We start from the raw sequence: 115,343 nt of genomic DNA, 5'->3' as shown, positions 1-115,343 counted from the left end.
TTCGACGAAAATGGATTCGCAAATGACGCTTGTCCTGACGCGTCCAATGTAACCGTCTGATTCGCGCCGGCATTTATCGTGTACGTAACGACGGCATTTGGCGTTCCGTTAAGGGAAACTATGCTGTTTTGTCCCGAACAAACCGTCATCGGATTCGCACTTATCGAAGCCGTGGGTAACGCGACTGCCGATACGGTCGTCGATTGCGAAAGCGCCTGACTGCAGCCCGTAGCCGCCAGATTTACCGAAATGAGCGTGTACGTCGTCGCCGATGTAACGCTGGGAACCGTAACCGACGCGTTGCCCGAACCGTTCAACGAAATCGTCTGGTTCGCACCTGAATTTACCGAATAGGTGACGATCGCATTAGGCGTTCCGCTGAAATTGACTGCAGCTGAACTTCCCGAACAAACCGGAGAAGTATTCGAAATTGTCGCCGTCGGCAAACCGTTTACCGTAATTGTGACCGACCCGCTTGCGCTGTTGCTGCAAGTGTTCAAATCGGCCGACGTTACGTTAACCAAACTGTACGTCCTGTTCGATGTCAAGCCCGACGCGGCAATCGTCGCCGAACCCGACGCGTTCAACGTGATCGTCTGGTTCGCGCCTCCGTCTATCGTATAGGTTACCGTGGCGTTTGCCGTTCCCGTGAACATGATCGTGCTCGATTGGCCGGAACAAACCGTCGTGGGGTTAGCGCTTATCGAAGCCGTCGGGATTGCGACGGGTGAAATCGTGATGGATTGCGACAGCGTTTGGCTGCATCCGCTCGGGCCGGGCAAAGCGACGTTGACCAGCGTGTACGTCATTGCAGTAGTTACGCTCGGAATTGTGACCGAAGCCGTTCCCGATCCGTTCAACGTGATCGTCTGGTTCGCGCCCGCATTTACTTTATAGGTAACGATCGCGCCCGCAGTTCCACTGAAATTCACGACAGCCGAGCTTCCCGAACATACCAGCGGAACGCTTGAAACGCTCGCCGTCGGCAAATTCGTAACCGTAATCGAAGCCGAACCCGTAAGCGTCTGGCTGCACGTACTCGGACTCGGCAAACTCACGCCCGCCAAAGTATACGTACTCGAAGCCGATGTCGTCACACTGGCCGCACCTGAAGCATTCAACGTTATCGTTTGGTTCGCGCCCGCGTCGATCGCGTAGGTTACGATCGCATTCGGTGTTCCGCTAAAGCTGATTATAGCCGAATTCCCGCTGCAAATGCTTGTCGTTCCCGATATCGTCGCGGTCGGCAAGGCGACGATCATGAGTTGAACGGGCGTTCGTGGAGTCGCGATGCAATTCGAAGTCAAATCGTAGGTTTCGGCGTAAAAAATCCCCGCTGTTGTTGGCGTGTACGTTGGGCTGTTCGATTGCAGCAAAGTTCCGCCACTCGCGGCACTGTACCAGTTTACGCCCGTTCCCGCGGCCGCCGTTACGCCTAAAGTCGGGATGGATTCATTGCTGCAGATCGTCTGGTCGCCGTTGTTCGTCCCGGGAATTGGCGTCGGTAAAATCGAAACCGTAAACACGTTCGATATGGCCGAACAGAAACTCGAGTTCAAATTCACCGCGTCCTGAGCCGCCTTCACGCGAAAATATGTCGTCGATGTGATATTTGTCGCATTGTAACTCGCGTTTGTTGCGCCCGGAATATCCGCCCACGTCGTGCCGTCGCTACTCGATTGCCACTGATAGAAATATGGAACGGCGCTTACCGTCGACGCGTTGAGCTGCAACGACGCCGGATTGCTGCACGTAGCAAATGAACTTCCGGTTGCCGATGGGCTCGAAACTGTCGTCAAATCGCCGCAAGCGCTGAATGAAATATCGTCGATCGCCAAGTCGTTTCCGCAGCCGCCCGTTCCGTTGTTCTTCATTTTGAGTACGACCGACGTTTCGTTGACCGTCGTAAAAACCAATGCGAACTGTTGCCACAACGGTGCCGTCGTTCCCATTAAATTTCCTGTGTTTCCCGAACCCAGGAGAATCGTTTCGGACGCGTTCCAGATTTCAAATCTCACGTTTATAGGGATTTGGCCCGCGCCGCAATAATTGGTATTCGGATTATAGACGTTCATGAGCCAGGCCGAAAATTCGAACGTCGTATTGACACATAATCCTGACACAGTTTTTTTGTAAAAGTCGCCCGATGTCGCAGCATTCGCGTTGACCAAAAGCATTTTTCCATTCGGGCCGTTCGTAGCGTCGGGCGTGTGATCGAGCGAATAATGCCAAGTCGTGTAAAGGCTCGAATGATAATATAAGGTGTATTGCCCATCGTTCGGGGCGCCGGTTACGAAAGGATATGTCGTGATTCCTGCAGGCAAGGCCGGACCATATGTCGTGCCGTTTCCAAAATTCTCAGTGAAAATAGGTTCTCCTTTGCTGCCCGGACAAAACCCGAGTTGGGCATGCGCTGCGGAAGCAAATAAAAAAAGTAAAGTAAATTTCAGTGTAAAGTTGCGCATCAATGGGGAATGGATTTTCGTACTGGCACCTAACTATTCAAAATCCGCCGGTCGATGAATTACAATGCAAAAAGACGTTTTGGAAAATGCGTGTTAGATCCGACGAATGATAAATTCGTCAATGATAAAAATAGCGCGAAGATTTTACCATTTTCATCATTTACAGTTATAAAAACCATACAATTCGTAATTAAATGTCAAATACAACAGTATGCTGTAGTTGTTGACAGTGCAAAGGCGCGCAATCAGTGGGAAATCGGCACATGAAGAATTCCCAAATCCTATTTTGTTGTGGTAATGTAAGGTTAGCGAAATCGTTTTAGCGAGGTGATTTTGCATAAAACGACGTACTTATCGAACATTTTCGAGAAAAGTGTTTATCGTTTCCGATCTTCCCATTCCAAGTCGATAGATGGCGTTCGCGTTTCAATCAAGGTGAAATAATTCATGCTAGTCGGCAGTTTTTAGGGCATTTCTCATTTCGATTTTTTTGCAACTGCGATCATCGCCACGAGGTCACTTTATATTTCGAAAAATTCCGGTCCATGTCATCCAGTCTTTCCGATAATGCCAAAATTCCATGTTCGAGATAGCTTGACGTTTCCATTTCCGACAATTGATGGTGCACGTCAATTCCAATTCCGACGGGCTTAGAAATCGAAACGGCGTAACTCAAATCGGGATTCTTGAAAACCATATAATCGAGGTTTCCATTGTCGATGATGATTTGATGCTTCGGACGAATCGTTTCGATATCGATCATTTCTCTTTTGATGAGCTTGAAATTATTCTCATTTCGGAAGAAAAACCGATGGCATTTTTCACATCTGAAAACATCGCTTGAGCAATATGGTTGGCGTTCCAGGTCAATCGTTTCCGTGTCGTCGCCCGAACTCGGCAAGCAATTTTCAACGCTCACAAATCCGATTTTTGACAGAGACGAAACCAACTCGGAACTCGAGAAATTCCATTTTAAAAATGGTGAATGGTCGCAAACTCCATCAATCGGTTTGGAATACGTCACAATGTTTAGAATGTTTTGGTCGTTTATCGGAATCATCTCAAAAGTTTCAGGTCTCGTGTAATGCGACGAAAAATAATCGGACTCGAACGACGCAATTTAATTAATAATCGTGTTCGGCGATTACAGTATGAACAACGTCGTAATCCAAGCGACGAACGCGTGCGGGCCGCCACAATCCATTTTTTAGTATGGTGATTGCCGCGATGTTAGGGGTGATTTGACAGGTTGGACGATTCATGAAATCGGACCGCTTTTAGTCGGCCCAAATAATTATAATTTCAAATAAACAATAAAACGTGCTGTATTTCAATTATTTAGACCTACCTTCGCCGCTTAATATAATTTTATTACCATGAATCAAGGTACCATTAAATTTTTCAACGAAGCAAAAGGCTTCGGTTTCATCAGCCCCGAAGACGGAGGTGATGACCTGTTTGTACATGTAACCGGTCTTAACGGACAAGTACGTGAGAACGACAAGGTTACTTACTCTGTAGAACAGGGAAAAAGAGGCCTTAACGCAGTAAATGTCACCGTTATTTAATAAATATCGTACACCTGTATTAGGAAAGCCGCTCAATCGAGTGGCTTTTTTTATGCATGGAAATTAAGGACTTATGACAATTGTCATAGTTTGACCGAATTGCCAGCCTGAACTTTGCTCCAGGTAAATTGAGCAAAAATGACCTTACGAAACTGTTTCCACTGCGGGCTGACGTTCACGCCTGCGAGCGAAGTGCGTTTTGACGAAAAATCTTTTTGTTGCAACGGTTGCAAGACCGTGTACGAGATTTTCAGCGCGAACGACCTTTCGGCCTATTACGACATACAGCAATCTCCGGGCGCGACGCCGTTGGACTTGCAAGGCAAATACGATTTCCTCGAGAACGAAAAAATCGTCGCGAAACTTCTTGAATTCGACGAAGGAAATACGAAAGTCGTATCGTTGCACATTCCGCACATCCATTGCAGTTCGTGCATTTATTTGCTGGAGAATTTGCACAGGCTGGCAAGTGGCGTGGTGAATTCCGTGGTGAATTTTCGGCAGAAATCCGTCCGAATTGCCTATCACAACGACGAAACGAACCTCAAATCAATCGTCACATTGCTATGTAAAATCGGCTATGAGCCCAATATCACGCTCGACGATTATGGAAAGCAAAAGAAAACCACAAACAAATCGCTCACGATAAAACTTGGTGTCGCATTTTTTTGCTTCGGAAACATCATGTTGCTATCGTTTCCCGAGTATTTCGAAGTCAATGAATTTTGGCTCGACCAATACAAAGGTTTCTTCCGACTTTTGATTTTCGTAATCTCGCTTCCCGCGTTTCTGTATTCGGCGAGTGAGTATTATTCGATCGCGTGGAAAAGTATTAAGTCCGGATTTTTAAGCATCGAAATCCCGATTGCGCTCGGTATCGTCGTGATGTTCGCGCGAAGCGTTTCCGACATGTTCTTCAACCACGGCCCGGGTTTTTTCGATAGCATGGCCGGCCTGATTTTCTTCATGTTGCTCGGCAAGACCTTCCAGGCCAAAACCTACGATTTCCTGAGTTTCGAACGCGATTACAAATCGTATTTTCCCGTAGCGGTCACGCAGATTTTGTCCGATCGAACTGAAGTCAACGTCCCGATCTACGAAATCCAAAAAGGAAACCGAATCCTCGTGCGCAACCAGGAAATCATTCCGTGCGACGGCATCTTGATTTCAGGCGACGCCAAGATCGACTACAGTTTCGTGACCGGAGAAGCGATTCCCGTGAGCAAAATTTCGGGCGACAAGATTTTCGCGGGCGGCCGACACATTGGGATTCCGGCCGAAATTGAAACCCTGTGCGCAGTTTCCCAAAGCTATTTGACGCAATTGTGGAGCCACGAGATTTTTAGGAAATCGAACGAACAAAAACTACAATCGATCACCGATTCGATCAGCCGTTATTTCACGCCCGCGCTGCTGCTGGTCGCAATCTCGGGATTTTTGTATTGGTGCTTTTTCGACATGCAAACCGCGTGGAACGTGTTTACCGCCGTGCTGATCGTCGCGTGTCCGTGCGCGTTGGCGTTGACCGCTCCGTTTACGTTGGGCAATCTGATCCGAATCATCGGACGCCAAAAACTGTATCTCAAGAACGCGTCGGTACTCGAACGGATGGCGCGCGCCGATACGATCGTTTTCGACAAGACGGGAACACTCACGACGTCAAGTTCGTCGACCATCGCGTATCAAGGAACTGAGCTTTCAGGCTTCCAGATCGCTTGCATAAAGAAAGCCGTGCGCGCTTCGAATCATCCGTTAAGCCGCATGTTGTATGATTTTTTGCCCGACTTCAATGTTTCGGCTCCCGATGTTTTCGAGGAAATTCCATCGCACGGAATTCACGCGATTTTCGACGGAATCGATCTCAAGATCGGTTCGGCCTCCTTTACCGACGCGTCAAAATCGGCTTTCACCGAAACTGCCGTCCACATAAACTGCAATGGGAATCACCTCGGGAAATTCATTTTCTCGAACCAATACAGGAGCGAGCTGCCCGAATTGTTGCGGCAATTGAACACGCATTTTAAACTCGCGGTGCTTTCAGGCGACAACGAAGGCGAACGCAAAAACCTGCAAAAATTATTGCCACGCGGAACCCAGATGGCTTTCGACCAAACGCCCGAACAGAAACTCGAATTCATCAAAAACCTGCAGGGACAAGGCAAAAAAGTAATCATGATCGGCGACGGTTTGAATGACGCGGGCGCGCTTGCCCAGAGCGATGTCGGGATCTCGATAGCTGAAGACATCAACATTTTCTCACCCGCCTGCGACGCAATCCTAGACGCGTCGGCGTTTGGCAAGATCGCGAATTTCCTCGCGTTGTCGCGCAAGGGAATGTTGGTCATCAAGTTGAGTTTCGGGTTGTCGTTGCTGTACAATGTCGTCGGGTTGTCGTTCGCTTTCACCGGAAATCTGTTGCCGCTCGTGGCCGCCATCATCATGCCGCTGAGCACGATCACGATCGTGAGTTTCGTGACGCTCGCCGGAAATATTTTCGCGCGAACGACACGCGTAAAGACGCACGAGACAAGGGATTCGAAAACTTCCGAACGCATGATAAATGTCATAGTTTCGGCTGAACCCGCGCACTAATTTTGTCCAATAAAACAGGTATTATGAGCGTAATCTATCTTTTAATCTGCGTGAGCATTTTCGTCGCCGTATGCTTTTTCGCCGTGTTTGTCGCGGCCGTGAAAGTCGGTCAATTTGAAGACACGTACACGCCGTCAGTGCGTATGCTTTTCGACGACGAAACCAAAATCGAAACCAAAAACCATGACAAACCCGAATAGTATGGAGATCCAACAATTTTATTACGACAATAAAATCGTCAAGAAATTTATCTACGCGACCATTTTGTTCGGCGTCGTGGGAATGGTCGTCGGGCTATTGCTCGCGTTCCTGTTTTTGTTCCCGAATCTCACCGAGGGAATTTCATGGCTGAGTTTCGGCCGACTGCGACCGCTGCACACGAACGCGGTCATTTTCGCCTTTGTAGGAAACGCGATGTTCGCGGGAATTTATTATTCGCTGCAACGCTTGCTCAAAGCGCGGTTGTACAGCAACTTCTTGAGCAACCTGCACTTTTGGGGCTGGCAATTGATCATCGTGGCAGCCGCTGTTTCGTTGCCGCTCGGGATTACGACGTCGAAGGAATACGCCGAACTCGAATGGCCGATAGACATTGCGATCGCGCTCATCTGGGTCGTATTCGGAATCAACATGATCGGGACGGTTTTACGCCGACGCGAACGCCATTTGTATGTGGCCATCTGGTTTTACCTCGCGACTTTCGTAACGGTCGCCGTACTACATATTTTCAACAGCCTGGAACTTCCTGTTTCATTTACCAAAAGTTATTCGGTCTACGCAGGCGTCCAGGATGCGCTCGTGCAATGGTGGTACGGACACAACGCCGTCGCGTTTTTCCTCACGACGCCGTTCCTTGGATTGATGTATTATTTCGTGCCCAAAGCCGCGAACCGTCCCGTGTATTCGTACCGACTTTCGATCATTCACTTCTGGTCGCTGATCTTCATCTATATTTGGGCCGGGCCGCATCACTTGTTATATTCGGCTTTACCGACCTGGGCGCAAAACCTCGGTGTCGTGTTCTCGATCATGCTCATCGCGCCGTCTTGGGGCGGAATGATCAACGGCTTGTTGACCTTGCGCGGCGTTTGGGATAAAGTCCGGACCGAACCTGTTCTAAAATTCTTCGTCGTCGCGATCACGGGTTATGGAATGGCGACGTTCGAAGGCCCGATGCTGTCGCTCAAAAACGTAAATGCAATCGCGCATTTCACTGATTGGATCATCGCCCACGTCCACGTCGGAGCGCTCGCCTGGAACGGATTCATGGCGTTCGGCATGATTTATTGGCTCGTTCCGCGTTTGACAAAAGGCGAATTGTTCTCGAAAAAACTCGCGAATTTCCATTTCTGGATTGGGACGTTGGGAATCATCTTGTACACGCTTCCGATGTATGTCGCCGGTTTCACCCAAGCCTCGATGTGGAAGCAATTCAATCCTGACGGAACGCTCACCTACGGAAACTTCCTCGAAACCGTCAACCAAATCATCCCAATGTACTGGATGCGTGCCGTGGGCGGAACCATGTATCTGATCGGAATCATCGTGCTCGTGTACAACATCTGGAGAACCGTCAAAGCAAACGCCGCCGTCGAGGACGAGTTGGCCGAAGCACCTGAATTGCAACGCATCAGCCTGCAACGTCTGAAAGGCGAGAAATTCCACCCGTGGCTCGAGCGTCGCCCGATACAATTGACGATTCTCGCGACCGTCGCGATCCTGATCGGTGGCGTGATCCAGATCGTGCCCACCATCATGGTTAAGTCGAACATCCCGACGATCGCGAGCGTGAAACCGTATTCGCCTCTCGAACTCGAAGGCCGTGATTTGTATATCCGTGAAGGCTGCGTTTCCTGTCATTCGCAAATGGTTCGTCCGTTCCGAAGCGAAGTCGAACGCTACGGACCGCAGTCGAAAGCCGGCGAATTCGTGTACGACCATCCGTTCCTTTGGGGCTCGAAACGAACTGGTCCGGATTTGCTTAGAGTCGGACAAAAGTACAACGACAACTGGCATTTCAACCACATGTACGATCCGCAAAGCACGTCTTCAGGTTCGATCATGCCGTCGTACAAATGGCTGTTCGATAATAAGCCGCTCGACATTTCAGGCACCGAGGCGAAGATGCGCACGATGAAACAACTCGGAGTTCCGTATTCAGAACGCGATATCGTCGAAGCCAAGCAGAACATGGAAATCCAGTCGGACGAAATCGAAAAAAACCTGCTTGAGGATCCCGATTTCGCCAAAAGCTACGAGGCAAGCAAGAAAGCCGCCGCTGCAAAAGGCGAAACGTTCACGCCGGTTTCCAAACGCGAAATCACCGCGCTTATCGCCTACATCCAAAAACTGGGCACCGACATCAAAGTAAAACCTAAAAAATAAGTCATGTTCGAACAAATAAAACACAGCATGGAAACCATTTCGGGAGTCGCGATTTACCCGATCGTATCGCTGAGCATCTTTTTCGTGTTCTTCGTCGTGCTCGGATTTTGGGTCGCGTCCTACAAAAAACAAAAAATCGAAGAACTGAGTCAAATTCCCTTAAACGAGGACAAATAATCACATCATGAAAAAGTTTTTTCCCGCATGGTTGAGAGTTTCGCTGATCTTTATCGCGATTGTCGGAGGCATTGAATATTACGTAGATTCGGGCGAACTGCCTGCGTTTGTCAAGTTTCCGATGATTTCGCTCGTGCTGTTGGTCATCCTGGTTTTCCTGATTGCGATTGAGATGACATGGGCCGCCGTCGAAAACGTGATGTACCAACTTATGTCCGACGAGCAAAAGAAGTCCGCCGACATCGAACAAAATACGCCGTTCACGCAAACTGCATTCTACAAAAACTTGATGCAGAAACTCATGCGCACAAAACCGATCGAAAGTGAAGGCGAATTGCTGCTGAATCATGATTATGACGGCATCAAGGAACTTGACAATACGTTGCCGCCTTGGTGGGTATATCTTTTTTATGCGACGATATTTTTCGGTGCGGTCTATTTGATCCGATTCGAGGTCATTGGCGCCGACGACCAGGAAACCGAATTGCGCAAGGAAATGGCACAAGCCAAAATCGACGTCGAGGAATGGAAGAAAACCGCTCCCGACCAAATGAACGAGGAGAAGGTCACGTTGCTCACATCGGCCGATGATCTGGCCAAAGGCAAAGTGATTTTCCAAACGAGTTGCGTCGCGTGCCATCGCGTGGATGCGGGCGGACAGATCGGCCCAAACCTGACTGACGAATATTGGATCCTGGGCGGCGGCATCAAAAACGTTTTCCACACGATCACGAACGGAGGCCGCGACGGCAAAGGGATGATCGCGTGGAACAGCACGTTGAAACCGACCGAAATACAACATGTAGCGAGTTACGTGCTGTCATTGCAAGGCACGAAACCTGTTGATCCTAAAGCGCCCGACGGTGAACTCTGGATAGATAAGACCGTCGCACCCGACAGCACGAAATCAGCGGCAAGCAAGCCAATCGCCGCACTCGAAAAGAAATAATATGCCAGACAACCAGTCGTTTCGCGATTCGATTTCGACCATAGACGAGACCGGAAAACGCAATTTTATTTTTCCGAAAAAGCCGTCGGGTAAGTTTTACGAGTATCGCAAAATCGTGAGTTATGTGTTGCTTGCTTTCCTGGCGTCGGCGCCATTCGTGAAGATCAACGGCAACCAGTTTCTGCTGTTCAATGTGATCGGGCGCAGATTCAATTTTTTCGGGTTTCCATTTTGGCCGCAGGATTTCTACCTCGTCGTGATCGGGATGATCATCATGGTCGTGTTCGTGGCGCTGTTCACCGTAGTATATGGACGTTTGTTTTGCGGATGGATTTGTCCGCAGACGATTTTCCTCGAAATGGTCTTCCGACGCATCGAATACTGGATCGACGGCGATCGCGGCGCCCAACAAAGATTGGAGAATCAATCCTGGAATGCCGAAAAAATCCGTAAACGTTCATTCAAATTCGCACTGTTTTTTCTCGTTTCGTTCCTGATCGCAAACATTTTCCTCGCGTATTTGATCGGCTCGGACGAATTGATCAGGATCGTGGAAGACGGCCCGAAATCGCACGTCGGGAACTTCATCACGTTGCTGCTGTTTACAATCGTTTTTTACTTCGTGTACGCGTGGTTCCGCGAACAAGTCTGCATCATCGCTTGCCCATACGGAAGGCTGCAGGGCGTGCTGCTCGACAACAAATCGATCAATGTCGTGTACGATTTCGTGAGGGGCGAAAAATCCGAAGGCCGCGCGAAATTCAAGAAAAATGAAGACCGCGTCGCGTCGGGAAAAGGCGATTGCATCGATTGCCGGTTGTGTGTTAATGTTTGTCCGACGGGAATCGACATCCGCAACGGAACCCAGCTCGAATGCACCAATTGCACGGCTTGCATCGACGAATGCGATACGATTATGAAAGGCGTCGGACTGCCAAATGGTTTGATTCGGTACGCGTCTGAAGATGAAATCGAGAAGAAGGAAAAGTTCCGGTTTACGCTGCGCATGAAAGGTTACACGGCGGTTTTGCTCGTTCTGATGAGCGTTTTCGCGATTCTGCTCGCATTGCGCACCGACGTTGAAGCGTCGATCCTGAGATTGCCCGGACAATTGTTCGAACACAAAGGCGAAGACATCCGCAACATTTATACGTTCCGGATCCTGAACAAAACGTCAGCGGCGTATGAAAACGTGCACATCGAACTGCTGTCGCCCAAAGGAAAAATTGAAACGATCGGCAATGTCCAGTCGCATATCGAAAAACAAAAAACGGTACAGGGAACGATTTTCGTCGAAATTCCCGCCGCATTGCTCTCGGGCGATAAGACAAAAGTCGAGTTCGGGATTTACAGTGGAAAAAAATTGATCAGCACACAAAAGGCCACGTTTTTAGGCCCCAGAACTTTTTAAAATACGATATCATGAAAATTAATTGGGGAACGGGAATCGTGATTGCTTTCGGGCTTTTTATGACATTTATTTTGTACTTCGTGTTTGAAGTGCAATCGAACTCGAAATACGACAACGAACTCGTCGTGCAGGAATATTACAAACACGACACGAAATTCAGCGAGGAATTCGACAAGCTGCAGAACGCGGCCGATCTTTCCCAAAAACCTGAAATCGTGTCAACGGATGAGGGCGTGCGCATCGACTTCGCGCACGACCTTAAAAATATATCAGGAAAAGTGTCCTTTTACCGACCGTCGGCCAGCAAACTGGATTTTGAAACCTCAATTCCAAGATCCGGAACATATTTGCTCATACCTGTTTCGCGCCTGGCTGGCGGTCAGTGGGACATTACGCTCGAATGGACCGAGTTCGGGAAAACCTATATGATCAAAAAAGAAATCTATCAATAATGTTGCTCGCCGCGCTTATATTGGGATTGACGAGCAGTTTGCATTGCATCGGTATGTGCGGGCCGATCGCGCTCATGTTGCCGTTGGACCGACAAAATCCGACGCGTAAAGCCGTTCAATTGTTCGCCTATCACATCGGTCGATTGTCGTCGTATGCGATGCTCGGACTGGTTTTCGGTCTCGTCGGACGCGGCCTGTATCTCGCGGGTTTCCAACAAAAGTTATCGCTGTTCATGGGAATTATCGTGATCCTGATCGCAGTTGTGCCCGAGCGAAAATGGGCAATGGTCAACGGTTCGGGTTTGATCTTCCGATTGATCTCGAAAGTAAAAACCGCGATGGGAAAACAATTCAAAAATGGAAGCGTGTCGAGCGTATTCTTCATCGGAACCTTGAACGGATTGCTGCCGTGCGGAATGGTTTATACGGCGCTTTTCGGAGCGATCGCGCTGCAGACTGCGGGTTTGGGAGTGTTGTTCATGTTGGTTTTCGGCATTGGAACTTTACCGCTCATGGCCGGAATACAGTATTTGTATGTTCACCTGAGCTTGAACCTTAGGAAAAGGATGGCGCGAGTTGTGCCCGTAATGGCCGTTTTCGTGGGGAGTTTGTTTATTCTGCGCGGTCTTGGATTGGGAATTCCTTTCGTCTCACCCGCGACGATGTCGTTGCTCGTCAAGGCGTTTCCTGATTGTCAGTAGAAAGTTGATAGTTGAAGTTGAAAAAGCCGCTTTTATAGAGCGGCTTTTTTGTAGAAAACATCGACCTGATAATTAATAATGGTTACGATATTTGAAGTTGTCGGGCTGTAATCAGAAAAATTTATACTTCTCTCAAATCCCTAAAACACTCGAAATTCCCAGTTAGCGCAATCAACACAGTTAAGAAAAAGCCATAATCTTCAACATTGAAGTCTCAACTATTCTCAACTATCTTAACTGTTCAAAAATCAAACTTCCCTTAAAATTAAATCGTTGTCGAAAATACGTTTCGTTCCGGTTCCGTCCGCGTCATGCGCAAATCGAACGCCATGCAGACATTGCGCAAAAACGGCCGGCCGGTCTCGGTAATTTTTATGACGTTACCTTTGATCGTAACGAGCCCGTCGTTTTGGAGTTCGATGAGTTTTTCCATCACGTTCGCGAGCGTTTTGAATTGCATGTCGCGGTCTTCCCAAGACGTTTCCAGGAAACATGTAAGGTTCAAAATATGTTTCCGAATCGTCAGATCTTCAGCCGTGAGCGTATGTCCTTTCACGACGGGAAGCGCGTCCCATTCGAGCATCTGGTAGTAATCCTCGAGATTCTTGACGTTCTGCGCGAAACTGTACCAACTGTCGGAAATCGAAGAAACGCCAAGCCCGATCATGAGCTGCGTTTTCGACGCGTTGTATCCCATGAAGTTCCGATGCAACGACCCGTTTTTAGCCGCCTTGAACAAACTGTCGGTCGCCAACGCGAAATGATCCATGCCGATCTCGTAATAACCGTGCTGGGAAAGCATGTTTTTTCCCGTCTCATATAAATCGCGTTTTTGCGCATCCTTTGGGATGTCTTCGTCCCGAAATCCGCGTTGTCCGTTGCCTTTTAGCCACGGCACGTGCGCGTAACTGTAAAACGAGATGCGGTCGGGATGCAGCGAATACGTCTTTTCAATCGTGTCGATGATCGCTTCTTTCGTCTGGAACGGAAGCCCGTAAACCAAATCGTGGCCAACCGAAGTATAACCGATCTCGCGCGCCCAAAGTGTCACTTTCGCCACATTCTGAAACGGTTGCACACGATTGATCGCTTGTTGCACAATCTCGCAATAATCCTGCACGCCGAAACTCACGCGTCGGAAACCAAGTTCGTACAGTTTTTCAAGATGTTGTCTCGTCGTATTGTTCGGATGGCCTTCGAAACTCATTTCGCAGTTTTGGGTGCGTTCAGCGCTCGAGAAAATCCCATTGATAAGATCTTCGAGATTTTGGGACGAGAAAAACGTCGGAGTTCCGCCACCCAAATGCAATTCGGCGATGCGCGGACGTTCGCCCAAAAGTCGGCAATACAATTTCCACTCTTTCAAAATCGCCTTGATATACGTCGTTTCGACCGAATGATTCTTCGTAATTCGCTTGAAACAACCGCAAAACGTGCACATGCTTTCGCAAAACGGCAAATGGATGTAAAGGCTGATTCCCTCAATTGCATTGGTTTCCAGAAATGAGCGGCACAGATTGTCTTTCCAGCTTTCGACGCCAAAAAACGATTCGTCCCAATATGGAACTGTTGGATAGCTCGTGTAGCGCGGGCCGGGAACGTTGTATTTGCTGAATAGGGAAGTGTTCATAATCTGGATTTTATCGTCCAAAATTATGAGGTTCAGATTCGGGAAAATATGATATTTATCAGATGCACGCGACGCAAATCAATGCGCGATCTTGCGCAGCACTCCGGGATTTACAATCGTGATCTTCTTGCCGTCGAGTTTTATCGCGCCTTCTTTGTTGAGTTCCGACAGCAATCGGATGCAGCTTTCAGTCGCCGTCCCGATTATGCTCGCGATTTCCTCACGCGACAATTGCAACTTGAGGCTTTTGTCTGGGTTCGTCCCGAAATTTTCCTCGAGATACAGCAACGTTTGGGCAAGGCGTTCGCGTACGGTTTTTTGCGCCATATTGACCAGGATGTCGTCGGCGTCCTTCAAATCTCCGCAAATCGTCCGCATCACCGACATCGAGAAATTGTTGTTCTGGTTGAAGAAGTTAAGGATTTCGCTCCTCGGGATAAAACAGACCGTCATATCTTCAAGTGCGACCGCGCTCAGGTTTGCGGGTTCTTCACTGATGAGCGAACGCTGCCCGAGCAATTCTCCTTTTTTGGCGAGTTTCACGATCTGGTCTTTGCCGTTCTCGCTGAGTTTCGTCATTTTGCAGACGCCATCCTTGACACAGAAAACGCCGTTCACGACTTCGCCTTCCTCAAAAATAGGTTCGCCTTTCTTGACGATTTTCGAAGTCTTGCAATCGGCCATGTGCAAAAGCTCCTGTTTCGTAAGCGCTTTGATGGAACTGAATTCCCGAACGATACATTGCTCACATTTGCTCATGGCTGAAATTTTTCGCAAAAGTAAGGAAATCAGTGTCGGTAGCAGCCGTTTCGCGCAAAAATGTCGTCACAATAATGTAGCTGGAACGCGACGTTCTAAAATAAAAAAAGCCTTGTAAAATTCTCTACAAGGCTTTCTCAGTTGTCGCGAAAAGCTATTCGGAATCGCGCAACATTTTTACTTTATCGTGGTCGGCACGCAATTTCGCCTGCTGGTTTTGGATCATCGAAATTTGTTCCGACGACAATTCTTCGCGATGGTTTTCGAGGACATCGGTGTACGCTTCCTGCGCTTTGTCTTCACCGAATTCGCACGATTTCAAGATCTCGTGGCGGTTGTTTCCGGTCAAGGCCGCTTTCACGTCCATCCACGCGCGGAAGAATTTTCCGGTGACGCGCGTTCCTTCTTCAGGTTCGCCGCCAAGACGCGTGATTTCAGATCTGAGCTCGGGCAACACTTGCTCGCTCGTACCTTTCAATCCTGAGAAAAGGCTTTTCAATTCGGCCGAATCGGTTTCTTTTGCAGCCGTTTCATAACCTTCGACGCGATCATTGTTGATTTCGATTAGACTGTTGATTGCTTTTATCGCTTTTTCGCTGTCAATTGCTACTCTGTCCATAATAGTTGTGTTTTAGATTTATCATTTATGTAAAGTTCATCATTACCTAAGGAGTTTGCCTTACGCAATTCGCCTCGTCTGTTGTACGATTTAAAAAACATCGCCTCGATTGATATTTTTATCTAACTTGGTTGTGATGGAAAACGCCACGAACGAACAATTTTATACGAACCTGCAGCCCAACAAAATGCGACTTGGCGAATTGCTCGTCCGGGACGAATTGTTCCATGATTTTCCGATAGACTGGACCGTCATCATCACCGACATCAAGAATTCCACGCAAGCCGTATTCGGCGGACAGCACGAAAATGTCAACCTGCTCGCCACGGGAAGTATCGTCACGGTGCTCAACATCGCGTACAAAGACAACATCACGATCCCGTTTTTCTTTGGTGGCGACGGCGCGACATTCCTCGTTCCGCCTTCGTTGTGCGAGAAAGCGTTACGCGCACTTTCGTTGTTCAGGGAAAATACGTTGGCGAATTTCAACCTCGAGATCCGCGTCGGGCAAGTTCCCGTGAGGCAGATCGTCGAAAGCGGAAACAAACTGCGCATCTCCAAATTCCACAATTCCAAAGTATTTTCGATTCCCGTAATTTTGGGCGACGGACTCATCTATGCCGAAAAAATCATAAAAGGATCCGATTATCCCGCCGAGGATTTCGCGCCTCCCGAATCCGATCTCGACCTGAGCGGAATGCAATGCCGTTGGGACCACATTTCGCCTCCTGAAAACAAGGAAGAAATCGTGACGCTGTTGGTTATCGCGAACGACGAGGCGAAACAGCCCAAAATCTTCAGCCGCATCATGGACAAGCTCGATGAGGTTTATGGAAACGGTCAGGCGCGACAACCGATCTCGGTCACCAAACTTCGACTCAAGACCACGTTCGGGAAGCTTCGGGCCGAAATGCGCGTGAAACTCGGCAAAATAAAACTGTTCGAATTGCTGCGTGAAAAGATCATCTCGTGGTACGCGTACATTTACTTCCGAACGATCAAAGGCAAGAAATACCTCGAACGACTCGTCGACATGTCGGACACTTTGGTACTCGACGGGAAAATCAACACCGTGATTTCAGGAAACGCCAAACAACGCAAGAAACTCGAACGCTTCCTCGAACAACTCGAAGCCTCGGGCGACATACTTTTCGGGATGCACATGAGCCAGGCCTCGGTGATGTCGTGCTATGTGCGCGATCTCGAGGACGGACATATCCATTTCGTCGACGGAGCCGAGGGCGGTTATACGTCGGCGGCGCGAGTGCTTAAGGCGAAACTTGCAAAGTAGCCTCGATTTTCTCGGTGCTTTCCTTTACGCTTTTCACGAAATACGGGCAAATCCCGTGTTTGAATTCGGGTTCGCGCAAGCCGTAAAGCGTGTCGAGCGGGCTGAATGCCAAGCCGCGACCCGTTTGGGCCACATGGAGATAAATCATCGTGGTTTCGATTTTAGAATGTCCCAATAAATCTTTGATGCTTACGATATCGAGACCGTCCTCGAGCAAATGGGTCGCGAATGTGTGGCGAAGCGTGTGCACGGACACGTCCTTTGTGATGTCGGCTTTGAGGCACGCTTGTTTGATCACCCAATAAACTCCGCGGTTGGAGTAGCGGGAATCGAAATCTCCGCCGGCTCGTCCAACAGGTTTTCCATTGAACAGGTAGTTGATTGGTTTTGCTTTTTTCAGGTAGATTTTGACTTCGTCGGCCAAGATGTTACTCAGCGGAACATACCGATCTTTTTGACCTTTTCCCTTTCGGATATGGATGGTTTTTCGGTCGAAATCTATATCGGACGTTTTTAAGTTCCGAGCTTCGAAACATCGCAGGCCACAGCCATAGATCAAATGCAACAGCACGCGATGCTTTGGCAAAGTCGTGACCGAAATCAGCCGTTTCATTTCTTCTTTACTCAGAACAACGGGAAGCGATTTGCTTTTTTTGATCGACGGCATCGCAAGATAGCGGTCTTGCAAACCTTCCATTTTATAAGCGAAACGAAGTCCGTAAACGGCAAATTTAAAAAAGGATTTCGATGGGGAAGTCGGTCGTTGCGCGGCTTCGGATAAATACTCCTCTACGTCACGCATTGGGATTTCGGTGGGCAACATGCCGTAACAGTTTGCAATCCTTGCCAAATGGTAGGAATAACCGTGTAACAAACTTTGGCTTTTGCCAGCGATAATGATTTTTTGTTCAACGCGTTTGTGGAATTCTAAGTAACCCGGAATGTTCGCACAAGCTTTCTCAATAAGATTTAGTTTTTTTTCATCTTGTTAAATGTTAGACCGCGAAAATAGTGACGAAATCGCATCGCATGTCCATAAAAAACGATCCCTGAATTTAGAATATCAGAAACTCAGGCACTCAGGCACTCAGGCACTCAGGCACTCATTTCCTCAGGCACTAAAGTTTAAACGCAAATCCTTCCTTAACCTTATTCCCATACTTCACCTCATCAAACATGTACAAAAACGATCCTTTTCGGGACGAGTTCATGTCCTTTTCCTCGGTTTTCAAAAGGATGTCGAGCGAATTGATCTTGTTGATGAAATTGCGTTTGTCGAGTTTTTCGCCCAAAATCGCCTCGTACAAGATCTGAAGTTGTTTCATCGTGAATTTCGCGGGAAGCAATTCGAATCCGATGGGTTTGGTGAGCGCGCGTCGCCGGAGTCGGAGCATCGCATTCGAAACCATGGCTTTGTGGTCGAAAATCAAACTCGGCGCTTCGTCAATATTGAACCATTTGGCCGAGAAGTCGCTGTTTAGTGTCGTCGAATTCTCGGAGGCATTGATAAGCGCATAGTACGAAACCGAAACAGTTCGTTCAACGGGATCGCGATCGATCGCGCTGTAAGCACGCAATTGTTCGAGGTAGACATCGTGCAATCCTGTCAGGTGATTAAGCACGCGATTCGCGGCATCGTCGAGGGTTTCGTCTTTTTTGAGGAATCCGCCCATTAGTGACCAGCGTCCGCGTTCGGGCTCGAAATCTCTTTTTATGAGCAAAATTTTCAGGTTTTTCTTATCGAATCCGAAAATAATACAATCTACGGCGAGTAAAATTTTGTCTTGGTCCTGATAATTTTCCATGCGCTAATAATCTGAAATCAGGGGCAAGATAACCACAAACCCCGAATAAAACAAGGATTCACACTTATTCGGCAAACTGAGGATTTGACAAAAGTAAACGATGTAGTATTGACAGGTTCTCAATTTATTAGTGTTAAAATTTCACTTATGAAAAAAAAATTCTTGCTTTTCTTAAAACTTTAACTAAATTTGGAAGTGTAAAAAACACATTTATTTAACTAAACAAATCTTTAACTGATTATGATGACACTAACCAAGTTGTTAAAATGCGCTTCAGGCAGTCTCGCGAGAGTACGGTTTGCAGGAGTCGTATTGCTGTTTTCGATTTTGGGCATGAGCGCCCAGAGTCCTGTTAGCGGTACGATCACTGCGTCCGATACGGGAATGCCATTGCCAATGGCAAACGTAGCCGTTAAAGGAAGCACCAATGCAATCGCCTCAGATATCGACGGAAAATATGAGATTTCCGCCAAGTCAGGTGACATTCTTGTTTTCTCATTCGTCGGATTCGTTTCGCAGGAAGTAAAACTCGCCGGCCAAACTAAAATCGACATCAAATTGTCGCCCGATGAAAATACTTTGAATGAAGTAGTCGTAATCGGATACGGTACGCAGAAGAAATCCGACCTGACCGGCGCGATTTCAGTTGTCGATGTCGATGACGCCAAAAAAACCGTCACGCATGATGTCGCCAAGATGTTGCAAGGACAAGTTGCGGGCGTGACCGTCCAATCTTCGGGTGAGCCTGGAGGTTTCGTGAACATCAAGATCCGCGGTGCTTCGTCATTGACCAATAACAACCCGACATTCGTTATCGACGGCGTGATCGTGGACGATCCATACGATTTCGCTCCGGGCGACATCGAGTCGATGCAGGTGCTTAAAGATGCATCGGCGGCAGCGATCTACGGTGTTCGTGGTGCGGGCGGTGTAATCATTATCACGACCAAAAAAGGGAAAAACGGCAAACTGAACATCAACTTGAAGTCGGTTGTCGGATTCCAGAACGTAGCGAAGAAACTTTCGCTTACTGATCGTGAGCAATATCAGCAGATCGCAAACGAGGCTTGGGTCGCCGATCCGATCAACCTTAACGTTCCGCTTCCCGGAAATGATCCGACGAGCGAATTTTATATAGACGACGTGAATACGGATTGGCAGGATGCCGCTTTCCGCACGGGACAATTGCAAAACCAGGCGATCAATCTTGCCGGAGGAACTGAAACGTTCAACTTCAGCCTCAACCTCGACCGATTCGAAAACACGAGTTATGTGCGTTCGCCTCAGGAATATGTGCGTACGTCTACGAATTTGAACCTCGGAGGAAAACTCGGCAAGTTCAGGTTCGGTGCAAAACTTTCGTATTCCGATTCGAACAAGGACAGTTTCAGCGAATACTTGCCCGGAACATCGAATATCCTAAACCTTTTACAGGCGATTCCGACTATGCCCGTGTACGATGAAAACCGTCTTGGCGGATACGGAGGTGCCGACAACTTCACGCAACGCGCCATCACGTTGAACGTCATCGGATGGAACAACCTCGTCAAGAACGAAGGCTACCGCGACCGTTTCCTGGGTAATGTTTGGGGAGAATTCGAAATCCTAAACGGTTTGAAGTACAAGTTGAGCTTGAGTGCCGACCAATTGCATTACGGAAACCGTTTCTTTGTTCCGCCGAGTGATTTGGGCTGGTATTATATTACGACAAACGACGAGGCATCGCTTGACGTCGACAACGGTAAAAACCAACGCACGATCATCGATAACTTGCTTACCTATGACCGCACTTTTGGAAAACACCACATAGAATTACTCGGAGGTTATGTACAGGAACGCAACGACCGTTACCGTCATTGGTCACGTGGCGTAGGTTTCCAACCGGGTGAGATCGCACATCTTGAATACGCCGACAACAATTCGGCAGGAGAATATGAAGCCGTCGAAACACGCGTTTCCTACCTGGGGCGTGCGATCTATACGTTCGACGACCGCTACATCATTCAAGGAACATGGCGTCAGGACCGTTCTTCACTTTTCCCTGAGCAGAATAACGCAGGTGATTTCTACTCGGTGAGCGGCGCTTGGAAAATCCACAACGACTTCAAGCTTCCGTCTTGGTGGACTGCTGCGAAATTGCGCGGAGGTTACGGTTTGACGGGTAACAACGCTATCGGGCCATACTTTTTCTCACAAACGGTCAACGCATTCTCGAGCTACGATTTCAACGACCAGACCGCACCGGGAACAACGAACGTGGCGCGTTTGGATCAGAACATCAGCTGGGAAACGACAAAAACGGCCAACGTCGCTCTTGAAACGGCATTCTTCAACAACAAGTTGACTTTCTCAGCCGAATATTTCGTGAAGACGTCTGAAGATATCCTCGCTCCCGTGCCACTTCCTTTTTCAACGGGTTCTTTCCCTGCGCAAATCGTGACCAACGCGGCGACATTCAAGAACTACGGATGGGAATTCGCCTTGGGTTACCAGAATCAGGACAGGGAATTCAAATACGGGATTTCGGCCAACTTGGGAACGATCAAGAATAAGGTGTTGAAGATCGGGGACGACAATTTGCCTCTTTTCGGAATCAATTCGAAAACAGAGGTCGGGCGTTCACTCGGAGAACTTTTCGTCTATCAAACTGAAGGAATTTTCCAAAACCAAGCCGAAATCGACGCACACGCTTTCCAAGCGAACGCCGTTCCGGGTGACGTGAAATTCAAGGACGTTAACGGAGACGACATCATCAACGATGAAGACCGTACGTACCAAGGAACAACAATCCCTAAAATCTCTTACGGAATAAACGCGAATGCAAGCTATAAAGGTGTTGATTTGTCGATTTTCCTTCAAGGAGTCGGAGGAAACAAGATCTACAACAGCATGTACAACGCGTTGATGACAAGCGGATTGAATAATTACAGCACTGACTTGGTTGACCACTGGACAGTCGACAACACCGACACGAACGTGCCGCGCGTCGATTACCGCGACCTTAACGGAAACTCACGCCCGTCGAACCGTTTCGTGGAAAGCGGTAATTACTTGAGGATACAGAGCGTGGAACTTGGCTATACATTGCCATTGAAAGATTTATTCATCAAAAGAGCCCGTGTTTATGTATCAGGCCAAAACCTGTACACGTTCACGAACTACCGCGGTTTGGATCCTGACATCAACTACAACGGAAACGTGCTTTCACGCGGTGTTGACGGCGGTTCATTCCCGAACCCACGCGGAGTCCTTTTTGGAGTTGACATTAGTTTTTAATAAGAAAAAAATTGAATCATGAAGAACGTAAATTTTAAACTATTCTTGTTGACACCGGTTTTGAGCCTGCTCATGATTGGTTGTGTCAGCGAAGACGATTTGGTACAGCTGGATCCGAACAACGAATCCGAAAGCACATTCTGGCAAGACGAAAACGATGCGTTGCTCGGCGTGAATGCCGTGTACGGAAGTTTGCTTACCGACGGAACCTACATGCGAAGCACACCGCTTTTGCTTGACCTTAAAGGCGACGACACGCGCAGTAATTCACCGTGGGCGGCCATGGCGAACGTAGGCCGTTTCAATTCAAGTATCGCCGATGCCGCGATCTACGGTTGGGCGTTTGAAACCTACTATCAGGGAATCTACCGCGCCAATCAGGTTTTGGCGCATGTTCCTGATATTACATTTGCCGACGAAGCGTACAAGAACCGAATCTTAGGCCAGGCCTATTTCCTTCGCGGGCTGTATTTCTTCCACGCCGTGAACATGTTCAAACGCGTGCCTTTGCCATTGGACAATTCACAGTTGTACAATGCCCAGAAAACCGAGGAAGAAGGTTGGGCGCAAGTCAAAGCCGATTTCCAAATGGCGGCCGACCTGCTTCCGAACAATTACGACGAAGTAACCGGAGCCGATCAAGGTCAGAAAGGTCGCGCCACGAAAGGTGCTGCAATCGCATATTTAGGGAAAGCGCATTTGTTCACCGGAGATTTCGAAAGCGCGAGACAAGCATTCCAAACCGTGATCAGCTCGAATCAATATTCGTTGGTTTCAAATTACCGCGACAACTTTACGACTGCGAACGAGAACAACTCCGAATCTATTTTCGAGGTACAGTTCAGCCGCAGCGCCGGAGGTGTCGATCTAGGTTGGGGCGGAGTTCCCGCTTCAGGTTGGGGGAAAACGTCGGCTCGTGCGATCACGTATGCGCCGCGCAACTTCGGATGGACCGACGTGCAGCCAAGCTGGACTTTGTATAACGAGTTCTTGCTTGAACCTACGACCGGGGGAGACGTAGATCCACGCCTCGACGCCACGATGTTCTACAACAAGCCGGGCGGCATGATGTTATACGGTCAGGATTTCGCGACGTTTTATGCGAACAGTCCGTCTGATCTGAACGAACTTTTCTGTCGCAAATACCAAAACTCTGATGGTGAATTCGCCAACGAATACGACTGGCGCTCGGGAATCAACGAACGTTTGATGCGTTATTCCGACGTGTTGTTGATGTACGCCGAATGTCTGAACGAAGCTGGACAAACCGCCGATGCGTACCAGTATATCCAAATGGTCCGCTCACGTGTCGGGCTTCCTGATTTGGCCGTTGCGAATCCAGGCATGACACAGTCGCAAATGCGTGAACAGATCGGGCACGAGCGCATGTTGGAGTTCGCACTTGAAGGACACCGTTTCGACGACATCCGCCGTTGGGGATGGCTTCAGGATCCTGTAAAATTGGAGTGGCTCAAAGCGCGCGATGCCGAGTACAATACGTACGTTCCGGGTCACGAATTTTTCCCGATTCCGCAGTTGGAAATCGATAACAATCCAGGAACCACGCAAAACGACGGTTACTAAAAATCAAAAATTTGAAATTCATGGCAGGTATTTTTGCCTGCCATGTCTTTTTATCACACGATCATGTCAAAGAAAATCCTACTCCTGTTCCTTATTTCGGCCCTGTCGCCGATTTTCGCACAATCGCAGACCGCGGTCGTCACCGTTGCGCCCGATGCCGCAGCGCCAACCATCAGCAAACATATCTACGGACATTTTGCCGAACATTTGGGTCGTTGCATCTACGACGGTTTCTACGTGGGCGAGAAAAGCAAAATCCCGAACACGAACGGCGTGCGCAACGACATCATTCTGGCGTTGAAAGATTTGGGTGTTCCCAATTTGCGCTGGCCCGGAGGATGTTTCGCCGACACGTATCACTGGAAAAACGGAATCGGACCACGTGACGCAAGACCTTCCATGGTCAACCAATGGTGGGGCGGCGTGACTGAGGACAACAGCTTCGGGACCCACGATTTCCTTGGGCTTTGCGAAGCGATCGGAGCCGACCCGTACCTGGCTGCCAATGTCGGATCAGGAACCGTGCAGGAATTCACCGACTGGGTGCAATATGTAAACCATCCCGGAAATTCGCCCATGAGCGAACTGCGCAAAAAAAACAATCGTCAAGCACCTTGGGGCGTAAAGTTTTGGGGCGTCGGAAACGAAATGTGGGGTTGCGGCGGAAACATGACTCCCGAGTATTACGCCAATCTCTACAAGCAATACGCGACCTTCATGACCGATTGGAACAACACTGATAAACTGTTCCGAATCGCATCGGGCGCAAACGTAGCCGATTATCACTGGACCGAGGTTTTGATGCGCGACATCCCGAGAAACATGATCGAAGGCGTTGCGTTGCATTCGTATTCGTTCGTGGAATGGGACAAGAAAGGCTCGTCGACAGGATTTGACGAAACCCAATATTTCGCGACGATGAAGACGGCTCTCAAAATGGAAGAGCTCGTACAAAAACACAGCGACATCATGGACAAGTACGATGCCGCGAAGAAAACCGCGCTCGTGGTGGACGAATGGGGCGGCTGGTATGACGTTGAACCGGGCACGAATCCGGGTTTCCTGTATCAGCAGAATACGATGCGCGATGCGATGATCGCAGGAACGACATTGAACATTTTCAACAACCACAGCGACCGAGTCCGCATGGCGAACCTCGCGCAAACGGTTAACGTATTACAGGCCGTCATCCTGACAAAAGACGACAAAATGTTGCTTACGCCAACGTATCATGTGATGCATTTGTACAAAGTACATCAAGACGCGAAGTTGATCCCGATAAAAGTTTCAGGCCCGAATTATACGTTCGGAAAAGAAAATTTGCCCGCGATCTCAGCATCGGCATCTTCAAAGGATGGAAAAACACATATTTCATTGGTCAACATCGACGCTTCGAAAAAAATAACGACCGAAGTGAAACTCGACGCATTGAAACTCAAGAATTTCTCGGCCCAGATCATTTCGTCAGCCAAACTGCAAGACCACAACACATTCGACAAACCAAACGCGATCACGCCGAAGCCATTCAAGGATTTTACATACAAAAATGGCACGTTGAGCGTGAACATTCCGCCGTTTTCAGTAATCGTTTTTGAAGCAAATTAACATGAAAAACCACAACATTACAACGTATAAAGTATTCGCGACGGCTGTATTGATGGCGGCTTTCGTTTCTTGTTCCGATGAGGACAGCCCGAAAGATCCCGTTCCCGTCGATCCCACGGATCCGGTTTACGTGGAAACATTTCCGGGCCCGACATACCCTGACAATTACACATCGATCGCAGGTTGGGAAAACCGTGCCCAATGGAATCTGGCCAACGTGCACGATCCATCGGTCGTAAAAGAAGGCAATTATTTTTACATGTACCAAACCGACGCTTCGTACGGCAACGCACACGAAGGCCACGGTCATTTCCATAGCCGACGATCGACCGATCTGGTCAACTGGGAATACATCGGTTCCACGATGACGGCGGCTCCGGCTTGGGTCAAGGACACGATGAACAGCAAACGTGCGCAAATGGGACTGCCTGCGATCGACAATCCGTCGTTCGGATTTTGGGCGCCGTGTGTGCGAAAAGTCGGAAGCGTTTACAGAATGTATTACAGCATCGTCGTGAACAACCTGATCACGGGAACCGACCCGAATACATCCTGGGGCGAGCGTCCGTACATCGGACTTATGGAAACGACGAGCCTCGAATCGAACAATTGGGTCGATAAGGGAATGGTCGTCTGTTCGGAAACCGATGGCGCGACCGATTACATCCGAAGCGGCGGCAACGACTGGTATTCGTATTACAAATTCAACGGCATAGATCCGAGTTACATCATCACGCAGACCGGCGAGCACAAACTAATCTACGGTTCATGGATGACGGGAATCGCATCGCTCGACCTCGATCCCGCAACCGGAAAACCGACACAGCTCAACACGATAGACGACTACGGAACGCGAATCGCAGGCCGCGGAAATCTCGCGAACAACCGTTGGCAGGCGCTCGAAGGTGCTGAAGTCATCTACAATCCTGACACGGGTTATTATTATATGTTCGTCGCATACGATGAACTTTCGGTCGCCTACAATACGAGGGTCGCGCGTTCGCAAAACATCAACGGCCCATACTTGGGCTACAACGGCGAAGATGTTTCAGCGGGAGCCGAATGTTGGCCGATGTTGACGCATCCGTACGCATTCGGGACGCACACGGGTTGGGTCGGAATTTCGCATTGTTCGGTGTTTAAGGACGAGGCGACCGGAAAATGGTTCTTCGCTTCCCAAGGCCGACTTCCTGAAAATGTTCCGGGAATCAACGTCTCGAACGCTGTCATGATGGGTCACGTGCGCGAACTCCAATGGACATCTGACGGCTGGCCGACCGTAGCTCCCGAACGTTACGCCGCCGTGCCGCAAGTCGCGATCACGAACGCCGATCTCACGGGAACTTGGGACGTGATCACAATGGAATACCAATATCGACAAATACAACGCTCGGCTTCACTGGTATTGAACGCCAACGGAACATTTACGGGAGCTATGTCCGGAAACTGGGCGTACGACGACCAAACGCGAACGCTTATGCTCAACGATCAGGAATGTAAAGTCTCGAACGGTTGGGATTGGGAAGCCTCGCCACGTCGACGCACGATCACGATAAGTGGTTTCACGGGAACAGGAAGGCCAATTTGGGGGAAACGGAAATACTGATGAGAAAGTTGCTGTTATTCTTCCTCGTTTCAATTAGCTGTTCGGCTCAAAACCCGATCATAAAAGACGTGTATCTCGGCGATCCGGCCGCGCTCGTTCACAAGGATTCGGTGTATTTGTATGCGGGTCATGACGAAGCGCCCAACGATTTCAATTTTTATAAGATGAACGAATGGCACGTCTATTCGTCGGCTGATATGAAAACCTGGAAACCCCACAAAGTACCGCTCAAAGCGACCGATTTCAAATGGGCGAAAGGCGAGGCCTGGGCGTCGCAAGTCATCGAACGCAACGGGAAATTCTACTGGTATGTTACCGTCGAGCACGCGACGATTGCGGGAAAAGCCATAGGAGTCGCGGTTTCAGATTCACCTCTCGGCCCGTTTAAGGACGCTATCGGGAAGGCATTGATTACGAACGACATGACCAAACAAGTCGCGATCGCCTGGGACGATATCGACCCGACGGTTTTCATCGACGATGATAAGCAAGCCTATTTATACTGGGGAAACCAAGTGTGCAAATACGTCAAGCTCAACGAAAACATGACGGAATTCTCAGGAAGTATAACCGCCATAAAATTGCCGAATTTCACCGAGGCGCCGTGGTTGCATAAGCGCGGAAATTGGTACTATTTGTCATACGCTTACGAATTCCCCGAGAAGATCGCCTACGCCATGAGCAAATCGCCGACGGGGCCGTGGGAATACAAAGGAATTCTCAACGAACTCGCCGGGAACTGCAACACGAACCACCAGTCTATCATCGATTTCAAAGGCAAGTCGTATTTCATTTACCACAACGGCGCGGTCCAGCCAAACGGAGGAAGTTTCCGTCGCTCGGTATGCATCGATCAACTTTTCTACAATCCTGACGGGACCATGAAACGCGTGGTCATGACGTCTGAAGGCATAAAATAATATGAATATTTGGGTTAGATTTTTTGGTTTGTTATTCGTTTATGGCAGCGTTTTTTCGCAGGAAACGTTGCCCATAAACGAGACAATCGTACACGATCCGGTAATGATCGAGCAAAACGGCACGTATTATTTGTTCTGCACGGGCAAAGGCATTTCGATGTTTTCATCGACCGACAGGCAAGATTGGAAAAAGGAAAACCCTGTTTTTCCCGAAGCTCCGAAATGGGGAACATCAGTCGCGGCCGATTTCAAGAACCACATTTGGGCACCCGACATTTCATTCCACAACGGACAATATTACTTGTACTACTCAGTTTCTTCGTTCGCGAAAAACACGTCGGCGATTGGAGTCGCCACGAATAAAACCTTGAATCCATCCGACAAAAACTATAAATGGGAAGACCACGGCATCGTGATCCAATCAATTCCGAACCGCGATTTGTGGAACGCGATCGACCCGAATCTCGTCATCGACGAAAAAGGAACACCTTGGCTCACGTTCGGTTCTTTTTGGGACGGAATGAAAATGGTCAAGCTTTCGCCCGACTTCAAATCGGTGGCGAAACCTGAGGAATGGTTTACGGTCGCAAGACGCGAAAGAGATTTCAAATTGGACGACAAAGATCCCGGAAACGCCGCGATCGAAGCGCCTTTCATCTTCAAAAAAGACGGATTTTACTACCTGTTCGTTTCTTGGGATTTTTGCTGTCGAGGCGAGAATTCCACGTATAAAGTCGTCGTCGGAAAATCTAAAGACGTTTTCGGCCCGTATCTCGACGCCGATGGAAAGTCATTGTTCCAAGGCGGCGGAACGTTAGTCATCGAGGGTAATAAAAACTGGGCAGGCGCGGGGCACAACAGCGCGTACACGTTCGGCGGCAAGGATTATCTCGTTTTCCACGCCTACGATTCGAACGACAAAGGCAAACCGAAATTGAAGATCAAGGAAATCAAATGGGATAACGGCTGGCCCAAAGTCGAGCCGATGAATTGATGAAAAATTTTCATTTCATATTGTTGTTTTTTGTTGGTGTTCCGGCGTTTTCGCAGCTGTCGGTAAAAATCGACGCGTCGAAAAAAGGTGAACCGATCGCCGATGAACTTTACGGCATGTTCATGGAAAACCTCGGCAACGACGATGTGGGCAATTTGGTGGACGATTGTTTATGGAGCGAACTCCTCGACGACAGGAAATTCTTCTATGCGATCGACGACGATGAGGTGTTGGTTCCCAAAAACCGCAAGCAAAAAATCAACCAATGGACGCCGATCGGTAAAGTTGAAATGGACAAAACCGATGCGTACGTCGGGAACCATTCTCCAAAAATCACGACTTCGGAAACCGCTGAAAACGGCATCTCGCAAACGGGAATCGCATTACTGAAAGGGAAAAAATACGTCGGACACATCTTTTTAAAAGCGACTTCAGCTGTTTCGGTTCAGCTCCGTCTGAACGTCAAAAACGCTAAACCCGAAACCATTTCTATCACACCGACCGAAACGTATAACCGCTATGATTTTTCGTTTATCGCTTCGAACGACATCGCCGATGCGACATTGGAAATCGTCGGAAAAGGAAATGGGAATTTCCACATCGGCGCGGTTTCCTTAATGCCGGCCGACAACATCGACGGTTTCCGATCCGACGTTATAAAATTACTCAAAGGTCTCAACTCCAAAATATATCGCTGGGGCGGGAATTTCATTTCGGCCTACGATTGGCGCGACGGTGTCGGAAATCGCGACAAACGCGCGCCCCGTTATGAATTCGCTTGGGAATGCCTCGAGGACAACGACGTCGGGACCGAAGAAATGATCCGTTTCTCAGAACTTGTAAACGTCGAACTGGCGATGACCGTCAACGCAGGTTTCGGAGACGCGACGTCGGCGGCGAATTGGGTCGAGTACGTAAACGGCGATATTTCTACTGATATGGGCAAACTTCGGGCGGCTAACGGCCATCCGCAACCGTACGGCATCAAAAAATGGTGCGTCGGAAACGAAAGTTATGGTTGGTGGCAACTCGGGCATTTGTCGTTGAAACAGTACATCATCAAACACAACATGTTCGTCGAGAAAATGCTCGAGAAAGATCCGACGTTGGAGCTCATCGGTTCCGGCGCATCGATTGAGGAAATGACGGTCACCGAATGTGCAAAACGCACTGACGGCAACGTGATTCCCGACTACTTGTCAGAAACCGACTGGACGGGCGGAATGTTGAAATCGGGCGAGAAAATCAAATTCATCAGCGAGCATTTCTACTGTTCGGTCAACGAGAGATTCGATCTTGAAAAAGGGAAATACGTCGAAGTTTCTGAACCTTTGGAAGACTGGACGCGACGCCCCGCGAACCGTATCAAGTCAAAATCCATCCATTATAAAAAATACCGCGAACTGATTCCGGGTGCTGAAAAAATTCCCGTATATCTCGATGAATGGACGTATTACACGAATTGGGTGCATCCAAAACCGACGCTTGGCGTTACGATCGGGCACGCGCGCGGTTTGCACGAATTGTTCCGCCATACCGATTTGTTCAAGATGGCGGGATTCACTTTCGCGACTTCGACGTTGTCCTTTACCGATACGGCCGCCGACTACAACTCGACGGGATTGCTGTTCAAACTCTACGGTGATCAATTCGGTAAAACCCCGATTTTTGTTTCGGCGAACTCACCACAACCGGATCCGAAGTGGCCGATCGGCGGTGACCAACCCGCTGAAAATGCGGGCGGGAATTGTTATCCGCTCGATGTCGTCGCGGCAATCACCGAGGACGGAAAAGCAATTACGGTATCAGTCATCAATCCGACTGAAAAAGACCAATCTATCGTCTTTGATTTCGGAACTTTGAGAACAGGCATAGGTAAAGTCTGGAAAATGTCCGGCAGGTCAATAAACGCCCGCAACATCGTCAATCAAAAACCCGAAGTCACCGTCACCGAATACCCGATAAAAAATACCAATTCCAATAGGAATACCCAATATTCGATACCCGCGGCCACAATTAATTTGTACCGTTTTGAATTGCAACAGATATGAATTATTTCAAGATCTCTATAGCCGTTTTCCCTTTTTTGTTCTTCGTTTTCAAGAACGATAACAGCCAAAAAATTGCGGTTAGCCAACCCAAAGGAAGTTATCCGATCGAGTCGGTTCCAATTGCCGACGTGAAAGTCACCGACAATTTTTGGCTTCCGATCATCAAGCGCGTCCAGGAAAAAACCATTTACTACGCGATTAAAAAATGCGCCGACGAAGGCCGTTTCGACAATTTCCTGATCGCTGGCGGTCAAATGAAAGGCGAGGTAAAAGGCCAGATGCCGTTTGACGATACCGATGTTTACAAGATCATCGAAGGCGCGTCGAACTCGTTGATTTCTTCACCGAACCCGAAACTCGAAAGAACACTCGATTCGATCATTTCGATCGTAAAGGTCGGGCAGGAAAAAGATGGCTATCTCACGACCTGGCGCACGATAAATCCCGCCAAACCGCCCGCCACTTGGGTTAAGGTGGAAAAGGGCGAGCGCTGGGAATTCATGTTCATGAGCCACGAGGATTACAACGCCGGGCATTTGTACGAAGCCGCCGCAACACATTTTTGGGCGACTGGAAAGCGCAATTTCCTCGACATCGCGCTCAAGAACGCCGACCTCTTCGTGAAGACTTTCGGCGACGAACCCGGAAAATTGCAACGCGTTCCGGGACATCAGATCATCGAAACCGGTCTGATCAAATTGTATCAGATCACGAAAAAAGAAGACTATCTCAAACTCGCGAAATATTTCCTCGATAACCGCGGCAATGCCAAAAGCCACGAGCTGTATGGCGCTTATTCCCAAGATCATATTCCGGTCGTACAACAGGATGAGGTTGTCGGGCATGCGGTCCGGGCGACTTATATGTACGCCGGAATGACCGATATCGCCGCGATCTATCAGGATAACGGATATGAAACGGCGATAAACAAACTTTGGGATAACATGGTCGACAAGAAAATGTATCTCACGGGCGGCATCGGGGCGAAACACGACGGGGAAGCGTTCGGCGAAAATTATGAACTCCCGAACCTGACGGCTTACAACGAAACCTGCGCCGCGATCGGTGACGTCTACTGGAACGAGCGTATGTTTAATTTATACGGGAACGTTAAATATTACGATGTTCTCGAACGCACGATGTATAACGGTTTGATCTCAGGGGTTTCACTTTCGGGAACCGAATTTTTCTATCCGAACGCACTCGAATCCGACGCGAAATACCAATCCAATCGCGGTTCATGCACGCGCCAAGGTTGGTTCGATTGTTCGTGTTGCCCGACGAACCTGATCCGATTCATTCCCGCGATTCCGGGTTTGATCTATGCGAAACAGAAAGACACGTTGTACGTAAACCTATACATGTCGAACAACGCCAACGTAAACCTAAACGGCCAAAAAGTTGCAGTTAGCCAACTGACAGAATATCCGTGGAACGGGAAAGTCAAAGTTACTGTCAACCCTGAAAAAGACGGGAACTTCACGGTGAAATTGCGCGTTCCGGGTTGGGCGAGAAACGAGGTCTTGCCGTCTGATTTGTATAGCTACGAAACAAAGTCATCGGCGATTCCCGAACTGAAAATCAACGGGAAAAAAGTAACTTCGAAAATCGAAAACGGTTATTTCATCGTAACCCGAAACTGGAAGAATAACGATAACGTCGAAATCAATTTCCCGATGGAAGTGCGTGAAGTCGTCGCCAACGAAAAGATTCAGGACGACAAAGGAAAGACGGCATTGGAATACGGCCCGCTTGTTTACGCCTTCGAGGAAGTTGACAATGCGAAAGTTTTTGACGCTTTGGCGATTTCGAATACGAGTAAATTCAGCATCAAAAAACGCCCTGATTTATTGTTTGGCGTGCAAACCATCCAAATGCAAAACGAAAACAAGATTTTCACGGCAATCCCATATTATGCTTGGTCGAACCGAGGCGTTGGGAAGATGAAAGTTTGGCTGCCACGAATATAAGATTTGGCCACGGATTCCACGGATTTCCACGGATCCAACCGCTAAACGGCAGACTTCGGATTGCTATTTAATGACAAAAAATCCGTGAAAATCCGTGTATCCGTGGCGAAAAAAAAATAACCGCAACAAAAATAAAACTGCGAACCAAAATGAACATAAACATCAAACAATCTCTTCTATCCGCGGCTTTTGCGCTTGCAATCACGGCAATCGCGTCGGCACAAAACAAATACACGCTCGACTTCAAAGACACGGGCGTCAAAATCGAACCCACGATGTACGGCATTTTCTTCGAAGACATCAACTTCGGAGCTGACGGCGGCCTCTATGCCGAAATGGTCAAAAACCGCTCCTTCGAATTCGAAACGCCGCTCATGGGCTGGCTGCAACCCAATTCCGACCGGCACAAATTGAACACCGAATCGGGTTATGCGACCGTCATAAAATCCGAAGGAAAGACCAACAAATTCATCTGTCGCGTCGAAGTCAAAGATGACAAAGGCTACGCGCTCATCAACGAAGGTTTCCGCGGAATGGGCGTCAAACAGGGCGAAACATACAATTTGTCTTTGATGGCGGCCAACCAATCGGGCAACATCTCAAAAATAAAAGTACAGTTTATCGATGCCTCGGGCGCGGTCATTAGTGAGGCGACCGTAAGCCCGGCGTCGAAAGACTGGAAAAAATATACGGCCGTTTTGAAGCCGACCAAGACCGAAGCCAAAGCACAACTCAAAATCACGTTCGAAGGCGAAGGAGTGATCAATCTCGACATGATTTCGGTGTTTCCGCAAGACACGTGGAAAGGCCGTCCGGGCGGAATGCGCAAGGATTTAGTACAGAAACTCTACGATTTGAATCCAGGATTTTTGCGCTTTCCGGGCGGATGCATCGTCGAAGGTCGGACGCTGGCGCAACGTTACCAATGGAAGAAATCGATCGGCAAAGTCGAAGACCGCGAGCTGTTGATCAACCGCTGGAACACCGAATTCGCGCACAAATTGGCACCCGATTATTTCCAGACATTCGGCCTCGGGTTCTTCGAATATTTCCAATTGTCTGAAGATATAGGCGCGACGCCGCTGCCGATCTTGAGTTGCGGAATGGCGTGCCAGTTCAACACGGCCGAATTGGTTCCGATGGACCAGCTCGATCCATACGTCCAGGATGCGCTCGATCTCATCGAATTCGCGAACGGCGACCAATCGACCGCTTGGGGAAAAGTACGTGCTGAAATGGGTCATCCGCACCCGTTCAACCTCAAATTCATCGGCGTCGGAAACGAACAATGGGGACAGGATTACATCGACCGTTACAAGGTTTTCGAGAAGGCGATCCATAAGAAATACCCGAACATCAAGATCGTTTCGGGATCGGGACCTTTCCCGACGGGCGATTATTTCGACTTCGGATGGCAACAACTCAAGGAATTGAATGCCCAACTCGTCGATGAACATTACTACAATTCGCCTCAATGGTTCAAGGAAAATGCGACGCGTTACGACAAATACGACCGTCGCGGCCCCAAGGTTTTCGCGGGTGAATACGCGGCCCAATCGAACGCGATCGCGTCGCCCGACAACAAGAACAACTGGGACTGCGCACTCGCCGAAGCCGCTTTCATGACCGGTTTGGAGCGCAACGCCGATGTCGTGAACATGACTTCGTACGCGCCTCTTTTCGCTCACGCCGAAGGTTGGCAATGGACGCCCGACCTGATCTGGTTCAACAACTTGAATTCGTATGCGACGCCGAATTATTACGTGCAGCAGTTATACGGAAACAACGCGGGAACCGACTTGATCGCGATCACCGACAACGGAAAGGCGATCACGGGACAAAACGGGATGTACGCGACGTCGGTCATCGACAAAACGTCGAACGAAGTCATCATCAAGATCGTAAATGTCACCGACAAAGCCCAGAAAACCGATATTTCTACCAAAGGCAAAAAACTTGCTACCAAAGGAAAAATGACGACTTTAGGCAGTTCGAATCTGTCGTCTGAAAATGGATTCGACGGCGAAAGCATCGCTCCGAAAACGTCGGACTTCTCTACGAAATCGGGCGCGATCAACGTTGAAATTCCGGCGTATTCGTTTGTCGTACTTAAAATTAAAATGTCCTAACAAACCAAAACAATATGAAAATTTTACACAAAACCTGTTTGCTACTCGTGATGACTGCGACATTCATCGCGTGCAAAAAAGAAGACAAAAAAGACATGACCGAAACGACCGAAGCCAAGAAAAGCGCTATCGTAAAATCAGAATACGCCACGATGGCCGACGGCACGAAAATCGAAAAATACACGCTCACGAACGCCAACGGGATGGAAATGGACGTGATCACGTTCGGCGGCATCATTACGAAACTCACGGCTCCCGACAAAAACGGGAAATTCGAGGACATCGTGTTGAGTTATACGACGCCCGAGGAATATTTCAACGGCAATCCGTATTTCTTCGGCGGCATCATCGGACGCTACGGAAACCGCATCGCCAAAGGAAAATTCGCGCTCGACGGCAAACCGTATCAATTGACCGTGAACGACGGCCCGAATTCGCTTCATGGCGGAAAGGGTTTCGACAAGAAAGTCTGGTCGGCTGAAACTGTCGAAGGCGACCAACCAGCGATCAAACTTTCGTACACGTCGAAAGATGGCGAAGAAGGTTATCCCGGAAATTTGAAGGTCACCGTTACGTACACATTGACAAACGAAAATGCGCTCGAAATCGGCTACGAAGCCGAGTCGGACAAAAATACGATCGTGAATCTGACGCAACATTCGTACTTCAATTTGTCGGGCAACGGCAAGACGATTTTGGATCACGAGTTGAGCCTGGCGGCCGACAAATTCCTTCCCGTCGACGCGACGTTGATCCCGACGGGCGAATTGAAAACGGTCAAAGGAACGCCATTCGATTTCACGTCGGCGAAATTAATCGGCAAAGATATCGAAGTCGCCGACGATCAATTGAAGAAAGGCCAAGGCTTCGATCATTGCTGGGTTTTCACCGATGCAAAGTCGGATTTGAAAGAAGTCGGAACGTTGTATCACGCGGCTTCGGGTCGATTGATGACGGTTTCCACGACCGAACCTGCGATCCAATTCTACAGCGGAAACTTCCTCGACGGAACGCACACCTCGAAAAATGGCGGGAAATACGAGAAACGCTCGGGACTTTGCCTCGAAACGCAACATTATCCCGATTCTCCGAACCAGCCAAAATTCCCGACGACGACGCTCGAAGCCGGAAAAAAATACACAAGCAAAACGGTTTATGCGTTTGCTGCACGATAATTTGTTTGAGTTAGTTAGGAAAGCCGGTTCAAGTGAGCCGGCTTTTTTTATGTTCCTGAATGACGCAGTTTTCGCGCTGTAACAATTTTTTTAATGCCCGGAATATTGTTACATGACTCAAAACAAAAAATTTAACCGGACGTAAATTGTTACAAATTTGGTTGTTGCCGAACCGACAAAGCAAAAAATGTCCAAACGAAAAAACCGATTGAAATGTTATGCCGAGTTATTTTTTGGAACGCGGCGTCAAAAAAGGCGTAGGATGCAGTCTTTAAACTAACCTTTGAACTTCATCACGAATCCACCGAACGGTTTCAGTTTTACTTTGGTTTTGCCTGCTTTCACCTCCGATTTCTCAAACACCGACTTTTCTCCATCGGTAATCATAAAACCATTCTTCGCCTTAATGAAACTCAAATCGATTTCAACGTCTTTTACCGAATTTTGCCCGTTGATCGCCATCACGAACCAATCGTTCCCGCGTCGTCTCGCCATCACGACATGTTGCCCGGGAAAGCCCGCGAGCAGACGGGATTCGTCCCAAAGCATCGGCAAATCCTTGCAATATTCCACGACGTAATCGGGCATTTTCGCCATGCCGTCGGGCACTTCGGCAATGTGTTGGAAACCCGAAAGGAACAACGTCGGAAGCGCGAGTTCGAACGCTGAAGTCGTGCGTCGGTTGACGTTCGGGATTTTGTCGAGACACATAGGCGTGAAATCCATCGGGTCGAACAAATTGCGCGTGAACGGAATCGTCGCGCAATGTTCCGGCTGTGCGTCGGCGCCTTCCTGAGTGAACGTGATGAATTCGAAACCTTTGATCGCTTCGGCCGTCATGAGGTTCGGATAGGTTTTTTCCCAACCGCGAGGCAACGTCGCACCGTGAAAATTCACCATGATCTGATGCTTGGCCGCGGCTTCCAAAATGTCTATGTAATATTGCATGAACGATTGTCCGTCGCCTCCGAAAAAGTCGATTTTCGTTCCCGCGATACCCATTTCGTGCAACATTTTGAACTCCGATTCGCGACTCTCAGGTGTCAAAAATTTTCCTCTCGGGCCGTAAGGCGTCGTGTTCCAGTCGCCAGCCGAGTTGTACCACAAAATCAGTTTCACGTTTTGCTTTTTTCCCTGTGCGACGAGTTCCTTGATGCGATCCATTCCGATTTTAATGTGCCAGTCGGCGTCGATCAAGACGTACGGCCAGCCCATTTTCGCGGCATAATCGATGAACGTTTTTTGCAATTCGAAATTCGTCCCGTCATCTTTGTAAATGCCCCAACTCCAGGCGGCTGGCCCGGCTTTGATGTACGAAGTGTCGGAAAGTCGCGATTTCGCTGACAAATCCGTTCCCAAAGTCGAGTTCACGACGGTTTGGAGCGAACCCAAAGCCACGACGCGCCAAGGCGTTTCCCAAGGCAGTTTCGATTGCGGATACAGCGCGGCATCTTTCGCGAAAACTTCCTCAGGCTGCGGGAAAACGACGCGCATCGCCTTTAATTTTGGATCGTAATCGAGATGGCTGCCGCAGTAATTTTTTTCGACCGAAGCCTCGGTAAGCGCCGCCCAATTTTGCCCGTCGTTCACCAAAACGGGATACACCCAGCCTTGGCCGATCGGGGATTTTGTGTCGAGCGCGACGTTCTGCAAATAATTTTCCTCATACGACGGATTGCAATGTTCCCAACCCGTTTGCGCGCGTGACATCGGTTGCAGCCAGCCTTTCGCGGACGGTTTGAAATGGAACGTCGAGATTTCTTCGGTTATGAATTTCACGTCCGATGAGGTTTCGGGAAACGCGTATCGGAACGCAAAACCGTCGTCGGAAACATTGAATACGATGTCCATTTTTTGACCCGACGCATTCTGCAGATGCAGCGTTTTTTGATTGGCCGAGTAGGTAACGTTCTTTTCTTTTCCGACGAACATTTGGTAGTTTTCCGAGATTTTTACGTCGGGCGAAATAGAGATCACGCTCATGTTCTGTGAAAAATCGCCGTCTTTGCGGACCAATCCCAATTGCGATGCGTCGATGATCGGAATTGCATTTTTGTGTACCGAATAATAGGGTTGTTTCTTTTCGTTGATGCCGAATGTCACTGAAACAGAACCGTCAGGACTTTTCACGCTTTCGGACTTTTGCGCCGAAATCGATATAGTCAACAAAAAACAAAGCGTTACGTAAACCGTTTTCATATCTAATGTGTTTATTTTCAGATTTTAGCGCGTGATGTAAAAATAATTACGCAAGCAGCCATGACGGCCAAAAAGAGGAACGAAATTTTGAGGTTCGACGCGTCGGCGATGAATCCTATGACGGGTGGCCCGACGAGAAATCCCGTGAAACTGATCGTCGAAACCGACGCGATTGCAGCTCCGGGCGACATGGTCGTTGATCTTCCCGCGGCGCTGTAGATCATCGGTACGACTGACGAAATGCCAAGCCCGATGAATAAGAATCCGATCATCGCAGGAATCAACGTCGGGAAAATAATCGCGATCAGCAATCCTATCAAACTCAAGGCGCCGCTGGCTTGCAATGTCGTCCGCAATCCGAATTTGTGAGAGAACCAATCGGCGACGAATCTCCCCGACGCCATCGCGCACATTCCGGCCGTGTAACCTGCGCCGATCCAGCCTTTTTCAGCGAGGACGACTTTCTTGAAGTAAATCGTGCTCCAATCGAACATCGCGCCTTCGATCACCATCGAACAGAACGCGATGATGCCGAGCGTGACGAGCGACTTGTCGGGTCTTACGAACGCTGGGCCACTTGAAACCGGATTTTTATCGTTGTGCAGGAAATTCCAGCAAACGCCCACCGAAATCAAAACGATTCCACCTATAATAAGGAAGTGATGAAAAGGCAGGATGTTGTTCCCGATCATGAACGTTCCGACGCCCGCGCCCACGAATCCAGCCAAACTCCACAAACCGTGGAACGACGCCATGATGGGTTTCGGGTACATATTTTCGGTTGCGACAGCTTGAGTGTTTACCGAAATGTTTACGGCATTGCTCGCCATCCCGAAGAATACCAGGCACAAGAATAAAAGCGAAATGTGGTTGACCAATCCTAGTAGGACGAGAGTGCTTCCGTAAAGAGTCAACGAGGCGGTAAGTACGCGTCGGCTACCGATCTTCGTGACCGCCCAGCCTGAAAGCGGCAATGATAGCATCAACCCGACGGGCAACGCGAAAAGGACGGCACCCAATCCGGCTTCAGACAAACCCAATTTCTGTTGGATGGTTGCGATGCGCGAAGCCCAACTCGAAAAGCAGAGGCCTGCCATAAAGAATAAAATGCTGACGGTTATGCGATATGTTCGGGCGGAATAGGTCATAGATTACTGCCAAATATACAAATAAGTGTAAAAACAACAATTATTATTATTGCGTCTTTTACAAGCAATGTAAGTGTTTTGCGAAATTTGTATGACATAATTCAACGAATCTGCAATAACGTTAGTTTTTCGGTGCGGAATTGAATAATTGTTAATTTTCACGCGGCATATTTGTTTATATCAAAATATTAGTGTTATTTTGACACTTATAGAAATTCACTCTGAATATGAATCAATTTGTAATAGGGGTCGACTATGGATCGGATTCAGTTCGATCAGTAATCATCGACGCCGCAAACGGGCGTGAACTCGCGTCATCGGTCTATAATTATCCGCGTTGGGAGAAAGGATTGTACTGCAAACCGTCTGAAAATCAATTCCGACAACATCCGCTCGATTACATCGAAGGATTGGAAGCTACGATTAAAGATTGCATCGCCACAGCGGGCGGAGCGGAAGTCGCCAAAAACATAAAAGGAATTTCAGTCGATACCACAGGTTCAACTCCGGTTGCCGTCGATGCGAAAGGAACGCCTTTGGCCTTGACGCCCGCGTTCGCTGAAAATCCGAACGCCATGTTCGTGCTCTGGAAAGACCACACGGCCGTTAACGAAGCCGCCGAAATCAACGAACATGCGACCAAATTCGATACGAATTACCTTAAATATGTAGGCGGAATTTATTCCTCGGAATGGTATTGGGCGAAATTATTGCGCACGATCCGCGTCGATACGGCCGTCAAAAACGCGTTGCATTCATGGGTCGAGCATTGCGACTGGATCCCGTTTTTGCTCACGGGCGGAAACGACGTCAAAAACATAAAACGCTCGCGTTGCGCCGCAGGCCACAAAGCGCTTTGGGCAGCCGAATTCAACGGTTTGCCGCCACAGGAATTCTTCACGTCACTCGATCCGATCTTATCGGGAATCACCGATAAATTATTCACCGAAACGTTTACGTCCGATATTTCAGCCGGAACGATCAGCGCCGAATGGGCGTCGCGTTTAGGTTTGCCGACCAACGTCGTCGTAGGTGTCGGAGCTTTTGATTGCCACATGGGCGCGGTCGGCGGACAGATCGAACCGTATCATCTGTGCAAGATCGTCGGAACTTCGACGTGCGATATTCTCGTCGCTCCTGCTGAAGACATGGAAAACAAACTCGTAGCCGGCATTTGCGGACAGGTCGACGGATCGGTAATACCGGGAATGGTCGGGCTTGAAGCCGGGCAATCGGCATTCGGCGACGTCTATGCGTGGTTCAAGAAAGTATTGCTTTGGCCGATGGACAGCCTATTGACCAATTCGTCGGTAATCGACCAGAAAACAGCCGAAGCGTTGAAGGACGAAATCGCCGACAAAATAATCCCCGAACTCAGCCGCCAAGCCGCATTATTGCCAATCGAAACGAGTAACGAACTCGCTTTGGACTGGCTCAACGGACGTCGCACGCCTGACGCGAACCAATTGTTGAAAGGTACGATTTCAGGCTTGAGTTTAGGTTCGGACGCGCCGAGAATTTTCCGCGCTTTGGCTGAATCGACTTGCTTCGGAGCAAAAGCGATCGTGGACCGTTTCATCGACGAAGGCATTCCTGTGAAAGGAATTATCGGAATCGGCGGCGTCGCCAAAAAGTCGCCTTTCGTAATGCAGACGATGGCCGATATTCTCGAAATGCCAATCAGAATCCATCAATTCAAGCATACGTGTGCGCTCGGAGCCGCAATGTTTGCAGCCGTCGCCGCGGGAATTTACGAAACCGTCGAAGAAGCGATGGTCGCAATGGGCCGAGGCTTCGACGTCGAATACCAACCGAATCCCGCCACGTTTTCAGTGTACAGGAATCGTTACAAACAATACAAGAAATTGGGCGATTTCGTCGTGAACGAAACGCTCGCGAAAACCGCTAAAACCGCAGTCACGGCATGAGCAAATACGATCACATAAAAAAGAGCGCGTACGAGGCGAATATGCAATTGCCGAAATTGGGTTTGGTGCTGTTCACGTTTGGAAATGTGAGCGCCGTAGATCGTGAATTAGGCGTTTTCGCTATCAAACCGAGCGGCGTTCCGTATGAGGATTTGTCGCCTGAAAAAATGGTGATCGTCGATTTTGACGGAAATACTGTCGAAGGTGAATTGCGTCCGTCGTCGGATACGAAAACACACGCGGTTTTATACAAACATTGGCCGAACATCGGCGGAATCGTGCACACACATTCCACTTACGGAACGGCTTGGGCGCAGTCACAGCGCGACATTCCGATCTTTGGAACAACGCACGCCGATCATTTGACGGTCGATATTCCGTGCGCGCCTCCAATGGCCGACAAATCGATTCAAGGAAATTACGAATACGAAACCGGTTTCCAGATCATGAATTGCTTCGAGGAACGCAATCTGGATTACAATGAGGTCGAGATGATTTTGGTCGGGAACCACGCGCCTTTTACGTGGGGAAAATCGGCTGAGAAAGCGGTTTACAACTCGGCCGTTCTCGAAACCGTCGCACAAATGGCGCTTTTGACCGAACAAATCAATCCTGCCGCGCCGCGACTAAAAGATTCGCTCATCAAAAAACACTTCGAACGCAAACACGGCCCCGATTCCTACTACGGCCAACAATAAAAATAACAATCAGAATAAAAGATAAAATGATAAATCTAAAGACATTTGAAGTTTGGTTCGTCACCGGAAGCCAACATCTTTACGGAGAAGAAACGCTTGCAAAAGTAGCCGAACATTCAAAAGCCATCGCGGCCGGCCTCGACGCTTCGGGCAAGATACCGGTTCGCGTGGTTTTCAAACCTACAGTTAAGACGACCGACGAGATCTACGAAACGCTTTTGGCGGCGAACACGACTGAAAACGTAATCGGCGTAATCGCTTGGATGCACACGTTTTCACCAGCAAAAATGTGGATCCGCGGGCTTTCGATCCTCAAAAAACCGTTACTACATTTACATACACAATACAACCGCGACATTCCGTGGAGTTCGATCGACATGGACTTCATGAATTTGAACCAAGCGGCTCATGGCGATCGCGAATTCGGTTTCATGGTGTCGAGAATGCGCAAGAACAGGAAAGTTGTCGTCGGACATTGGGAAGCGACCGACGTGCAGCAACAAATCGGCGATTGGACGCGTGCCGCTGCCGGATGGAACGATTGGCAAGGTGCGAAATTCGCGCGTTTCGGAGATAACATGCGTTTTGTCGCGGTTACCGACGGCGATAAGGTCGAGGCTGAATTGAAGTTCGGATTCTCGGTAAATTCTTATGGGATCGGCGATTTGGTTTCGATCATCGACAAGATTTCCGCAAACGATATCGAAAAACTGGTAGGGGAATATGAAAACTTGTATTCGGTTTCTGATAACTTGCGCCGCGGTGCGAAAGATCATTCGTCAGTGTATGAAGCGGCACGAATCGAATTAGGCTTGAGAAAGTTCCTCGAGGACGGCGGTTTCAAAGGTTTCTCCGACACGTTCGAAGACCTGCACGGAATGGTGCAATTGCCCGGATTGGCCGTGCAGCGTTTGCTCGCCGACGGTTACGGATTCGCCGGCGAAGGCGACTGGAAAACTGCAGCTTTGGTGCGCGCGTTCAAAGTCATGGGCGCCGGATTGGAAGGCGGAAACGGATTTATGGAAGATTACACTTACCATTTCGACCCGAATAACGAGCTCGTTTTAGGTTCGCACATGCTGGAGATCGACGCGTCGCTCGCAAGTACGAAACCGAGTTTGGAAGTACATCCGCTGGGCATCGGAGGAAAAGCCGATCCTGCGCGATTGGTATTCAACGTCGCCGGTGGTGAAGCCTTGAACGCTTCGATCGTCGACATGGGCAACCGATTCCGAATGATCGTCAACGAAGTAAAAGCCGTCGAGCCTCAAAACGAATTGCCGAATTTACCCGTAGCTCGCGTTTTGTGGAAACCGTATCCCGACATGAAAACGGGTTGTGCCGCGTGGATTTACGCCGGAGGAGCGCATCACACGGCCTACAGCCAAAACCTGTCGAGCGATTTGATCCGAATGTTCGCCGAAATGGCCGACATCGAGTTTTTGCTCATCGGGAAAGAAACGAAATTAGAGGAATTCAGGAACGAGATTCGTTGGAATGACGCTTCTTTTAAATGAATAATTAACAATTAATAATTGATGACAATTAGACAGACGTTCAGCTATAGTTCGAGCGATCTTCAAGAAAGCCTAATTATCCATTGTTAATTATTCATTGTTAATTAACAATTAACCAAACCAACCAAACCATGAGTAAGTTTTCAACCATCGACTACATCATTTTCATCACCTATTTCTTTGTAGTCGCGGGCTACGGCTATTGGATTTACAAAAAGAAAAAAGGCGACGGAGTTTCAGATTCCAAAGACTTTTTCCTTGCCGAAGGTTCGCTTACTTGGTGGGCGATCGGAGCTTCGTTGATTGCGTCGAACATTTCGGCCGAGCAGTTCATCGGGATGTCCGGAAACGGATTTTTCGTCGGGATTGCCGTTGCGGCTTACGAATGGGTGGCCGCGATTGCGTTGATTATCGTAGCGGTTTGGTTCATACCGGTCTATCTCAAGAACAAAATCTTCACGATGCCGCAGTTCCTGCAGACGCGTTACAACGAAAGCGTGAGTCTGATCATGGCGATTTTCTGGTTGTTCCTATACGTTTTCGTAAACTTGACCTCAATACTTTATTTGGGTGCGATCGCGATCGACAGTATGGCCGGCGGCGGTTATTTCCACGTCATCATCATCGTCATGGCGGTCTTCGCGCTCATCATCACACTGGGCGGAATGAAGGTCATCGGGTTCACCGACGTTATCCAGGTCTTGGTGCTCGTGATAGGAGGTTTGGCCACGACATATATCGCATTGACGCTTGTTTCCGACCATTTCAACTTGGGCCACAGCGCGATCGCGGGATGGAACAAAATGCTCGAAGCAGCGCCCGATCACTTTAAGATGTTGATCGAAAAACCATCGGTCGACGCGCCTCAGTCGGAAATCAACAAATATTTGATGTTGCCCGGAATCGCGATGTATTTCGCAGGGCAATGGATCGTGAACCTCAATTATTGGGGCTGTAACCAATACATCACGCAACGTGCTTTGGGCGCCGATCTGAAAACCGCACGTACCGGAATCCTGTTCGCCGGTTTCATGAAATTGGCAATGCCTGTAATCGTAATGCTTCCCGGAATCGCGGCTTACGTGATCTACCAGAACGGTGGGCTCCAAAACGAGATGGCGCCGGGCGGACATTTCAACGCCGACAACGCCTATTCAGCGATCCTCGGATTCTTGCCGACAGGCTTGAAAGGACTTTCACTCGCCGCATTGACTGCCGCGATCGTTGCGTCATTGGCAGGAAAAGCGAACAGTATCGCGACGATCTACACGCTTGACATACACAAAAAATATATCGATAAGGAAGCGGGCGAAAAGAAACTCGTCATCATCGGGCGTATCACGATCGTGGTCGCGATGATCCTTTCGATCGGATTGACTTGGAAGGATTTGCTCGGAATTGGCGGAGAAGGCGGATTCACGTTCATCCAAAAATATACTGGATTCATCAGCCCGGGAGTGTTCGCGATGTTCTTCCTCGGAATGTTCTGGAAACGCACGACGGGAGCCGCGGCAATTGCCGGCGTTCTCACAGGATTCGCGCTTTCGGTACTGTTCAACAACTACGCGCCTGAACTATTCGGACATGAAACCTGGTTATATTCAGCGTTCCCGAACGGAAAAGGCGGCTGGGAAATCCCGTTCCATATCTGTATGGGTTGGTCGTTCTTCTTCACGATGGCGTTGATGATCGTGATGAGTTTGTTCGGCCCGAAAGTAAACCCGAAAGCATTCGAACTCGACAAATCGATGTTCAAGGTCGCGCCGAGTACGTTGGCGTTGATCGTGGTGACTTGCCTTTTGGTGGCGGCGCTTTACATTCGATTCTGGTAAGGAATTAGTTATCTTGGTTTAGGGTTTAGGGTTTAGGGTTTAGGGTTTTGTCAAATAGCGACAACTCTAAACGCTAAACCCTAAATTTTTAAACATTACTCGCCCAAATTAGTTTCTGAGATTTTTGCGCCGTAAATTTGAGAAACTCAAAAGCACTTGTCATGGACAACCTCGACGCCGCCCGGCTACAGATGGCTTTTACCCTAATGTTTCATATCGTTTTCGCCTGCATCGGAATGGTCATGCCGTTCTTCATGGTCGTTTCCCACTACAAATGGCTTAAAACGCGCAACCCGATTTATCTTAAACTCACGAAAGCCTGGCAAAAAGGCGTCGCGATATTCTTCGTTACGGGCGCGGTTTCAGGAACGGCTTTAAGTTTCGAACTCGGATTGCTTTGGCCCGAATTCATGAAACACGCGGGCCCGATCATCGGGATGCCGTTTTCATTGGAAGGCGCGGCATTCTTCGTCGAAGCACTCGCCATCGGGTTTTATCTGTACGGATGGAACAAACTCAACGAGCGGTTTCATTGGATAACAGGAGTGATTATCGGCGTTTCGGGCGTCGCCTCGGGAATCTTGGTCGTGTCGGCGAACAGTTGGATGAATGCGCCTTCGGGTTTCGATTACGTCGATGGAAAGTTCTTGAATATCGACCCCGTCGAAGCATTGCTCAATCCCGCGTGGTTCGCTCAAGCACTGCACATGACGTTGGCCGCTTTTGCCGCCACGGGTTTTGCAGTCGCCGGAATCCACGCGTGGCAAGTCTACAAGAAACGCAATCCCGAAGTGCACGCGAAAGCATTCCACATCGCAATTGTTTTTGGCGGAATCGCGGCATTGCTGCAACCGCTTTCGGGCGATATTTCGGCCAAAGATGTCGCCCAAAGACAACCCGTAAAACTCGCGGCGATGGAAGCACATTATGAGACGAAAAAAGGCGTCCCATTATTCATCGGAGGAATCGTTGACGAAAAAAACAAAACCGTTTCCCATAAAATAGAAATCCCGAATGCGTTGTCGTTCCTGGCTTTCGGGGATTTCGACGCCGAAGTCAGAGGCCTCAACGATTTCCCGCAGGACGAATTGCCGCCCGTCGCGATCCCGCATTACGCGTTCCAGATCATGGTCACGATGGGCGGAATCATGGCGATGTCGGCGTTGGTGTATTTCATTAGCGTCCGACGAAGGAAATGGTGGGAAAAAAGTTGGTTCTGGCTCGCGTTCGCCATTCTCGCTCCCGCGGGTTACATCGCTCTCGAAGCGGGCTGGGTCGTGACCGAAGTCGGGCGCCAACCGTGGATCATCCACAAAATCATGCGCACAAAAGACGCCGTCACGCCCATGCCGGGAATGGTGTACAGTTTTTACTTTTACGTGTTGTTGTACACAATTTTAACGCTGACCGTAATTTGGCTCATGCGCCGACAAATCAAAGTGTTGAACGAAAAAATCGACTGATGTTATATGTAGTTTTGGTATTTCTGGTCGTCTCGTTTTTCCTGTACGTTTTGTTGGGCGGTGCCGACTTCGGGGCTGGAATCATCGAATTGTTTTCATCGACCGACAACCAAAAACCGATCAAGAAGACCGTTTACGAAGTCATGGGGCCGGTTTGGGAAGCCAACCACATTTGGATCATCATCATGATCGTGATTTTGTGGATCGGATTCCCGATGACGTACAATGTCGTGGTCGTGTACCTGCATATTCCGCTCACGCTGGTGCTACTCGGCATTACGTTGCGTGGCGCGGCTTTTATCTTCCGGCATTACGATGCGATAAAAGGAGAATCCCAAAAATTGTACGACGGTTTGTTTCGTATCTCGTGCCTTATCACACCGATTTTCCTCGGAATGACGTTCGGCGCCTTGATTTCGGGCGACATACAACTCATCGAAGACAATCCGAATGCGGGATTTTATGACGTTTACGTGCATCCGTGGCTGCAGGTTTTCCCGATTTTGATCGGATGTTTCTACGCCGCGCTTTGTTCGTTTCTCGCCGCGGTTTTCCTGATCGGTGAGGCGCATGATGAAGAGAAGAAAATGTACATCAAGAAAGCGAAAGTCGCGATCATTGCCGTTGTTTCGCTTGGTTTTTTGGTGTTGATTACGGGATTTTTGGAAGGTCGTGAATTCGTGATCGATTTCGTTACGAATCCATTTGCGATCGGTTCCGCGGCGCTTTCGGCGATTTTGCTGTATCCGTTGTGGCGCGCGATTCGCTTCGGACGCGTGAAACGATGCCGCTTCTTCGGGGGATTGCAGGTCGCGTTGATCCTTTTCGCGGCGGCAATTACACATTTCCCGAACGTTATTGGAACCACTTCGGGCAAACTCAATTTCATGGAAAGCCTCGCGCCCGACAGCGTGATGAATGTGCTCGGAATCTCGCTCATTATCGGCGGATTGTTGATTATTCCGGGATTGATCCATTTGCTCAAATCGTTTCACATGATCAAGATGTTCGAGAACGAATGATGAAAAAGCCACTTTTTTTTGCTGTCGTGTTTTGCATCGCGTCCATTACGCAAGCACAGGAAAAGTTCACGATCCCGGCCGAATTCGAGCCACAGGAATACATTTGGTTAAGTTGGGTCGAGTCTGGATTTCTAGGAGGCGAACCATTTTGCGACACTGCCTTGGCCGCAATGAGAGAAATTACACCTTATTCCAAAATTCGACTGTTTTATGGTCCGACGGCGAACTTTAATAAGCAACAAATGCAATCCAGAATTTGGAAGAGATTGCTTGAAGAAAAAGTCGATACATCGCGCGTCGCCCTGTTTTACAATCCGAAACCGTACGGTGCAATCCAGGATCCGGGACCGATTTTCCTGCGTAACGAAAACGAAAAGTTCGCCGTTGCCGATTTCAATTTCAATCATCCTGATGAACGTTCAAAAGAGATCGACCGTAACGTCGCCAAATATTTCGGTTTGCCAACCATCAAATCTGACATGATTTCTGAAGGCGGCGCGTGGCAAACAAACGGCAAAGGAACGCTATTGCTCGTAGAATCGGTGGAATTTGATCGAAACCCCAAGATGTCGAGAGCTGAAATTGAAAGCGAATACAAACGCGTCCTGGGAGTTTCCAAAATAATCTGGCTTAAAAAAGGCGCAAAAGAAGAAGAATGGGGAAGGCTTGAAAACGGATTGTACGGCATCGGAACTGGCGGCCATATTGATGAATTTTGCCGTTTCGCCGATCACAACACGATTTTACTAGCTGAAGTTTCAGATGCCGAGGCGCGCGAAAATCCGATAGCGAAAGAAACGCAGACCCGAATGCGTGAAAATTATGAAATCCTTGAAGAAGCGTCAGATCAGGATGGAAAGCCCTTTACGATTATCCGAATTCCGATTGGGCCGCTGTTGTCTGAAAAAGTGAAACTTAAATCGCTGTCGGTCGAGGAAAAGAGTTGGTTTGAGGGCGCAACCTCAGACGAGATCGAATTCTATTTGGCTACGGGTTACCTGAACTTTATCATCGCGAATGGCGTGGTCATCACCGCAAAGTATTGGAAACCGGGCGCGGACGACGATTTAAAAAAGCGTGACGATAACGCGAAAAAGGCTTTGGAAAAGGCATTTCCGAACAGAAAAATAGTCCAGATCGATTGCATGGCGTTACACCACGACGGCGCCGGATTGCATTGTCATTCGCGCAATCAGCCGGTTGGAGTAATGGGAAAATGACGCTCATAATTCCGATATTTTCTTTGCGAAATAAGGCGAATCGTCCCATCGGATTTTCTTGAATGCGAAATCCTGTTTGAGATTTTCGGGCAAGCAATTCCAGATCGCTTCGTTCATTTTCTCGAGCAACAATTGTTTCGAAAACGAGTCGGACGTCACCAGGCTTATTTCGCGAACCGGCTTCGGATCCTTGAACGGCTTGAACTGCGGATTTCCCGAATCGTTCAAAATCGACAACTGCGGAATGATCGCGAAACCCAGACCCGCGCGCACGAGATTCTTCAGCGTCTCGATCGAGCTGATTCCGAAACTGAATTTTTCGGTGATCCTTCCCGCGTCACTTATGTCGCAGATGTCGAGCAATTGGGCGTTGTAGCAGAATTCGTTTTGGAGCAACAGCAGTTCCGATTTGTCACTGGGTTCGAGGTCGTAGAATTCGTTTGCCGATTGCGGATGGCCGTCGTTGAGGTACGCGATAAACGGTTCGCGAAAAATCAAATGCTCTTTTAGGTTCGAATGTCCTGTGGGCGTTGCCATCAGCGCGATGTCGATTTCACCGGTTTCGAGACCGCGCACGAGCAACCCCGTCGGCATTTCCGAAATAATGAAATGCACTTTCGGTGCAACTTCGCGCATCGCTTTGATGAACAGCGGAATCAGGTAGGGCGAAAGCGTACTGATTACGCCGAGTTTGACATTTCCTTCCAGCGTGTTTTTGCGATCGACGACGAAATCGCGGATACCATCGGCTTCACGAAGGATCTTCCTGGCGCGCGAAATGATTTCGATTCCGTCTTTCGTAGGCGTAAGCGGCACTTTATTTCGGTCGAAAATCTTAATTCCTATTTCTTCTTCGAGATTTTTAAGCTGTATTGTGAGGCCGGGTTGTGTGACCATGCAGGCATCGGCAGCCCTTGCGAAATGCCGTTCTTCGTCCAACGCGATAATGTATTTGAGCTGTTGTAACGTCATTGTTTATAATTTTAATTTATAAAGATAAAAAATTATTAATTTGATTTATGTTATGTTGTTGAAATATCTTTGACCGAGAAATAAGCCGAAAGTCGTAAGGCCAAAAGGCCAACTGTCGCAAGGAAATGACATTAATTAAACAATTCAACAAAAAATGAAAACAATCACCACTTCAATCGCTCTACTGACATCCGTGTTAGCCATAAGTCAAATCGACACGTCCTTATCGGGAAATTACGGAGTCGAAACCAAAACCCGCGAATTCCTAAAAGCCGTTCATGGAGACGGAACGGGAAAACAGCTTTATGAATTGTCATACGAAGATGCCCGAAAAGTACTCATAGGCGCCCAAACCGGAGAATACAGAAAACTTCCCGCCGACGTTTCTGAAAAGACGATCACCCAAGACGGCAAAACCGTAAAACTCACGATCGTAAAACCGCAAAATTCAAAAGAGAAATTGCCCGTACTCATGTACTTCCACGGCGGCGGTTGGGTTCTTGGCAACTTCTTTACACACGACAGACTGGTTCGCGAACTCACGGTAGGAGCCAACATCGCCGTTGTCTTCGTGAACTACACGCCGTCGCCTGAAGCGTTGTTCCCAATTGCGAACGAAGAAGCGTATGCTGCGACAAAGTGGATCAAGGAAAATGGAAATTCAATTGGGTTGAACACCACGAAACTCGCAGTCGGAGGCGACAGTGTCGGAGGCAACATGGCAATTGCCGTAACTTTAATGGCCAAAGACCGCAAAGGCCCAAAAATCGATTTTCAATTGCTGTTCTATCCCGTAACCGATAATAATCTCGACACCGCGTCGTACCAGCAGTTTGCGAACGGACATTTCCTGACTAAAAACGCTATGGATTGGTTCTGGAAAACCTACGCGCCGAAAGCTGAAGACCGCAACTCGATCTATGCATCGCCTTTACGTGCCGACATAAATCAATTAAAAGATCTGCCCGAAGCTTTGGTGATTGTCGCCGAGAACGACGTGTTGCGTGACGAAGGCGAAGCGTACGCCAAAAAACTGAACGCCGCCGGAGTAAAAGTCACAGCGACGAGATATCTGGGAACCATCCACGATTTCGTGATGCTAAACCCGATCACCGAAACACCGGCGCCAAGAGCCGCGATAAAGCAAGCGACCGACGCTTTGAAAACAGCACTCAAATAATTATCCGATTACAAACGATTACAAACGATTACAAACGATTACAAACGATATAACAATTAAAAACCAGAAATCATGAAATTCACAAGAAAAGCAAACGCCAACTGGCAAGGAACGGGAATGGAAGGAACCGGAAAAATCTCAACCGCAAGTAAAACGCTTGACAACGCCCAACTTTCGTTCAAGACAAGATTCGCTGACGGCGTCGGAACGAACCCTGAAGAATTGATCGCCGCCGCACACTCAGGTTGCTACACCATGCAATTGAGTTTCCTGTTGAACGAAGCAGGTTTCACCGCCGATAACCTCGACACCGAAGCGACACTGACGTTTGAAGACGGGACGATCACGAAACTTCACCTCGACCTTAACGCAACGGTTCCCGGAATAGAAGATGCACAATTTCAGGAAATCGCAGCCAAAGCAAAAGCGATTTGCCCGGTATCGAAAGTGTTGAATGCTGAGATATCGCTCACGGCGACGCTCGCATAAATTTGACATCACGATCAAGAAAACAGGCTCATTGGGCCTGTTTTTTTTATGTTTTTTTACATAAAAACTACAGCAAAAAGTCAGGAATTTCCCCGAACTTCGTTAGACCTAACAGGTTTCCCAACGTCGGCCACTTAAACCTGTTAGGTCTTACGAATTCCGATTTTTCACTTCACCAACTCCCGCTCAAAAAACTCCAAGATCGAATCCCAATTATCAAAACGCTCGTGATGATCGACATTGTGGTTGTGGAACGCCGTGAAAAGCAACGGTTTTCCCGGGCAAAAATCGAGGTTCTTGCACATATCGTCAATCATATAATCGGTGTTGATGATACTTTTGTCACCGCAAAAAACGATGTTGTACCACGTGATGAACGGGAAATGCTCGCCGAGCCAAGCCTGTTTTTCGGGCAACGACAATGGGAATTCCGTCGCCGCCGAAACGATGTAGATTTCAAAGTCTTCCGATAATTTCCTCAACGCCTCGACCGCGCCTTCGATCACCGGCAAATCCCTGAAAAATCCGGCCTGGAACGCAAAATGACGCCACAGTCCGTCTGGAAATACATCATCGCCGTTCTTTCCGATTATACTTTGTTTCGAAAGCGAAATCCCGCTGTGCCTTTCGTACAGCGACAGAGAATGCGCTTCCACGTCGGCAATCACGCCATCCATGTCGATGGCAATCGTCTTTTTCTTCATAAAAAATCGTCTTTCCACAAATTTACCCAATGCTTTTTTTGGAGGCAAACAACTTAACCTATAACGATTTCGATGCGTTTGCTGTAAAAAATCGGCGCAAATCGATAAAATGCCACACGGCAAACGAACGTAAATTTGGGAAAATGAAACCCATGAAACGCACGTATAAAAAGCACGATTTTCCCGTTTCAGGCATCAGGAAATTCCTCGAACCCGGTCCTATCGTACTCGTAAGTTCGCACCACGCGGGCAAAAACAACATCATGACGATGGGTTGGCACACGGTCATGGAATTCACGCCGTCGTTGATCGGCTGCATGATCACGGCCGCGAACCACAGTTTCGAGATGATCCAAAAAAGCGGCGAATGCGTGATCAACATCCCAACGGTCGACTACCTGGAAGAAGTCATCCAAATCGGGAATTCGTCGGGAAAAGAAATCGACAAATTCAAGGAATTCAATCTCACGGCTGAGGAAGCCCAGAATATCAAAGCGCCGCTGATCAAGGAATGTTTCGCCAATTTTGAATGTAAGATCCACGACACAAAAATGCTCAACGATTACAATTTCTTCGTGCTCGAAGTCGTCAAAGCGCACGTCGCGACGTTCCCGAAATATCCTAAAACGGTACACTATCGAGGCGAAGGCGTGTTCATGATCTCAGGCAAAAACGTGGATCACCACAAGAAATTCAAACGGCAGAACTTATGATTTTTTGGGCGTGCCGGCGGCTTTCGACAATCGGTAAGTTTCCAAATCCTACAAGCCGCCGTCGGTCAGGCGGCAGTCGCTGCGGCCTTTTCGCGCCAGTTAGCGCAAAAAGGCCGCGAGCTTCGACAATGCCGCCAAACCTCACGCGAAACGTCATCCAAAATTACTTCCGAGCCCAAAAAACGATCATGAAGACTCGTCAGGCATGAACGATATTTATTTGGAAATCACGATATTTACGAAAACACGACTATGACCAAACCATTACTTCTTTTGCTGTTGGCGACTCTTCAATTTTACGCACAAAACAATCGAAAAGTGCTTTACATCTGCATCGATGGCTGCCGCGCGGACGCTTTGGTCGCCGCAAATACGCCCGCGATCGACGGTTTGCTGCCGGAATCCATTTACACGTTCGAAGGTTTATGCGCCTACAAGACCTGGAGTGGAAACGGATGGAGCAGCATGCTCACGGGAACCTGGCACACGAAACACGGCGTAACCGACAACACTTTCGTCGGTTCGAATTACGGCGAATATCCTGATTTCCTGACGCGCATCGAAGCGTTCGATCCGGATTTGAGAACGGTCACGTCAGTACTTTGGGCGCCGATCAACACCACGATTATCCAAAACGCCGACCTTAAACAAACGTTCACCACCGACGTCGCGGTCAAGAACGGAGCCGTAAACGCGCTGACAAACGACGATCCCGACGTGCTTTTCGTAGGTTTCGACGATGTCGATCACGCGGGACATTCTTTCGGTTTCGCCCCGAATGTACCACAGTATATTTCGGCAATCGAGGATACCGACGAACACGTTTCAGATATCTTGTCGGCGTTGTACGCTCGCCCGAATTACGAGAACGAGGATTGGCTGGTCGTCGTCACTACCGACCACGGCGGAACTCCTGCAGGTCACGGCGGAGGCGCGCTGTCAGAACGTACTATTTTCGCTATCTATTCGAATCCGTCGCTCGTTCCCGAACAGCTTACGCGCGACGCGTTGACCGTAAACTCGGTGTTCAACGAGGCGAAATTTTCGGCGGGAAGTTATGCGCAGCCAAGCAACCAGACGAATTTTCAGTTCGGAGCCAACCAGGATTTCACCGTGGAATTTTGGGTCAAGCCGAACGCTGCGTTCACAGGCGACCCTACGTTCGTAAGCAACAAAGATTGGGACAGCGGCCTGAACCCGGGCTTCGTAATCAGCGCGCAACAGAACCAATATTGGAAAGTCAATGTGAGCGAGGGCGACCAAAGACTCGATATTCAAGGCGGTTATCTGAATCCCAACGATGGCATCATCTCGCCGTCACGTTCGATCGCGACGGGCTTATGACGGCTTACGAAGACGGGCTTTTGGTCGGATTTGAGAAAATGCAGGACATCGGTAATATCGACACCGGATTGCCGCTCGTGATCAATCAGGACGGAACGCTCACGTACGGTTATGATTTTGCGGGAAGTTATCGGAACATCCGAATCTGGAATTCGGTACTTTCAGCACAAACGATACAAAATTGGGCGTCGGTTCCCATTACCGCATCGCATCCGAATTACACGCAACTTTTAGCCGATTGGAACTGCAACGACGGGTCGGGTTCCACATTGATCGACTCAAGTTCCAACGCGAATAACGCCGCAATTTCGAATTCCGTCGTCTGGAACAACAATGTAAACAACGCTTTTACGATGTATTCGTACCAAGGTTTGCCCACCGAACCTGACAATGCCGCGACCGTCCTCAATTGGATGTGCGTGCCGATCCAGCCGTCATGGGAACTCGACGGCGTTTCCTTTGTCCCGTTGTGCGAATCGTTGTCGGTGAATGAAAATCCTAAAAGTAAGTTGGCGATCTTTCCGAATCCAGCCAATACGCATTTTATTTTGGCAACCGATTCCGCTCTAATCGGGCTTGAATACGGTTTATACGAAACGTCGGGCCGACGCGTGCTTTCAGGAAAGATCACCGATATCGAGACGATCGTGAAAATCGAAGGCCTGGCATCGGGCGTATATCTGCTGAAAACCGCGACGCAGACATTGCGCGTCCTGAAAAACTAAAACAGCGACAACGGCATCTGATTAATTCGTATTTTTAGCCATCAATTCAGCAGTATGAGATTTTTGTTGCCCGCCGTTTTATTGTTAGTCGCCTTTTCGGGTTTCGCCCAGATAGATTCGACGGCCGTGGCGCCAAAATCTAAAGGTCCTGATTTTGCGGCTCTCGATTCGCTGTACCGCGAAGATCAATTTTACTTCAGTTTCACGTACAACATTCTCACGCATACGCGCGCGCTTGACATTTCGCAAAACAAATTCTCGGCGGGATTTTCAATCGGATTCTTGCGCGACATGCCCATAAACGACGACCGGACGGTTTCCATCGCGGCCGGTCTGGGTTACGCGTTGCAGAACTTCAACTACAATCTGATCGTGAATGGCGAAGGCGTGATTCCGCAATATGAACTCATCAATGATTCGACTTATTATGAAAAAAATAAGTTGTCGTTGAATTACCTCGATATCCCGATTGAGTTCCGATGGAGAAATTCGACGATGCAAAGCCATAAATTCTGGCGCATCTACACGGGATTCAAGTTCAGTTATCTGTTCAACAGCCGATCGAAATTCGTGGGCGACGGCGGCAAAACGCTTGTCATAAACAACGATGACCTCAATAAATTCCGATACGGCGTTTATGTCGCGGCGGGTTACAACACGTGGAACCTTTACGTGTATTACGGTTTGAATCCGATATTCAAGGAAGGAATTTTAGGCGAAAACAGGATCGACATGAGCTCGGTGAATGTCGGGTTGATGTTCTACATTTTATAGCCACGCGTACCACAAAACCACTTGCGGGATCAAGCCGCACAAGAATCCGATCGCGAGTTCGCTGCCCGAATGTGCCTTCATTTCCAAACGCGATGAAGCGACCAGGCCGTTCGCGAAAACCAATCCCGTAATCGCGAGCAACGCATTCGTCTCGTTGTGGAAGCTCAATCCGACGACGAAAGCCGTAAGTGCCGAAATTCCCATCATGTGCAAACTCACTTTTATGCGTCCGAATGCGAATGCGAGCGCCAGGAAAGTACTCACCAATCCGCCGCCGAAGAAGAAGAACAGTTCGGGAATCGCGTCGATCGTGATGCTTTTGCTGATAAGGATAAAAAGAAGTAAACATTGGATGAACAAAGGGATTTTGCGTTGCGCCAAGTCGGCGAGCATGATCGAATCGATTTTTCCGAGCGACCGCAACAAAAAGAAAAAGCAAACCGGAATGAACAATGTGATGATCGCGATCTGTAACAGGATCAAATATTTTTGGCCCGTATTGTAAGCGTTCAAGTCGATCAAAAAATAGAACAGCGTCGCGAAGACCGGCATGAACACCGGATGCAAGATATAAGAAAAAAGGGGCAGGATTCTTTTCAAGTCACGCTTTTAAGCAAAGATAAGACAGATTGTGGCGAACCATTGGCGCAACCAAATCATTTTTTTGGTATTAATATAAAAATGCTGCCGATGAAAAAAATATTTCGATTATTCGTTCCGCTTTCGTTCATGGCATGCGCTGAAGATGATTCACAAGATACTTGCACTGCAGATTGTACACGACTTCAAGGTCAGGTCGTAACCTTAGGTAACCAGCCGCTGCCGAATATCAAGATAAAATTCGATTACAAACAAAGCGGGAGCGGTTATCATGTGCGCACTATAGCGAATTTGAAAACGTCGGACGATGGTTTGTTCGGACGCGATTTTCATTTGCAGGATGATGAAGTCGGAAATCAAAGCGGCCTTTTCCGATTCGAGATAGACGATTCGAATCTTGATCCAAATACATATATAAACGTTGGAGTAGCTGACCAGTCGGAAATGATCATCAACCAGATTTTCACGCGCGATACCGTGTTGAATGTTCCGATCTATATTCCCAAAAAAGCATTCATAAAAGTGCATCTAAATAATTTCGTGCCGCAAGTTGATGGCGATGCTTTTTACATAAACACTGTTTATCCGGCCGGGCCACAAGTTCCTGGAGCGCCGGGAATAGGAGTGACTTTTCGGGAACCGAATGCCGATGTCAACCAATTTTACACCGACGTTGTCGTATCGGAAGGCGCTGAAAACTTCGTAAGGGTTTACCGACGCAAAAATGGCATCGTGACGATTGAGGATTTTCCCGTGACAGTTCCCGTGGGTCCGAACAACATCGAATTGACGTTCGAATACTAAATTTTCTTTCTCATTCTCGCTACCGGAATGTCAAGCTGCTCGCGGTATTTTGCAATGGTTCGACGCGCGATCGGGTAGCCGCGTTCTTTCAGGATGTCGGCCAATTGATCGTCGGGAAGCGGTTTGTGCTTGTCTTCTTCACCGATAACGTCCTGCAGGATTTTCTTGATTTCGAGCGTCGAAACTTCTTCGCCTTGGTCGTTCATCATCGCTTCCGAGAAGAATTCCTTTATGAGTTTCGTGCCATAAGGCGTATCGACGTATTTGGAATTGGCGACACGTGAAATCGTTGAGATGTCGAGTCCGACCATATCGGCGATATCTTTCAAAATCATCGGGCGCAATTTCGTTTCGTCTCCATCGAGGAAGAATTCGCGTTGGTATTCCATGATCGCGCTCATCGTGACCATCAGTGTTTCCTGGCGTTGGCGGATCGCATCGATAAACCATTTGGCCGAATCGAGCTTCGATTTTATGAAGGTTACCGCGTCTTTCTGCTGTTGTGATTTGTCGCGTGAATCTTTGTAGGTCTGCAACATATCCTGATAATCGCGTGAAACGTGAAGCGTGGGCGCGTTCCTGCCGTTGAGCGTGAGTTCGAGCTCGCCTTCGTTGATCCGGATCGTAAAATCAGGCACGACGTGTTCGATGAGTCGCGTACTTCCCGCAAAAGAACCGCCGGGTTTCGGGTTGAGTTTCTCGATCTCGTCAATCGCTTTCTTGAGTTGTTCCTGGGATGCGCCGTACTTCGCGCGCAATTTGTCGTAGTGTTTCTTGGTGAACGCGTCGAATTGGTTTTCGATGATGTCGGTCGCCATTTCAACCGATTCTGTCGGCGTCTTGTGTTTCAATTGCAACAGCAGACATTCCTGCAGATCTCTCGCTCCGACGCCCGACGGTTCGAGCTCGTGGATGATGTGCAAAATTTGCTCGACGATTTTTTCGTCGGTGTAAATGCCTTGGGTGAACGCCATATCGTCGACGATGTCGGGAATCGAACGCCTGATGTAACCTTGGTCGTCAATGCTTCCCACGAGGAATTCGGCGATTTCGCGCTGTTCGTCGGTCAGGATAAACGTGTTGAGCTGGTTGATCAGATCCTGGTGAAAACTCACCGAAGCGGCAAGTGGCGACTCGCGTTGTTCCTCGTCGCTGTAATTATTCGCCGATAATTTATAGTCGGGCGTTTCGTCATTCGAAAGGTATTCGTCTATGTTGATGTCTTCAGCTTCGATCGATTCGTTGTCGCCGTCATCGTAATCTTCGAATTCTTCGTTATCGAACTCGTCTTTTTCGTATTCGTCTTCTTCCTGTCCCGTTTCGAGAGCGGGATTTTCGTTCATCTCTTCCTTTAAACGCTGCTCAAAGGCTTGTGTTGGCAGCTGGATCAGCTTCATGAGCTGGATTTGCTGCGGCGAGAGCTTTTGTTGGAGTTTGAAGTTTAATGACTGTTTGAGCATTGTTTTTGGGCGGCTGCCTGCGGCATCCTTTTTTGTTTGACACGAAGACACAAAGGCACAAAGGCACAAAGAAGCTTCGCTTTAGTTAGCTATTCGTTTTATGCCTTGTTTGATCAAAGGCACATTAAAATTAATTAAAAATCCGATATTCTTCCCTGTTAGTTTTAGTTGGCTCAAAACCTGAGCTTGCCAAACAGGATTTATCGTTTCAACCGATTTGATTTCCACGACAATTGTTTCTTCAACGAGAAGATCAAGTCTTAAACCTTCATCGAACGTAATATCATCATAAATTATCGGGACTTTGATTTGTCGCTGCACTTTAAGTCCTGCCTTTCTCAATTCATGAGCGATGCAAACCTCGTAAATTTTTTCGAGCAGTCCCGGACCGAGTCTGGTATGGACAACATATGCGGCATTCACAACCGCTTTCGCGATCATTTCGTTTTTAAAATTACTCATCTGTATGGCGTATAAAATTCAAACGCTAAGATACGAAACCAAACTTCGTATCTTAGCGTCTTTATCACTTCATTAGAAAAAAATCACGAATCCATTTCCAGACTTTCCGTACTCAGGACCAAGGACAAACAAAAAAAACTTCGTGCCTTCGTGCCTTTGTGCCTTCGTGTCAAACTTTTACTCTTCCATCTTAAAACTCCGCGTTCATCGGCGTACGAGGAAAAGGAATCACATCCCTAATATTCGTCATCCCCGTCACGAAAAGCACAAGCCTTTCAAAACCAAGTCCGAATCCGGAGTGCGTCGCGGTTCCAAATCGGCGCGTATCGAGATACCACCACAATTCTTCCTCGTCGATGCCGAGTTTTTTCATCTTTTCAACGAGCACGTCATAACGTTCCTCACGCTGTGATCCGCCCACGATTTCGCCGATTCCGGGGAAAAGGATGTCCATCGCGCGCACGGTTTCGCGTCCCGGTTCGGTTCCGTCGTTCAAACGCATGTAAAACGCCTTGATGTTCGCCGGATAATCGTACAAAATCACAGGGCATTTAAAGTGTTTCTCGACAAGGAAACGCTCGTGCTCGCTTTGCAGGTCGGCGCCCCATTCTTCGATGAGATATTGGAATTTTTTCTTCTTGTTCGGAGTTGAATCCTTAAGAATATCGATAGCTTCGGTATATGAAACGCGTTTGAAGTTGTTCTCCAAAACGAATTTCAATTTCTCCAAAAGCGCCATTTCGCTGCGTTCGTTCTGAGGCTTTTGTTTTTCCTCTTCAAGAAGTCGTCCCTCAAGAAATTTCAAATCGTCTTCGCAATTGTCTAGCGCGTATTTGATCACGTATTGTATGAAATCCTCGGCCAGATCCATGTTGTCGTCCAAGTCGTTGAACGCGACTTCAGGCTCGATCATCCAGAATTCCGCCAAGTGACGCGAAGTGTTTGAATTTTCGGCACGGAATGTCGGCCCGAACGTATAAATCTGCCCCAAAGCCATCGCGAACGTTTCACCTTCAAGTTGGCCTGAAACCGTAAGATTCGTATGTTTCCCGAAGAAATCCTGTTTATAGTCGATTCCTCCATTTTCGTTTTTCGGCAAGTTGTCAAGCGGGAGCGACGTCACCTGGAACATTTCGCCCGCGCCTTCAGCATCGGCACCCGTAATGATCGGCGTGTTCACGTAAACGAAACCTTGCTCCTGAAAATATTTGTGTACCGCTGCGGCCAAAACCGAACGCACGCGCATGATCGCTCCGAACGCATTCGTCCGAACACGTAAATGCGCATTCGCACGCAAGAATTCAAGCGAGTGTTTCTTGGGTTGCATCGGGAATTTCTCAGCATCGGAATCGCCCAAAATCTCGATCTTTTTGACCTGGATTTCGTATTTCTGGCCTTTTCCCTGGCTTTCGACCAAATCACCGAAAACCGAAACCGCGGCTCCGGTCGTGATGCGCTTCAAAGTTTCCTCAGGCGTATTCTCAAAATCGACCACGCATTGAATGTTATTTATCGTCGACCCGTCGTTGAGCGCAATAAATTGATTGTTGCGGAATGTGCGCACCCAGCCTTTCGCCGTTACATCGGTAAGCGGTTTGGTGCAGCAAAGAAGGTCGTTGATTTTTGTACGTTTCATTTCATAATACGTTTAAGCGTGCAAATATAGTAGACGAAAGACGAATGACGAAAGACGAAGGACAAAAAATGCAGTAGACTAAAGACAAATGACGAAAGACGAAGGACAAAAAGGAGTATGGAATAGCAAGATTGACGGTTCAGAATCCGACTGACAAGCGAAAGTCCTTCGTCGTTCGTCTTTCGTCATTCGTCATTCGCTTTTCTTTTAGACAAATCCCGATGCCCCGGCCTGTTATCGATTTCCTCATCGCTATATTCCTTCACGTCGATCAACGGTTCGAGCATGTCCTGTTCGTTCGCCAGTTTCTTGTTGAGCGTAAGAACCAAAGCGGGCAGCAACATCAGATTCGACAACATGCCGCAGAACAGCGTGAGCGAGACCAATCCGCCGAGAGCGACCGTTCCGCCAAAGTCCGACAACATAAACACCGAAAACCCGAAGAACAACACGATCGACGTATAAAACATACTCAATCCCGCGTCATTGAATGTCGCGTAAACTGCTGGTTTGATACGCCAGTTGTTGCGCTTGAGTTCTTCGCGGTATTGGGCGAGGAACCGGATCGTATCATCGACCGACATCCCGAACGCGATCCCGAAAACCAAGATCGTACTCGGTTTCAACGGCACATTCAAAAAGCCCATGATTCCTGCGGTAAGCAACAACGGTAAGATATTCGGAAGCAACGAAACCAGTATCATCTTGAACGATCGGAACAAAAAGGCCATCAGGAATCCGGTCAATGCGAACGCGAACAACAGCGATGAAAGCAAATTATCGATCAGATAACCCGTTCCTTTCTGGAAGACGAGCGACTTTCCTGTGATCGAAACTTCGAAACGATCTTTCGGGAAAATCTTTTCGGCTTCCTTGCGGATGCGCGCCTCGATCTCGGGAATGCGTTGCCCGTTGTCATCGCGCATGAACGCTGTGATTCTCGCGTAACGTCCGGTGCTGTCAACGTAACTTTTCATGAGATTTTGCTTGCCGCCTTTCAACGTGTTTTTCGCGAACGACAAGATAAACGACTGCTCCTGGGGTGTCGGAAGTTCGAAATATTGCGGATTTCCATTGTAAAATGCCTGCTTCGAATATTTCACGACGTTCACGACCGAAATCGGTTTTGAAAGCTCAGGGATTTCATCGATTTCCTTCTCGAATTCTTCCATTTTGTTGAGCGTGGACAATTTCATGACGCCTTTCGGACGCTTCGTGTCTATCATGATCTCGAGCGGCATCACACCGTTGAACTCCTTTTCGAAGAACGTGATGTCCTTGAAAAATTCGGTTTTCTTGGGCATGTCTTCAATTAGACTACCGGAGATTTTCATGCGGGTCAGGCCAAAAACGCTCACCAATAACAAAATCACGGTCACGGTGTAAATCGAGAATCTATTGTATTTCACCATTCTCAAAATCCAGTCCATGAAACCTTTTACCGAATCGTCTTCGAGGTGTTTCAGATGTCTATCGGCCGGAGCGGGAATGTAACTGTGGAAGATCGGGATGATGATGATCGCCAAAACAAACAGCGCCATGATGTTCACCGCGGTCAAATTTCCGAACTCGATCAAAAGTTTGTTGTTCGATGTGATGAACGTCGCAAACCCGATCGCCGTCGTGATGTTCGTGAGCAGCGTCGCGCTTCCGATCTTGGTCGTCACGCGTTGCAACGCTTTTGTTTTATTTCGGTGTTTGTAATATTCCTGATGGTATTTGTTCGTCAGGAAAATGCAATTCGGAACACCGATTACGATGACCAACGCCGGAACGAGCGCCGTCAAGATCGTGATCTCGTAATTGAAAAGCCCCAAGAATCCGAACGACCAGATCACGCCGATCGTCACGATAAGCAACGTCACCATCGTCGCGCGGAAACTCCTGAAGAAGAAGAAAAACAATAAGCACGTCACGAAAAGCGACGCCCCGATGAAAATTCCGATCTCGCCTTTTATCGTTTCGGTACTCATCGTCCTGATGTACGGCATGCCCGAAACATGGGGTTTTACACCGCTTTCGGTTTCAAAATCCTTTAAAGCGGGAATCAGTTTTTTGAGCACGAAGTCTTTCCTTGCGGGCGAATTCACGATCTTCTTATCGAGATAAACCGCGGCGCGAACCGTTCCCGAACCTTTGTTGAACAGCAAACCTTCGTAAAAAGGCAGGTCATCGAACAATCGGCTTCGAATGTTTTTGAGATAAGTCGTGTCTTGCGTTTTCGATTTGTCGGTGAAGTCGGTGAGTTCGAAACTTTGGAGCGAATCGTTCTTGGTGAGTTGCTTCAAATTGTGCACATCGACAACCAGATCGACGTTTTTATCGATCTCGATCGTGTGCATCAATTTGGTCCATGACGCATAGACTTTCGGGGTGAAGAGCGCGCTGTCTTTGACTCCGATTACAATCAGGTTGCCTTCTTCGCCGAATTTTTTAAGGAATGTCCGGTATTCGACATTCGTGGGATCGTCGTCGGGCAAAAGGTTCGCTTCGGTGAAACTAAAACGGATGTTCTTCCACTGCATGACCAGGAAAACGGTCGTCAATGCTACCAATAGAAGCATTAAAACCTTGTTGCGCAAGACGATTCTTGCGACCAGTTCCCAGAAACCCAGACTAAACCATTTGGTCATGTAGCAAATTTGAGGCTGCAAAGGTAGGTAATCGAATGCGGTTTTTAAATCGTAAAACCCTTATTTTATTGCCGATTTCACGCAATTTTAACATTGCGGCATTAATTAGACGGCGCCCCGATTCGCACGTTATTAATTTATATATTTGGGTCGCATTTCAGCAGACAATCGAGCCACGACAAGCATGAGGAATTTCAAGAACTCCATTTTCTACGTTTTGTTTACCGGAGGATTTTCGGTTCTCATGTATTGGATCATCACCAAAGGCAAGCATCTCGAAGACGGGCGTGACGTGGTCGTAACGGCAAGCGTCAAAGACCAATGGGTGCAATTTCTCGAGTCGATGACGCACAATATTCAGCATCCGCTCGCGCTTTTATTGCTCCAGATCATTACGATAATCTTGGTCGCGCGCATATTCGGGTGGTTTTTCCGAAAGATCGGCCAACCTACGGTAATCGGCGAAATGCTTGCGGGAATCCTGCTCGGACCTTCGCTCGTCGGGCTGTATTATCCTGAATTTTCGCATTTGCTTTTCCCGATTGAATCACTAGGAAACCTACAGTTCCTAAGCCAGATCGGACTCATATTTTTTATGTTCGTCGTCGGGATGGAACTCGATCTGACGGCACTTCGCAACAAGGCGAACGATGCGGTCGTGATCTCGCACGCAAGTATCATTTTCCCGTTCACGCTTGGCGTCGGCTTGGCGTATTTCATTTATCAGAAGTATGCGCCCGAAAACGTCGAATTCCTTTCGTTTTCGCTTTTCCTGGGCATCGCGATGAGCATCACGGCATTTCCTGTTTTGGCGCGCATCGTGCAGGAACGCGGCATCCATAAAACGCGTCTCGGTGCAATTGTGATTACGTGCGCGGCCGCCGACGACATCACGGCCTGGTGCATTTTGGCGACCGTGATCGCGATCGTGAAAGCGGGTTCGATCATCAGTTCCTTGTACGTAATCGGGCTTGCGATCGTGTATGTGATCTTGATGCTCAATGTCGTCCGACCGTTCCTGAAACGCGTCGCCGAACTCAAGAATTCACGTTCATCGTTGAGCAAACCGGTCGTGGCGATTTTCCTTTTGACGTTGATCATTTCAGCTTACGTTTCAGAAATCATCGGTATCCACGCGCTTTTCGGGGCGTTCATGGCAGGCGCGATCATGCCCGACAATACGCGTTTCCGAAGCATCATCATCGAAAAAGTCGAGGACGTTTCGGTCATTTTATTGTTGCCGTTATTCTTCGTATTTACGGGACTTCGCACGCAAATCGGACTCATAAACGATCCTGAATTGTGGCAACTCACAGGCTTGGTCATTTTGGTCGCGGTTGCGGGAAAATTCCTCGGAAGCTCGATCGCCGCGAAATTCGTCGGGCAGAATTGGCGCGACAGCTTGACGATAGGCGCGTTGATGAACACGCGCGGTTTGATGGAACTCGTCGTACTCAATATCGGATATGATCTGGGCGTTTTGTCGACCGAAATATTTACGATAATGGTCCTGATGGCGCTCGTCACCACGTTCATGACCGGGCCGCTTCTCGATCTGATCAACTACATTTTCAAGACGAAAAATGAGATAATCCCCGACGAGATCAAGGCCGACAATCGCTATAAGATCCTGATTTCTTTCGGGAACGCCGAACGCGGAAAGGTGCTTCTGCGCCTGGCCAACAGTTTCCTTCGCAAGGAAAAGGACCATTGCGCGGTCACGGCTCTGCATATGACATTGAGCAACGAATTGCACACGTTTGATCTCGAAGAGCAGGAAAGACGCACGTTCGCGCCGCTTTTGACCGAATCCGAACAGATCGGGCAGAAGATCACCACATTGTTCAAGGCGTCGAACGACATCGATACCGACATCGTTGAAATTGCGAACAAAGGCGAATACGATTTGCTTCTCGTCGGGCTCGGACGATCTATTTTCGAGGGTACGTTGCTCGGAAAAATGCTTGGTTTCACGACGCGCATCATCAATCCGGATCGATTGATCGACAAATTCATCGGAAAGGAAGGACTTTTTGAGAATTCACCTTTCGACGAACGCACACGCCAAATCATCGGTCGTACGAAAATGCCCGTCGGAATCCTCGTCGACAAGAATCTCGATGTGCTCGAAAATATCTTCGTTCCGATGTTCAGCGCCGAAGACGATTTTCTCTCGCAATTCGCCGAAAAACTGATCTTCAACAACGATTCGACCGTTACGTTTCTTGAAAACGTCGACGATTCGGGCCAGATTTTACCATCGCCCGGACTCGAAAACCTAAAGCGAAAATTCCCGGATCAAGTAAAAACCCACGCCGACCGCACGATGAAAAAAGACTTCCTAGAGCAACAGGACATGATGCTCGTCACGCTCGAAAGCTGGAAGAAACTCGTCGATTCCCAAAGCGTTTGGCTCGCGAACATGCCGTCGGTTTTGATCATAAAACATTAGACATGAGTTGGATTTTGCTTGTCATCGCAGGACTTTTCGAGGTTGGATTCGCTTCATGTTTGGGCAAGGCGAAGGAAACGACCGGGAATATTTCGATGTATTGGATGTTGGGATTTTTCGCGTGCCTTTCGATCAGCATGATTCTGTTGTACAAAGCGACGCAAGTGTTGCCGATCGGGACTGCGTATGCGGTTTGGACGGGAATCGGCGCCGTCGGAATCGTTCTCGTCGGAATTTTCGTGTTTAAGGAACCCGCGACCTTTTGGCGGATTTTCTTTCTTTCGACGTTGATCGCGTCTATAATCGGGCTTAAGTTGGTGTCTTCGCACTGATGGAAAAGACGAAACCATCCGCTTCTTTTGTTGCATTTCATTCGATTTCCAAAAAGTGCATCCTAAATTTTCCGCAAAATTTTTTATAGAAAAAGGGTCACAACATTTGCGCCGTTAAATCCCGAGGTTCAACGTAAACGTCAACTTCACAGCGATATTATCTTCCCAACTTGAAAGCTGGTTGGGGCCGTATCGATAAAACCCCGAAAGCCCGAAACCGCTGTAAATCTGATTCACCTCAAGCCCCGATTCGAAGAAACCATCATTCAACGTCTTATAATCAAACCCGATGTGCTGCTCTGGATTCTCCATGCTTCCAAAAGCCGTGCGCGTCACGAGCGTAAAGAACGGTCGGACCTTTTTGACGATGGTAAACCTCGGCGATGAATGTTTCACCTGCAACATCAGATATCGGCTCGAGAAAAACTCATTGTAGAACATCGTCTCGAAACTGTTTTTACCCGCGAACGTGATGCGTTGCTGGATGTGGTCTTTCACGGGGTTGTTCGGCGACATGTTGTACAAATGCGTGAGCGGAACATTGCCGTAAGCCAAACCGCCTTGGAACAATGCCGAGAATTTTTGTCCGTCGAGGAACGGTTTTTCATAATCGACGCGCAGATCGACCTTGCCGAAACTGAAGTCGTTGTCGGTAAATTTCGGCATGGCCTGCGTAAACTGGAACGTGAATTTCGGGAAGCGCTTATCGGTCTCGATGCGTGCCAGCGGCGTCTGCATGTAATTGCTGAACGGATTCCATTGGATCGCGACCGACGCCAACGTCAAGTTGAAATTGTCGTACAACTTGCCTCGATAATTGAATTGGTAGTCGAATTTAGGCTCGATATGGCTGTAGGTCAATTGCCAGACGCTTTCGGTTTTCGGGATGATGCGCGTCTCGATATAACCGCGCCACGTCTTGTGGTTGTAGAACGTGCTGATGTTGATCGGGCGCGCGTCGTAAATCTTGAACGGCTTTTTATCAACGGCGAAACGCGTGCTCGCGATCTCCTGCAAGTCGTCGGTGAACGAAGCGCCGATCCAGCTTCCCGTGAAATTCCCCAAACGAATCGCGCCGCCAAGACTGTATTTCCATCGGCCGTCTTTGGTTCCGTAGGCCGCGTAACCTTCGAGCCGGTATTTGTTCGAGAATTTGTCGTTCGTAATTCCTCCCGCGCCGAGCCTGAAACCTTCGTAATTGTTCACCGTCGCCAAATATCGCAAGCCCAGATCGACCGGTCCGACGGGAATGTAACCGTTCAAAAACTTACGCGCCAGACGCAAACGGCTTTCGATTTTCTCCGATCGCGAAATGCTGTCGAGAGCCGGATAAGTCGCCGCGTCACGCTCGTCCAACGGCTGGAATCGGTTTTGTTGCCAGAAACTTTCATCGCGTTTTACGGCGATATCGGTGATTTCTGAAGCGACCGCGACGTGACGCAATCGGATCGGGAGGTTGAATTCGATGTTTGAAAACCATGTTTGCGACAACACATACGCGCGGTCGGAGGCGAATTTCTGGCGTCGGCTTTCCTGATTTTCGGGATCGAATTCAAGCGTCGCACCCAAAATCCTGATGTTTGAATTGTTTTTTCCTTTTGCGATCCGGAATGTAGTGAGTCTTGGCATCCACAGATTTTGCTCGGCGAAATACGAAAATTCATGCACGGCTTCGAGATTCAGCACGCCCAGAAATCGGATCTCGGCCTTGGCGATCGCGAAGTTTTGCAAGTCGATGAAAAGCACGCCGTATAAATCTTTGGACTTTCTTTTTTTGTTGCTTCGGAATGCGATTTTTGCGGTGTTCCGACCACCGATGGTTTCATCTCCGACGAATTCGTAATCGTAATCTTCGAGCGCGTCACCGGCGATCGGGCTGTTGTATTTCGTCGTGAGCAGTTCGTAGGTTTTATCGTAAATCCAGAACGAATGCAGTTCGATGCCCATGATTTCGTATACAGGTTGCGAAAATCCGCCCATTTTGGCACCGCTTATGTTTTCCTTAAAGATATCTTGGGCAAATTCGTACTTCGAAACTTTCTCGCTTTCAAAAAGATGGAACTTTGAAATGTACTGCTTGAAATTGTAGTCGGACGAATCAATCTTGACGAATATCGGTCGCGGCGTGTGTTTCGCGATGAACACCGAATCGATGCGACCCGCGATGGAATCAGGATTCGCAGTGATCAGCAATTTATTATACGCGTTCATTTTGAACGTCTTGAGCTTTAGCTTCGGGTCGTTTTGGGATTTGTTGTGGATCGCGTTTTTGATGATGTCGGTCGCATTTAATTGCGCAAACGCGACATTCGAGAGAAACAAAATAAGTAATGCAAAACGCTTCATTGTTGCAAAGAACGGGATTTTATCAAATTAATTGCTCGGTTCAACAGGCGTTAATTGTGATTTAGTTACAAAATGATTTCGTTTTTTTGTGTCTATGAACGGTGTGCAAAAATCGATGGACGACGACGACTCAAAACTATTTTGCCTCGAGGCGGTTCATGACGTTTCCAGTGATCGCGAGAGCAAATTGTTCCCGATGCTCGAAAATTTGGCGCTCGAGTACGGCATCACGAACGTGTATCAATCCTGTGACAGCATCGCGGGAATGGAGGAAAGCCTTGAAAACTTATTGTACGAAGACAAGAATTTCAAAAGTTACGAAGCGATTTATCTCGTGTTTCCGGGCAACGCCGACGATATCGTAATTGATGATTACCGATATTCACTTGCCGAGATCGCCGAACTTTTCGAAGGCAAACTCAAGAAGAAAATCATCCATTTCGCAAATTCGAAAACGCTTGATATCGATTTGGAAACCGCTCAATATTTTTTGGATGTTACGGGTGCGAAGGCGCTTTCAGGGTATACGCGTCAGGCGCCGATCGATAGTTCGTTCCTCGATGCGAAACTGTTCGGATATTATTATGAGGAAACCGATGATGTTCGTGAGCTTGTGAAATTGCTTTTGGAAAAACATGGAGCCGCTTGTGGGGCTTTGGGATTTCGGTTGTTTTATTGATTGACGAACGACAGCGCTGCGCCACTGACACGAGGACACGAAGTTGATTTTGACGAAGCGCTTAATGAACTTAATGGTTTTTAATTTCGCTGCGCGGCTGACACGAAGGCACGAAGACACGAAGGCGCGAAGGTCAATTTTACCAAAACACTTAATGAACTTATGTCCTTAATGGTTTAAAATTTCGCTGCGCGGCTGACACGAAGGCACGAAGGCGCAAAGGCACGAGGTCAATTTATCGAAACACTTAATGAACTTAATGTCCTTAATAGTTTAAAATTTCGCTGCGCGGCTGACACAAAGGCACGAAGACACGAGGGCGCGAGGTTGATTTTACCTAAATATTTAATGAATTTAATATCCTTAATGGTTTAAAATTTCGCTGCGCGGCTGACACGAAGGCACGAAGGCGCGAATGCATTTTTACCGAAACACTTAATGAACTTAATGTCTTTAATGGTCTAAAATTTCGCTGCGCGGCTGACACGAGGTCAATTTTACCGAAACACTTAATAAACTTAATGTCCTTAATGGTTTAAAATTTCGCTGCGCGGTTGATACGAAGGCACGAAGACACGAAGGCGCGAGGTCAATTTCACCGAAACACTTAATGAACTTAATGTCCTTAATGGTTCAAAATTTCGCTGCGCGGCTGACACGAAGGCACGAAGGCGCAAACGCGCGAGGTCAATTTATCGAAATACTTAATGAACTTAATGTCCTTAATGGTTTAAAATTTCGCTGCGCGGCTGACACGAAGGCACGAAGGCGCAAAGGTTATTTCGGCGGAACGCTTGATGACGTTAGTGTTCTTGATGGTTCAAAAAAAATCCGCTGCAAAGCGGATTCTTAGTGTCTTCGTGTCTTCGTGTTAAAATTACATACGCGAATAAAAACGAAAAATCAAACTTTCATAATCTCAGCTTCTTTCACAGCCAAGACTTCCTCAATTTTTCGAATGTATGAATTGGTCAACGTCTGGACTTCTTCCTCAGCGCTTTTGCACGCGTCTTCAGACGTTCCTTCTTTCTCAAGTTTCTTGATTTCCTTATTTGCTTCCTGACGCGCATTCCGGATTCCGATTTTCGCATCTTCCGCCTCTGATTTGGCTTGTTTCACAAGGTCGCGTCGGCGTTCCTCAGTCAAAGGCGGAACTGAGATGATGATGTTGTCGCCGTTGTTCATCGGGTTGAATCCGATGTTGGCGACCATGATCGCTTTCTCGATCGGATGCAACATGTTTTTCTCCCAAGGCGTAACCGTAATGGTACGCGCATCGGGCACATTGATGTTGGCGACCTGGGACAATGGAGTTTGCGATCCGTAATAATCTACGAATACGCTGCCCAACATGGCCGGCGAAGCTTTCCCCGCGCGGATGTTCAAAAATTCCTTTTCAAGGTGAGCGATCGAACCCGACATGGATTCTTCAGTGCTTTCTAAGATAAAATCGATTTCTTCAGTCATTTTTTAATGCTTTAGGCTTTAAGCGATAGGCTGTAGGCGATGTATGCTTTGGTGATTTTAGTTAACCTTTTACGACGGTTCCGATGTTGTCGCCCTGGCAAATCTTCAACAAATTTCCTCTCTTGTTCATGTCGAAGACCACGATCGGCAATTCGTTTTCCTGGCTCAATGTGAACGCGGTCGAATCCATTACGTTAAGGTTTTTCGAGATGACTTCAGTGAACGTAAGCGCGTCATATTTCGTGGCGCTCGCATCTTTTTCAGGGTCGGCCGTGTAAATCCCGTCGACGCGCGTTCCTTTGAGGATTACGTCGGCATGGATTTCAACTCCTCTTAACACGGCGGCCGTATCGGTCGTGAAATACGGGTTTCCGGTTCCGGCTCCAAAGATCACGATGCGGCCTTTTTCAAGGTGGCGAACCGCGCGTCTTTTGATGTACGGCTCGGCAATCGCCTCGATTTTCAACGCAGTCTGCAAACGTGTCAGCATGCCTTTGTCTTCAAGCGCGCCCTGCAACGCCATTCCGTTGATCACGGTAGCGAGCATTCCCATGTAATCGCCCTGAACGCGGTCCATTCCGTTGCTGGCGCCGGCTACTCCGCGAAAGATGTTTCCGCCACCGATCACGATCGCGATTTGCACGCCTTGATCGTGGATGGTTTTGATATCTTCGGCATATTCGGCCAAACGCGCTGGGTCGATTCCGTATTGTCGGTCGCCCATCAACGCTTCACCGCTGAGTTTCAGGAGAATTCTTTTGTATTTCATATTTCGGGTTAAGTTGTGCAAATATAGAGATATTCGGTTGGAACGAAAATGCGATTTCAAAAAATGTTAACACCAATGCAAAGAGCGACCGGAACCCATTTTAAAGTGGTAATTTTGATTCACAAAACTCCCGGATTATGAAGATGGCCGTCGCAGAAAGTTTGTCCAAAAGTCATTCCTATACCAAGTATCGCAGCATCGTCACCAAGTTGCTGCTCGAAGGGAAATCGACCGGAAACACCCAATCGGAATCGCTTTTACACTACACGAAGCTCAACGAATCGCGCATGAATCGGCTTGACAAAAAGCTCGTCGTGCCCGAGGAAATCATCACGCGTCTGCTTGCGATAAAAAGCAAATACACGTGGCTCGTGATATCTGAAGGTTGGTGCGGAGACGCGGCCCAGCTCACACCGGTTTTCAACAAACTCGCGATGCTTTCGCCCAACATCGAACTTAAGATCGTTTTGCGTGATGAGAACGACGCGCTCATGAATTCGTTCCTTACAAACGGCGCACGTTCGATTCCCAAATTGATTGTTTTGGATCAGGAAACGAACGAAGTCCGCGCAAGTTGGGGACCAAGGCCAAAAGGCGCATCTGATTTCATCACGTCCTACAAAAGCCAATATGGAATTATAGACGAAACCGCGAAGACCGAACTGCATTTGTGGTACACGCACGACAAAGGTTTGTCGACCCAAAATGAATTGCTCGCGATCATGGAAGATCTTGAAGTCGCGCTATACGCTAAAAGATAGTCAGGCCCAAACCGAAACTCACGGCTCTGGTTTGACCCGTGTCGTCGCGCGAAAATCCATATTGCGAATATTCGACGTAATAGGAGACGCCGTCAAGTTCTTCTATTCCGACGCTTACTTTTCCATAATATCCCGATAAATTCCCATGCCCGATTCCAATCGCATAACCGAATCCGGGTTGCACGACCACACGCGTATCTTCATTGACTTCGGGCGCGAAACGCAAATTCATGTAAACGGGAATCGCGACGAGTTTTTCTGATAACCGATATTCGGTTCCCGTGTGCAAACCTGATGCGAACCATCGGTTGATATGGATTCCCGCTCCGAATTTCGTGTTGATGCCGTCGGGCAGGAAACGCATATTGTCGACTTTTGCGTTGCCGTCGAGATGATGTCGCAGCGGAATCGAAACCCCGAAAAATAAGTAAGTGATCGTTTTTTCGCGCTTGGGCTGAAGTTCCGGAAAAAATTGCGCGTTGGCTGAAACCCCAATAAACAATAATAATATCAAATAATAGTAATCAACTTTGAGTGAGCGCATCTTGGAATTCTTCGGGCGTTTTAGCTAAAGTTACAGAATAATCCCCGATTTTGGTGCGACGCAACGCGGTTAAATGCGCGCCCGATTGCAGCGCTTTCCCAAAGTCGAAAGCCAGCGACCGGATATAAGTTCCCTTGGAGCAAACCACGCGGAAGTTGATTTCAGGCAACGCGATGCACGTGATCTCGAATTCGTGTATCGTCGTTTTACGCGACGCGATCTCGATTTCTTCTCCGGCGCGCGCGTGTTCGTACAAGCGTTTTCCGTCTTTTTTGATGGCCGAAAAGATCGGTGGTTTCTGGTCGATTTCGCCCGTGAATTGTGGTAGCGTTTCGTGGATCAATCCGTCGGTGATGTGGTCGATCGGAAAAGTTTCGTTGACCTCGGTTTCCAGATCGTACGAAGGCGTTGTCGCCCCGACGAAAATCGTTCCCGTGTATTCTTTTTTCTGGCCTTGGATTTCCGAAATTCTCTTCGTGAATTTTCCAGTGCAGACAATTAAAAGTCCTGTCGCCAACGGATCGAGCGTTCCCGCGTGACCGATCTTGATTTTTTTTAAACCGAAATTATTCTTGAGCAGGTATTTGAGTTTGTTCACGGCCTGAAACGAACTCCAATGCAGCGGTTTGTCGAGTAGTAAAACTTGTCCTTCGAGGAAATCTTCGGGCGTCATCAGTTGTAAGTAAAGTAGATCAGCAGGATGATTCCGGCCACGATTCGATACCAGCCCCAAGGTTTGAAGCCGTATTTTTTGATCACGCCGATGAAGAATTTGATCGCGATCACGGCGACCACGAACGCGACGAGGTTTCCGATCAAGAACAATTTCAAATTTTCAGGACGCTGGAAAAGTAATTCGTAGCCTTTCAATCCTGTTGTGTGATAGGTTTTTACGAACACCGAATAGGTCGTGACGGCGAGCATCGTCGGAACCGCGAGGAAAAACGAAAACTCCGCAGCGGTTTCGCGATCAAGTTTTTGCTGCATGCCACCGATGATCGAAGCGGCCGATCGGCTCGTCCCGGGCATCATCGCCAGACATTGCCAAAACCCGATCGTCACTGCTTTTTTAATTGTGATGTCTTCCTCTTTATGGATCGTCGGATTCTTGAAATATTGGTCGAGAAACAACAGGAAAATCCCGCCTACGATCAACATGCACGCAATCGGGATCGGCTTTCCAAGAATCGCGTCGATATAGTCGTCAAGCACCAATCCCAAAGCGAGAGCCGGAACAACGGCACAAGCCAATTTGATGTAGAAACTGAGTTTACTGAAGTCGAAGAACTTTCTCCAATACAAAACCACGACGGCCAAAATCGCCCCGAATTGTATCGCGACCTGGAAAAGTTTCGTGAAATCGTCGTCCTGTATGCCGTAAAACGAACTCGTGAAAATCATGTGAGCCGTTGAAGAAACCGGTAGGTATTCGGTTAGACCTTCGACGATGGCGATTATTAGGGCTTGTAAAAAGGTCATTGATTGGAAATGAATTTTTAGATTTCAGATTTTCAGAAGGCAGATTTTCAGATCGTAAAAAATAATGATGCGTTTTGTTTTCTCAGACAAATCTAAAAATCTGTCGATCTGCAATCTGTGGATCTATTTTTTTGGATTTTTCAAGATAGCATAAATCGTAATCGCAAACCCAACAATCACCGTAGTCGGCGCCAAGCGAATGCGTCTGAAGTCGAACACTGAATCATTAAAGACTTTCGGATCATCGCTTCCGCCGCCGGCCATCAGAATGAACCCGACCGCAATCACCGCAATCCCGATAAGAAGTATTTTATAATTGACTTTCTCAAAAAGAAAATCGTTGTTGTCTTGTTTATTTTCCATTTCGTATGATTTAGTGAAAGGACGTCAAATTCTAACGAGTGTCACACTCAGGCACTCAGGTTCTCAGGCACTAATAAAGATCATCAGTCCTCAAATTCAAAAACCGCTGCGTCGCCACAAACGTACTGATCCATGTTATCAAAATCCCCGCAACCAAAACGCCGAGCAACACCGCGCCCGTAAGCATCTGGTCGCGAAGCACGCCAAGGTTCGGGAAATTCGTGTCGAGATAATATAAAAGTCCAATGAGCGCGATCACGGCCAAAACGGCGCCTATGATTCCCAAACGGATACTTTTCCAAATGAACGGTCGGCGAATAAACGATTTCGTCGCGCCTACCATTTGCATCGTTTTGATGATGAATCGGTTCGAATGTATCGAAAGTCGCATCGAAGAATTGATGAGCAAAACGGCGATCAACGCCAAAACGCCGCTCACGATGAGAATCCACAAACTGACTTTTTCGATGTTGTCGTTCACGAGCGTCACGAGTTGCTTGTCATAAGCCGCGTCGGCGATCATGTCGTTTTCACGCAGATGGCTTTGGATCTTGTCGATGCTGTCGTTCTTGACGTAATTCGCACGCAAATGAATGTCGAACGAATTCAAAAGCGGGTTCATGCCAAGGAATTCCATGAAATCCTCGCCGATTACTTTTTGATGTTCCTTCGCGGCTTCTTCCTTCGAAACGTATTTGAAATCCTTGGCCCAGGCCGAAGCCTTCAACTCTTCGCGGAAAGCCGTGATCGTCGTGTCTTGCGCTTCGTCTTTGAAAAAAACCGTCATCGTGATGTCTTCCTTGAAATCGTCGGACAAACTCTTCGAATTGATCACGAAAAGACCGAGGATTCCCAGCAAAAACAGCATCAGGAAAATACTCAGGACAACCGAAAAATAAGAGGAAATCAGTCTGCGTTTCTGGAACTTGTCAAACTTAGAAGTCATATGCTTTTAAATGTGCGGTAAAAATAAAAAAGAAAATCGGGTTTAACCCACAATCTAACGTTCAAAGTTTTGGGATTCGTACGAGAAACGTAACTTTGTGCGGCTTTGAGGGAAAGCTTGTGGCTTTTTATTTTTCAGGAGCACGACTTTTTCGATTCCCAAGGCGTTTTGTCCCGTTTTCCGCTATATCTTTTGCGCTTAAGACCGCTGCAAAAGGATGCCGCGTCAATCGGGGCTATTTTACGACGTCCACGTCACCAATAAAACCCGCGGAAATCCGGTAATCCGAAACATCGCGTAAAAAATTATATATTCCAAAAAAACGAAAAGTGAAATGCTGACGAAAACCTCGTTCGACTTTCGACTTTCGACTTTCGACTATGAAATACAACCCAAACGAAATCGACGCCCGCTGGCAAAAATTCTGGGCCGAAAACAAAACATTCGCCGCCTCAAACAACTCCGATAAACCGAAGTATTACGTGCTTGACATGTTTCCGTATCCGTCGGGAGCAGGCCTTCACGTCGGGCATCCGCTGGGCTACATCGCCAGTGATATTTACGCGCGCTATAAACGCCATCAAGGTTTCAACGTGTTGCACCCGCAAGGTTACGACAGCTTCGGGTTGCCCGCCGAACAATACGCGATCCAAACCGGCCAGCATCCCGAGAAGACGACGCGTGAAAACATCGCGCGTTATCGCGAACAGCTCGACAAGATTGGATTTTCGTTCGATTGGGACCGAGAAGTTCGCACCTCAAATACCGATTATTACAAATGGACGCAATGGATTTTCATCCAGTTGTTCAATTCGTGGTACAACAAAGTCTCGGACCGCGCCGAATCCATCTGCACGTTGATCGCGCATTTTGAGGAAAACGGAAACGCAAACGTAAAAGCGGCGTCCGATGAAAACATAGAAATCTTCACCGCAGACCAATGGAAAGGCTACTCAAAAGAAGCCCAGGAATTGATCCTGCTCAAATATCGCCTGACGTATCTCGCCGAAACCGAAGTCAACTGGTGTCCCGGATTGGGAACCGTTTTGGCGAACGACGAAATCGTGAACGGCGTTTCGGAACGCGGCGGTTTTCCCGTGATCCGAAAGAAAATGACGCAATGGAGCATGCGGATTTCAGCCTACGCCGAGCGACTTTTGCAAGGCCTGAACGACATCGACTGGACGCAATCGCTCAAAGATGCGCAGACGAACTGGATCGGGAAATCGGTCGGAGCTTCGGTGAAATTCCAGGTTACGGGTTATGAAGGCGAGACGGTCGCCGATGCCGACGATCCGATCATCGAAGTCTTCACGACGCGTCCCGACACGATTTTCGGAGTGACGTTCTTGACGTTGGCGCCCGAGCACGAACTGGTTTCGAAAATCGTGACCGACGAACAAAAAGATGCCGTGAACGCATACATCGACGCGACTTCAAAACGTTCGGAACGTGAACGCATGGCTGATGTGAAAACCATTTCGGGCGTGTTTACGGGCAGTTACGCGATGCATCCGTTTTCAGGTTTGCCGATCCCGATTTGGATAGGCGACTACGTGCTTGCGGGTTACGGAACAGGCGCTGTCATGGCAGTTCCCGCAGGTGACGAGCGCGATTATGCATTCGCGAAACACTTCAACATTCCGATCGAAAACATCTTCGAAGGCGTTGATATTTCCGAGTCGGCTCACGCGAGCAAAGACAACCTCAAAATCAAGAATTCCGATTTCCTGAATGGAATGAATTATAAGGATGCGACCAAGAAAGTCGTGTCGGAACTCGAAGCCATCGAAATGGGCAAAGGCAAGACGAATTACCGTTTGCGCGATGCCGTTTTTTCGCGCCAACGCTATTGGGGCGAGCCGTTTCCGGTCTATTACGTGAACGGATTGCCGCAAATGATCGCGACCGAACACTTGCCGATCGTGTTGCCCGAAGTCGAAAAATACCTTCCGACCGAAGACGGTGCGCCGCCACTCGGAAACTCAAAGGAATGGGCTTGGGATACGGTAAACAATCGCATCGCTCCGAACGACATCATCGACAACGTTACGGTTTTTCCGCTCGAATTGAACACGATGCCGGGCTGGGCGGGAAGTTCGTGGTATTGGTTGCGTTACATGGATCCACATGACGGCGAGAAATTCGTGTCGGAAAAAGCCGAGCAATATTGGCAAAATGTCGACTTGTACATCGGCGGAAGCGAGCACGCGACAGGACATTTGCTGTATTCGCGATTCTGGAATAAATTCTTGAAAGACCGCGGATTTGTTTCACAGGATGAACCGTTTAAGAAGTTGATTAATCAGGGAATGATTTTGGGGACAAGTGCTTTTGTCTACAGACTCGATGGAACCAATACGTTCATTTCTAAAAATCTGGTCGGCGATCAGAAAGTTCAAGCAATCCACGCCGATGTTTATTTAGTAAACGCTTCCGACGAATTAGATATCGAAGGCTTTAAAAATTGGCGTCCCGATTTTGCGAACGCCGAATTCATTACCGAAGAAAACGGAAAATTCAATGTAGGCCGCGAAGTCGAAAAAATGTCCAAATCCAAATACAACGTCGTCAACCCAGACGATATCTGCAACGAATACGGAGCCGACACGTTACGACTTTACGAAATGTTCCTCGGTCCGCTCGAACAGGCAAAACCGTGGAACACGGCTGGAATTACGGGCGTTTTCGGGTTCCTGAAGAAACTTTGGAAGTTGTATTTCGACGACAACGGCTTGATCGTGACGGCAAATCCGGCTTCGAAAGACGCGCTAAAAACGTTGCACAAAACCATCAAGAAAGTGCAGGACGACATCGAAGGGTTTTCGTTCAACACATCGGTTTCCCAATTCATGATCGCCGTGAACGAACTGACCGCGATGAACTGCCACGAGCGTTCCATTTTGGAGCCGTTCGCGATTCTGGTTTCGCCTTATGCGCCTCACATCGCCGAGGAGTTATGGCACCAACTCGGACACAAGGACAGCATTTCGACGGCGCCGTTCCCGATTTTCAATCCCGAACATCTCGTCGAAAGCAGCAAGGAATATCCCGTTTCGTTCAACGGAAAAACGAAATTCTTCATCGAATTGCCGTTGGATTTGAAACCGAATGAAATCGAGGCGATCATTTTGAAAGACGAACGCGCGATCGCCCAACTCGGCGGAAACGCGCCTAAAAAAGTAATTGTCGTTCCCGGAAAAATCATAAACATCGTTTTGTAATGAAGAAATTTTCCGCATCGCTTGACAAAACGGCCTTGATCACTACGATCGGGCTTTTTGTCGTGCTGATGTCGGTCGTCGCGGTAATTTGGCTTGTTCCTGAAGGCCACGAAAATACGGGGGCAAAAGTCTATCCGACAGTCATAATGCTGGGCGTTCTCGCTGGAGCGTATCTGTTTTCGCCTCGCGCCTTTTCAATCGACGAAAAGGGAATTACCGTGCATCGATTTTGGGCCGACGTCGAGATTCCGTTCGGGAAAATACTGTCGGCCAAAAAAATCGAAAAAGTCAGCAACAAAGGTTTGATCCGAACGCTGGGAAACGGCGGGCTTTTCGGGTATTACGGCGATTTCCACAACAGCGAATTCGGAAGCATGGAATGGTATCTCAAACGCCGACGCAACATTATATTAATTGAGACCGCGACTTCGAAAATCCTGATTTCTCCCGATGATGTTGAGGATTTCCTGAAAAACTTGCCGTCGAATATTACACTCGGCTAACGCATTCCGACCACGAAAACAACGGAAATATGAAACGCTTTTATCTACTGCTTTTACTGTTTTCCATTTTGGTCGCTTCGGCCCAGAAGAATCGCGTAAAAGACATCTGCGCCTTTCTGGGAAACCGTTCCGATAAGAATTTTCTGGGCAGCGGAAACGTCGCCTTGGTCATCGATTCCACAAAGGCCAAAGTGCTTTTCGTTCAGCAATGGAAGGAAAAAGGCTTGGTCGACTGGGCGTCGGGAACGATCAAATCCTGGTCGCCCGACAGGATCGAGATGAACGAGACAATTCCGCCTGTCGGTGCCAAAATCTCATATGAGCCAACTTCGCGAACCATTTGGATTTCCCGCGATGACGTGGTCGGCATGCAGCTAATCTGGAAAAACGACACGCGCGAATCGATTACCGTCACGGCGTCTTTTTCAGGAACGATGCCTGGCAAATTGCATGCTCATGAACAGGGTAATACTTCTTTCCTGAGTTCGACCGCGCAATACAGCGATCGTGTCGACACGCCCGTTCATTACTCGTTTTCATCTTCAGACGCGCCTGAACTTGTCGGTCGGGAAAATTCCGATTACAGTTTGAAGTATCAATTTACTTTACAACCGAAACAACAGCATTCGCTCACGCTTTTATTGGGCATCGGAATAGAAAAAACCGCGGTTGCCACTGCGCTCAAACGATGGGACAATTCTGATGGCAATGCCGTCCGTGACGATTGGAATTCATGGTTCGACAAAGCAATCCCGCATTTCGAATGTAGTAATCCGTACTTTGAAAAACTCTATTATTACCGATGGTGGTCGTTGTACACCAAAATGATTTTCGCGAAAGTCGGTCATTTCTACTATCCGTCGCCTCGCGAAGGAACCGTGATGTACGAAGGCGTGGTGTCGTATTCGGGTGCGTGCGTGTCGGTAGATGAACTGCGTTGGATGCGAAGTCCCGATTGGGCTTTTTCGACGACCCAGGAATTTTTCGCGCCTGGAAATTTAAACGACGGTTACCTGTCGAACCATATCTGGGATTGGGGAATCGACGCCGATGAAAGCAACATCGACACCTCGGGTCGTTCCGTGCCGTATCAAAACTACGCGGTCGATGCCTTTTACGGCGCGTCGTTGGTACATCCAGAGGCTCAAAATTCGACGCTCAAAAAACTGTGGCCTCAATTCCGCAGCAACCTTGCATCGTACACGAGTTTGTTCGATATCGATTCGGACGGGCTGTATGAAACCTACCCGTGGAGCAATTCGGCGGGACAGGAATGGACTGCGCGTTATTCGTATTTCGATCCGATACCTGAAATGTTCCGAAACGAGCGCGGCAGGACATATTCGCCCGATGGTTCGCGTGTTAAAGAAGACATGGCACTCGCCGAGAAAATCCGAAATACCGTCGTCACCGATCCCGATTTAAATTGGCCCAAAGACGCCGATGAATTATATCGCATCTATCGCACAACGCAGGATCACAGGCTTGCCACGGTAGATCAGTCGACGTACGCCTATAAGAATTTCCTTGCCGCTTCCAGTCTCGCGAAACGTCTGGGCGATTCGGCCAACGAAACGCTTTACGCCAAATTGGCCGAGCAGACAAAAACACGTATCGTTTCCCAAATGTGGAACGAAACCGATCATTTCTTTTACGACGTCAAGCCAACAATCAACAGGCAGGCGAAGGTAAAAGCGACGACGGGTTTTTACGTGTTTTGGGCCAGAATGGCAGAAATGAAGCATTTGCCGATGTTGCAACACGTTTTTAACCCCGCGACATTTTGGACGAAATACCCGTTGCCTTCGCTTCCGCTGGATTATAAAAAGTACGACCAAATCCAGCAAGCGGGTTGGAATTATTGGAATTACGCTACCTGGCCGCGCACGACTTGCCATGTCGTCGACGGCGTGCTTTGGGCCGCGAAAAATCTCGATGCGTCGCTTTCGGTTCAAGCGGGAACGCTTTTCGATCGTTACACCCGGATGCATTTTCCGAATGACAATCTCCAGATCCCGAACATCGCCGAGCGTTACGATCCGCATACGGGCAGTCCATTTTTGGAAAACCTCGATTACAACCATTCGTCGTGGATCGACCTGCTGATGCAGCACGTCGCCGGAATTACGCCTTCAGACTCGGATGTCTTGACAATCGACCCGATTGATTTGGGCTGGGACTCATTCTCCATAAAAAATGTGCGCTACCGAAATCACGACGTCGAGGTCGAGTTTTCCAAAACGAAAGGCATGCGCGTAAAAGTCGACGGAAAAGTCAGGGCCAAATCGCCGGTCTTGAAAAAGGTGACGATCCGATTATGATCCGTCGCAGGTGCAATCAACCTGACATTCTGGCAACTGGTTCGATATTTGCTCAGCCCGATGAAAAAAACACTAAACTATGTATTGGATTTTAATCATCGGAATCATGCTTGCAAGTTGGCTCGTCGGTCAGCAACTCAAAAGCAAGTTTGACAAGTATTCGAAAGTTCACCTCCAAAACGGCATGAGCGGTGCGGAAATCGCCGAGAAAATGCTCGCCGACCACGGTATCCGAGACGTGAAAGTCATCTCTACTCCGGGCCGTTTGACCGACCATTACAACCCAAGCGATAAAACCGTAAATCTTTCTGAAGCCGTTTACAACCAAAGAAACGCCGCAGCCGCTGCCGTTGCTGCTCACGAAGTTGGGCACGCCGTGCAACACGCGACCGCTTACAGTTGGCTGCAGATGCGTTCGACATTGGTTCCAGTGGTAAATGTCGCCTCGAGCCTGGTCCAATGGATTTTGATCGCTGGGATTTTGTTGATTAACTCATTCCCGCAATTGTTGCTCATCGGAATCGTCGTGTTCGGATTGACGACATTATTCTCGTTCATCACACTGCCCGTCGAATATGATGCGAGCCATCGCGCATTGGCTTGGTTGGAAAACAAACGAATGCTTACGCGAGACGAACATGCAGGCGCGAAAGACGCGTTGAAATGGGCCGCAAGAACATACGTCGTGGCCGCAATCGGGTCGTTGGCCACGTTGCTGTACTACATTTCGATCTACAACAATCGAAGATAATTTTCCGTAATTGATTGAAAGATCCGCTTTGAGAAAGGCGGATTTTTTTTGGCAGCAACTTCCCGCTATTCACTGTAGCCTTCGCGCCCCGGCCAAGATTTGCATGCGTTTCGCGAGCTTCCGTCGGTCGCTGCGAAACTGCGGCAAAGCTTTGGCCGCGGCGCTTCAGGGCTGCCGTTTCTATCGGGGCTGCGGTTTGCGTCAACCATTCCAAGTCATTATTTTAATGTACGCAAAAACGACAAGCCAAATTGATGCGTGAATCAGCAAACACGTCCTGTAATCGTGTTTTCCGTACACCCATTTTGCGAAATGAATCAATCCGTATACAATGCTGACGGGAATCAGAAGTAAAAAAAGCGCCATCCCGATTCCGGGAGCGTGAGCGGGATTCGGCAGGATATTGTGTAGTAAAATAGCCAAGCCGATGCCGACAAAATAATACGACAACACGAAAGTTTCTTTTCTCCCGAAAGGCAGTTTTTGCATCACAACTGTATCTGGCGTTCGATCTGCTGTTCAAGCGAGATAAAGGTTTCGGTTCGCGAAACGCCCGTAATCGGTTGGATTTTCTTGTTGAGCAACTGCATCAGGTGTTCGTTGTCGCGACAAAGTATTTTGATGAGTATCGACCAGTTTCCCGTGGTGAAATGACATTCCAGTACTTCGGGAATTTTTTTGAGTTCGCGCACGGCTTCAGAGTTGCTTGATGCTTTGTCGAGGTAAATTCCCACGAATGCCATCGTGGAATAACCCAAGACTCTCGTGTTCACGACGAATTTCGAACCTGAAATCACGCCCGCGGCTTCGAGTTTCCGTAACCGTTGATGGATCGCCGCGCCCGAAATCCCAATCTTGTTCGCGATCTGCAGAATAGGTTTTCGCGCGTCTTCCATCAAATCGCGAAGGATTTCCTTGTCGATGCCGTCGATTTCAAGTTGGAGGGAATTTATCTTCATGGCTTTCCGTTTGAAAGCGAATATAGGGTTTTTGGTTTTATTTTGGAAGTTCGTCGTTTCAATTCGGTCATAAAAATTGCCACCACCACCCGCCCTAAATTTACACGGATTCGAAACCAACACACTACAGAAAACACACACCAATTGTTAAACCCACAACCCCGCGCCAACTATTTCTCCAAACCCACACCATACTTCTCCAAAAGATCCCAAACCGCAAAGAAATTCCTCATTCCCTCTTTATCAATGAAATTTGTATTCACAACCAAATACCTACCAATTTTCGTCTTCGGATTAAAAAACATCAAACTCGTCACGCCCGGATCTCCGCCCGTATGACCGACCATTCCCGTAGGCCCGAAGCTCATCAAAATCCCAACCTCATACTCGCTGTACGGATTGTTCTGTTTGCGTTCCTTATAATTCTCGGGTTTCAATTGCGACTTGAAATACTCAACATAACTTTCCTTCGAAAGCAATTTCCCCTTTCCAATATAACCGTTTATGAGTTCCGACAAAAACTTCGACATGTCATCGGCCGACGTCACGAAATTCCCGTCGGGATACGTCGTAAGCTCATAAAAAGGCAAAGGAGATTTCGGATCGGCGTACAATCTCGAATACTTTTTGAAATCGACCATCGAAAATCCCCAGCCCGAAGCGTTCATTTTTAGCGGTTTCAAAATGTATTTTTCAGTAAAAGTCCCAAACGGAATTCCCGCAGCCTGCGCCACGACAAAAGCCGCCAACGCCGTTCCCGTGTTCGAATATTCGTAAAATTCGCCGGGTTTTCCAGTGTAGATTTTCTGGTCAAAGTATTTTCCGTCGGGTGTCAAAGCCGCTTTGAGATAATTTTCAAGCGTCAAACCGTCCTTGCGGTCGATGAATTTCTGTCCGTCGTATTCCATCGGCAAACCCGTCAAATCCTGGTCAGGCTTGAGGAAATAGTTGTGATTAAGGTAAACGTCGGTGTCGACGATCGATGAAGTGTGCGTCGCCAACATTCGGACTGTGATCGGAATATTCGGAAAATCAGGATTCGAAACCTTGAACGGAAGATAAATGTTGATGTCGTCGTCGAGCTTCAACTTGCCCAAATCGACAGCTTTCATGATAGCAATCCCAACCAAAGTCTTGGAAATCGACGCGATGTTCTGGATGGTTTTCGACGTATACGGTTTTGCCGCCGCGACGTCCGATGAACCGAAACCGTTCGCGTACAATTTCCCGTCGGCGTTCACGATAGCTACCGACAATCCGTTGAAATACCCTTTCTTTTGAAGTTCGGCGATTTCGAAATCGAGCGCCTTTCTCGCATCGGCATCTGACTTCTGTGCAAAACACACAGTTCCGATCAGTGCGATCAATATTTTCAGGAAATTCATCAACTCAATTTATCAGGATCGTAACCTATGTACGGCATCTCGGTTTCCTTAAAAATCACACCGAATTCTTCAAGTTCGGCCAAGATCGGATCGTACACTTCTTTGTTGATGGGAAGCTGCACGCCCGGCGTCGTGATTTTTTCATTCAGGATCGCCAAAGTGGCCATCGCAACCGGCAATCCAACGGTTTTAGCCATCGCCGTATACGTCTGGTCATCGCCGATGCAAACCATTTTGGAATCGATCTGATGGTCTTTTCCGTCGAGCTCGTACCCGAATTTGTGGTACATGACGATCATGTCCTTATCCTGGGGATTCAACGTCCATTTGTCCGACAGGATTTTCTCAAGGATTTGCGCCGGAGTCGCGTTTGGAAGCCCGACGATTTTCTTCGGATCAAACAAATCGAGTTCCAACAATTTATCCCAAACGATGTCGTCCTGTTCGATACCGAGTTGCAAACGCAGCTTGATTTCGACCGAATCCGTCGGATGATAGGGAAGGAAAAGGTTCACGAATTCGCGGTAAGAAATCGTTTCGGAATTGTCGATCACATACCCGTCGTCGGTCATTCCCAACTGCACGAACATGTTCCATGCTTTTGAGAACCCGACACGGCGAATCGTTCCCCTATATAAGGTAAGCACGTCGTCGAGCCCGTAAACGCTGCGGTATTTGAGTGAATCGCGGTTCGCATAACCTTCAAATTTTCCGTAGCCTTCGACTTCCAAAAACTCGGTGCGTCGGAACAATTTATGGTACGGAATGTATTTGTATTTGCCTTCCTGGATGAACTTCGCTGCGCCGCCTTGTCCCGCCAATACGACATTTCTGGGCGCCCATGTGAATTTGTAGTTCCAGAGATTGTCGTCACTTTCAGGAGCGACCAAACCGCCGCAGAACGATTCGAACAAGATCATCTTACCGCCTTTTTCGCGGATCTCGTCAATGACTTTCATCGCGCTCATGTGGTCGATTCCGGGATCGAGCCCGATTTCGTTCATGAAAATGAGGCCGTATTTCTTGGCTTCCTCGTCGAGCGCGGCCATCGCTTCTGAAATATAGGAAGCCGTGACCATGTGTTTCCGAAGTGCTACGCAATCTTTCGCGACCTCAATGTGCATGTGAGCCGGAAGCATTGAAATTACGACGTCGGCTTTCTCGATTTCGTTCATGCGTTGCGCTTTGTCGCGGATGTCGAGCGCGATCGCCGTCGCATTTTTGTGGTTCGCGGTCTTTCGTTGCGCGAGGTCAAGCGACAAATCCCCGATCGTGAGATGCAGGTTTTCGATGTCGGATTTGTTGAGCAGATATTGGATCAGCGACGAAGCGGAACGTCCGGCACCTATTATAAGGATGTTTCTCATTTTCAAGAATTATGCGCTCAAAGGTAAACGCGGCAACCTAAAAAACAAAATTCTCACGATTTTCGGTTAAATTTGTTGCAAATCTTCAAACATGAACAGGAAAATCATTGCGGCCGGCGCGTTCTTCGGGATGACGGCGATCATTTTGGGTGCTTTCGGGGCGCATGCGCTAAAAGCAACATTGTCGACCGAGCAACTTCAAACGTTCGAAACGGGAGTTAAATACCAAATGTATCATGCGTTGTTTTTGTTGTTCGTCGGCATGTTTTCAGGGATTTCCGAGAAGAAGAAGAAGGTGATTTTCTGGCTTGTTTCGCTGGGCGTGATTCTCTTTTCAGGTTCCATCTATCTGCTCGCGACAAATGCCGTGGAAGGTTTTAACAAAATTATCGGACCTGTAACTCCCGTGGGCGGATTGCTGTTAATTATCGGTTGGTTTGCGCTTCTCATCGATTTTTTGCGTCAAAAATCTTAAAATTACGAAATCGTTGTAGTTGATTAGAAATATTTTATATTTTTGTCTCGCAAATGACTACTTTGATGAAATTTATGGACAACTACGCCCAAATTACGAAATCGATTTCGCTATCGCAATACGGAATTGAAAATGCTGCTGAAATCATCTACAACCCAAGCTATGAGCAACTCTTTGAAGATGAGCTTGAACCGTCGCTCGAAGGTTTCGAAAGAGGGCAAATGTCTGAACTTGGAGCCGTAAATGTGATGACAGGCGATTTCACGGGTCGTTCTCCAAAAGACAAATACATCGTCAAGGATTCGGTGACGAAAGACACGATTTGGTGGAATTCCGATAAGGCCGCGAACGACAACAAACCGATCTCGCAAGGCACATGGAATGCGTTAAAAGAAACCACTCTCAATCAATTATCAGGAAAGAAATTATATGTTGTCGATGCGTTTTGCGGCGCCAACGACAATACGCGTCTAAAAGTTCGCTTCATTATGGAAGTGGCTTGGCAGGCGCATTTCGTGAAGAACATGTTCATTCGTCCGACCGAGGAAGAACTCGACAATTTCGGCGAACCCGATTTTATCGTGATGAACGCTTCAAAAACCCAATTCGACAATTATAAGGAACACGGATTGAATTCGGAAGTGTACATCGCATTCAACCTAAGCGAGAAAATGCAGCTCATCGGCGGAACCTGGTATGGTGGCGAGATGAAGAAAGGAATGTTCGCGATGATGAATTATTACCTTCCGCTGCAGGGAATCGCATCGATGCATTGTTCGGCCAATAAAGGGAAAGACGGCGATGTCGCGGTTTTCTTCGGATTGTCGGGAACCGGAAAAACGACACTTTCAACTGATCCGAAACGCGAACTCATCGGTGATGACGAACACGGTTGGGATGACGAAGGCGTCTTTAATTTCGAAGGCGGCTGTTATGCCAAGACGATCAATTTGAACAAGGATGCCGAACCGGACATCTTCAACGCGATCAGGCGTGATGCGCTTTTGGAAAACGTGACGGTCGATGCCGATGGCGAAATTGATTTCAACGACGGTTCGGTGACGCAGAATACGCGCGTTTCCTATCCGATCAACCATATTGAAAACATCGTGAAACCGGTATCGAAAGCCGGCCACGCCTCAAAAGTGATTTTCCTGACGGCCGATGCGTTCGGAGTGATGCCGCCCGTCGCAAAACTCACGCCTGAGCAGACACAATATTATTTCCTGTCGGGATTTACGGCTAAGCTTGCCGGAACGGAGCGCGGCGTGACTGAACCCCAACCGACGTTTTCGGCCTGTTTCGGCAAAGCTTTTTTGACGTTGCATCCGTCAAAATACGGAGCGGAACTCGTCAAGAAAATGGAAGCGCACAACGCGACCGCCTACATGGTAAACACCGGATGGAACGGCAGTGGCAAACGCATCTCGATCAAAGATACGCGCGCGATCATTGACAGGATTCTCGACGGATCGATTGAGGAAGCTGAAATGCACAACCTTCCAATCTTCAACCTTAGTGTTCCGAATGCGCTCGAAGGCGTCGACAACGGAATTCTCGACCCACGCAGAACGTACGCAAACGTCTCGGAATGGACACAAAAAGCAACCGATCTTGGCCAACTCTTCGTCGCCAATTTCGCACAATATACGGATACGTCCGAAGCCGCAAACCTGGTGAAAGCCGGGCCGCAATTGTCTTAGTTTTTTTGATTTTTAGAGGTTAGAAAAGGTGCTGTCACACGTTGATGGTGCCTTTTCTTTTTTTGGAAGGTTTTTCCTTGCAGGACGTCATTGTTTTTCGCTTTGCAAAAACAAGTTTTCTTTTGCTTCGCAAATAGATTTTTGTCGAGCGGCGTGTCTGCTTCGCAAACTTTTGTTTTGCGTCGCCTGCAGCGGGCCTTCTTTTTGCCTGGCCGCAAAAGAAGCAAAAAGGCCGGGCGCCAAGTCACTCAGGCGACCCGGCAGTCACGAAAATCCTACGCGGCTGGTCCCGCAAGCGCGATTTACAGCCGCGCTTACGGATTTACGCGCCGCCGGGTGCCTGCCTGCGAGACTAATCGGCGCTGACTATATTGAAGTGTTTGTTGGCATTTTGCGCCGCTGCGCTTTTCAAAATGTGCTTCCAAATGAACGAATCATCCGGTCTTCGACGGATCGTGCGAACGCAAACTTTCCCCTGAGAAAACGAAATCTCAATCCAGAACTTCCTACGGAGGCGATTTTGCAAAGCGCAGCGACGTAAAATCACAAATAAAAACTTCCGATTAGTCTGGCGACATTGTGAAATCGGACTTGAAAAATCACGTGAAGAATCCGTCAAGAGCGACAACACTGACCTATAATAACGAATCGCGAAAAGCAGCAAAAAACATCAAACCTACGACAATGGCTTTGTCGCTTCGGATTCAAGCGTAGATTTTTCGGCCGATTTTACCGTCGCCCACGCATTTTTGCTTCTTTTGTTGCGAGACAAAAGAAGGCCCGCTGCAGGCGACGAAAGAATGGAAAGTCTGCGAAGCAGACACGCCCCTCGACCTAAACCTGTTTCGCGAAGCGAAAAATTTGCAAAACAAAAAAGGCCGCCTTTTCAGACAGCCTTCATATATCAAAAGTAAAATTTACTTTTCCTTATTAACTTTAGCAATATACTTCTCCAAAGCCATCGTCATACTCGGTGCTTCCGGAGTCGGTGCCATGATGTCGACTCTCAAGCCGGCGGCTTCCGCTTCTTTTTGGACCGAAGTCCCGAACACCGCTATGCGCGTTTCATTCTGTGCGAAATCAGGGAAGTTCTTGAACAACGATTTGATTCCCGTCGGGCTAAAGAACGCAAGCACGTCATAATAGACGTCGGCGAGGTCTGAAAGATCGCTCATAACGGTTTTATAAAACGTTCCCACGGTCCAGTCAACTTTCAAATTGTTGAGCGTTTGAGGCGCATCGGGATTCAATTGATCCGATGCAGGCAAGAGAAATTTCTCGTCTTTGTATTTCTTGATCAGCGGAGACAGGTCGGCGAAATCCTTCTGCCCGACATAAATCTTGCGCTTGCGATACACGACGTACTTCTGCAAATAAAAAGCGATCGCTTCACTCTGGCAAAAATATTTCAAACCTTCGGGCACTTTATAGCGCATTTCCTCAGCAACGCGGAAAAAATGGTCAACGGCGTTCTTGCTTGTCAGGATGATCGCCGTATACTGGCTAATGTCAACTTTTTGCTGCCTGATCTCTTTCGCACTAACGCCTTCTACATGGATAAATGGCCTGAAATCTATCTTTACCTTATGCTTCTGCGACAGCTCAAAGTAAGGGGAATTTTCCACCTTAGGTTCCGGTTGTGACACCAGAATAGTCTTCACTTTGTTTGGCATTTTCTAACTTTTAGTAAACCAGTAATACATGAAATAATAGGGCGCTATTTCAAGTGCGCAAAGATATAAAATAAAATAGAACAACTTACCGAGCAATGCATTTTGATAATTCCTTAATGAAACAGCATAGGTTAACGCATTAATTACCAAAATCATAGCGATTAGCGCGAAAACCATGCTTTTAGGCGTAGAGTTGCTGTAATATAGGATGATGTCGATAGGGAGCAGGAGCAATCCGATGTAGGTTCTGTAACTAACTTTCTGCAAATTGAACTGTTCGATGAACTCATCGATGTTGAACGAAGCCGCGATGATCTTTTCGATGAGGAACTTGGACAGGATGAAAACGCCGAGTAACGTTACGATCCTGATATACAAAACCCAGTCGCTTTTCTCAGCATGTCCAAAGTAACTCAGAACCAATTGTATGAAAAACGCCAACGAAACCAAATGCAAAACGAAAAGCGAAATGTTGAACCAGCTCATCAGGTTGCTGTTGTCACGATATACTTTTATGTATTTGTCTGAGACGATGAGTTTTGAAAACTCGGCGAAACGCGTCTCGAAAACCGAGCGCGTAACGGCAATCAACGCAAAGCAGGCCACGAAAATAAACGTTGCCCAGTCTTTGTTTTCGACCAATCTCGGATTTAGGAAACTTTCCATCATAGCACTGCAAAAATACTAAAAATTAGCGGCTCACATTTATTATAATTTTGTTGGGACGCATCTGCCGAAAAAACGGTATTTTTGCCGCGAAATACGCACTTTATGAGCGACGGATTGGTTATTATCCCGACGTATAACGAAATCGAGAATGTGGAAAGTATTATCCGCGCCGTTCTTTCGTTACACAACCAATTCGATATACTTATCGTAGATGACAATTCCCCTGACGGAACGGCTTTGCGCGTCATCGAACTCCGACAGGAATTCCCGAATCGGCTTTTCATCGAGCAACGCCAAAAAAAATCAGGCTTGGGAACGGCTTACGTGCACGGATTCAAATGGGCGCTCGCGAAAGGTTACGCCTACATTTTTGAAATGGACGCCGATTTTTCACACAATCCCGCCGACTTGGAAAAGCTCTACGAAGCCTGTCATTTCGGAACCGCCGACGTCGCAGTCGGATCGCGTTACGTAACAGGAGTAAACGTCGTGAACTGGCCGTTGAGCCGTGTTTTGATGTCGTACGGAGCGTCGCGATATGTCGAAATGATAATGGGAATGGGAATCACCGATGCGACCGCGGGATTCATGTGTTATAAAAAAGAAGTGCTGGAAGGCATCGGCCTCGATAAGATCAAATTCGTGGGTTATGCGTTCCAGATTGAAATGAAATACAGGGCATTCGCGAAAAAATATAAAATCGTCGAAGTGCCGATCATCTTTACCGACCGAACCAAAGGCGTTTCCAAAATGAGCTCTGCCATTTTCAAGGAAGCGATGTTGGGCGTCATCGGGCTCAGATGGAAAAAAATGTTGAACAGACTATAATGAAAAGGATTTTAATAAAGAATGCGAAAATCGTCAACGAAGGTAAAATTACCGAGGGCGACGTATTGATCGAAGGCGAAATCATCAAGGAAATCGCCGAAAGCATCAGCGCAAAACACGCCGACACCAAAATCATCGACGCCGAAGGAAACTACCTGATTCCCGGAGCGATCGACGACCAGGTACATTTTCGCGAACCTGGTTTGACGCACAAAGGCGACATTGGAACCGAATCAAAAGCGGCGGTTGCCGGTGGCGTGACTTCGTTCATCGAACAACCCAACACGGTTCCGAACGCGATCACCCAAGAAATCCTCGAAGAAAAATATCAGATCGCGTCTGAGAAATCCTACGCGAATTACTCGTTCATGATGGGCGCGTCGAACGACAACCTTGATGAGGTTTTAAAAACCAATCCAAGAAATGTTGCGGGAATCAAGATATTTCTAGGTTCATCGACGGGAAACATGCTCGTCGACAACGAAGCCGTTCTTGAAAAAATATTCTCATCGACTCCGATGCTGATTGCCGTACATTGCGAAGACGAGCAGACGATCAAGGAAAACCTCGAGAAATTCAAGGCAGAATACGGCGAAGATGTTCCCGTGACTGCGCATCATCTGATCCGAAGTGCCGAAGCCTGTTACATTTCGTCATCGAAAGCCGTTGCTTTGGCAAAGAAAACCGGAGCGCGCCTTCACGTGTTTCATTTGTCGACGGCCAGGGAAATGGAATTGTTCACGAACGCGATTCCGCTCGAAGAAAAGAAGATCACCGCCGAAGTCTGCGTGCATCATTTGTGGTTTACCGACAAGGATTACGAAACCAAAGGCAACCTCATAAAATGGAATCCGGCCGTGAAGACCGAAGCCGACAAGAACGCGCTATGGGAAGCCTTGCTCGACGGGCGTATCGACGTCATCGCGACCGATCACGCGCCTCACACGCTTGAAGAGAAGAAACAGCCGTATTTGAAAGCACCGTCGGGCGGACCGCTCGTGCAACATTCGGTCGTCGCGATGTTTGAAGCGCATCACCAAGGCCGCATTTCGGTCGAGAAGATCGTCGAGAAAATGGCGCACAACCCAGCTAAATTGTTCAAGGTTGAAAACCGCGGTTTTATCAGGGAAGGTTATTTCGCCGACCTTGCGATCGTAAACCCGGGTTCGCCATGGTCAGTCAACAAAGGAAATATCTTAGCCAAATGCGGATGGTCGCCGTTCGAAGGTTTCACGTTCAAATCGCGCATCATGCATACTTTTGTGAACGGCCAACTCGTTTATACGGCAGGAAAAGTAAAAGAAATCAAAGCGGGCCAGCGCCTGTTGTTCAACCGATGAAAAAACTCGTTGTCATATTTGCGTTATTCGCGTTTTGGGCTTGCGGCGATTCGGCGATCGAAAAACCAAAAAACCTCATAGACGAAGACAAGATGGTCGATATTTTCTACGACCTGTCATTGCTTGACGCGATCCGATCGCACAATCCCGGGAAACTGCAGTCGGCTAAAGACCCGAATCTGTACATCTACAAAAAGTACAAGGTCGACAGCGTGCAGTTCGCACAAAGCAATCGCTACTATGCGTCGGACATCGCGAAATACAAAAAGATGTATCAGCGCGTGGGCCGACGTTTGGAACGCAATAAAAATTCGCTTGATTCCCTTGTGAATAAAGGCAAGCCTGTACAAAACCAAAAATTGCCGGAAGGCGGAATGGTGAAGTAATTATTTCCCTTTTTGAATGCGCACGATTTCCTTGATGTAAGTCGGAATGTCGGTAAATTCAAAACCCAAATCTTTTTTTATTTTCTGAGTAGAGAACTCGCGATGTCGGTGCAAGGCGCTGGCGGTTTCCGAGAATAATTTGCGTTTCTTCCTAAACAAAGACGCAAACCAATCGGCTGCAACCGCGAGTTTGATAAGCCACGGTTTCGCGTTCGTTCCGGGACGTTTCACGGCGAGCGCGTCGGCGATCATGAATGCCATGTCACGCAGGATAAAATGATTTCCGATTAGGATATAGCGCTCGTTCGAAATGTCGCTTTTCATTAATTTCACCATGGCCGAAACCAGGTCCTTGACAGCGACGAAACCCGTCGAACCCATTGTGTAGAACGGAAATCCGTTTTCGATCGCCTGGAAAAGCGCACCGCTTCCGTCGTCCCAAAAGCCCGGTCCGAGGATGATTCCGGGAACTACGGCCGCGACATCCAAGCCTTCTTGTTGGCCGCGCCAGATTTCCATTTCGGCTCCGTATTTTGAAATGCCATAATCGCTGTGGTGTTTCTCAGGATTCCAATCGCTTTCCTCGTCGAGCACCGTTTCGCCTTCTTTGAGATCGCCCAAAGCCGCAACGGAACTCACGTGAACGAGTTTTTTAACGCCGAAATCGAGCGACAGGTTCACGACATTCGCCGTGCCTTCGATGTTGATTTTTCGCATCGCTTCCTCGTCCTTGTCATCAAACGAAATGAGTGCCGCGCAATGATAGACGTATTCGACTCCGGCAAATGCTTTTTCGAGATTCGGGATGTTGCAGATTTCAGCTTCGACCCAATCGATTCGTCCGAACAGCGATTCCTTTCCGTACAGTTTGAAAAGGCGCAGCGTTTTGTCTTTGCTGGCTTGCGAACGGAAAATCCCGCGCACTTTTTCGCCGTTTTCGAGAAGATGCAGCGCGAGATGGGAGCCGACGAGGCCGGTTGTGCCGGTGATTAGGTTCATTTTGTAAAATTAGCGAATTAGAAAATTAGCGGATTAGCGAATGGCGTTTATTTTAAGGACGACGCGGAAATTTCAGTTGTGCACTCGTAATTTTAAAGTACGTGGATTTCTTTTCCGTAACCAAGAATTTCATTAGTTCGCATATTCAATAAGCCGACTCGAAATTTCAAATGGCATTCATATTTGGAACTTATCGGAATCTTCTTCCATATCCAAAACATTCGCTAATTCGCTAATTTCCTAATTCGCTAATTAATTATCTTTGCCGCAAAATAAAACCAAATGAAAAATCTCGTCGAAGAACTAAAATGGCGCGGTCTCTACCACGACGCAATGCCCGGAACCGAAGAACAACTTTTGAAGGAACCGACAACTGCGTATATCGGGTTTGATCCGACGGCTGATTCGCTGCACATCGGTTCGATGGTCCAAATCATTTTGCTTTGCCATTTGCGACGTTTCGGACACAAACCGTTGGCGTTGGTCGGCGGCGCGACGGGAATGATCGGCGATCCATCGGGAAAAAGTGACGAAAGAAATTTGCTCGACGAGGAAGCGTTGAATAAGAACGTTGCGGGAATCAAACGCGTGCTTTCGCGGTTCTTGGATTTCGATGCTTCGGACGCACAAGCTCCGTTTTTGGTAAACAACTACGATTGGATGAAGGAATTCTCGTTCCTGGCTTTCGCGCGCGACGTCGGGAAAAGAATCACTGTCAATTATATGATGGCCAAAGATTCGGTCAAGAAACGTTTGAGCGGCGAAGTCGGAGACGGCATGTCGTTCACTGAATTCACGTACCAACTGATCCAAGGTTACGATTTCTACCACTTGCACAAGGAATTCAATTGTGTGTTGCAAATGGGCGGATCGGATCAATGGGGAAATATCACGACTGGAACCGAACTCGTGCGCCGCATGAACGTGAACCAGGAAGCCAAAGCGTTCGCATTGACGACTCCTTTGGTTACGAAGGCCGACGGTTCGAAATTCGGGAAGTCGGAGAGCGGGAATGTTTGGTTGGATGCCGACAAGACATCGGTGTACAAATTCTATCAATTCTGGCTCAATTCAACCGATGTCGATGCCGAGAAATACATAAAGATTTTCACGTTTTTGGACAAGGAAACGATTGAAGCATTGATCGAGGAACACCGCCAAGCACCGCATTTACGCGAATTGCAACGTAAATTGGCCGAGGAAATCACGACGTTCGTACATTCAGCCGAAGAACTGGAAAAGGCGCAGAAAGCCTCGAATATCTTATTCGGAAATTCAACTGCCGACGACTTGAAACAACTTGACGAACAAACGTTTTTAGAGATTTTCGACGGCGTTCCCCAAGCTGAAATTTCAAAGTCGGAACTCCAAAACGGTTTGGATATCGTGACGGTCCTGAACGAGAAATCGGGCTTCATGAAATCGAACGGAGAGGCGAGACGCGCGTTGCAGGAAAACTCGATATCGGTGAACCGCGAAAAGGTTATCGAAGGTTTTACATTGACCGAAAACGATTTGATAAACGGAACGTTCGTGCTGTTGCAACGCGGAAAGAAGAATTATTTTGTTTTGCGTTTCGTGAGTTCGGTAGTCGAAACAATGCAACTTCCGATCGTCTAAACTTAATGAACTTAACCTCTTGATGAACTTAACGCTCTTAATGGTTTAAAAATATCAACTGTAAAAAGTCTAGTCCCGGTTCGCCGGGATTTTTTATGCCTGAAAATGCTAAGGCGAAAAGTCAATTAACACGCGGTTCGACATAAAAACGCCCGTCAGAAAATCCGGAATCGCCATCAATTTCCTAAAATCTTCGTCAGGCATTTGGGTTTTAAAAGGTTCGCGCATCGACATCACGACCAATTCCAAATAATGCCCTTTCTTCTGATCCAGATAAAATTCATTCTCGTCGTATTTGAAATACGGTTTTCTGTCCCAAAAAAAAATCTGCTTGTATGACTTGGTTTCGCCGGGTTTTAAAGTGATGATTTCCGAAAGGATTTCGCGTTCCCGATATCGGATCGTACTGTCTTTAACCGTCCCCGTTCGGATATATTCCTCGATCGCATTTTCGCTGATATGCAACGTTTCACGCAGTTGCTTTTTTGCGAGTTCGATCTTGTCGAGATCAGAAACGTCGATGGATACGCGTTTGGGATTTGCCTCGTCAATCCTTTCGAAGGCATCGCCAAGATCAAGCGGGCGCTGTTCTTCATAAATTTTATAGTGCACCGAATTCGACATCGATCCGTACTGAATGGACGAGAATTGCGTAGGCCGAAGTAAAAACGAAATCGTTTTCTTGCCCGAGTTGCTCAGCGTGAAAAACAGTTGGTATTTGCGTTCGCCGTTTTGGATGTTGGTCGCCGAAATGCTGTCAATCTTGATTTCAAAAACTGCGTTTTGGGCCGACGCGATCATCGGAAACAGCAATAAAAGCAGCGCGTATTTTTTGATATGTTTTATAATTGATCGCATGTTATTGTCCCGACAAATCAACCGGCAATCGGTTCGAGGTAAACCAGCCTTTGATGAAATCAGGGTCCTTAAGGGCCAATTCGTAGTCGTTGGCAGTCATTCGGTTCACGAGCTCGTCTCGCATCAAATGCATGGAAAGTTCGAGCTCGAATTTGCCGTCGGGTTCCAAATAATAATCGTTCTCGTCGTTTTTTTGAAAGCGTTTTCTGTCCCAGCGCAGATCGATCTTAAAAGAGCGCGTCTCACCGGCAGCGAGCGTAGTTTTGCTTTTTGTGATGCTTTCGCTCATGCGTTTTTTCCAAGTCTCGGGATTCGATGAGATCTCGCGCAACGAATCCTGGAGTTTGAGATGTTGTTCGTGTGTAAGATTGCGCGAATTCGGCACCGAAAATATTCCCGAAACGTCAACCGAATTCCCGTTTTGGTACAATTTATAATGCGGGCAATGCGACATCGAACTTGCCACAACCGGAACGATATGGTCGGTTCTGAGGAAAAATGTCGCGGGTTTATTGGTGTTGTTTGTGATGTGATACGAAAGGTGGAACGTTCGGGATTCGGGATTCGAATTGTCGGTTTTGATCGAATCGAGTATGAGTTCCAGCGGACGTTGCGCAAAACATCCTGTGGAAACCAGCAAAATCAAAAGCCATTTCATCATAAAACCATCAAATTACAGCCACGAATGTCGGAATTGTCGAAACGGCCTAAAACTTCAAAACTTCCATCGGCATATTTTTTACCGAGATCTTGTGTCGCGATGAATGAACACGAGTTGATGTTCGCCAAATCGATTACGTTCACGCCGCCGGTTTTTCCCGAATCGACGTATGAAAGCGCGTCTTCAGTATCCCGGATCAAAATGTGCATCCAGTTCGGACATTCGAAAACGCCGTCGCCGAGCGAATAGGCTTGCGATAATAATTCGGTCATGCCGTATTCGGAATGGATTGAAAAAACGCCGAAACCATCGCACAAAATCTCGTGCAATTCCTCTCGGATCATTTCCTTGCGTTTGCCTTTCATGCCGCCGGTTTCCATGATAACGGTATTCTTGAGTGCAAATTGTTGTTTTTCGATCAAATCGAGCAACGCATACGTGACGCCGATGAGCAAGACGTTTTGCCCCGACGCATCAAGCGATGTCAGTTTTTGTATGAGTTCGTCGTAATTGTGCAGATAGAATCCGCTATCGGGATTGTTGCTCGCCGAGATCAGATCTTCGACCATGTAGATCAGCGATGAACCTTCGCGTTCGAGATAGCTCGGCAATAAAGCCAAAACGACGTAATCTTCAATGTTGCCGTAGAATTGCGAGAACGCCTGTCGGAAACTTTGTTCGTACAGCGAAACGTCGGTTACCAAATGTCGGCTCGTCTGGATTCCGGTAGTTCCTGAACTTGTAAATGTTTCCTGTACCGACGCGTCGCCCGTGAGCACGTCGTGGCTTTTGAAGAATTGGATCGGTAAGAATGGAATTTGTGCAAGCGTTTTTACTTCGCCCTTGTCGACCTTCAAAAAATCACAGAATTCGCGATATACAAAGTTGTTCTCATATTGGTATCGAAACACCTTGAGCGCTGTTTTCTCAAACTGTTTTTGGGAGGCGATGGCGAAGATGTCGGTAGTTGGTATCAAGGTCTGACAAAAGTAAGTAAAATAAAAAAAGCCCCGAAATTCGAGGCTTTTAGTTGATATGGAAAAGTGATTACTTGATCACTAATTTGCGGGTTGCAGTTTTTCCGGCTTCGGTGATTTTCACGACGTAAACGCCAGTTTTCAATGAAGACACGTTTACCGCTGATTCAGTCGTCGCTTTAACGACTTGTTTTCCAAGGATGTCGAAGATAGCGACTTCTTTAGTATCGTTCAGGTCAGTTTGGACGTTCAACGTTCCTCCTGTTACCGGGTTAGGATAAAGTTTCAAACCTGCGATGTTTTTGTCGGCAACACCAAGCGTTCCGCCAGTTACGAAAGACCAAGTCGATCCAACGCGGATAGTATCGAGGATGAAGTTTCCTGTTCCCGCTGTAGCGTTTCCGCCTTGACGGATGGCTACGCTCAAAATTTGAGTAGGAGCAGCAGTAGTTCCGGTAGTGTTTGTAGCCGCAGCTGTTCCTTCAGCACCGCCGATAGCAGGGTTGATGAACAATGAAGCCGTGTTTGTTCCAAGATCGTATTTCACTACAACGAAAACATTTGCCGTAGTCAAATCTTGTGTCGCGTATGTTGGAGTTGCAATTCCGCCGCTGTTGTTCAAGACACCCAGATTGTAAGTACCTGCAACAGATCCTGCTTTTACGTACAAACGCGCAGGTAAACCTGTTACGTTTGCTCCGGCAGCAGTTCCAAGAGAAAGGAAATAATCTCCTGTTGTTGAGTTGAGGTTTAATCCATCGGCATTGTTAAGTTGCAGGATCAAAGAGTAATATACGGTTCCGGAAAGATTTCCAACGGGACGGTTTACGTCTTCTCCGTTTCCTGCAACGATCATCGTTGAGTTTCCGCCGTTAGAGATTCCTGCATAAGCCAGGTTTCCACCAATAGTGATCAATTGACCTGTCGTAGCTCCACTGTGGTGCGCCCATCCATTGTCAACCAAAGTAGAAGATTCTGCACCTGTAAAATCATCGGTAGCCTGAGCGAAGCTGGCCAAAGATGCAAGTAGTAATGTAAATGAGTAGATTTTTTTCATCATATTAGATTTAGTACGTTTTTTTTGCAAAGATAACCACTAATCTTTGTCGAGGAAATTTTTCGATGTAAAATATATATTAAAAAATCCCGAATTTCGTTCGGGATTGCTGTCAGAATTACTTGACTATCAGTTTTCTCGTGGCGATCGTTTCGCCTTCTCTAATTTTTACGATATACACTCCGGGTGAAAGCGATGAGATGCTGAGCTCCTTGCTTACCATTTGCTGCAAAACCTGTTTGCCGAGTACGTTGAAGATGGTAACTTCCTTGTCCAGAGCGGTTTTAGAGGTAATATAAATTTTACCGTTGCTCACAGGGTTAGGGTAGAAACCTAACTCTTTACCTTCCTGAGCCGATGCGGCTACTGAAAAGAAAAGGAAGAAAAGTACAATATAAAAGTAATTTTTTGCCATTGGTGTGATTTGGTTTTGTAAAAGTACAAAAGTAAATCCAAAAATAAAGCCAAAAATAAACGCCCCTCGATAAAGGGGCGTTTTTTATTGATGATCAGCTAGTTATTACAAGCCCATCCAGTCCATCCAAGTTGGTTGAGCCGCTCCTGAACCTGCACCTGTCGCAGTAGTCGTAGCTTGGTAACCTGCACCTGAAAGGTTGTCGGCTGTTGTAACGTCAGTGATCGTTACGTTTTGCAATGGGTTGGCAGTAAAGAAAGTCTGTGAATCCGTACCGTCAAAGTTGATTCCGAAACCTGCACCTGAAGCCGTACTGTTGAAGTTGGCGATGTAAGCATTCGTTACAGTAGCGTGAGTTCCACGACGCAACCACATTCCACCTTCTTTAGCTACGTCAGCAAGTCCGCGTCCGATCAAAGTGATGTTAGACAAAGTCGGTGAAGAAATCGGAGCCAAAAGCGGGTTCGTAGTATTGTTGTCAGCCTCTACACCACGGCTGTCAGCTGAAGCAGCGATAGCAGTCGATTGGTCTGAATACAAGTTGGAAGCAGTTCCGTTCCATCCTTCAGTCCAGTCGAAAGAATCATCCTGACATCCGATAGCAGCCAAATTAGTAGCATTTACCGAACCACCGAACCACTCGAATCCGTCATCAGAACCTTGATAAACCAAAATGTTGTTTACAGTTGTTCCTGAACCGACAGCATAGAAAGTAACTCCGTTGAATTCAGCTTCGTCGTTGATCAAGTTTCCAGAGTACTCGACGATGATATGCGAGAAAATACCAGAGTTGTCAGCAGCGTTTGTTCCACCGTAAGTCAAACCTGTAACTTCTGCCTGAACGTTAGTTCCCAAGTTAGTCACAGCGTTACCGCAGATTACCAAACCTCCCCAATCCTGTGGCGCAGGTGAAGCAGCGTTCGATGTGAAAACGATCGGGTTTTCAGCAGTTCCCTGAGCAAGGATCTTTCCACCTTTTTCAACGGCAAGGAAAGCAACTTCCTGGAAAGCGGCATCAGCTTCGATGCGTGTTCCTGCAGGGATAGTTAGTGTAACGCCTTCTTTAACGTAAGTTGCACCTCTAAGTGTATACAAAGTTCCAGCGTTCAAAGTCATGTCTTCAGTGATGTTTCCTGAAAGCTCTCCAGTCGTTGGAACTACAGGTCCCGGGTTACTGTCGTCGCTTCCGCATCCTGTGAAAATCGTTGCCAAAATAGCTAGGCTTAATACTAATTTTTTCATTTTTCTTGAGTAATTTTCGTTGTTAGATTTATTACCGCAAAGATGCGTCACACATTCTTTTTCACGGTTAACCTCATTTTATTTAAAGGTTATTCTAAAGCGCAAAAATCGTTACCGTAACGTTACGAATGTTGCGCCGGCGTTAAACGAAAAAAGCGGCCTTTTGAGCCGCTCGTTCCTGTAGATTCTGAGATCGAATTAGAAAATACTGTATTTGATGCCGAGGCTGAAGTCAGATCCGGTCTTGTAAGAATACGTAGTGAAATCACCTTGCGCGTTTTCCTGGTAACGCTCGATTTTAGCGTTCAGGATATTCTTTAGGTTCAAGCTGATGTTCCAGTGGTCGCCGATTTCATAACTCGAGATGAAGTTCAACGTCGGGATCCCTTTTTCCATCACGTTTCCGCCTGATTGGATGTTACCCAACGAGTAGATCCTGTCGTGGAAATAGTTTCCGACCAAAGTCAGTGTCGGGCGGAAATCACCTTTTTCGAAGCGGTACGAAACGTCGGCGTTCAACAACAAAGGCGACGCACCTTGCAAACCGTCTTTGTCTCCGTTGAAGCTTACAGAAATCGTATTGTTGGTTTCGGCAGCGACTTTTTCCGAATTCAATTTTTGCTCCGAATACATATATGTCGCGTTGAAACCTACGCTCAAGCTTTGGATTTCCTCTACTTGCCAAACGTTCTTCCTGATTTCGAATTCCGCTCCGACCACGAAAGCATTGTCGCCGGCGTTCACGAATGTATTGTCGTTCAAAGCCGAGTTCAGGCGCGCTTTTGAGATCGGGTCGATGATGTATTTTCCGAAACCTGTCAACGAGATCAACTCGTCTTTTTCAGGGAACATTTCCCATTTCAAATCGAGGTTGTAGTTGTCCGACGGTTTCAAGAACGCATTACCGACCGTACTTTCACCGACCACTTCAAAACGGAACGGCGCTTTCTCCACGAACTGTGGCAACGTATACGTCTTGCTCGCAACCGCACGAAGGTTCGATTTGTCGTTCACCGCATATTTTACGGTCGCGACAGGAAGAATGTAAAGCTCGTCGATTTTCGCATCGTCGAAGTTCACGTTGGGAAGCGCGATATTCGTATCCCATTCCATTTCCTGCAATACCTTTTCAGCGCGAACACCGATAGAGTACGTGAATTTGTCTGATGGCGAGTGTTCGAAGTTCACCAAACCTGTGTGGATGTTCACTTCAGGATTGTACGTAAACGGCACCAAACTTCCCGCGTTACGTCCTGTTAGGATACGGAACGTGTTCTGCTCGTTGTTCGACTGCGATTGGTTCGTCGCGTTCAGGAAACTGTCAACCGTATCTTCAGTCACGGGAACCGATCCGTTGATGCGGAAGTTGTATTGCGTCGCTTCGAAATCACGTTTCTTGAAACGTCCGTTGTAACCGAACGTCAATTTTCCCTTGTATTCGTCCGAATCGGCTTTCTTGAACAGTTTGTAGGCAGCGACCGCTTTTCCTGAGATTTCAGTCTCGTCGAGTTTCTGGAAATAACGGTTGTTCGTCGACTGGGTGTTCGTGTTGAAAATGAATCCGTTCGCGCCTTCAACCAAGACGATTGTAGAACGATCCGGCATTTCTGATGTGATTTTCCCGAAAGACGCGCCCCAATCCAAATCCAAACGATCTGAAAGTTTGTTCTCGCCAAGCAATTGGTTTACGAACAATTTGTTCTGCTCGTTGATGGTTTGTCGCGTGAAACTCGGCGATCCGTTCTCGTTCGTGAAATCATATTCGTTCACGCTGCTTCTTGAAGCGTTGATGAAAACCGTGTTGAATTTGATCTTGTGGTCTTTGTTGATTCGGTACGCCAAATTCGCCATTCCTGTCGTTTTCGTGCTGTACTCGTATTTGTTGACGTCGAAGAAATTCTCGATGATGTTGTCGTTCGTGTTCCCGATGTTGAGCTGGCTACCTTTCTTAAGGTTGTAACCGTTCTCGAATGAAGCCGTCCCGAAAACATTCAGTTTTCCTTCTTCACCGACCTTAAAGCTCGTTCCGCCTGAAATCCCAAGGTTCATGTCGACCGGATTCGAATCGCGGCCCGGCGTCCATTTGTTTTCGAATTGGTACGTCGTGAGATCGTTCGGTTTTTTAACGTCGAAGAAACCTGATTTCTGTATGCCGTCGGCCACTTTAAAATTGTTGCTGTCGAACGCGTAACTGTTGATGCCGCTTCCGACTTCGATGTTCAATTTCGTTTTCCCGCTGTGTTCTTTGGAAACGATGTCGATGTTCGCGCCGCCAACGTCACCATATAAATCGGTATACCAGGTTTTGGAAACGCCCACCGATTGGATAACGTCGGTCGAAAACAAATCCAACGAAACGTTTTTGTTCGTCGGTTCGTTTGATGGCAACGGCAATCCGTTCAACGTCGTGCTGTTATAACGGTCGCCCAATCCGCGGACATAGATTCCGCTGGCTCCGTCTTGACGTGAAATTCCGGTCACTTTGGTAACGGCCGCGGCCGCGTCGCTGACACCTTTTCGCGTCAATTCCTGGGCTCCGATCTGTTGTGTGATCGTAACCGATTTTTGTTGTTCCAAAAGCAACGCCGATTCCTTCTCGCGATTCACCTGCGATTGTACTTTAACGTCCTGAAGCGTGTAACTTCCGGCGCCCAGGACTTTGTCCACGGTTACGGTTTGTCCCGCAACCACGGTGACGTTTTCCGTTAAAGTCTCATAACCCAAAAAGCTGAATTCGATAACGTACGTTCCAGGCTCGAGCATGAGCGTGTACTTTCCGTCGTTATCGGTAGTCGTTCCATTAGTTGTACCTTTAACGATGACGTTCGCAAATGGAAGCGGTTCGTTGTTAAGGTCTTTATCGGTCAGCGTTCCCGTAACGGTTCCCTTTTGGGCAAATCCGATCGCCGAAAAAAGCAATACCAATAAAAGTGTGAGTTGATTTCTCATCAGAATGTCTGTTTTTTATTTTGGCGCAAAGTACGGGTGCGCTTTTAAAGGCGATGTTACGCGCCCGTTACCTTTTAGTTGGCTTAAGATTACCTAATTGTTAACATATTAAATAATGGTTAACCGCCATTTGACGGATTTTTTTATCTTTACTTTTACAGCCGCAAACCCAACTTTCTACTAACATGAAGAAAAAAGAAATCAGGATTTTATTGGTCGACGACGAACCGGACATCCTGGAAATTGTGGGCTACAACCTCGCTCAGGAAGGCTATCAGATATCAACCGCCGAGAATGGCCGCGAAGCCATCGCGAAGGCGAAAAAAGAGTTGCCTCAACTCATCATTATGGATGTCATGATGCCCGAAATGGACGGCATGGAAGCGACCGAAGCGATTCGCAAGATTCCCGAACTCAGTAACGTTATCATAACTTTTTTGACCGCTCGTTCTGAAGATTATTCCCAGGTCGCAGGTTTTGACGCCGGCGCCGACGATTACATCACCAAACCGATCAAGCCGAAATTGCTTGTCAGCAAAGTCAAAGCATTGTTGCGTCGCCTGAAGGACGAAGGCAAAAATCCTGAAACCTTGAACGTTGGCGGCATCGAAATCAACCGCGAAGAATACAAGATCGTCAAGGACGACAAGGAAATCATCTTGCCTCGCAAAGAATTCGAATTGTTCTACCTGCTCGCATCAAAACCCGGAAAAGTATTCAAGCGCGAGGAAATCCTCGACAAAGTCTGGGGTAACGAAGTCATCGTTGGCGGCAGGACGATCGACGTCCACATTCGCAAACTGCGCGAGAAAATCGGTGAAGAGCTGTTCAAGACGATCAAAGGCGTCGGCTACAAGATTGAAGTATAAATGGCGATAAAATTCAAGAAAACATACCGTTTTGCCGTAAAGTCATCGTTATACATCACTTTGTTTTCGACAGGATTGTTCGGCATCATCACCTGGTTGCTTTTTGAATTTTCGCTTGTACCTTGTTTATATTTTGCGCTCTCGGTGGGCGCATTTTCTTTTTTCGTTTTGCAATATCGCGTCGAAAAATTCATTTATAGGCGCGTCAAACGAATCTACGACGACGTTTCCTTCCTCGATGCGAGCACGTTCAAAGACCAACCCGTGACGACCGATATGGCGACGCTCACGCGCGAGGTCAAGAAATTCGCCACCGACAAGAAGATGGAAATCGAGATGTTGCGCATCCGCGAAGACTACCGACGCGAGTTCCTGGGCAACGTTTCACACGAGTTGAAAACGCCTTTGTTTACCGTACAAGGTTATCTGTCGACGTTGCTCGATGGTGCGTTGAACGACAAATCGGTGCGTAAAAAATACCTCGAGCGCGCCGAGAAAGGAGTCGAGCGATTGATCTACATCGTGAACGACCTCGACATGATCGCCAAACTCGAAATGGGCGACCTGGTTTTGGAAGAACACGAATTCGACATCGTGAAACTCATCCAGAACGTTTTCGATCTGCTCGAGATCGAGTCGAACAAAAAAGACATCTTGCTGTTGTTCGACCAACGTTACAGCATGCCGATCAAAGTCACCGCCGACAAGGAAAAAATCGAACAAGTGCTCATAAATCTTGTCATGAATTCGATCAAATACGGCAAGGACAAAGGTTCAACTGAAGTTTCGATCGAAGATTTGACCGACGACAAGATCATCGTGCGCATCAACGACAACGGCGAAGGTATTGAAAAGCAGTACATCCCGCGCTTGTTCGAACGCTTCTTCCGAGTCGATAAAAGCGGTTCGCGTGACGCGGGCGGTTCAGGCCTCGGATTGTCGATCGTGAAACACCTGATCGAGGCGCACAACCAGAAGATTTACGTCAAGAGTGATTTCGGGAAAGGCTCCGAATTTTCATTCACCCTCGAAAAGGCAAAATAAATTCTTCCAATGGATGTTATCTTCCACGGGCGGCAATCCTTTGAACAAATCCACTTCAAGCAGGTTCTCGAATCGGAATTCATCCTGTTTCGCAAACGGAACCAAGCCGTCGCGTTTTAGTTTTTTCGCGAGATATTCCTGTTCGTATTGGCCCGGAGTCGGGATAAAGAAACATTTCTTTTGGAGTTTCGCCAAATCCATGACCGTCGTGTAACCCGATCGGCACAACACCATTTCGCTTTCGTTTATGGTTTTCTCGAGCTCTTTCGTGGTCATGTAGTTGTAGAACGTGACGTTCGAGCAGGTTTCGGTTTTTTGTTCGGGCTCGATCTTTCCTTTCACGAAGACGACTTTTTTGCCGTATAATTTCACTTCGTTCTTGAGTCGGTTTTCGAGTAAAGTCCGTTGAGGTTCGGGACCTGAAAGCAAAACCATGAGTTCGTATTTCTTCGGGATCTCGTTTTTCTCGAAACGACTCAGCGGCCCGATGTATTTTATGTGGAAATCAGGTTGTTTCAGATGCCCGAGCTTTCCTGTCAGATTCGGTTTTTCCTGGAAATCGGGAACCCAACATTCCGAGTATTTCTTGATGATCTGTCGGTGCAATTTCCCCGTGATCCAACTCGTATTCCCCGTGAGCACATTGAGTTGATGCGTGATGAAAACCGACGGCACTTTTTTGGATATCACGCCCAACCGGTTGTCTGAAATTACGCCGCACAAGTCGAGTTCCTTGACCAATTTCTTGACGAGTTTCTTTTCGGCCACGACCGCTTCGATCATGCGAGGCATTCCTTTGAGCAATTTCCATTTGAAATCCTCGCCATCTTTTGGATATTCGATTTTGTACGATGGAAGTTCGATCGTGCGCAAATGCGGAAATTCCTTTCGCAACATATCAAGTGCGACGCCGTCCGACGCCAAAATCGGGATGTAATTTTCTTCTTCGAGGGCTTTGATGACGGGGATGCAACGCGTTGCGTGTCCAAGTCCCCAATTGAGCGGTGCCACGAGTATGTTTCGCGACTTATTCTTTTCAGGCATTGCCGTAGATTTCGCGGCAAGATAGAAAGATTTTGGATGTGGTATATTTTGTAAGGTTTGCTAAAATATTAAGAGAGTGTGACGTGGGTAGAATTTAACGTTTTTGACATAAAAAATGTAACGTGCGTTTCAATAAATTTTTATTTTACCCTGTCAGGGTCCTGATTTCAATCGGCTTCCCAACAAAACCAATTTATCCCAGACTTTTATGCTTACTAAAATTACCCTACTTTTGTGCGCCTTAATCGCAAAACCATGGGAAGCAAGAACAAACTGAGACGATTCCGCGAAAACGAAACCTTCGGAAACGTGATCCAACCCGAAAGAGACACGATATTGAATGACGAATTTGCACTCAAAGGCAAATGGAATCAGGAATATTTCAAAAACGACCACCCGATCGTACTCGAACTCGGCTGCGGAAAAGGCGAATACTCAGTCGCGCTTTCCCAAAAATTTCCTGAAAAGAATTTCATCGGAATCGACATCAAAGGCGCGCGATTTTGGAGAGGCGCGAAAACAGCCGTCGAAAACGGAATTGAAAACGTGGCATTTCTTCGAACCCAGATCGAACTCATCGACAAACTGTTTGCCGAGGGCGAAGTCAGCGAAATCTGGATCACGTTTCCCGATCCGCAAATCAAATACAAGCGCACCAAACATAGAATGACCAACATGGAATTCCTGGCGCGTTACAGGAAAATCCTTTCGGCTGACGGAATCGTGCATCTCAAAACCGACTCCGAATTCATGCACGGCTACACGCTCGGCCTGCTTCACGGGCAAGGCCACGAAGTCCTGTATGCGAACCACAATATCTACACGAACGAAGGCGCGCCTGAGGAAGTAACTGGAATCCAGACGTTTTACGAACAATTTTATTTGGAACAGGACAAGCCAATTACGTATATTCGATTCAAAATAAAGTAGGATGCAATATGCGCTGTCGATGTTCATGGGCTTTTTCGCCTCAACGGTCGGGATAATTCCGCCGGGTTTGCTGAACATGACGGCCGCAAAAATCAGTCGCAACGAAGGCAAGACACGGGCGTTTGTATTTGCGCTCGGAGCCGCGATCATATTGGCGTTCCAAAGTTTTCTGGCCATAGTTTTCGCCGAATTCCTCGATCGCCATCCTGAAATTATTATCCTGTTGAGAGAGACAGGACTCGCGATCTTCACGGGCTTGACCATTTATTTTTTCTTCTTCGCAAAAGCGTCGGTCCCGAAAAAAAGCGCGCTGAAACTGCACAGCAAACGCAGTCGGTTCTTCATGGGAATGTTGTTGTCGGCGCTTAATTTCCTGACAATTCCATTTTACGTTTTCCTCAGCCTGACGCTCGCTTCCTACAAAGTTTTCTCGTTCGACAAACCGTTCATTCTCGCTTTCGTATTCGGAATTCTACTCGGGACCATGTTCGGATTCTACTGTTTCGTGACCTTCTTTAGAAAAATGGAACACAAGACGGGCTCGATCACCAAAAACATGAACTACATAATCGGGTCGGTGACCGCGTTGATCGCATTCGTCACGCTGTGCAACGTCATCCAATATTATTACCAGTGAAGGACGAGAATTTCTTCGAACGCGTCTACGACATCGCACGCCAAATCCCGTACGGAAAAGTCACGTCATACGGCGCCATCGCAAAGACGATCGGTTCGGCACGATCGGCACGAATGGTCGGCTGGGCAATGAATGCTTGCGGCGGACGCGACGATGTTCCGGCACATCGCGTCGTAAACCGCGCCGGATTGCTCACGGGAAAACACCATTTTGAAGGCACGAATCTCATGCAGCAATTATTGGAAAGCGAAGGCGTAGAAGTTCGCGACAATAAGGTGGTTGATTTTGAGAAGCACTTCTGGGCTCCCGAAATACAATAGTTGTTTCGAGTTCCGGTTTACGTTTTCGGTAACGTGAAACCCTAAACTCTAAACGGCGCAGCCAAACCCTCGTTGTTTTGTATCACCAATCCGCGTTTTTGTATACGTCCCGACGAAAGCTCCGAACATAACTTTGTCCTATAATTTTAAAACACAAAGTCATGTCAAAAACACTTCTCATAACAGGAGCATCAAGAGGTTTCGGAAAATTATGGGCCGAGGCATTCCTGAAACGCGGCGATAAAGTTGCCGCCACAGCAAGAAATCTCGACGATTTGCAGGATCTCGTCAAAACCTATGGCGATTCAGTCTTGCCGATCAAACTCGACGTCAACAACAGAGCTGAAAGTTTTGCGGCCGTCCAAAAAGCGAAAGACCATTTCGGTTCGCTCGATGTCGTGATCAACAACGCAGGTTTCGGGCTGTTCGGAACCATCGAAGAAACATCTGAGGCTGAAGCGCGCGCGCAATTCGAAACCAACGTATTCGGTCTTCTTTGGGTAACGCAAGCCGCATTGCCGATTTTCCGCGAGCAAGGACACGGGCACATCGTCCAGGTTTCAAGCATCCTGGGAGTCGTAACATTGCCATTATTGGGCATTTACAACGCTTCGAAATTCGCCGTCGAAGGCATCAGCGAAACGTTGCAACAGGAAGTAAAAGGATTCGGAATCAACGTTTCCATGATCGAACCGAACGGTTTCAGCACGGATTGGGCCGGCCCGAGTTCAAACCACACCCAACACATGAGTGTGTACGACGATGTCCGAAACTCATTCAACGAAGCCAATGCGCAGGAAGGCCTTTTCGGCGATCCTGAAGCGACGTCGGCAGCGGTCTTGAAACTCATCGATTCAAAGAATCCGCCGTTGCGACTCTTCCTCGGGAAACACACGTTGCCGTGGGCGAAACAAGTTTACGAGGAACGTCTCGACACTTGGCAAACCTGGAATGACGTCGCCGTCGCCGCGCACGGAGCGTAAATCCGTATCATTCACTAACTTTACGGCAGCGTGGCGTTACGTCCCGCTGCCGTTTTTAATTTGAGATCATGAAACATTATAAGACAATCTCGGACGTACATCGCGCTTCGGGTTTCACGTTGCCCGAAAATCCATTGCTCGGACTCGTTTTCTGTGAACATCAGGACGTTTGCAGTGTCGTGGAAGGCGCGTTCACGGGCGATTTTTATGTCATCGGATTCAAGAAACTGAAATCGGGATTTATCGGTTACGGCCGAACAAAGTATGATCACGAGAACGGTTCGCTATCGTTCTTCAAACCCAACCAGATAATCGAAATCAAAGACATCGAACTCGAGGAAAGAGGTTTCCTGATGTTCATCCATCAGGATTACTTGAACGGGCACGCGTTGCATCACGAGATCAAAAAATACGGCTATTTCGACTACGAGGCCAATGAGGCACTGCATTTGTCGCCCAAGGAGGAAGAACTCATCTGGGAACTTTACCACAAAATCGAAACCGAATACCTGAACAATCAGGACGAATACAGCCGCGACATCATTTTGACGCACATCGATTCGATCCTTAAATATTCCCAGCGATTCTACAAGCGGCAATTCTTGAACAGATCCGAACTTTCAGGCGCGACGGTCTCCAGATTCAATGCGATGTTGCAGACGTATTTCGAATCAGGCCAACTCAAACTCGACGGACTGCCGAGCGTAAAGACGATGGCCGACAAACTCAACGTTTCCCCGCGTTACCTAACCGATTTGTTGCGGCAGGAAACCGGAAAAACCGCACTCGAACTCATTCACATCTTTTTAGTGTCCGAAGCCAAAAACATTTTGCAATCCTCAGCCATCACGATCGCTGAAACCGCGTATTCACTAGGTTTTGAGAATCCGCCGTACTTTTCGAGGTTGTTCAAAAAAGAAACCGGCTTCACGCCGAATGAATACCGAAACCAGTTCGTGAATTGATCTGTTTCGAGCTTAGCATTTCGGGTTGGTGCGAAGTAGCGTGAACGCTAAACTTTAAAACGGAGAAACAGACAAAATTAAACAAGCAAACAAACCACAAATTCCGTTTTCCCATCGCGAGGCGCATAACTCAAATAGCCACCGTGCGCTTCGATGATGTTTTTCGAAAGCGTCAACCCGATTCCCGCTCCGTCTTTGCGAGTCGTAAAAAACGGCAGGAAGATCTTGTCGCGAATTTCTTTTTCGATTCCTTTGCCCGTGTCTGAAATCGAGATGAAAAGTCGGTTGCTTTCACTCCAAGACGTCAGGAAAATTTCCTTTTCAGCCTTGTCTTTCAGTGCCAAAATGCTATTGGTCAACAAATTGATGAAAACCTGTTCCATCTGACGGAAATCGACTAAAACCGAATTCATGATATTCACATCGTTCTGAACTGAAATCCCGTCCTGTTTCAACATCGGGCTCATGAAATGCAAGCATTCCCGAAGCAATTGGTTGAGGTTGACCGGCGATTTTTGAGGCGTCGGCAACATGGTGAGTTTGCGGTAGTTTTCCACGAAAAACTGCAAGTGGTTGCTTCGGTTCAAGATCGTCGACAAACCTTCGCGAATGTCGTTCAGGTCATCGGCATCGGGCGTTTCCTGTTGCACGATATCGTTCAAACTCTGCGAAAGCGATTGGATCGGAGTCAACGAATTCATGAGTTCGTGCGAGATCACGTTCATCAGATTCACCCAAGCCTGTTTCTCCTTTTTCTCGATGACTTTTTGGATGCTGTCGAGCAACACCACGTAATAATTATCGTCGAACGATTGGGTAATCGACGTTTGGATCGAAAACGTTTGAAGTTCGCCTTCGTCCAATCGGATTTCAGCCGACGACTTCATTTCAGCAAAATCGCCATCTTCCAAAAGGCTCGCGAACGATGGAATTTTCTCGCGCAAGTGCTGCCAATTCCGAAACTTCGGAACGCCAAACAACTTTGAAAAATAGTCGTTCATCATGAAAATACTACGACCTTTCCCGTCCTTTTTCAGGATCAGGATCGCGGTATCGACGTTGTCCAAAATAGACGTGAAAACCAATTCGCGCGATGACATCTCGAACTGTCGCGTGCGCGTGGTTTGGTAGAGTTGATACAGGTTTGCGTAATTTCCGGACTTGTAATTCTCGGGCAATTCCGACGAAAAATCCTCGTGCAGGATCGACAGGATCGTCTTGTCGTAAATCAACGTGCGGTTTCTCGTGAAAAAGTACAACTCGCACAGGAATAATCCACTGAGGAAAATCGCGAAAAAAGCATTGTACGGCATTTTCCCGAAAACCAGGAACGCGCCCAGGCCGAGCAAAGCGATGATAAAGAAAATCCGTATGAAAAGTGCCGTGTGAAATCGCATCAGTTACCGTTTTTGTTCGCGATGCTGTACTTTTCCATGCGTCGGTACAACGCAGCGCGCGACAGTCCGAGTTCTTCCGACGTCTTTGAAATATTACCCGAATGTTTGACGAGCGCCTTCTCGATCGCGTGTTTTTCCATGTCGCTCAAAGGCGAATCGTCCTCGAGTTTCACCTCGGGCGTGTAATCGAAAATATCGAGATCGGTGACTGAAATTTTCCCGTCCTCGTTCAAGATCACGGCGCGTTCGATCTTATTCTCCATCTCGCGGATATTCCCGGGCCACGGATAATTCTCAAGCCAATTCAGATTCTCAGTCGCGAATTCAAGATTTCGGATGTTGTATTTCTCGGCCTTGTCCGATAACAGGAATTCGGCGAGCGGCAAAATATCGGCTTTCCGTTCGCGCAACGGCGGCAACGTGATTTCCATCGTATTAATTCGGTAAAACAAATCCTCGCGGAAGTTTTTCTTTTTCACTTCTTGCGCGATGTCGATGTTCGTCGCCGCGATAATCCGAACGTCGAGCGCCCGGGGTTTGCTCTCGCCCAATCTAACCACGGTTTTCGTTTGCAGCACCGACAACAATTTCGACTGCAGATGCAGCGGCACATTCCCTATTTCATCGAGGAAAATCGTTCCGCCTTGAGCGGTTTCGAATCGTCCGGCCGTATCCGATTTCGCGTCGGTGAACGCGCCTTTCGCATAACCGAAAAGTTCGCTCTCGAACAAATTGTCGCTCAGAGAGCCTAAATCAACGTGAACGAATGGCATCGCTTTTCGGTTGGAATTCGTGTGGATGTATTCGGCGAACACGTATTTTCCGGTTCCGTTTTCGCCCAAAAGCAAAACGTTCGCGTCGGTTTTGGCGACTTTATCGGCAATGGAATACGCTTGTTTTATTTTGGGTGACGTTCCGATGAAATACGATTTTTCGCCTGAGAATTCGATGGGTTTCTTTTGTCGGCGTCGGCTTTCGGACACCGCTTTTTCAACCACGTCGAGCAACTTCTGGTTTTCCCAAGGTTTCATCATATAATCGAACGCACCGATTTTTATGCCTTCGACGGCGGTTTCAATCTTCCCGAAAGCCGTCATCAAAATCACGCACGTGTTCGGATATAAAGTCGTGATCTCGCGCAGCCAATGGATGCCTTCGCGCCCATCTTCGAACCCGATCCGGTAATTCATGTCGAGCAAAACAGCGTCGGCTTGGTTTTCGGCCAGAAGCTGATATAAAGTACGCGGATTGCTCGTCGTAAAAATCGTCTCAAAGTGTTTTTTGAGCACCATTTTCGCAGCAAAAAGAATTTCTTCCTGGTCGTCGGTGACAATAATCGTGGCCTGTTTTTTCCTCATGTTGGTTCGGTTGTCCGATAGTGAACGATCACTGTCCGATTTCGGACACAATAAATAATAGTAATAAAAATAAATAACTGACAATCAACTTATTAAGCGTTTATAATTGCGTGGCACGATAATGCCAAAAGGCTATGCGAAAACAATTAAAAAGATGGATACTGTCATTACTCGTAAAAGTAAAAAATTTAAGGTAGCGACCATTGCAGGCGTAATTTTTTTGGCGTTTTCGCTCATGGCGTATCTATCGTTTTCGAACAAACGTTCGCTCGATGTAAACGCGTCTGAAGTCATGATCAAAACCGTATCGAACGAATATTTCGAAGATTTCCTGACGTTCGAAGCCAGAGTCGAACCGTTGCACACGATGTTCGTCAATATCGTCGAAGGCGGATCGGTACAGGAAATTTTTGCCGAAAACGGAACACACGTTGAGAAAGGCCAGGCGCTCGTTAAGATGTACAACCCGAATTCGGAACTGAATTATATGACGCAGGAAACCGCAATCATCGAACAGATGAACAATTTGAATTCGGGCAAATTGAATATCCGAAACCAGGAATTGGGATTGATCAAGGATCTGGCGAGCATCGAACACGATTTCAACGACGCGAAACGCTTGTACGAACTCAATAAAAAGCTGTTCGAGAAAGACGTGATCTCGAAAAACGACTGGAATTCGTTCGAGGAGAATTTCCGCTACCAAACCGAGCGTCGCAACCAGATCAAAGAAAGTGTCAACCGCGAGAAGCACAGTAATCGCATCCAGATCGCCCAAATTGACCGTTCGATCGCGACGATGGAAAAAAGTTTGGATATCCTGCGTGACAACAAGAAAAATTTCCTGATTACCGCGACCGAATCGGGAACGTTGACCTCTTTCGAACCGATCATCGGGAAAACCTACCAGGCCGGAGAAAGCATCGGGAAAATCGATTTGCACAAAGGCTACAAATTGGTCGCCGACGTCGATGAATTCTATCTCGAGAAAGTCGCCGTCGGGCAAAAAGGAAACATCGAATATAAAGGAAAATCGCTCGACGTTACCGTAATCAAAGTGCTCCCCGAAGTAAAAGGCGGGCGTTTCCAGGTCGAGCTCGCATTCGTTCAAAAACAGGAATTGATGTTGCAGCAAGGTTTGAGTTTCGGTGTGCGATTAATTTTATCGGCCAAAGAAAAACAGCTCGTGATTAACAAAGGACAGTTTTTCCAGGACACGGGCGGCAAATGGATTTTTGTGGTTGACGGGAACAAAGCCGAACGCCGCAAAATCAAAATCGGACGCGAGAATCCAGAATATTACGAAGTCCTCGACGGATTGAAAGCAGGCGAGAAAGTGATCGTTTCATCGTACGCCGATTATAAAGATGTTGATGAGCTTGGGTTAATTGACAATTGACAATTGATAATGGATAATTGACAATTGTTACCTCGGTTCGAATGAGTCGATTTTCAGGTATGATGCGCAATGAGAATTAATCGATTTCAGGGCGATTTATAAAATTTGGGTTTCAGTCATCAATCAGTAATGGACAATTGATAATTGACAATTGCTAATTATAGAACGAAAAGTTTCTCGCAAGAGAAGAATCCAATTGTCAATTGTCCATTATCCATTATCAATTAAAAAAATCAGAAGAATCTAATTGTCAATTATCC

The 115,343-nt window shown here is 47.8% G+C and carries 97 protein-coding genes (1 of these 97 running past the window's edge); 56 read left to right on the top strand and 41 right to left on the bottom strand.

Annotated elements, in window-relative coordinates:
- Positions 1–2,465 carry the 5' portion of a T9SS type B sorting domain-containing protein gene (locus EOO50_RS00485; protein WP_290836841.1) on the bottom strand. The gene continues 1,072 nt to the left of window position 1, outside the view, so the window shows 2,465 of its 3,537 coding nt (coding positions 1–2,465); it begins with the start codon at positions 2,463–2,465; the stop codon falls past the left edge of the window.
- Positions 2,466–2,967: 502 nt separating this feature from the next.
- Entirely contained in the window at positions 2,968–3,525 is a 558-nt protein-coding gene (locus EOO50_RS00480) for a hypothetical protein (protein ID WP_290836839.1), read from the bottom strand.
- A 316-nt stretch (positions 3,526–3,841) separates the two neighbouring features.
- Here EOO50_RS00480 and EOO50_RS00475 point away from each other — a divergent pair, with 316 nt between their 5' ends.
- From EOO50_RS00475 to EOO50_RS00435, 9 genes are all read left to right on the top strand, one after another.
- Positions 3,842–4,033, top strand: a complete 192-nt coding sequence (locus EOO50_RS00475; protein ID WP_290836837.1) for a cold shock domain-containing protein — start codon at positions 3,842–3,844, stop codon at positions 4,031–4,033.
- A 138-nt stretch (positions 4,034–4,171) separates the two neighbouring features.
- Complete coding sequence (locus EOO50_RS00470; protein ID WP_290836835.1) at positions 4,172–6,625, top strand: heavy metal translocating P-type ATPase metal-binding domain-containing protein; 2,454 nt, start codon at positions 4,172–4,174, stop codon at positions 6,623–6,625.
- Positions 6,626–6,648: 23 nt separating this feature from the next.
- A complete protein-coding gene (gene ccoS / locus EOO50_RS00465; protein ID WP_290836833.1) occupies positions 6,649–6,825 on the top strand; it encodes a cbb3-type cytochrome oxidase assembly protein CcoS in 177 nt (58 codons plus the stop codon).
- Position 6,826: 1 nt separating this feature from the next.
- Positions 6,827–9,010, top strand: a complete 2,184-nt coding sequence (gene ccoN, locus EOO50_RS00460; RefSeq protein ID WP_290836831.1) for a cytochrome-c oxidase, cbb3-type subunit I — start codon at positions 6,827–6,829, stop codon at positions 9,008–9,010.
- Between the two features lie 3 nt (positions 9,011–9,013).
- Entirely contained in the window at positions 9,014–9,187 is a 174-nt protein-coding gene (locus tag EOO50_RS00455; RefSeq protein WP_290836829.1) for a CcoQ/FixQ family Cbb3-type cytochrome c oxidase assembly chaperone, read from the top strand.
- Positions 9,188–9,194: 7 nt separating this feature from the next.
- The gene (locus EOO50_RS00450) at positions 9,195–10,136 is read left to right on the top strand and encodes a cbb3-type cytochrome c oxidase N-terminal domain-containing protein (protein WP_290836827.1); all 942 of its coding nucleotides are present in this window, start codon (positions 9,195–9,197) and stop codon (positions 10,134–10,136) included.
- A 1-nt stretch (position 10,137) separates the two neighbouring features.
- Positions 10,138–11,547: a cytochrome c oxidase accessory protein CcoG gene (gene ccoG, locus EOO50_RS00445; RefSeq protein WP_290836825.1), complete on the top strand. Its 1,410-nt coding sequence runs from the start codon at positions 10,138–10,140 to the stop codon at positions 11,545–11,547.
- 11 nt (positions 11,548–11,558) lie between these two features.
- Positions 11,559–11,999, top strand: a complete 441-nt coding sequence (locus EOO50_RS00440; RefSeq protein ID WP_290836823.1) for a FixH family protein — start codon at positions 11,559–11,561, stop codon at positions 11,997–11,999.
- Complete coding sequence (locus EOO50_RS00435) at positions 11,999–12,700, top strand: sulfite exporter TauE/SafE family protein (protein ID WP_290836821.1); 702 nt, start codon at positions 11,999–12,001, stop codon at positions 12,698–12,700. The genes EOO50_RS00440 and EOO50_RS00435 overlap by 1 nt, the downstream gene beginning before the upstream one ends.
- Positions 12,701–12,965: 265 nt before the next feature.
- Here EOO50_RS00435 and hemN read toward each other — a convergent pair whose 3' ends face one another.
- From hemN to EOO50_RS00420, 3 genes are all read right to left on the bottom strand, one after another.
- Positions 12,966–14,330: an oxygen-independent coproporphyrinogen III oxidase gene (gene hemN, locus EOO50_RS00430; protein WP_290836819.1), complete on the bottom strand. Its 1,365-nt coding sequence runs from the start codon at positions 14,328–14,330 to the stop codon at positions 12,966–12,968.
- 78 nt (positions 14,331–14,408) lie between these two features.
- Entirely contained in the window at positions 14,409–15,089 is a 681-nt protein-coding gene (locus tag EOO50_RS00425) for a Crp/Fnr family transcriptional regulator (protein WP_290836817.1), read from the bottom strand.
- Between the two features lie 154 nt (positions 15,090–15,243).
- The gene (locus EOO50_RS00420; protein ID WP_290836815.1) at positions 15,244–15,708 is read right to left on the bottom strand and encodes a PA2169 family four-helix-bundle protein; all 465 of its coding nucleotides are present in this window, start codon (positions 15,706–15,708) and stop codon (positions 15,244–15,246) included.
- Positions 15,709–15,844: 136 nt separating this feature from the next.
- Here EOO50_RS00420 and EOO50_RS00415 point away from each other — a divergent pair, with 136 nt between their 5' ends.
- On the top strand, positions 15,845–16,999 hold the full coding sequence (locus EOO50_RS00415; protein ID WP_290836813.1) for a DUF3095 domain-containing protein: 1,155 nt from the start codon (positions 15,845–15,847) through the stop codon (positions 16,997–16,999).
- On the opposite strand, the gene EOO50_RS00410 is transcribed toward EOO50_RS00415, so the two are convergent.
- Both EOO50_RS00410 and EOO50_RS00405 read right to left on the bottom strand, forming a co-directional pair.
- Positions 16,977–17,822, bottom strand: a complete 846-nt coding sequence (locus EOO50_RS00410; RefSeq protein WP_290836811.1) for a tyrosine-type recombinase/integrase — start codon at positions 17,820–17,822, stop codon at positions 16,977–16,979. The two genes, EOO50_RS00415 and EOO50_RS00410, sit on opposite strands and share 23 nt — an antisense overlap.
- A gap of 295 nt (positions 17,823–18,117) precedes the next feature.
- Positions 18,118–18,804 carry an NUDIX domain-containing protein gene (locus tag EOO50_RS00405; RefSeq protein WP_290836809.1) on the bottom strand — a complete coding sequence of 229 codons (687 nt, stop codon included), beginning with the start codon at positions 18,802–18,804 and terminating at the stop codon, positions 18,118–18,120.
- Between the two features lie 240 nt (positions 18,805–19,044).
- On the opposite strand from EOO50_RS00405, the gene EOO50_RS00400 reads away from it, so the two are divergent.
- From EOO50_RS00400 to EOO50_RS00355, 10 genes are all read left to right on the top strand, one after another.
- The gene (locus EOO50_RS00400; protein WP_290836807.1) at positions 19,045–22,080 is read left to right on the top strand and encodes a TonB-dependent receptor; all 3,036 of its coding nucleotides are present in this window, start codon (positions 19,045–19,047) and stop codon (positions 22,078–22,080) included.
- Between the two features lie 18 nt (positions 22,081–22,098).
- Entirely contained in the window at positions 22,099–23,664 is a 1,566-nt protein-coding gene (locus EOO50_RS00395; protein WP_290836805.1) for a RagB/SusD family nutrient uptake outer membrane protein, read from the top strand.
- Between the two features lie 63 nt (positions 23,665–23,727).
- Positions 23,728–25,269 carry an alpha-L-arabinofuranosidase C-terminal domain-containing protein gene (locus EOO50_RS00390; RefSeq protein WP_290836803.1) on the top strand — a complete coding sequence of 514 codons (1,542 nt, stop codon included), beginning with the start codon at positions 23,728–23,730 and terminating at the stop codon, positions 25,267–25,269.
- Position 25,270: 1 nt separating this feature from the next.
- Positions 25,271–26,875: an arabinan endo-1,5-alpha-L-arabinosidase gene (locus tag EOO50_RS00385; protein ID WP_290836801.1), complete on the top strand. Its 1,605-nt coding sequence runs from the start codon at positions 25,271–25,273 to the stop codon at positions 26,873–26,875.
- Positions 26,875–27,795 (top strand): glycoside hydrolase family 43 protein, encoded by a 921-nt coding sequence (locus tag EOO50_RS00380; protein ID WP_290836800.1) that lies wholly within the window; start codon positions 26,875–26,877, stop codon positions 27,793–27,795. Before EOO50_RS00385 ends, EOO50_RS00380 begins: the two co-directional genes overlap by 1 nt.
- A gap of 1 nt (position 27,796) precedes the next feature.
- Positions 27,797–28,789: an arabinan endo-1,5-alpha-L-arabinosidase gene (locus tag EOO50_RS00375; protein WP_290836798.1), complete on the top strand. Its 993-nt coding sequence runs from the start codon at positions 27,797–27,799 to the stop codon at positions 28,787–28,789.
- Positions 28,789–30,840 (top strand): hypothetical protein, encoded by a 2,052-nt coding sequence (locus tag EOO50_RS00370; RefSeq protein WP_290836796.1) that lies wholly within the window; start codon positions 28,789–28,791, stop codon positions 30,838–30,840. The genes EOO50_RS00375 and EOO50_RS00370 overlap by 1 nt, the downstream gene beginning before the upstream one ends.
- Complete coding sequence (locus tag EOO50_RS00365) at positions 30,837–32,810, top strand: beta-L-arabinofuranosidase domain-containing protein (protein ID WP_290836794.1); 1,974 nt, start codon at positions 30,837–30,839, stop codon at positions 32,808–32,810. Before EOO50_RS00370 ends, EOO50_RS00365 begins: the two co-directional genes overlap by 4 nt.
- A gap of 149 nt (positions 32,811–32,959) precedes the next feature.
- Positions 32,960–34,939: an alpha-L-arabinofuranosidase C-terminal domain-containing protein gene (locus EOO50_RS00360; RefSeq protein WP_290836792.1), complete on the top strand. Its 1,980-nt coding sequence runs from the start codon at positions 32,960–32,962 to the stop codon at positions 34,937–34,939.
- A gap of 14 nt (positions 34,940–34,953) precedes the next feature.
- A complete protein-coding gene (locus tag EOO50_RS00355) occupies positions 34,954–36,114 on the top strand; it encodes an aldose epimerase family protein (protein WP_290836790.1) in 1,161 nt (386 codons plus the stop codon).
- Positions 36,115–36,390: 276 nt separating this feature from the next.
- Here EOO50_RS00355 and EOO50_RS00350 read toward each other — a convergent pair whose 3' ends face one another.
- Together EOO50_RS00350 and EOO50_RS00345 are read right to left on the bottom strand one after the other, a co-directional pair.
- The gene (locus EOO50_RS00350; protein ID WP_290836788.1) at positions 36,391–38,313 is read right to left on the bottom strand and encodes a glycoside hydrolase family 97 protein; all 1,923 of its coding nucleotides are present in this window, start codon (positions 38,311–38,313) and stop codon (positions 36,391–36,393) included.
- A gap of 17 nt (positions 38,314–38,330) precedes the next feature.
- On the bottom strand, positions 38,331–39,461 hold the full coding sequence (locus EOO50_RS00345) for an MFS transporter (protein ID WP_290836786.1): 1,131 nt from the start codon (positions 39,459–39,461) through the stop codon (positions 38,331–38,333).
- Positions 39,462–39,688: 227 nt separating this feature from the next.
- Between EOO50_RS00345 and EOO50_RS00340 the strand changes: the two genes are divergently transcribed.
- The 7 genes from EOO50_RS00340 (at position 39,689) to EOO50_RS00310 (ending at position 49,141) form a co-directional block, all read left to right on the top strand.
- On the top strand, positions 39,689–41,389 hold the full coding sequence (locus EOO50_RS00340) for a ribulokinase (RefSeq protein ID WP_290836785.1): 1,701 nt from the start codon (positions 39,689–39,691) through the stop codon (positions 41,387–41,389).
- Entirely contained in the window at positions 41,386–42,087 is a 702-nt protein-coding gene (locus EOO50_RS00335) for an L-ribulose-5-phosphate 4-epimerase (protein WP_290836783.1), read from the top strand. Before EOO50_RS00340 ends, EOO50_RS00335 begins: the two co-directional genes overlap by 4 nt.
- A 26-nt stretch (positions 42,088–42,113) precedes the next feature.
- On the top strand, positions 42,114–43,604 hold the full coding sequence (araA, locus tag EOO50_RS00330; RefSeq protein WP_290836781.1) for an L-arabinose isomerase: 1,491 nt from the start codon (positions 42,114–42,116) through the stop codon (positions 43,602–43,604).
- Between the two features lie 131 nt (positions 43,605–43,735).
- Complete coding sequence (locus EOO50_RS00325) at positions 43,736–45,436, top strand: sodium/sugar symporter (protein ID WP_290836779.1); 1,701 nt, start codon at positions 43,736–43,738, stop codon at positions 45,434–45,436.
- A gap of 161 nt (positions 45,437–45,597) precedes the next feature.
- Entirely contained in the window at positions 45,598–46,899 is a 1,302-nt protein-coding gene (locus EOO50_RS00320; protein WP_290836777.1) for a cytochrome ubiquinol oxidase subunit I, read from the top strand.
- Positions 46,899–47,921: a cytochrome d ubiquinol oxidase subunit II gene (locus EOO50_RS00315; protein ID WP_290836776.1), complete on the top strand. Its 1,023-nt coding sequence runs from the start codon at positions 46,899–46,901 to the stop codon at positions 47,919–47,921. The genes EOO50_RS00320 and EOO50_RS00315 overlap by 1 nt, the downstream gene beginning before the upstream one ends.
- On the top strand, positions 47,918–49,141 hold the full coding sequence (locus tag EOO50_RS00310; protein ID WP_363331690.1) for an agmatine deiminase family protein: 1,224 nt from the start codon (positions 47,918–47,920) through the stop codon (positions 49,139–49,141). Before EOO50_RS00315 ends, EOO50_RS00310 begins: the two co-directional genes overlap by 4 nt.
- A 3-nt stretch (positions 49,142–49,144) precedes the next feature.
- On the opposite strand, the gene EOO50_RS00305 is transcribed toward EOO50_RS00310, so the two are convergent.
- Positions 49,145–50,113, bottom strand: coding sequence for a hydrogen peroxide-inducible genes activator (locus EOO50_RS00305; RefSeq protein ID WP_290836773.1), 969 nt, complete (start codon positions 50,111–50,113; stop codon positions 49,145–49,147).
- A gap of 154 nt (positions 50,114–50,267) precedes the next feature.
- Between EOO50_RS00305 and EOO50_RS00300 the strand changes: the two genes are divergently transcribed.
- Complete coding sequence (locus EOO50_RS00300; protein ID WP_290836771.1) at positions 50,268–51,293, top strand: alpha/beta hydrolase; 1,026 nt, start codon at positions 50,268–50,270, stop codon at positions 51,291–51,293.
- A 72-nt stretch (positions 51,294–51,365) separates the two neighbouring features.
- On the top strand, positions 51,366–51,782 hold the full coding sequence (locus EOO50_RS00295) for an OsmC family protein (RefSeq protein ID WP_290836769.1): 417 nt from the start codon (positions 51,366–51,368) through the stop codon (positions 51,780–51,782).
- 167 nt (positions 51,783–51,949) lie between these two features.
- Here the strand turns inward: EOO50_RS00295 and EOO50_RS00290 are convergent, their stop codons facing one another.
- Complete coding sequence (locus tag EOO50_RS00290; RefSeq protein ID WP_290836767.1) at positions 51,950–52,486, bottom strand: 5'(3')-deoxyribonucleotidase; 537 nt, start codon at positions 52,484–52,486, stop codon at positions 51,950–51,952.
- Positions 52,487–52,629: 143 nt separating this feature from the next.
- Here EOO50_RS00290 and EOO50_RS00285 point away from each other — a divergent pair, with 143 nt between their 5' ends.
- The 4 genes from EOO50_RS00285 to EOO50_RS00270 all read left to right on the top strand — a co-directional run bounded on the left by EOO50_RS00285 (position 52,630) and on the right by EOO50_RS00270 (position 56,042).
- On the top strand, positions 52,630–53,199 hold the full coding sequence (locus tag EOO50_RS00285; RefSeq protein ID WP_290836765.1) for a flavin reductase family protein: 570 nt from the start codon (positions 52,630–52,632) through the stop codon (positions 53,197–53,199).
- A 252-nt stretch (positions 53,200–53,451) separates the two neighbouring features.
- Positions 53,452–54,543, top strand: a complete 1,092-nt coding sequence (locus EOO50_RS00280) for an alkaline phosphatase family protein (RefSeq protein WP_290836763.1) — start codon at positions 53,452–53,454, stop codon at positions 54,541–54,543.
- Positions 54,432–55,268 carry a DUF4983 domain-containing protein gene (locus EOO50_RS00275; RefSeq protein ID WP_290836761.1) on the top strand — a complete coding sequence of 279 codons (837 nt, stop codon included), beginning with the start codon at positions 54,432–54,434 and terminating at the stop codon, positions 55,266–55,268. Before EOO50_RS00280 ends, EOO50_RS00275 begins: the two co-directional genes overlap by 112 nt.
- Before the next feature lie 54 nt (positions 55,269–55,322).
- The gene (locus EOO50_RS00270; RefSeq protein WP_290836759.1) at positions 55,323–56,042 is read left to right on the top strand and encodes a porin family protein; all 720 of its coding nucleotides are present in this window, start codon (positions 55,323–55,325) and stop codon (positions 56,040–56,042) included.
- Here EOO50_RS00270 and EOO50_RS00265 read toward each other — a convergent pair.
- A complete protein-coding gene (locus EOO50_RS00265) occupies positions 56,037–56,642 on the bottom strand; it encodes a hypothetical protein (protein WP_290836757.1) in 606 nt (201 codons plus the stop codon). The two genes, EOO50_RS00270 and EOO50_RS00265, sit on opposite strands and share 6 nt — an antisense overlap.
- A gap of 90 nt (positions 56,643–56,732) precedes the next feature.
- Between EOO50_RS00265 and EOO50_RS00260 the strand changes: the two genes are divergently transcribed.
- Positions 56,733–57,446 (top strand): hypothetical protein, encoded by a 714-nt coding sequence (locus EOO50_RS00260; protein WP_290836755.1) that lies wholly within the window; start codon positions 56,733–56,735, stop codon positions 57,444–57,446.
- On the opposite strand, the gene rpoN is transcribed toward EOO50_RS00260, so the two are convergent.
- From rpoN to EOO50_RS00240, 4 genes are all read right to left on the bottom strand, one after another.
- On the bottom strand, positions 57,443–58,906 hold the full coding sequence (gene rpoN, locus EOO50_RS00255; protein WP_290836753.1) for an RNA polymerase factor sigma-54: 1,464 nt from the start codon (positions 58,904–58,906) through the stop codon (positions 57,443–57,445). The genes EOO50_RS00260 and rpoN overlap by 4 nt on opposite strands.
- A gap of 81 nt (positions 58,907–58,987) precedes the next feature.
- Positions 58,988–59,368, bottom strand: coding sequence for a GxxExxY protein (locus tag EOO50_RS00250; protein ID WP_290836751.1), 381 nt, complete (start codon positions 59,366–59,368; stop codon positions 58,988–58,990).
- 190 nt (positions 59,369–59,558) lie between these two features.
- Positions 59,559–61,004 (bottom strand): asparagine--tRNA ligase, encoded by a 1,446-nt coding sequence (asnS, locus tag EOO50_RS00245; protein WP_290836750.1) that lies wholly within the window; start codon positions 61,002–61,004, stop codon positions 59,559–59,561.
- Positions 61,005–61,189: 185 nt separating this feature from the next.
- Complete coding sequence (locus tag EOO50_RS00240) at positions 61,190–63,637, bottom strand: MMPL family transporter (protein WP_290836749.1); 2,448 nt, start codon at positions 63,635–63,637, stop codon at positions 61,190–61,192.
- A 184-nt stretch (positions 63,638–63,821) separates the two neighbouring features.
- Here EOO50_RS00240 and EOO50_RS00235 point away from each other — a divergent pair, with 184 nt between their 5' ends.
- Together EOO50_RS00235 and EOO50_RS00230 are read left to right on the top strand one after the other, a co-directional pair.
- Positions 63,822–66,089: a cation:proton antiporter gene (locus EOO50_RS00235; protein ID WP_290836748.1), complete on the top strand. Its 2,268-nt coding sequence runs from the start codon at positions 63,822–63,824 to the stop codon at positions 66,087–66,089.
- 2 nt (positions 66,090–66,091) lie between these two features.
- On the top strand, positions 66,092–66,421 hold the full coding sequence (locus EOO50_RS00230) for a multidrug efflux SMR transporter (RefSeq protein ID WP_290836746.1): 330 nt from the start codon (positions 66,092–66,094) through the stop codon (positions 66,419–66,421).
- A 114-nt stretch (positions 66,422–66,535) separates the two neighbouring features.
- Here the strand turns inward: EOO50_RS00230 and EOO50_RS00225 are convergent, their stop codons facing one another.
- Positions 66,536–68,767, bottom strand: coding sequence for a DUF5686 family protein (locus EOO50_RS00225; protein WP_290836744.1), 2,232 nt, complete (start codon positions 68,765–68,767; stop codon positions 66,536–66,538).
- 115 nt (positions 68,768–68,882) lie between these two features.
- On the opposite strand from EOO50_RS00225, the gene EOO50_RS00220 reads away from it, so the two are divergent.
- Positions 68,883–69,446, top strand: a complete 564-nt coding sequence (locus tag EOO50_RS00220; RefSeq protein WP_290836742.1) for a DUF6642 family protein — start codon at positions 68,883–68,885, stop codon at positions 69,444–69,446.
- A gap of 903 nt (positions 69,447–70,349) precedes the next feature.
- On the opposite strand, the gene frr is transcribed toward EOO50_RS00220, so the two are convergent.
- Together frr and pyrH are read right to left on the bottom strand one after the other, a co-directional pair.
- Positions 70,350–70,913, bottom strand: a complete 564-nt coding sequence (gene frr / locus EOO50_RS00215) for a ribosome recycling factor (RefSeq protein WP_290836740.1) — start codon at positions 70,911–70,913, stop codon at positions 70,350–70,352.
- 61 nt (positions 70,914–70,974) lie between these two features.
- Positions 70,975–71,682: a UMP kinase gene (gene pyrH / locus EOO50_RS00210; protein ID WP_290836738.1), complete on the bottom strand. Its 708-nt coding sequence runs from the start codon at positions 71,680–71,682 to the stop codon at positions 70,975–70,977.
- Between the two features lie 137 nt (positions 71,683–71,819).
- Between pyrH and EOO50_RS00205 the strand changes: the two genes are divergently transcribed.
- Positions 71,820–72,443: a thioredoxin family protein gene (locus EOO50_RS00205; protein WP_290836736.1), complete on the top strand. Its 624-nt coding sequence runs from the start codon at positions 71,820–71,822 to the stop codon at positions 72,441–72,443.
- Here the strand turns inward: EOO50_RS00205 and EOO50_RS00200 are convergent.
- From EOO50_RS00200 to EOO50_RS00180, 5 genes are all read right to left on the bottom strand, one after another.
- The gene (locus EOO50_RS00200) at positions 72,433–72,987 is read right to left on the bottom strand and encodes a hypothetical protein (protein ID WP_290836734.1); all 555 of its coding nucleotides are present in this window, start codon (positions 72,985–72,987) and stop codon (positions 72,433–72,435) included. The two genes, EOO50_RS00205 and EOO50_RS00200, sit on opposite strands and share 11 nt — an antisense overlap.
- Positions 72,968–73,660, bottom strand: coding sequence for a tRNA pseudouridine(55) synthase TruB (gene truB / locus EOO50_RS00195; RefSeq protein ID WP_290836731.1), 693 nt, complete (start codon positions 73,658–73,660; stop codon positions 72,968–72,970). Before truB ends, EOO50_RS00200 begins: the two co-directional genes overlap by 20 nt.
- The gene (locus tag EOO50_RS00190; RefSeq protein ID WP_290836729.1) at positions 73,660–74,466 is read right to left on the bottom strand and encodes an undecaprenyl-diphosphate phosphatase; all 807 of its coding nucleotides are present in this window, start codon (positions 74,464–74,466) and stop codon (positions 73,660–73,662) included. The genes truB and EOO50_RS00190 overlap by 1 nt, the downstream gene beginning before the upstream one ends.
- 123 nt (positions 74,467–74,589) lie before the next feature.
- Positions 74,590–74,829, bottom strand: a complete 240-nt coding sequence (locus EOO50_RS00185; RefSeq protein WP_290836727.1) for a DUF3098 domain-containing protein — start codon at positions 74,827–74,829, stop codon at positions 74,590–74,592.
- A gap of 70 nt (positions 74,830–74,899) precedes the next feature.
- On the bottom strand, positions 74,900–75,775 hold the full coding sequence (locus EOO50_RS00180; protein WP_290836725.1) for a permease-like cell division protein FtsX: 876 nt from the start codon (positions 75,773–75,775) through the stop codon (positions 74,900–74,902).
- Positions 75,776–76,155: 380 nt separating this feature from the next.
- On the opposite strand from EOO50_RS00180, the gene leuS reads away from it, so the two are divergent.
- The 4 genes from leuS (at position 76,156) to EOO50_RS00160 (ending at position 82,574) form a co-directional block, all read left to right on the top strand.
- Positions 76,156–78,999, top strand: coding sequence for a leucine--tRNA ligase (gene leuS, locus EOO50_RS00175; protein WP_290836723.1), 2,844 nt, complete (start codon positions 76,156–76,158; stop codon positions 78,997–78,999).
- On the top strand, positions 78,999–79,502 hold the full coding sequence (locus EOO50_RS00170) for a PH domain-containing protein (RefSeq protein ID WP_290836721.1): 504 nt from the start codon (positions 78,999–79,001) through the stop codon (positions 79,500–79,502). Before leuS ends, EOO50_RS00170 begins: the two co-directional genes overlap by 1 nt.
- Before the next feature lie 29 nt (positions 79,503–79,531).
- On the top strand, positions 79,532–81,823 hold the full coding sequence (locus tag EOO50_RS00165; protein WP_290836720.1) for a trehalase family glycosidase: 2,292 nt from the start codon (positions 79,532–79,534) through the stop codon (positions 81,821–81,823).
- Between the two features lie 79 nt (positions 81,824–81,902).
- Positions 81,903–82,574, top strand: a complete 672-nt coding sequence (locus EOO50_RS00160; RefSeq protein ID WP_290836718.1) for a zinc metallopeptidase — start codon at positions 81,903–81,905, stop codon at positions 82,572–82,574.
- Positions 82,575–82,775: 201 nt separating this feature from the next.
- On the opposite strand, the gene EOO50_RS00155 is transcribed toward EOO50_RS00160, so the two are convergent.
- From EOO50_RS00155 to EOO50_RS00140, 4 genes are all read right to left on the bottom strand, one after another.
- Positions 82,776–83,063: a hypothetical protein gene (locus EOO50_RS00155; protein ID WP_290836717.1), complete on the bottom strand. Its 288-nt coding sequence runs from the start codon at positions 83,061–83,063 to the stop codon at positions 82,776–82,778.
- Positions 83,063–83,533: an Lrp/AsnC ligand binding domain-containing protein gene (locus EOO50_RS00150; RefSeq protein ID WP_290836716.1), complete on the bottom strand. Its 471-nt coding sequence runs from the start codon at positions 83,531–83,533 to the stop codon at positions 83,063–83,065. The genes EOO50_RS00155 and EOO50_RS00150 overlap by 1 nt, the downstream gene beginning before the upstream one ends.
- 170 nt (positions 83,534–83,703) lie before the next feature.
- Positions 83,704–84,918 carry a serine hydrolase domain-containing protein gene (locus EOO50_RS00145; protein ID WP_290836715.1) on the bottom strand — a complete coding sequence of 405 codons (1,215 nt, stop codon included), beginning with the start codon at positions 84,916–84,918 and terminating at the stop codon, positions 83,704–83,706.
- The gene (locus EOO50_RS00140) at positions 84,918–86,285 is read right to left on the bottom strand and encodes a saccharopine dehydrogenase C-terminal domain-containing protein (RefSeq protein WP_290836713.1); all 1,368 of its coding nucleotides are present in this window, start codon (positions 86,283–86,285) and stop codon (positions 84,918–84,920) included. Before EOO50_RS00140 ends, EOO50_RS00145 begins: the two co-directional genes overlap by 1 nt.
- 91 nt (positions 86,286–86,376) lie before the next feature.
- On the opposite strand from EOO50_RS00140, the gene EOO50_RS00135 reads away from it, so the two are divergent.
- Complete coding sequence (locus EOO50_RS00135) at positions 86,377–86,760, top strand: DUF423 domain-containing protein (RefSeq protein WP_290836711.1); 384 nt, start codon at positions 86,377–86,379, stop codon at positions 86,758–86,760.
- A gap of 74 nt (positions 86,761–86,834) precedes the next feature.
- Positions 86,835–88,463: a phosphoenolpyruvate carboxykinase (ATP) gene (gene pckA / locus EOO50_RS00130; RefSeq protein ID WP_290837023.1), complete on the top strand. Its 1,629-nt coding sequence runs from the start codon at positions 86,835–86,837 to the stop codon at positions 88,461–88,463.
- 917 nt (positions 88,464–89,380) lie between these two features.
- Here pckA and EOO50_RS00125 read toward each other — a convergent pair.
- Together EOO50_RS00125 and EOO50_RS00120 are read right to left on the bottom strand one after the other, a co-directional pair.
- Entirely contained in the window at positions 89,381–90,136 is a 756-nt protein-coding gene (locus EOO50_RS00125; RefSeq protein WP_290836710.1) for a uroporphyrinogen-III synthase, read from the bottom strand.
- Positions 90,137–90,139: 3 nt separating this feature from the next.
- Positions 90,140–90,802, bottom strand: a complete 663-nt coding sequence (locus tag EOO50_RS00120) for a DUF4271 domain-containing protein (RefSeq protein WP_363331688.1) — start codon at positions 90,800–90,802, stop codon at positions 90,140–90,142.
- A 105-nt stretch (positions 90,803–90,907) separates the two neighbouring features.
- Here EOO50_RS00120 and EOO50_RS00115 point away from each other — a divergent pair, with 105 nt between their 5' ends.
- The 3 genes from EOO50_RS00115 to EOO50_RS00105 are packed head-to-tail and all read left to right on the top strand — an operon-like array spanning position 90,908 to position 93,359.
- Complete coding sequence (locus tag EOO50_RS00115) at positions 90,908–91,633, top strand: polyprenol monophosphomannose synthase (RefSeq protein ID WP_290836706.1); 726 nt, start codon at positions 90,908–90,910, stop codon at positions 91,631–91,633.
- A complete protein-coding gene (locus EOO50_RS00110) occupies positions 91,633–92,973 on the top strand; it encodes a dihydroorotase (RefSeq protein WP_290836704.1) in 1,341 nt (446 codons plus the stop codon). The genes EOO50_RS00115 and EOO50_RS00110 overlap by 1 nt, the downstream gene beginning before the upstream one ends.
- Positions 92,970–93,359: a DUF4296 domain-containing protein gene (locus EOO50_RS00105; RefSeq protein WP_290836702.1), complete on the top strand. Its 390-nt coding sequence runs from the start codon at positions 92,970–92,972 to the stop codon at positions 93,357–93,359. The genes EOO50_RS00110 and EOO50_RS00105 overlap by 4 nt, the downstream gene beginning before the upstream one ends.
- Here the strand turns inward: EOO50_RS00105 and EOO50_RS00100 are convergent, their stop codons facing one another.
- Complete coding sequence (locus EOO50_RS00100) at positions 93,360–94,358, bottom strand: NAD-dependent epimerase/dehydratase family protein (RefSeq protein ID WP_290836700.1); 999 nt, start codon at positions 94,356–94,358, stop codon at positions 93,360–93,362. It abuts the gene before it with no gap.
- 282 nt (positions 94,359–94,640) lie between these two features.
- On the opposite strand from EOO50_RS00100, the gene tyrS reads away from it, so the two are divergent.
- Entirely contained in the window at positions 94,641–95,978 is a 1,338-nt protein-coding gene (tyrS, locus tag EOO50_RS00095) for a tyrosine--tRNA ligase (protein WP_290836699.1), read from the top strand.
- Positions 95,979–96,086: 108 nt separating this feature from the next.
- On the opposite strand, the gene EOO50_RS00090 is transcribed toward tyrS, so the two are convergent.
- The 7 genes from EOO50_RS00090 to EOO50_RS00060 form a co-directional block, all read right to left on the bottom strand.
- Positions 96,087–96,836 carry a hypothetical protein gene (locus EOO50_RS00090; protein WP_290836698.1) on the bottom strand — a complete coding sequence of 250 codons (750 nt, stop codon included), beginning with the start codon at positions 96,834–96,836 and terminating at the stop codon, positions 96,087–96,089.
- A 1-nt stretch (position 96,837) separates the two neighbouring features.
- Positions 96,838–97,497 (bottom strand): hypothetical protein, encoded by a 660-nt coding sequence (locus EOO50_RS00085; RefSeq protein ID WP_290836696.1) that lies wholly within the window; start codon positions 97,495–97,497, stop codon positions 96,838–96,840.
- Entirely contained in the window at positions 97,494–98,474 is a 981-nt protein-coding gene (locus EOO50_RS00080) for an acyl transferase (RefSeq protein WP_290836694.1), read from the bottom strand. Before EOO50_RS00080 ends, EOO50_RS00085 begins: the two co-directional genes overlap by 4 nt.
- A 70-nt stretch (positions 98,475–98,544) precedes the next feature.
- A complete protein-coding gene (locus tag EOO50_RS00075; RefSeq protein WP_290836692.1) occupies positions 98,545–99,531 on the bottom strand; it encodes a T9SS type A sorting domain-containing protein in 987 nt (328 codons plus the stop codon).
- 118 nt (positions 99,532–99,649) lie between these two features.
- Complete coding sequence (locus EOO50_RS00070; protein ID WP_290836689.1) at positions 99,650–99,946, bottom strand: T9SS type A sorting domain-containing protein; 297 nt, start codon at positions 99,944–99,946, stop codon at positions 99,650–99,652.
- Positions 99,947–100,051: 105 nt separating this feature from the next.
- Positions 100,052–101,188, bottom strand: a complete 1,137-nt coding sequence (locus EOO50_RS00065; protein WP_290836687.1) for a hypothetical protein — start codon at positions 101,186–101,188, stop codon at positions 100,052–100,054.
- 198 nt (positions 101,189–101,386) lie between these two features.
- Positions 101,387–104,137, bottom strand: coding sequence for a TonB-dependent receptor (locus tag EOO50_RS00060; protein WP_290836685.1), 2,751 nt, complete (start codon positions 104,135–104,137; stop codon positions 101,387–101,389).
- Between the two features lie 185 nt (positions 104,138–104,322).
- Here EOO50_RS00060 and EOO50_RS00055 point away from each other — a divergent pair, with 185 nt between their 5' ends.
- Together EOO50_RS00055 and EOO50_RS00050 are read left to right on the top strand one after the other, a co-directional pair.
- Positions 104,323–105,006 carry a response regulator transcription factor gene (locus tag EOO50_RS00055; protein WP_290836683.1) on the top strand — a complete coding sequence of 228 codons (684 nt, stop codon included), beginning with the start codon at positions 104,323–104,325 and terminating at the stop codon, positions 105,004–105,006.
- Positions 105,007–106,050 carry an ATP-binding protein gene (locus tag EOO50_RS00050; protein ID WP_290836681.1) on the top strand — a complete coding sequence of 348 codons (1,044 nt, stop codon included), beginning with the start codon at positions 105,007–105,009 and terminating at the stop codon, positions 106,048–106,050. It abuts the gene before it with no gap.
- Here the strand turns inward: EOO50_RS00050 and EOO50_RS00045 are convergent.
- Positions 106,024–107,094: a glycosyltransferase gene (locus tag EOO50_RS00045; protein ID WP_290836679.1), complete on the bottom strand. Its 1,071-nt coding sequence runs from the start codon at positions 107,092–107,094 to the stop codon at positions 106,024–106,026. The two genes, EOO50_RS00050 and EOO50_RS00045, sit on opposite strands and share 27 nt — an antisense overlap.
- Positions 107,095–107,349: 255 nt before the next feature.
- Here EOO50_RS00045 and trmB point away from each other — a divergent pair, with 255 nt between their 5' ends.
- From trmB to EOO50_RS00020, 5 genes are all read left to right on the top strand, one after another.
- Positions 107,350–108,024, top strand: coding sequence for a tRNA (guanosine(46)-N7)-methyltransferase TrmB (trmB, locus tag EOO50_RS00040; RefSeq protein ID WP_290836677.1), 675 nt, complete (start codon positions 107,350–107,352; stop codon positions 108,022–108,024).
- Between the two features lies 1 nt (position 108,025).
- A complete protein-coding gene (locus EOO50_RS00035; protein ID WP_290836675.1) occupies positions 108,026–108,661 on the top strand; it encodes a LysE family transporter in 636 nt (211 codons plus the stop codon).
- Positions 108,658–108,981 (top strand): MGMT family protein, encoded by a 324-nt coding sequence (locus EOO50_RS00030; RefSeq protein WP_290836673.1) that lies wholly within the window; start codon positions 108,658–108,660, stop codon positions 108,979–108,981. The genes EOO50_RS00035 and EOO50_RS00030 overlap by 4 nt, the downstream gene beginning before the upstream one ends.
- Before the next feature lie 161 nt (positions 108,982–109,142).
- Entirely contained in the window at positions 109,143–109,964 is an 822-nt protein-coding gene (locus EOO50_RS00025) for an SDR family NAD(P)-dependent oxidoreductase (RefSeq protein WP_290836671.1), read from the top strand.
- A gap of 68 nt (positions 109,965–110,032) precedes the next feature.
- A complete protein-coding gene (locus tag EOO50_RS00020; protein WP_290836669.1) occupies positions 110,033–110,929 on the top strand; it encodes a helix-turn-helix domain-containing protein in 897 nt (298 codons plus the stop codon).
- Between the two features lie 77 nt (positions 110,930–111,006).
- On the opposite strand, the gene EOO50_RS00015 is transcribed toward EOO50_RS00020, so the two are convergent.
- Positions 111,007–112,326: an ATP-binding protein gene (locus tag EOO50_RS00015; protein ID WP_290836667.1), complete on the bottom strand. Its 1,320-nt coding sequence runs from the start codon at positions 112,324–112,326 to the stop codon at positions 111,007–111,009.
- A complete protein-coding gene (locus EOO50_RS00010) occupies positions 112,326–113,684 on the bottom strand; it encodes a sigma-54 dependent transcriptional regulator (RefSeq protein ID WP_290836665.1) in 1,359 nt (452 codons plus the stop codon). Before EOO50_RS00010 ends, EOO50_RS00015 begins: the two co-directional genes overlap by 1 nt.
- Before the next feature lie 154 nt (positions 113,685–113,838).
- On the opposite strand from EOO50_RS00010, the gene EOO50_RS00005 reads away from it, so the two are divergent.
- The gene (locus tag EOO50_RS00005; RefSeq protein WP_290836663.1) at positions 113,839–115,083 is read left to right on the top strand and encodes an efflux RND transporter periplasmic adaptor subunit; all 1,245 of its coding nucleotides are present in this window, start codon (positions 113,839–113,841) and stop codon (positions 115,081–115,083) included.
- Positions 115,084–115,343 lie beyond the last annotated feature (260 nt).

This window comes from Flavobacterium sp. (assembly GCF_004211145.1).
Classification (GTDB): domain Bacteria; phylum Bacteroidota; class Bacteroidia; order Flavobacteriales; family Flavobacteriaceae; genus Flavobacterium.
The sequence above is the reverse complement of the archived record's forward strand: the minus strand, read 5'-3'. Positions and strand labels throughout refer to the sequence as shown.

Coding starts and splice junctions, on each gene's coding strand:
- EOO50_RS00480 (WP_290836839.1), bottom strand. CDS start 3,525: ATGATTCCGATAAACGACCAAAACATTCTAAACATTGTGACGTATTCC.
- EOO50_RS00125 (WP_290836710.1), bottom strand. CDS start 90,136: ATGCCAAACAAAGTGAAGACTATTCTGGTGTCACAACCGGAACCTAAG.
- truB (WP_290836731.1), bottom strand. CDS start 73,660: ATGACGCCCGAAGATTTCCTCGAAGGACAAGTTTTACTACTCGACAAA.
- rpoN (WP_290836753.1), bottom strand. CDS start 58,906: ATGCTCAAACAGTCATTAAACTTCAAACTCCAACAAAAGCTCTCGCCG.
- EOO50_RS00150 (WP_290836716.1), bottom strand. CDS start 83,533: ATGAAGATAAATTCCCTCCAACTTGAAATCGACGGCATCGACAAGGAA.
- asnS (WP_290836750.1), bottom strand. CDS start 61,004: ATGAAACGTACAAAAATCAACGACCTTCTTTGCTGCACCAAACCGCTT.
- EOO50_RS00450 (WP_290836827.1), top strand. CDS start 9,195: ATGAAAAAGTTTTTTCCCGCATGGTTGAGAGTTTCGCTGATCTTTATC.
- EOO50_RS00190 (WP_290836729.1), bottom strand. CDS start 74,466: ATGACCTTTTTACAAGCCCTAATAATCGCCATCGTCGAAGGTCTAACC.
- EOO50_RS00225 (WP_290836744.1), bottom strand. CDS start 68,767: ATGAAGCGTTTTGCATTACTTATTTTGTTTCTCTCGAATGTCGCGTTT.
- EOO50_RS00315 (WP_290836776.1), top strand. CDS start 46,899: ATGTTATATGTAGTTTTGGTATTTCTGGTCGTCTCGTTTTTCCTGTAC.
- EOO50_RS00260 (WP_290836755.1), top strand. CDS start 56,733: ATGAAAAAAATATTTCGATTATTCGTTCCGCTTTCGTTCATGGCATGC.
- EOO50_RS00415 (WP_290836813.1), top strand. CDS start 15,845: ATGGAAAACGCCACGAACGAACAATTTTATACGAACCTGCAGCCCAAC.
- EOO50_RS00090 (WP_290836698.1), bottom strand. CDS start 96,836: ATGCGATCAATTATAAAACATATCAAAAAATACGCGCTGCTTTTATTG.
- EOO50_RS00085 (WP_290836696.1), bottom strand. CDS start 97,497: ATGATGAAATGGCTTTTGATTTTGCTGGTTTCCACAGGATGTTTTGCG.
- EOO50_RS00155 (WP_290836717.1), bottom strand. CDS start 83,063: ATGCAAAAACTGCCTTTCGGGAGAAAAGAAACTTTCGTGTTGTCGTAT.
- EOO50_RS00435 (WP_290836821.1), top strand. CDS start 11,999: ATGTTGCTCGCCGCGCTTATATTGGGATTGACGAGCAGTTTGCATTGC.
- EOO50_RS00320 (WP_290836777.1), top strand. CDS start 45,598: ATGGACAACCTCGACGCCGCCCGGCTACAGATGGCTTTTACCCTAATG.
- EOO50_RS00385 (WP_290836801.1), top strand. CDS start 25,271: ATGAAAAACCACAACATTACAACGTATAAAGTATTCGCGACGGCTGTA.
- EOO50_RS00345 (WP_290836786.1), bottom strand. CDS start 39,461: ATGACCTATTCCGCCCGAACATATCGCATAACCGTCAGCATTTTATTC.
- EOO50_RS00340 (WP_290836785.1), top strand. CDS start 39,689: ATGAATCAATTTGTAATAGGGGTCGACTATGGATCGGATTCAGTTCGA.
- EOO50_RS00120 (WP_363331688.1), bottom strand. CDS start 90,802: ATGGAAAGTTTCCTAAATCCGAGATTGGTCGAAAACAAAGACTGGGCA.
- EOO50_RS00365 (WP_290836794.1), top strand. CDS start 30,837: ATGAATTATTTCAAGATCTCTATAGCCGTTTTCCCTTTTTTGTTCTTC.
- EOO50_RS00010 (WP_290836665.1), bottom strand. CDS start 113,684: ATGAGGAAAAAACAGGCCACGATTATTGTCACCGACGACCAGGAAGAA.
- EOO50_RS00410 (WP_290836811.1), bottom strand. CDS start 17,822: ATGTTGCCCACCGAAATCCCAATGCGTGACGTAGAGGAGTATTTATCC.
- EOO50_RS00300 (WP_290836771.1), top strand. CDS start 50,268: ATGAAAACAATCACCACTTCAATCGCTCTACTGACATCCGTGTTAGCC.
- EOO50_RS00145 (WP_290836715.1), bottom strand. CDS start 84,918: ATGAATTTCCTGAAAATATTGATCGCACTGATCGGAACTGTGTGTTTT.
- ccoN (WP_290836831.1), top strand. CDS start 6,827: ATGGAGATCCAACAATTTTATTACGACAATAAAATCGTCAAGAAATTT.
- ccoG (WP_290836825.1), top strand. CDS start 10,138: ATGCCAGACAACCAGTCGTTTCGCGATTCGATTTCGACCATAGACGAG.
- EOO50_RS00295 (WP_290836769.1), top strand. CDS start 51,366: ATGAAATTCACAAGAAAAGCAAACGCCAACTGGCAAGGAACGGGAATG.
- tyrS (WP_290836699.1), top strand. CDS start 94,641: ATGAAAAATCTCGTCGAAGAACTAAAATGGCGCGGTCTCTACCACGAC.
- EOO50_RS00325 (WP_290836779.1), top strand. CDS start 43,736: ATGAGTAAGTTTTCAACCATCGACTACATCATTTTCATCACCTATTTC.
- EOO50_RS00250 (WP_290836751.1), bottom strand. CDS start 59,368: ATGAGTAATTTTAAAAACGAAATGATCGCGAAAGCGGTTGTGAATGCC.
- EOO50_RS00240 (WP_290836749.1), bottom strand. CDS start 63,637: ATGACCAAATGGTTTAGTCTGGGTTTCTGGGAACTGGTCGCAAGAATC.
- EOO50_RS00360 (WP_290836792.1), top strand. CDS start 32,960: ATGAACATAAACATCAAACAATCTCTTCTATCCGCGGCTTTTGCGCTT.
- EOO50_RS00305 (WP_290836773.1), bottom strand. CDS start 50,113: ATGACGTTACAACAGCTCAAATACATTATCGCGTTGGACGAAGAACGG.
- pyrH (WP_290836738.1), bottom strand. CDS start 71,682: ATGAAATACAAAAGAATTCTCCTGAAACTCAGCGGTGAAGCGTTGATG.
- EOO50_RS00400 (WP_290836807.1), top strand. CDS start 19,045: ATGATGACACTAACCAAGTTGTTAAAATGCGCTTCAGGCAGTCTCGCG.
- EOO50_RS00115 (WP_290836706.1), top strand. CDS start 90,908: ATGAGCGACGGATTGGTTATTATCCCGACGTATAACGAAATCGAGAAT.
- EOO50_RS00165 (WP_290836720.1), top strand. CDS start 79,532: ATGAAACGCTTTTATCTACTGCTTTTACTGTTTTCCATTTTGGTCGCT.
- EOO50_RS00270 (WP_290836759.1), top strand. CDS start 55,323: ATGAGATTTTTGTTGCCCGCCGTTTTATTGTTAGTCGCCTTTTCGGGT.
- EOO50_RS00025 (WP_290836671.1), top strand. CDS start 109,143: ATGTCAAAAACACTTCTCATAACAGGAGCATCAAGAGGTTTCGGAAAA.
- EOO50_RS00220 (WP_290836742.1), top strand. CDS start 68,883: ATGGACGACGACGACTCAAAACTATTTTGCCTCGAGGCGGTTCATGAC.
- leuS (WP_290836723.1), top strand. CDS start 76,156: ATGAAATACAACCCAAACGAAATCGACGCCCGCTGGCAAAAATTCTGG.
- EOO50_RS00405 (WP_290836809.1), bottom strand. CDS start 18,804: ATGGAAAATTATCAGGACCAAGACAAAATTTTACTCGCCGTAGATTGT.
- EOO50_RS00170 (WP_290836721.1), top strand. CDS start 78,999: ATGAAGAAATTTTCCGCATCGCTTGACAAAACGGCCTTGATCACTACG.
- EOO50_RS00335 (WP_290836783.1), top strand. CDS start 41,386: ATGAGCAAATACGATCACATAAAAAAGAGCGCGTACGAGGCGAATATG.
- EOO50_RS00205 (WP_290836736.1), top strand. CDS start 71,820: ATGAAGATGGCCGTCGCAGAAAGTTTGTCCAAAAGTCATTCCTATACC.
- EOO50_RS00390 (WP_290836803.1), top strand. CDS start 23,728: ATGTCAAAGAAAATCCTACTCCTGTTCCTTATTTCGGCCCTGTCGCCG.
- EOO50_RS00020 (WP_290836669.1), top strand. CDS start 110,033: ATGAAACATTATAAGACAATCTCGGACGTACATCGCGCTTCGGGTTTC.
- hemN (WP_290836819.1), bottom strand. CDS start 14,330: ATGAACACTTCCCTATTCAGCAAATACAACGTTCCCGGCCCGCGCTAC.
- EOO50_RS00230 (WP_290836746.1), top strand. CDS start 66,092: ATGAGTTGGATTTTGCTTGTCATCGCAGGACTTTTCGAGGTTGGATTC.
- EOO50_RS00455 (WP_290836829.1), top strand. CDS start 9,014: ATGTTCGAACAAATAAAACACAGCATGGAAACCATTTCGGGAGTCGCG.
- EOO50_RS00350 (WP_290836788.1), bottom strand. CDS start 38,313: ATGAAAACGGTTTACGTAACGCTTTGTTTTTTGTTGACTATATCGATT.
- EOO50_RS00395 (WP_290836805.1), top strand. CDS start 22,099: ATGAAGAACGTAAATTTTAAACTATTCTTGTTGACACCGGTTTTGAGC.
- EOO50_RS00200 (WP_290836734.1), bottom strand. CDS start 72,987: ATGCGCTCACTCAAAGTTGATTACTATTATTTGATATTATTATTGTTT.
- EOO50_RS00160 (WP_290836718.1), top strand. CDS start 81,903: ATGTATTGGATTTTAATCATCGGAATCATGCTTGCAAGTTGGCTCGTC.
- EOO50_RS00060 (WP_290836685.1), bottom strand. CDS start 104,137: ATGAGAAATCAACTCACACTTTTATTGGTATTGCTTTTTTCGGCGATC.
- EOO50_RS00180 (WP_290836725.1), bottom strand. CDS start 75,775: ATGACTTCTAAGTTTGACAAGTTCCAGAAACGCAGACTGATTTCCTCT.
- EOO50_RS00135 (WP_290836711.1), top strand. CDS start 86,377: ATGAACAGGAAAATCATTGCGGCCGGCGCGTTCTTCGGGATGACGGCG.
- EOO50_RS00375 (WP_290836798.1), top strand. CDS start 27,797: ATGAATATTTGGGTTAGATTTTTTGGTTTGTTATTCGTTTATGGCAGC.
- frr (WP_290836740.1), bottom strand. CDS start 70,913: ATGACTGAAGAAATCGATTTTATCTTAGAAAGCACTGAAGAATCCATG.
- EOO50_RS00035 (WP_290836675.1), top strand. CDS start 108,026: ATGCAATATGCGCTGTCGATGTTCATGGGCTTTTTCGCCTCAACGGTC.
- EOO50_RS00420 (WP_290836815.1), bottom strand. CDS start 15,708: ATGGACAGAGTAGCAATTGACAGCGAAAAAGCGATAAAAGCAATCAAC.
- EOO50_RS00475 (WP_290836837.1), top strand. CDS start 3,842: ATGAATCAAGGTACCATTAAATTTTTCAACGAAGCAAAAGGCTTCGGT.
- EOO50_RS00075 (WP_290836692.1), bottom strand. CDS start 99,531: ATGAAAAAAATCTACTCATTTACATTACTACTTGCATCTTTGGCCAGC.
- ccoS (WP_290836833.1), top strand. CDS start 6,649: ATGAGCGTAATCTATCTTTTAATCTGCGTGAGCATTTTCGTCGCCGTA.
- EOO50_RS00005 (WP_290836663.1), top strand. CDS start 113,839: ATGGATACTGTCATTACTCGTAAAAGTAAAAAATTTAAGGTAGCGACC.
- EOO50_RS00310 (WP_363331690.1), top strand. CDS start 47,918: ATGATGAAAAAGCCACTTTTTTTTGCTGTCGTGTTTTGCATCGCGTCC.
- araA (WP_290836781.1), top strand. CDS start 42,114: ATGATAAATCTAAAGACATTTGAAGTTTGGTTCGTCACCGGAAGCCAA.
- EOO50_RS00070 (WP_290836689.1), bottom strand. CDS start 99,946: ATGGCAAAAAATTACTTTTATATTGTACTTTTCTTCCTTTTCTTTTCA.
- EOO50_RS00055 (WP_290836683.1), top strand. CDS start 104,323: ATGAAGAAAAAAGAAATCAGGATTTTATTGGTCGACGACGAACCGGAC.
- pckA (WP_290837023.1), top strand. CDS start 86,835: ATGGACAACTACGCCCAAATTACGAAATCGATTTCGCTATCGCAATAC.
- EOO50_RS00285 (WP_290836765.1), top strand. CDS start 52,630: ATGAAACCCATGAAACGCACGTATAAAAAGCACGATTTTCCCGTTTCA.
- EOO50_RS00290 (WP_290836767.1), bottom strand. CDS start 52,486: ATGAAGAAAAAGACGATTGCCATCGACATGGATGGCGTGATTGCCGAC.
- EOO50_RS00440 (WP_290836823.1), top strand. CDS start 11,559: ATGAAAATTAATTGGGGAACGGGAATCGTGATTGCTTTCGGGCTTTTT.
- EOO50_RS00105 (WP_290836702.1), top strand. CDS start 92,970: ATGAAAAAACTCGTTGTCATATTTGCGTTATTCGCGTTTTGGGCTTGC.
- EOO50_RS00355 (WP_290836790.1), top strand. CDS start 34,954: ATGAAAATTTTACACAAAACCTGTTTGCTACTCGTGATGACTGCGACA.
- EOO50_RS00185 (WP_290836727.1), bottom strand. CDS start 74,829: ATGGAAAATAAACAAGACAACAACGATTTTCTTTTTGAGAAAGTCAAT.
- EOO50_RS00235 (WP_290836748.1), top strand. CDS start 63,822: ATGAGGAATTTCAAGAACTCCATTTTCTACGTTTTGTTTACCGGAGGA.
- EOO50_RS00015 (WP_290836667.1), bottom strand. CDS start 112,326: ATGCGATTTCACACGGCACTTTTCATACGGATTTTCTTTATCATCGCT.
- EOO50_RS00050 (WP_290836681.1), top strand. CDS start 105,007: ATGGCGATAAAATTCAAGAAAACATACCGTTTTGCCGTAAAGTCATCG.
- EOO50_RS00065 (WP_290836687.1), bottom strand. CDS start 101,188: ATGAAAAAATTAGTATTAAGCCTAGCTATTTTGGCAACGATTTTCACA.
- EOO50_RS00280 (WP_290836763.1), top strand. CDS start 53,452: ATGACCAAACCATTACTTCTTTTGCTGTTGGCGACTCTTCAATTTTAC.
- EOO50_RS00425 (WP_290836817.1), bottom strand. CDS start 15,089: ATGAGCAAATGTGAGCAATGTATCGTTCGGGAATTCAGTTCCATCAAA.
- EOO50_RS00370 (WP_290836796.1), top strand. CDS start 28,789: ATGAAAAATTTTCATTTCATATTGTTGTTTTTTGTTGGTGTTCCGGCG.
- EOO50_RS00100 (WP_290836700.1), bottom strand. CDS start 94,358: ATGAACCTAATCACCGGCACAACCGGCCTCGTCGGCTCCCATCTCGCG.
- EOO50_RS00140 (WP_290836713.1), bottom strand. CDS start 86,285: ATGAGAAACATCCTTATAATAGGTGCCGGACGTTCCGCTTCGTCGCTG.
- trmB (WP_290836677.1), top strand. CDS start 107,350: ATGGGAAGCAAGAACAAACTGAGACGATTCCGCGAAAACGAAACCTTC.
- EOO50_RS00110 (WP_290836704.1), top strand. CDS start 91,633: ATGAAAAGGATTTTAATAAAGAATGCGAAAATCGTCAACGAAGGTAAA.
- EOO50_RS00045 (WP_290836679.1), bottom strand. CDS start 107,094: ATGCCTGAAAAGAATAAGTCGCGAAACATACTCGTGGCACCGCTCAAT.
- EOO50_RS00380 (WP_290836800.1), top strand. CDS start 26,875: ATGAGAAAGTTGCTGTTATTCTTCCTCGTTTCAATTAGCTGTTCGGCT.
- EOO50_RS00470 (WP_290836835.1), top strand. CDS start 4,172: ATGACCTTACGAAACTGTTTCCACTGCGGGCTGACGTTCACGCCTGCG.